The sequence below is a fragment of the Monashia sp. HAY1-11D genome (assembly GCF_056868035.1).
In genome coordinates this window covers 3,528,732-3,640,794 of sequence record NZ_CP200320.1, presented here as the reverse complement: position 1 = coordinate 3,640,794, position 112,063 = coordinate 3,528,732, and the positions used below count along the sequence as shown (strand labels likewise).

The following is a 112,063-nucleotide window of genomic DNA, read 5'->3' as shown; positions in this document are numbered from 1 at the left end:
CGGCACGACGGTCGTGCCCGGGCTCGTCGGCCAGTCGGTGGCGCAGGCGCGCTCGAGCCTGCAGGCCGCGTCCCTGTCGATGGACGAGCACGACGAGTTCTCCGAGACCGCCGCCAAGGGCACCGTCCTGCGCATCGAGCCCGGTGCCGGCACGCAGCTGTCCAAGGACTCCACGATCCGCGTCGTCGTGTCCAAGGGCCAGGAGCGCTACACGGTCCCGAAGCTCGTGGGCACCAAGGCCGCCGACGCCGTCGACGTCCTCGGGCCGCTGACGTTGACCGTCGGCGACACCAGACAGCAGTGGAGCGAGACCGTCCCGAAGGGTCGGGTCGTCTCCCAGTCGCCCGACCCCGAGGCGTCGGTCAAGCGGGGCACCGCCGTCGACCTCGTCGTGTCGAAGGGCCCCGAGCCCATCGACGTGCCGAAGGTGACCGGCACGCCGTTCGACGCCGCGGCCGCCAAGCTGGGCAAGCTCGGGTTCCAGGTGCGGCGCGGCGCGGACGTGAACAGCGACACCGTGCCGGCCGGCAACGTCGTGTCCCAGGACCCCGCCTCCGGCACGTTGCACCGCGGCGACGCCGTGACGCTCGTCGTGTCCAAGGGCCCGGTCATGGTCCAGGTGCCCAACGTCGTCGACCAGCAGGACGCCCTCGCGGAGAAGGCGCTGACCGACCTCGGGTTCACGGTCGACAAGCAGTACCCCTTCGGCGACCTCTTCGAGAAGAAGGTCCGCGCCCAGGACCCCGCCGCGGGGACGACGGTGCCCAAGGGCAGCACGATCCACCTCACGATCGTCTGAGAGTCGTCCACGTCCCGTCCGGGCCAGGACCGCGTTCGCGGCAGGCAGGGGTCAGGTGGGCGGCGGGGTGCGCAGCAGGGAGGTGAGGACGTCGACCGCGACGTCGGTCGCCGCGTCGTCGACGTCGAGGTGCCACACGAGGCGCACCGCGCCCGGGCCCACGGCGTAGGTACGGACCCCCGCGTCGAGGGCCGCGGCGACGAACGCCGCTGACGTCCAGCCCGCCGCGGCGACGTCGACGATGACGATGTTGGTCTCCACGGTGGCCAGGTCGACCGAACCGGGTGCCGCCTCGGCCATCGCGGCGGCGGTGCGGCGAGCGCGGGCGTGGTCGTCGGCGAGGCGCTCGACGTGGTGGTCGAGCGCGTACAGGCCTGCGGCAGCGAGGATCCCGGCCTGACGCATGCCACCGCCGAAACGCTTGCGCCAGATCCGTGACTCGGCCATGGCCTCGGCCGACCCGGCCAGGACGCTGCCCACGGGGGCTCCGAGGCCCTTGCTCAGGCACACCGACACGGTGTCGAACTCCCGCCCGTAGTCGGCGACCGGGATGCCCGAGGCGACGTGGGCGTTGAAGAGGCGGGCGCCGTCGAGGTGCATGGCGACGCCGCGCTCGCGGGTGATCGTCCGCGCCCGGCGGATCTCCTCGAGGGACTGGACCGTGCCGCCGCCGAAGTTGTGGGTGTTCTCGACGACCACGAGCGCGGTGCACACCTGGTACGGCCCCGCACCGGTGACCATGAGCGAGGCGGCGTCGTCGGCCCGGAAGCGGCCCCGCTCGGAGACCCAGGTGCGCGAGGAGATGCCGGACAGCACCGCGGCCGCGCCGAGCTCGGCCCGCACGACGTGGGCCAGGGAGTCGCCGACGAGCTCCTCACCGTGTCGCACGTGCAGGCGCACACCGAGCTGGTTCGCCATCGAGCCCGACGGTGTAAAGAGCGCCGCCTCGTGACCGAGCAGGTCGGCGACGCGCTCCTCGAGGGCCCGCAGGGTCGGGTCCTCGCCGAAGACGTCGTCGCCGACCTCGGCACGGGCCATGGCGGCCCGCATCGCCTCGGTGGGCTTGGTCAGGGTGTCGCTGAGCAGGTCGGCCCGCAACGGGCTCGTCGCGGGTGCCGTCACCGTCCGGTCACGCCTGGCCGAGCATCTCGGCGACGAGGAACGCCAGCTCGAGCGACTGCTGGTGGTTCAGGCGCGGGTCGCACACCGACTCGTAGCGCTTCTCGAGGTCGGAGTCGATGATCTTCTCCGCACCGCCGAGGCACTCGGTGACGTCGTTGCCGGTCAGCTCGACGTGGATGCCGCCGGGGACCGTCCCGAGCGAGCGGTGCACCTCGAAGAAGCCGCGGACCTCCTCGACGATGTCCTCGAAGTCGCGGGTCTTGTAGCCCGTCGAGCTCTCGAACGTGTTGCCGTGCATCGGGTCGCAGATCCACGTGACCGTCGCACCTGAGGCGGTCACCTTGTCGACGAGGGCCGGCAGCGCGTCGCGGATCGTCCCCGCGCCCATCCGGGTGATGAAGGTGAGGCGGCCCGGCGTGCGCTGCGGGTCGACCTTGTCGATGAGGCGCAGCACCTCGTCGATGTCGGCCTTGGGGCCGAGCTTGACGCCGATCGGGTTGCTGATGCGCGAGACGAAGTCGATGTGGGCGCCGTCGAGCCGGCGCGTGCGCTCGCCCACCCAGACGAAGTGCCCGGACGTGTCGTAGAGGCGACCCGAGCGTGAGTCGATGCGGGTCAGCGGCCGCTCGTAGTCGAGCAGGAGCGCCTCGTGCGCGGCGTAGAACTCGACGGTGCGCATGGCGTCGAAGTCGGCGCCGCAGGCCGCCATGAAGCGCATCGCCTTGTCGATGTCCCTGGCGATCTTCTCGTAGCGCGCGTTGGCGGAGTTGGCGACGAAGCCACGGTTCCAGTCGTGGACGTGACGCAGGTCCGCGAAGCCGCCGGTCGTGAAGGCCCGGACGAGGTTGAGCGTCGCCGAGCTCGCGTGGTAGGCCCGGACGAGACGCTGGGGGTCCGGGACGCGGGCGGTCTCGTGGAAGGCGAAGTCGTTGACCATGTCGCCGCGGTAGGCGGGCAGCGTCACGCCCTCGCGGGTCTCGACGCCGGACGAGCGCGGCTTGGCGTACTGGCCGGCCATCCGCCCGACCTTGACGACGGGCACCGACGCGCCGTAGGTCAGGACGGCGGCCATCTGCAGGATCGTCTTGATGCGGTCGCGGATGTTGTCGGCGGTCGCCGACGCGAACGTCTCGGCACAGTCGCCGCCCTGCAGGACGAAGGCCTCGCCGACGGCGGCCGCGCCCATCCGGGCGGTGAGGATGTCGCACTCGCCGGCGAAGACGAGCGGCGGATACGACGCGAGGGTCTCGATCACCTCGGAGAGCGCGGCCGTGTCGGGCCACGTGGGCTGCTGCCCGGCCTCGAGCTCGGCTGCGGCCGCCGTGAGGGCGGCGAGGGCCTCGGACCCGTTCCCGGGCTCGAGACCGACATCGGCGGTGACGGTCCTCATGTTCACCCGATCAGCGTAGACGCCGTGCCCGCCCCTGCCGTGCCGGGTCCGCATCCCGATACCTCCGCCGTCGGCCGGTCGCCGGACCTCCGGGACCCGCCGGGTGGCACCGCGACCCCTCGCACGGGTCAGCGCCCCTGGTCGGGTCGGTCCTCGAGGTCGAGGCCGCGCTCCATGGCGAACCGGACGAGCTCGACGCGGTTGTGCATCTGCAGCTTGCCGAAGATGTTCTGCACGTGGTTCTGCACGGTGCGGTGCGACAGGAACAGGGTGGCGGCGATGTCCTTGTAGCCCATGCCCGTGGCCACGTACCTGAGGATCTCGGTCTCGCGGTCGGTCAGCTCGGGCACCTCGCGCTCGGGGCTGCGCCCGGCGCGCGCCCGACGGAACTCGCCGAGGACGAGGCCGGCGAGGCCGGCCGTGAACACGGGGTCGCCGGCGGCCGTGGCCCGCACGGCGTCGAGGAACTCCTCGCGCCCGGCGCTCTTGACGAGGTAGCCGAGCGCGCCGGCCTTGACGGCCTCGAGCACGTCCTGGTGGTCGCCCGATGCCGACAGGATGAGCACCCGAGTGGGCACCCCGGCCGCGGCGAGCTCGGCGCACACGCGCGACCCGCTGAGACCGGGCAGGTTGAGGTCGAGGACGAGCACGTCCGGAGCGGTGGCGCGGGTGCGCGCCACCGCCGAGCGTCCGTCGTCGGCGGTCGCCACGACCTCGAACCCGGCGTCGGCGAGGTCGCGGGCCACGGCATCGCGCCACATCGGGTGGTCGTCGGCGACGACGACCCGGATCCGCCGCGGCGTGCGGTCGGTGGCGTCGGGCGGGGTCAGGGGCGTGGCGGCAGGGTCGTCGCTCACAGTGCTCCTCGTCGGTCACGCCGGCCGTCGGGGTCGGGCCGGTCGGGTCGGTGGGAGGGGTGGGTGGGAGCGCGCGGCACGCGCAGCTCGACGGTCGTGCCCCCGGCCGGTCCCGAGGTGATGGTGGCCCGGCCGCCGAGGTCGGCCACGCGACCCTTGATGCTCGAGGAGACCCCGAGCCGGCCCTGGTCGACGGCCTCCTCGAGCCTGGCCTGGCTCAGCCCGCGACCCGAGTCGCGGATCGTCACGGCGACGTCGCGGCCGTCGTCGTCGAGCAGCACCCACGTGCGCGCGCCGTCCCCGGCGTGCTTGCGGACGTTGTCGAGCGCCGCCTCGACCGCGGCCACGACCTCGTCGGCGACGCGTCGGGGCAGCAGGACGGCATCGGCCGGTGACACCAGCTGGACGTCGTCGGTCTCGACGTGGCGCAGCAGGGTGCGCAGGTCCGCCTCGCCGCTGACCGCCCGACCGACCGCGGCCAGGTCGGTCTGGCTGACGAGTGTCCGCAGGATGCGCTCCTGCTCCCCCGCCATGGCCCCGAGAGCCGCGGACTCGCCGCCGAGGTCGGTGGCGCGCCGGTGGATGAAGGCGAGGGTCTGCAGGACGCCGTCGTGGACGGTGCGCGCCAGGCGGTCCCGCTCGGCGCGGGCCGCGTCGAGCCGCATCGCCTCGGCGAGCGCGGCGTGGCTGGCCCGGGCGAGGTCGACGCAGTAGCCGATGCAGCCGCCGAGGAGGAGCCCGAAGATCGAGTTCGAGACCGTGTTGGCGGTCGGCTCGGCGACCTCGACGAAGGAGCTCGCGGCGACGAGCGAGGCAGCCGCGACACCCCCGCGCCAGCCGCGCAGGATCGCGAAGCCGACGACGGCGGCGGAGGGCCAGATCGACGGGATGGTCTTGGCACCTCCGGTGATGACCTCGGGAGTGTCGACGAGGCGGGTCGCGAGGATCGCGGCGCAGCCCATCGCGAGCTCGGCGGTGTAGGCGCGAACCGTGCGCATCGGCCGGGCGGTCTGGGCAGCCGTCCATCCGGCGAGCAGACCGAGGACCGAGAGCGCGACCGCAGGGTGGGCCACCTCGGCGCGGCGCTCCCAGACCGAGTACGCGGCGTAGACCAGGGCGAGCACCCGGAAGACGTCGACGGCTCGCCACAGGCCCCTGACGACGGCGTGCTCGTCGTCGAGCAGGCCCGCGCCCGGGGGCGTCCCGGACCGGCCGGTCTCGACGGACATGGGTCAGGAGGCCGCCACGACGGGCCCGCCGCCCTCGTCGGAGCCGTGGGTGTTCGCCGCTGTGGCCGCGACGTCCGCGGCCTCGGGGGTGTCGGGGGCATCGGGGGCATCGGGGGTGTCGGCGCCGTCGACCGCGTCGGCGGGGGCGTCGTCGGCGGCACGCGGGGCGGCGGAGCCGTCCGCGTCCGGGGACGCGTCGGACCCCTGGGACGCCTCGCGCGCCGGGCGCTCACGGCCCTCTGCGGCATCGAGCGCCTCCTCCAGCTCGGGGGCGGCGCTGCCGGGCTTGGCGGCCTCCTGCAGCTCGCGCGCCTTGGCCTTGGCGGCGGCGAGGAGACGGTCCTTCATCGAGGTGGCGTACATGTCGACGTACTCCTGGCCGGACAGCAGCATCAGCTCGTACATGATCTCGTCGGTGATCGAGCGCAGGACGAAACGGTCGTCCTCCATGCCCTCGTACCGGGAGAAGTCGAGCGGCTTGCCGACGCGGACGCCGATGCGCATGATCCGCGGGATGAGCTTGCCGGTGGGCTGGGCCTTGTCGGTGCCGATCATCGCGACGGGGATGACGGCGACCTTGCCCTCGAGGGCCATCCGGGCGACGCCGGTGCGGCCCCGGTACAGGCGGCCGTCGGGAGAGCGCGTGCCCTCCGGGTAGATCCCGAGCAGCTCGCCGCGGCGGAGCACCTTCAGGCCCGAGCTGAGGGCGGCGTTGCTCGCCTTGCCGCCGGAGCGGTCGACCGGCAGCTGCCCGACGCCCTTGAAGAACGCAGCGGTGAGCCGGCCCTTGAGGCCCCGGCCGGTGAAGTAGTCGCTCTTGGCGAGGAACGTGACCCGGCGGGAGACGACGAGCGGCAGGAAGACCGAGTCGGAGAAGGACAGGTGGTTCGAGGCGAAGATCGCCGCACCGGTCTCGGGGATGTTCTCCTCCCCCTCCACCCAGGGACGGAAGAGGAGCTTGATGATCGGCCCCACGACGACCATCTTGAGGAACCAGTAGAACACCCGTGCACCCCTCCTGACTGTGACCGCTCGAACTCTACGGCACTCGCGCGCGCACAGCGGCGCGTGCGAGGATCAGCAGGTCCAGCCGCACCGTCGCCAGGAGCCCACCGTGTCGGTCCCTCCCGAGGTCGTCACCGCCCTGCGCGGGGCGTCCTCGTCACGTGTCTCGCGGTCCGCCGACGCGGCGGTCCCAGGTCCCGAGCCCGTCGGGGAGCCGTCGTGAACGACCGAGACCTCGACGACGAGTTCGCACGGATCATCGCCGGCTGGGACGCCGAGGCGCCCGACCCGCTGCCGCGTCGTGCCGCTGCTCCCGACGCCGACGCGGTCCCTGTCGACGCCGATGCGACCGCCCCAGGCGGCGCCACCGACGCCGCTCCCACCGATGCCGCCCCCGCCGACGCCGCTCCGACCGCCGGCGCCGGGCCCGATGAGGCTCCGACCGTCGGCGCCGGGCCCGCCCCGGAGGGCGAGAGCGCGACGCCGTCGGCCGCGACGCCGTCGGCGTCCGGACCGGGAGGTGCCCCGGGAGGGGTGACCGGCTCGGACGCCCTGGACCTGCCGATCGCCCCGACGACCCCGCACGTCTGGCGCGGCGGCACGCCGACGCGCGACGACTCCGACGCGCCCCTCGACGAGGTCGGCTCCTACGGTGCCGACGACGACCACTTCGTGCCGCCCTCGGAGATCGACCTGCCCTCGGCCGAGACCGACCCGATGTTCTGGGCGATCGTCGGCGGACTCGTCGGTGGCCCGCTCCTGCTGCTCTACATCCTGTTCTTCGACCGCGACGGCAGCGGCTGGTGGGTCGTCACGGCGCTCGCCATGATCGTCGTCGGTTTCGTGCTGCTCGTGCTGCGCGGCGGCACCGAGCGGGACCCGTTCGACGACGGCACCCGCGTCTGAGCCGCGGCCGCAGGCAGGCGTCCTCAGCCACGGGCGTCACGGGGTGCGAGGTCGACCCAGAGCGGGCGGTGGTCCGAGCCCACGGCGATGTCGGCCGCGACCGCGCGCTCGAGCGAAGCACGCTCGTGCGGGTCGCCCTGTGCGACAACGAGGTCCTGTGGTGCGAGCACGACGTCGATGGCCACCGTGGGCGACGCCACGGGGAAGGTCGGCTGGTCCGGCAGCACGGACCGCCACCGTCGCGTGAGGACGGCGCGGGCGGCACCGTCGGGCCCCTCGTTGAGGTCGCCGGCGACGATGCAGCGCGCCGGCAGCGCCGTGACGAGCCGGGCGGCGTGGCGAACCCGCTCAGCCGCCCGGAGGCCCAGGTGCACGCTCGCCACGGTCACCGACGCGTCGGGAGCCCATCGCCCCGGCGCGACCGTCACCGCGGCCCAGCCACGCGTCCGGTCGGGGAACCGCGTGGGTAGCCGGCCACGTGCCGCTCCTGTCAACTCGACTCCGGGAGCCGTGAGGACGACCGTGCCTCCTGTGCCGAACCGACCTGTGCCCCAGTGCATCCCGCACTCGCGCGCGAACCGCGGCAGTCGCACCTCGGTCGTCAGGCGACGGGGCACCTCCTGGAGGCAGAGCACGTCGGGAGCCACCGCACGCACGACCCGCGCCGCCGCGCGCCGGTCGTCGAGGAAGTCACGGACGTTGTAGGTCATGACGCGGAGCCGCTCCGCCGGCCCGGGCGTCGCTCCCGCCGTCGTCACCGTCCGGCGCGGGCGAGCTCGGCCGCGCCGATGAGCCCGGCGTCGCTGCCGAGGACGGCGCGCACGATGCGCGCCTCGGGGCGGTAGCCGCGTCCGGGCAGCTGTCGGCGGAACGCGTCGCGGGCCGGACCGATGAGCATCTCGTCGGCGGCGCTGACCCCACCGCCGACGACGAACAGGCCGGGGTCGAACGCCGCCGCGAGGTTGGCCAGGCCGACACCCAGCCACTCACCGATGTCCGCGAGCAGCTCACGGGCCGTGGGGTCGCCGTCGCGCGCGGCCTCGGTGATGAAGGGCCCGGTGAGCGAGCCCTTGTCGCCACCGAGACGCGCGAGCAGGTCGGCGACGACCGGCGAGCCGGCCTCGATCATGGCGCGGGCCTCGCGCACGAGGGCGTTGCCGCTCGCGTACTGCTCCCAGCAGCCGCGGTTGCCGCACTCGCACCGGACCCCGCCGGGGACGACCTGCATGTGGCCGAACTCGCCCGCGATGCCGTACCGCCCACGCTGGACCCTGCCGTCGACGATGAGCGCCCCGCCGATGCCCGTGCCGAGCGTGATGACGACGACGTGCGACTCTCCGCGCGCCGCGCCGAAGGCCGCCTCGGCCCAGGCCGCGGCGTTGGCGTCGTTGTCGACGCTGATCGGCAGGTCGATGCGCTCCGAGAGTGCCTCACGCAGCGGCTCGTTGCGCCACGACAGGTGGGGGGCGAAGACGACGGTCGCGCGGTCCTCGGCGACGAAGCCGGCTGCGCCGATGCCGACGGCCACGACGTCGCGGCCGCCGTCGGCGCGCACCTGGCCGAGGAGGTCCTCGACCGCCTCGACGATGGTGTCCTCGACGACCTGCGGCGACGTCGAGCGGTGCGGGGTGTCGCGGCGGACGCGGTGGGAGATGCGGCCCTCCTCGTCGACGACGCCGCCGGCCACCTTGGTGCCGCCGATGTCGATGCCGATGGCGAGTCCGGTGCTCACTCCGGGCTTCCCTTCTGCTCGGGGGGAACGTCGTCGGGGGCGCCACCCGTCGGGGCGGGCGTCGACGTGTCGGTGGCCGTGTCGTTCGAGGTGTCGGTCGACGCGTCGCCATCCGCCTCGGAAGAGGCATCGGCCGACGCGTCGCTCGCGGCGTCGGTCGAGGGGTCCGCTCCGCGCCCCGGTGTTCGCTCGCGCCGCTCGCGCTGCACCGTGGCGAGGTCGCGCAGCGCCGTCGCCGCGAACCCGACCACGTCGGCGAACCGCTCGATCGTGTCCGGCTCGACGCGCTGGACGAAGGCGATGAGCTGGCACACCGGACAGATCCGGCACGCCGACGGCGTCCGACCGCCGCACGTGCACTCGTGCGTCTCCCCCGACCCGGCTCGGGTCCCGGCCGAGCGCCGCCCCCCGCCGCTCGGCTCGCCCGTGGGACCTGATCCCCCGGCGGGGCCTCCGGCCGCGGATGCCGGACCCCACCCGCGGGCAGAGAGCAGGTCGACGAGCAGCGCGGCCTCCTCGGCGACCGATCCGGTCGCGGCGCCGCGCTCCTCGCGCTCCTCGCGCGCGCCGGGGTCGTCGGTGTCGTCGGTGTCGTCGGTGTCGTCGGGCTCCACGGTCGCTCAGGCCTCGACGCGCTTCTTCAGCTCCTTGAGGGCCGTGTCGACGATGACCTTCTCCGCCTTGCGCTTGAGCAGCCCGATCATCGGGATCTTGACGTCGACGGCGAGCCGGTAGGTGACGCGGGTGCCCGCGCCGTCGGTCGTCAGGGTGTACGAGCCGTTCATCGCCTTGAGCACCTGGGCCGACACCAGCGACCACGACACGATCCCGGTGCCGTCCTCGACGACGTCCCACTCGTAGTCGAGGACGTAGGTGTCCTTGATCGCCCCGGCGTCGAGGGTGAACTCCACCTGGTCGGCCCAGCCGTCGCCCTCCTCGGCGAGCACGCGGACGTCCTTGACCTCGCCTGCCCACTGCGGGTAGGCCTCGAAGTCGGCGATGACGTCGAGCACCTCGCCGGGTGGCGCGGCGATGCTGATGGATGACTCGGTGCGATCGGCCATGCGCCGAAGGCTATCGCGTCGGTGCCACGGCCCCGTGTGGCGGCGCGAGGCGGCGTGGGAGGATGGCGACGGCGACCCGTCCGCGCCCGCGGACGCGTCGCCCGACCGCGCGCCGGGCTGTGACGACGATGACGTGGTCAGCACGGTTACCGATCGGTAGTGTCTGTCGGAGTCCGGCCCCGGCCAACAGGAGTGTCAGTGAAGGACAACGTCGTCGCACCGCTTGCCCCCGTCACCACGGAGGGCAGCCTCGCCCAGCTGCCGGGACGCAACGCGTCCGAGGCACCCAACGAGACCGCCTTCTCGATCAAGCGTCCGTCGGGCGGGTGGAGCCAGGTCAGCTGGGCCCAGTTCGCGGCCGACGTCGACGCCGTCGCGCGTGGCCTCGTCGCCGCAGGTGTGCAGCCCGGTGACCGCGTCGCGCTCATGTGCCGGACCCGGTACGAGTGGACCCTCCTCGACTTCGCGGGGTGGACCGCGGGGGCGGTCGTCGTCCCCGTCTACGAGACGTCCTCGGCAGAGCAGGTCCAGTGGATCCTGTCCGACTCGGGGGCCCGGTTCGTCGTCGTGGAGACCTCGGCCCACGCGTCCGTCGTCGACGACGTGCGGGCCGACCTGCCGGACCTCGCCGACGTCCTCGTCATCGACGAGGGCGCCCTGGACGCGCTGCGCGAGCGTGGCCGCGACGTGTCCGACGCCGAGCTGGCGGGCCGGCGGGACGCCCTCGACCGCACCTCGCTGGCGACGATCATCTACACCTCGGGCACGACGGGTCGGCCCAAGGGCTGCGAGCTGACCCATGGCAACTTCCTCGACCTCGCCGAGAACGCCATCGGCAAGCTCGGCCAGGTCGTCCTGAGCGACAACGCCTCGACGCTGCTGTTCCTGCCGCTCGCCCACGTCTTCGCCCGCTTCATCGAGGTGCTGTGCGTCGCGGGCAAGGCGCGCATGGGCCACTCGGCCGACATCAAGACGCTCCTCGACGACTTCGCCGGCTTCCAGCCGACCTTCGTCCTCGCCGTGCCGCGCGTCTTCGAGAAGATCTACAACTCCGCCGAGGCCAAGGCCTCGGCCGAGGGCAAGGGCAAGATCTTCCTGCGGGCCGCCACGGTCGCCATCGCCTACAGCGAGGCCCTGGACGCCGGCGGGCCCGGCCCGGGGCTGCGTGTGCAGCATGCGCTGTTCGACCGGCTCGTCTTCCGCAAGCTGCGCGCGGCCATGGGCGGCCAGGTCCGGTACGCCGTGTCCGGCGGCGCGCCGCTCGGCACGCGGCTCGGCCACTTCTACCGGGGGATCGGCATCCTCATCCTCGAGGGCTACGGCCTCACCGAGACCACCGCGCCCGTCGCCGTCAACACCCCGGACAAGGTCAAGGTCGGCACCGTCGGGTACCCGCTGCCCGGCTGCGGCATCCGCATCGCCGAGGACGGCGAGATCCTCCTCAAGGGCGTCGGCGTCTTCACCCGCTACCACGACAACCCCCAGGCCACCGACGAGGCGATCCGCGACGGGTGGTTCCACACCGGCGACGTCGGCGAGCTGGACGAGGACGGCTACCTGCGCATCACGGGCCGCAAGAAGGAGATCCTCGTGACCGCCGGCGGCAAGAACGTGGCCCCGGCCGTGCTCGAGGACCGGCTGCGCGCCCACCCGCTCGTCTCGCAGTGCATCGTCGTCGGTGACCAGCGGCCCTTCGTCGGGGTGCTCGTCACCCTTGACGAGGAGATGTGGCCGCTCTGGGCCAAGACCCACGGGCTCGACGACGTGACGATCGAGCAGGCGCGGACCCACCCCACGGTGCTCGAGGCGATCCAGGCCGCCGTCGACCGCGCCAACCAGGCGGTGTCGCGCGCCGAGTCGATCCGCAAGTTCGCGGTCCTGCCCGGCGACTTCACCGAGTCCAACGGCTACCTGACGCCGTCGCTCAAGCTGAAGCGCGCCGTCGTCATGAAGGACTTCGCGGAGGACGTCGACAAGCTCTACGCCTGAGGGTCGGACTCCCGTCGCGGGTTGGTCCCGCTCGTCCGGGGCTCAGGCCGCCAGCTCGCCGTCATCCCCGCCGCAACAAGGCGCGCAGGCGTGCCTGCCACGCCCGGACGACGGCGGTCCGGTCGGTGCCGAGCTCGGCCTGCAGCGCCCGGTCGGTCACGGCCTCGGGGTCTGCCAGGAGGTCGGGCGGCACGTCGACTCCCCCGGCGGCGCCCCGGTAGAACCGCACCACCGCCGGGATGCCGTAGCGGTCGGCGAGGGTCCGCAGGACGAGCAGGCTCTCGCCGTAGGCGACCGGCAGCCGCCCGGTCGACGGGTCGAAGTCGGCCTCGCCGGGGAACGACTGCGGAAGACCCGTGGTGCGAACCGCCTCGACGGCCGGGGCCACCACCGTGCGCTCGGGCAGGTCCACGGCCCGGTAGCCGACGAGCTCGGCGAACCCCTCGGACAGCCACAGCGGCACGGACCGCGTCGTCGACGAGCGGACCGTGGCGTGGGTCAGCTCGTGCGTCATGACGACGTCTCGCCCCGCCGGCCGCAGCGAGTCCCAGGGCCCGGGCACGACGACGATGCGGTCCGCCCCGGCGGGGCTACCCGCGACGAGTGGCCCGTCCGTGGCCGCAGCGACCCCCTGGAGGTCAGCCACCTGGCGGCCGAGCAGCCGGGCGGCATCGGCGTCCGTGGCCGGCGCCACCCAGACGGCCGGCCGCGAGCGCCCCCACACCGCCGCGACCCGGGCTCCGGCGGCGACGGCGCGCTGCTGCAGCTCGTCGACGCGGCTCGCGGGTCCGACGGCCAGCACGAGAGCCCGGCGGCTGCGTCGGACGACGAGGCCCTCGAGGTCCCACGGCTGCGGACGGTCGGCCGGACGCGTCGCGACGACCGTGAGGCCACCGGGGTCGGCGGGGCTGGCCCTCACCGTGAGGTCGAGGTCGAAGGTTCGGGGTGCCGTGTCGAAACCGTCGAGCCGATAGGTCGAGGTGAGCCGGACGTCCCAGTCGACGCTGGTCCCCCGCGGCGCCGGCACCGGTGCAGTGCGCTCGCGGACCGCGGCGACCCGGACGTCGCCCACCCGCATCGCCACCATGCGTTCCAGCACGGCGGCCTCCGTCGCGCGCAGCCGGCGGTCACCGGGCACGAGGTCGGCGAGCCACGCGGCACGGTCACCGCGGGCGGCGGCTGCGGCCCGACGCTCTGCGAGGGCCCGGACGGCGCGGGCCCGGGCACCCGCCCACGCCTCGGGTGCAACCTCCGACGGCTCCGACGACACCGGCGGCACCGGTGCAGGACGGGCGACCCAACTGGTGGCCGCCGTTACGCTCGACGCCCCCGCCCGGCCGGTCGCCGCGGAGCACGCCGCCGACGTCGCGGCGAGGACGCCCGTGGCGACCACCGCGACGAGTCGCGCGCATCCGGATCTCACCACCGCGCCATGGTGGCACGGGGCGCCGGACGCGGGCCGTCAGCCGGCGTGGCGCGAACGTTCGGTCCTCGTCGGACGCGGCTCGAGCACGGCCCGGGCCGCGTTGGCCGTCGTGGTGCTGACCAGCCCGGCGCCGAGCAGCGCCGAGACCGCCCGGCGCTCCGCGCGGTCGAGCGGGACGGTGCGGTCCTCGGCACCGGAGGCTTCGGTGTGCTCGTCGGCCGTCCGGGCCGAGGCGGGAGCGGAAACCGGCGAGGGCATCGGCGCCGTCAGGATCGGCAGGGCCGACAGCGCGGTCACCATGCAGTCGGCGCAGTGGACGTTGCGCACGGGGCACGTCTGGCAGTCGACGAGCATCTCAGGCCACCCTTCTGTCTCTCGTTGCGATCTGTCACCGGACACGCTATGAGCCACCACCGACAGCCCTGTCCGGCGACGTCACCGGCCCTGCCGTCGGGACACTCCGCCACCGGGGAGGGCGCGGGGACGGCACGGGGACGGCACGGCGACGGCACGGCGACGGCACGGGGATGGCACGGGGACGGCGCGGCGACGGCGCGGATGTGCCACGGCCCCAAGGACGCTCCCACCGCCGCGCCTGCGCGGTGTTGTCGGCAGCGGCCCCTACCGTCGGTCGCATGCACTCCTTCCAGGCGACGTTCGACGACCTCGGCACGGCGCTCGCCGACGTCACGTTCGTCGTCGTGGACCTCGAGACCACGGGGGGCAGCCCGGCCCAGTGCGGCATCACCGAGATCGGCGCGGTCAAGGTCCGCGGCGGTGAGGTGCTCGGCGAGTTCCAGACCCTCGTCAACCCCGCCGAGCCCATCCCGGCGTTCATCTCGGTCCTCACCGGCATCACGGACGCCATGGTCGCCGACGCCCCGCGGATCGACAGCGCCCTGCCGGCCTTCCTCGAGTTCGCCGCGGGCAGCGTCCTCGTCGCCCACAACGCCGGGTTCGACATCGGCTTCCTCAAGTCCGCGGCGTCGCTGACCGACACCCCGTGGCCCGGGTTCACGGTCCTGGACACGCTCCAGCTGGCGCGCCAGCTCGTCGTGCGCGACGAGTCGCCGAACCACCGGCTGTCCTCGCTCGCCCAGGTCTTCGGCTCGCCGACGACGCCCGACCACCGGGCCCTGCACGACGCCCGGGCCACCGTCGACGTCCTCCACGGGCTCATCGGCCGGGTGGGCAACCTCGGCGTCCACACGCTCGAGGAGCTGTCGAGCTACACCTCCCGCGTCACGCCGGCCCAGCGTCGCAAGCGCTTCCTCGCCGACCCGCTCCCGAGCGCTCCCGGCGTCTACCTCTTCAAGGACGCGAGCGGCCGCGTCCTCTACGTCGGCACGAGCCGCGACATCCGCAGCCGCGTACGCACGTACTTCACCGCCTCCGAGCAGCGCAGCCGGATGGCCGAGATGGTCCGCCTGGCCCAGGCCGTGCACCCGGTCGTCTGCCAGACCTCCCTCGAGGCGCAGGTGCGCGAGCTGCGGCTCATCGACGAGCACAAGCCGCGGTTCAACCGGCGCTCCAAGGACGGCCGACGCGTCATGTGGGTCAAGCTGACGAACGAGCGGTTTCCCCGGCTGTCCATCGTGCGGCGGGTCCGCGACGACGGCGCCAGCTACATCGGTCCCTTCCGCACGCGCGCCACCGCCCAGGCCGCCGTCGACGCCGTCCACGAGGTCGTCCCGTTGCGTCAGTGCACCGGCCGCCTCACGGGTGTCCGGGGCTCGGCCTGCGCGCTCGCCGACATGGGACGCTGTGGCGCCCCCTGCACGGGCGCGCAGAGCCCCGACGAGTACGCCGTCGTCGCGGCGGGGTGCGCCTCGATCTTCACCGGGGACGCCCGTCCGGTGGCCGAGCGCCTGCGCTCCCGTCTCGAGGAGCTCGCCTCCCAGGAGCGGTTCGAGGACGCCGCCCGGGTCCGCGACCGCTTCCTCCAGCTCGTCAGGGGGCAGCGCGCGCCCAACGGCTCGACCCGTTGACCCGCTCCCCCGAGATCGTCGCCGCCCGCCGCAGCGACACCGGCGGCTGGGAGCTCGTCTCCATCCGTCACGGCCGGCTCGCCGGCACCGTCGTCAGCCCGCGCGGCGCCGACCCGATGCCGTACGTCCGCTCGATGCAGGCCACCGCCGAGGTCGTCGCTCCCCCGACACCGGAACGCCCGGCCGCGCTCACCGAGGAGACCGAGATCCTGCTGCGCTGGCTCGAGGCCCCGGGCGTGCGGATCGTCGAGCTCGACGGCTCGTGGACGTGTCCGGTCGGTGGCGCCGGAGCGGTCCGGCTCGAGCTCGAACCGGCCGTCGCGTCGGCCCGCGAGGCCGTCGGGTTCGACCACGACGTCCCGGCCCCGGCGGGGTCCGGGGCCCGGCGCCACGGCCTGCGCCGCGCCGGCTGACGACGGCTAGGGTGTGTCCCGTGATCACCGCCATCGTCATGATCAACTGCGAGGTCGACCGCATCCCCGAGGTCGCCGAGGAGATCGCGAACATCCCCGCCGTCTCCGAGGTCTACTCCGTCACCGGCGACGCCGATCTCATCGCCATGGTCCGGGTTCGGGCCCACGACGAGTTCGCCGACGTCATCGCGGACCGCCTCAACAAGGTCGAGGGCATCGTCGGCACGTCGACGCACATCGCCTTCCGCACGTACTCGGCCCATGACCTCGAGGCCGCCTTCAGCCTGGGGCTCGAGGGCGAGTGACCCGGCGCTGACCGGCCGGGCAGCCGTCCCGGTCAGGACCGCGTGGCCGCGACCCAACGCTCGACGACACGCGTGGCCGAACCGTCGTCGATGGCGCGGGCCGCGAGGTCCATCGCGGCGCGCAGGTCCGCGTCGAAGTCCTCCTGACCCGTCCCCGAGTCGGGTCGGGTCAGCGCCAGCGCGATGCCGGCGTTGAGCAGCACGGCGTCCCGGACGGCTCCGGGCGCTCCGGCGAAGACCTCGCGCACGACCCCGGCGTTGTGCTCGGCGTCGCCGCCGCGCAGTGCCTCGAGCGGGTGCAGGGGCAGGCCGAGGCGCGTCGGGTCCACGACCCGGTCCGCGACGCGGCCCTCGCGGACCCACCAGACCGTGGTCGTCGTCGACACCGTGACCTCGTCGAGCCCGTCGTCGCCCCGGAAGACGGCGGCGTCCTTGCCCCGGCCGGCGAAGACGCCCGCGAGAAGGGGCGCCATCCGGGCGTCGGCGCACCCGACGGCGGCATACGTCGGCTGGGCCGGGTTGGTCAGCGGGCCGAGGAAGTTGAAGGCCGTGCCGATGCCGAGGTCGCGGCGCGGAACGGCGGTGTGCCGGAAGCCCGGGTGGAAGGTCTGGGCGAAGCAGAAGGTGATGCCGGCCTCCTGGGCGACCTCGACGACGCGCTCGGGCGTCAGCGACAGGTCGATGCCGAGCGCCTCGAGGACGTCGGCCGAGCCGGACGAGGACGACGCGGCCCGGTTTCCGTGCTTGACGAGGCGCACCCCCGCCGCCGCCACGACGATGGCCGACATCGTCGAGATGTTGACGGTGTGGGCCCGGTCCCCACCCGTGCCCACGATGTCGACGCTGGGCCCCGGGACCTCGATGCGCCGCGCATGGGCGAGCATCTGCTCGGCCAGGCCCTGCATCTCGTCGACGCTCTCGCCCTTGGCCCGAAGGCCCATGAGGAAGCCGGCCACCTGCGCCGGGGTCGCCTCCCCCGCCATGATCTGGTCCATCGCCCACGCGGCCGTGTCGCGGTCGAGGTCACGCCCGGCGATGAGGTCGGCGTAGACCGACGGCCAGGTCGTCGTCGTGTCGGACCCCATGGGCTCAGGCGTTGGGGACGACGGCGCGGGCGAGGGTCGTCACGGCGGCCGTCAGCGCGATCGGGTCGAGGGGGTGCGGCACGGCGAGGTCAGCCTGCGACCAGGCGGCCAGCCAGCTGTCCTGGGGGCGCCCGGTCAGGACGATGATCGGCGGGCACTCGAAGATCTCGTTCTTCAGCTGGCGGGCCAGACCCAGACCGCCGACCTTGGCCGCCTCACCGTCGAGGACGAGGATGTCGAACCGCTCGGCCTCGACCGAGCTGATGACCGCGTCGGCCGTGGCGCACTCGTGCCAGCGGACCACCTCGACGTCCTTGGCGGGGCGGCGACCGACGGCGGCCCGGACGGCGTCGCGCGTCGTGTAGTCGTCGCTGTAGAGCAGGACGCTGACCCGCGCCAGCCGGGGCGCGCCACCGGACGACGTCACGACGTCGGTGGAGGTGCCCTGCGCTGCGGTGTCGTTCGAGGCGGTCATGCGCCAGATGCTACCGGCCCGCACACCCGCGTCCGCGGGACCCTCCCGGTGGCCGGGACGCCGTACCGGTGGCCCGGGGGCACTCCCTCGGCACCGCCTTCGGCACGATCCCGGCACGATCCCGGCACGATCCCGGTACGACCCACGAGCGCCGTCGCACCGCGCCGTGACGTCGCGTGAACCGGACCTCTCGCCGGCGGCCGGTGGACACGGCGACCCGGACGTGTCGGAATGGTCACGAATCCCCGGCAGCGTCCCGGCAATCGGGGGGGTCGCTCGCATCCGCGTCCATGAATGTGGGAATAATGTCCAACGTGGCGACAGCATCAGCAGTTCCTTCCAGCGCAGTAGCGAGCCCGGCCGTCCACGGCCCGGCGACCCGCCCGAACATGGTTGCCGTCGGCACCATCGTCTGGCTCTCCAGCGAGCTCATGTTCTTCGCGGGTCTGTTCGCCGTGTACTTCCAGCTCCGCTCCGTGCGGGGTGAGCCTGGGCCCAGCAGACCGAGAAGCTCAACCTGCCCTTCGCCAGCGTCAACTGCCTCGTCCTGGTCGTCTCCTCGGTGTGGTGCCAGCTCGGTGTCTGGAAGGCCGAGCGCGGCCAGAAGGCCCGCACCGGCAAGCTCCTCGACCTCAGGACGTGGGGCATGCGCGAGTGGTACGTCCTGACCTACCTCTTCGGCGCGTTCTTCATCGCCGGCCAGGTCATGGAGTACGCCGAGCTCGTCCACGAGGGCGTCACGCTGAGCTCGGACGCGTACGGCTCGGTCTTCTACATGGCCACCGGTTTCCACGGGCTCCACGTGACCGGCGGCCTCATCGCCTTCCTGCTCATCATCGCCCGCACCTTCACGACGCGTCGCTACACGCACGCCAACGCCACCGGCGCCGTCGTCACCTCCTACTACTGGCACTTCGTCGACGTGGTCTGGATCGCGCTCTTCGCGACGATCTACATCCTGCGCTGACGCGGACCCGTCCGGCGAACGCCCTTCCGCCCCACCACGACCCGTGACCCCCTTGGACGACAGGAAGACTCAGTGAAAGCCTTGGCCGCCCGACGCCGACACCCCGCCGCGATCGCGGTGCTGCTGCTGCTCGGCCTTCTCGTGACCGGAGGCGCCTACTCCTTCCTCGCGCCCAAGGACGCCAACGCGGCCGCATCCGTCGCCGCCGACACGGTCGCCGAGGGCAAGAACCTCTTCCTCGCCAACTGCGCCACGTGTCACGGTCTCAACGCCCAGGGCACGAAGTCGGGTCCGTCCCTCGTCGGCGTCGGCGCGGCGTCCGTCGACTTCCAGGTCGGCACGGGCCGCATGCCGCTGGCGGCGCCCAACGTCCAGGCTCCGGTGAACAAGGTGAAGTTCTCCCAGGAGCAGATCAGCGCCCTCGCCGCCTACGTCGCCTCCCTCGGCCCGGGTCCGGCCGTGCCGGACGCGGCGTCCACCAAGGTCCTCGAGCCGGGCTCGGAGGAGAACAACAAGGCGATCGCCGAGGGTGGCGAGATCTTCCGCGTCAACTGCGCCATGTGCCACAACTTCGCCGGCGCCGGCGGCGCGCTGACGCGCGGCAAGTACGCGCCGTCGCTGCAGGAGACGACGCCCACGCACATCTACGAGGCCATGCTCACCGGGCCGCAGTCGATGCCCGTCTTCAACGACACCAACCTGACTCCCGAGGCCAAGCAGAAGGTCATCTCCTACCTCAAGGCGCAGGAGAACGAGACCAACGTCGGCGGCCTGACGCTCGGCAACCTCGGGCCGGTCTCGGAGGGCCTCTTCGCGTGGGTCTTCGGTCTCGGCATCCTCATCGCCTGCGCCGTCTGGCTCGGCAAGAAGGCCGCATGAGCGCCCACCGCATCGTCCCGATCACGCACGACGACAGGACCACCACCCGATGAACGACAACGAGACGACGCACACCGGAGCGGGCACGGCGCTCGCGCCCGGGTCCGAGTCGGGCGCTCTCGAGCCCCGGCCGGGGGCCGACAGCTTCGAGAACCCGGGGCTGCCGCCGCACATCCACCGCGCCGCCGACGACGACCCCCGGGCCGCCAAGCGCGCCGAGCGCCAGGTCGCGACGCTCTTCGGCCTGTCGATGCTGGCCACGCTCGTCTTCCTCGTCAGCTACTTCGCGATCCCCGACGAGGCCACCTTCTTCCTCCCCGGCGTCGGCAAGACCAAGACGCAGAACATCGTCCTCGGCCTGTCGCTCGGGTTCGCGATCTTCCTCATCGGCATCGGTGCGGTGCACTGGGCCAAGACCCTGATGTCCGACGAGGAGATCGTCGAGGAGCGCCACCTCCAGGCGTCCACGACCGAGGAGCGCGCCAAGGCCGTCCAGGTCGTCGCGGCCGGCGTCGAGTCGACCCAGATGGCCCGCCGTCCCGTGCTGAAGTACACCCTCGGCGGCGCGCTCGGCCTGTTCGCGCTCCCGCTGGGCCTGCAGGTCGCCGGCTCCCTCGGACCGGTCACGGTGGAGGAGCTCAAGCACACGATCTGGGACCCCAAGGACAACAACGGGGGCAAGCCCGTCCGCCTCATGCGTGACCCGGAGATGACCCCGATCCGCCTCGACGAGGTCACCCTCGGGTCGGTCTTCCACGTCATGCCCGAGACGCTGCAGAAGTACCTCGACGAGGGCAAGCACGTCCTCGAGGCCAAGGCCAAGGCGGCGGTCATCCTCATCCGTCTCGACCCGAACGACATCAAGGTGCAGAAGGCCAAGGACTGGGGCGTCGAGGGTGTCGTCGCCTACTCCAAGATCTGCACGCACGTGGGGTGCGCGGTGGGCCTCTACGAGCAGCAGACGCACCACCTGCTCTGCCCGTGCCACCAGTCGACCTTTGACCTCACCGAGGACTGCAAGGTCATCTTCGGCCCGGCCCGCCGGCCGCTGCCGCAGCTCAAGATCACCGTCGACGACGCGGGGTACCTCGTCGCCCCCGAGGGCTTCCACGAGCCCGTCGGACCGAGCTTCTGGGAGCGTGCGCGATGAGCACCATCCACTCCACCCGTCCTGCCGACGCCCTGCGCGCCGGCGACCGCCAGGCCGACGAGCGAGCCTCGGCCACCAGGCCGCTCGGAGGCATCGCCGGCTGGGTCGACGACCGCCTCGGCGCCGCCAAGGGCGTGTCGTTCCTGGCCAAGAAGGTCTTTCCCGACCACTGGTCGTTCATGCTCGGCGAGATCGCGATGTACTCGATGATCGTCTGCCTGCTGACCGGCGCCTTCCTCACCTTCTGGTTCGTCCCGAGCGCGAGCCAGGTCGTGTACGACGGCTCGTACGTGCCGCTCCAGGGCATCACGATGTCCGACGCGTACCGCTCGACGCTCGCGATCTCGTTCGACATCCGCGGTGGTCTGCTCATCCGGCAGATCCACCACTGGGCGGCGCTGATCTTCATCGTGTCCGTCTTCGTGCACATGGCCCGGGTCTTCTTCACCGGCGCCTTCCGCAAGCCGCGCGAGATCAACTGGGTCTTCGGCACCATCCTGTCGATGCTCGCCTGCATCGAGGGCTTCGCCGGCTACTCGCTGCCCGACGACCTGCTCTCGGGCACCGGCATCCGCGCCATGAACGGGTTCGTCCAGTCCGTGCCGGTCATCGGCTCGTACATGGCCTACTTCATCTTCGGTGGCGCGTTCCCCGGCGAGGCGATCATCCCGCGCCTCTACTCGGCACACGTCCTGCTCATCCCGGCCATCCTCGTTGGCCTCTTCACGGCGCACATCCTGCTGGTGTTCGTGCACAAGCACACCCAGTTCCCCGGCCCGGGCCGCACGAACAACAACGTCGTCGGCTACCCGCTCCTGCCGGTGTACGTCGCCAAGGCCGGCGGCTTCTTCTTCATCGTCTTCGGTGTCATCGCGCTCATCTCCGCGGTCGTGACGATCAACCCGATCTGGGCCTACGGTCCCTACGACCCGTCGCCGATCACCGCGGGGTCGCAGCCCGACTGGTACATGGGCTTCGCCGACGGTGCGCTGCGCCTGCTGCCCGGCTGGCTCGAGTTCGAGACCTTCGGCTTCACGTGGAGCATGAACATCTTCCCCGGCTCGATCCTGCTCCTGCCGATCATGTGGACGCTGATCGGCGTGTACCCGTTCGTCGAGGCCTGGGTGACGGGCGACAAGCGCGAGCACCACCTGCTCGACCGTCCTCGTAACGCCCCGACGCGCACGGCAATCGGCGTCGCCGGCATCACGATGTACGTGGTCCTCTTCTTCGCCGCCGGCAACGACCTCATGGCGATCAAGCTGCACCTGTCGATCAACGACATCACCCAGTCCCTGCGCCTGCTGTTCTTCATCGGCCCGCCGATCGCCTTCATGATCACCAAGCGCATCTGCCTCAGCCTGCAGCGGGCCGACCGCCAGAAGGTCCTGCACGGCCGCGAGACGGGCACGATCTGGCGGTACGCCGACGGTCGCTTCGAGGAGATCCACGCACCGCTGACGCCCGAGGAGCGCTGGGTGCTCGTCCAGCACGAGTCGGCCGAGCCGCTGCAGCTCACGGCGGGCAAGGACGCCAACGGGGTCGACAGCCCGATCGCGCGCAAGGAGCGCCTGCGCGCCAAGTTCTCGCACTTCTACTTCAAGGACCGGGTCGCTCCGCCGACGCCGTCCGAGCTCGAGGCCGCGCACCACGAGCACGACGGGCACGTCGCCGCCCCCGCGGGTGAGCACGAGGCCATCGAGTCCCGTGCGGGCAGCGAGCGCGAGACCGTCAAGGCTGACCGCCACCACGACTGAGCCGCCGGTCCGGACGCCCCGATCGGCACACCCGATGGCCCCGACCCGAACGGGTCGGGGCCATCGGCGTCTGCGGGCATCTCGCCGGCGAGCGTCGGCTGCAGCATGCCGGTGCCTGGCATCGTGCGAGACTGCTGCCGTGCACCAGCTGTCCGATGCCGAGTTCGACGAGGCGGTCGCCGACGGCCTCGACCTCATCCCCGAGGAGCTGGCACGGGCCATGGACAACGTCGTGGTCCTCGTCGAGGACGAGCCGCCGGCCGAGGACCCCGACCTGCTCGGCATCTACGAGGGAACGCCCCTGACCGAGCGAGGCGAGTGGTGGTCGGCGGGTTCCCTCCCGGACCGGATCACCATCTTCAAGGGACCCCTGGAGCGATTCTGCGCGAGCGTCGAGGAGCTGCGCGAGGAGATCGCCGTGACGGTCGTGCACGAGGTGGCCCACCACTTCGGCATGGACGACGCGCACCTGCACGAGCTCGGCTGGGGATGACGCCTCAGTGCCGCGCCGTCGGACTGTCTCTGACTCTCTCTGACTGCCTCTGACTGCCTCTGACTGCCTCTGACTGCCTCGCAGCATCGATGCTGTCTCGCAAGGTGGACACTTTGCGGACCGGACGCCGCGTGCCCTTTACGGACCTCGCCGTCAGGCTCTACGGTCGAAGAACCGACCACCGATCGGATGGAGGTGCAAAGCGAGGATGTTCTCTCCCACACGATCGCACCACGAACCCGAAGGTCCGTGAGTCGTACGGCCAGCACGAAGGGGAGGGTCCTGCGCCCTCCCCTTCGTCATGTCCGCCGTTCGTCGGCGCGCAGACACCGGACGGGCCCGGCCGCCAGAGGCAGCCGGGCCCGTCCGGTGTCCGAGGACCGATGGCCTCGGCGACCGAGACCTCAGATGGAGTACTCGCCCGAGAAGGACTCGAACACCCAGAGGACGACGGCCGGGATCGCGAAGAACACGCCGATGATGAACAGCCACCACCCGATGGCGAGGCCGGCGAACATGATGGCCCCGGAGCCGGCGAGCCAGAGCGGCGTCCACGAGCTGGCGACGAAGTAGCCGTAGTTGCCCTCGGCCTCCTCGATCTCACCGCCCGCGTTGTCCTCGGGACGCAGCGGCAGCTTCTTGCCGGTCATCCAGAAGTAGAACCCCGACAGGGCGAAGAGGGCGCCGGTCAGGACGAGCGCCGTGACGCCGATCGGCTCCTCCCACTTGGACCAGAACCCGTAGATCAGCGTGACCGGGACGAAGAAGATGAACAGGTAGACCAGGAGCTTGGTCTCGACGCGCATCGGGCTCAGTCCTCACGCTTCTCGGGACGGGCGGTGGCGTGCTCGTGGTCGACGTCGGCCGGCCCCATCACCTGGGTGAGGGTGCCCTGGTCGGCCACGGGGCGGAAGCCGGCGGCGGCCTCCGGGTGGTGCAGGTCGAACGCGGGACGCTCGGACCGGATCCGCGGCAGCGACGTGAAGTTGTGCCGGGGCGGTGGGCACGAGGTGGCCCACTCGAGCGAGGCGCCGTAGCCCCACGGGTCGTCGGACTCGACGAGCGGCGCCTTCTTCCACGTCTTCCACACGTTGTAGACGAAGGGGATCATCGAGGCGCCGAGCAGGAACGCGCCGCAGCTCGAGACGATGTTCGCGGCCTGGAAGCCCTCTTCGGGCAGGTAGTCCGGGTAGCGCCGGGCCATGCCCTCGATGCCGAGCCAGTGCTGGATGAGGAAGGTCGTGTGGAAGCCGATGAACAGCATCCAGAAGTGCAGCTTGCCGAGGCGCTCGTCGAGCATCCGTCCGGTCAGCTTGGGCCACCAGAAGTAGTAGCCGGCGAACATCGCGAACACCACGGTGCCGAAGACGGTGTAGTGGAAGTGCGCGACGACGAAGTAGCTGTCGGACAGGTGGAAGTCGAGGGCCGGGCTGGACAGGATGATGCCGGTCAGACCGCCGAAGAGGAACGTGACGAGGAAGCCCATCGCCCACAACATCGGCGTGGCCATGACGACCTTGCCGCCCCACATGGTGCCGATCCAGTTGAAGAACTTCACCCCGGTCGGGACGGCGATGAGCATGGTCATGACCGAGAAGAACGGCAGGAGCACCTGGCCCGTGACGTACATGTGGTGGGCCCAGACGCTCGCCGACAGGGCGGCGATGGCGATCGTGGCGAACACGAGGGTCTTGTAGCCGAAGATCGGTTTGCGGGAGAAGACCGGCAGGACCTCGCTGATGATGCCGAAGAACGGCAGCGCGATGATGTAGACCTCGGGGTGGCCGAAGAACCAGAAGAGGTGCTGCCACAACATCGCGCCGTTGTTCTCGGCGTCGAAGATGTGCATCCCGAAGCGGCGGTCCCCACCGAGCGCGAACAGCGCGGCTGCGAGGATCGGGAAGACGATGAGCACGAGCAGCGACGTGATGAGCGCCGTCCACGTGAAGATCGGCATCCGGAACATCGTCATGCCGGGGGCGCGCATGCACACGATCGTCGTGATGAAGTTGACGGCGCCGAGGATGGTGCCGAAACCGGCGAGGGCGAGGCCGAAGACCCACAGGTCACCACCGAGCCCCGGGGTGTAGGCGACGTCCGACAGCGGCGCGTAGGCGAACCACCCGAACGCGGCGGCGCCCTGCGGCGTCAGGAAGCCGGCCGAGGCGATGAGGCCACCGAAGAGGTAGAGCCAGTACGCGAACATGTTCAGGCGCGGGAACGCGACGTCGGGCGCCCCGATCTGCAGCGGCATGAGCGCGTTGGTGAACCCGGCGAACAGCGGCGTCGCGAACAGCAGCAGCATGATCGTGCCGTGCATGGTGAACAGCTGGTTGAACTGCTCGGGGTTGTCGACGACCTGCAGGCCCGGCGCCCAGCTCGGCCCGGATGAGCAGGGCCATGATCCCGCCGAGCAGGAAGAAGACGAACGAGGTGATGAAGTAGAGGTTGCCGATGACCTTGTGGTCGGTCGTCGTGACCCACTTGACGAAGGTCTGGCCCTTGAGGCGCGGGCGCGCGGCCGGGGTCGAGAGGCGGGCCTCACGGTTCAGCGTGGCGGAGGTCATTGGTTGCTCCCAGTCCGAGCGGGTGCGGGAATCTTGTCGGCGTCGGCGGGCACCATCTGCTCACGGCTCGCGTCGACGGGCACGAGGCCCTTCTGGCCGAGCTGGGCCAGGCGCGCCATCTCCTGGTCGTACTCCTGCTGGGGAACGACCTTGACCATGAACAGCATCTGCGAGTGGTAGGCGCCGCAGAGCTCGGCGCACTTGCCCTGGAACTCACCGGTCTGCGTCGGCGTCAGCTGGAACTTGTTCGTCTTGCCCGGGAGCATGTCCATCTTCATCATGAACGAGGGCACCCAGAAGCTGTGGATGACGTCGCGGGCGTTGAGCACGAACTCGACCCGCTTGTTCACCGGCAGGTAGAGGACCGGCATCTGAGCCCGCTTGCCCGTCGTGCCGTCGAGCGGGACGTGCACGCCGCTCTCGTGGACGTCGGAGTCGACGTAGTTGAAGTCCCAGCTCCACTGCTTGGCGACGACGCTGATGGTGACGTCGGGCTTCCGGCTCGTCGTGTCGACGAGGGCGGCCTCGTCACGGGCCGTGTAGTAGAAGAACACCGCGACCATGAACACCGGGATGACGGTGTAGAGCAGCTCCATCGGGACGTTGTAGCGCAGCTGCACCGGAAGGGACTCGTCGCCCTTGCGCTTCCGGAAGCGGATTGCGGCGTAGAGCATGAGACCCCACGTGATGGCACCGACCGCGAGGACGGCGATCCAGCTGCCGACCCACAGGTCGGTGACCCGCCTGCCGCTGTCGGAGACCGCCGTGGGCAGGAACCCGTCGGACAGCTGACCCTGACAGCCGGCCAGCGCGAGACCGGAGACCGCGGCCAGCGCCGCGACCCGGACCGCCCTGCGTCCCCGTCCGGCCGAGGTCACCGCCGGCGTCGCCGGGGTGTCGTCGTGCTGAGGCACCAGGTGCACCTTTCTTGCCGTTCGTGTGCGCGCCGGGGCGCGCCCCGCGGGCGTTTCCCGTCATCCGTGCGAGGGCAGCCAGTGCCCACCCCCGAACCCTACCGCCCTGTCGCAGAGGTTGTCCGGCAGGGTGCGGCTAACGTTGCGGCGTGGTCAGTCACGATCCGGGCACGAACCCCGGGCCCGCTCCCGCGGGCGGCTCCGGCCCCGTCCGCCGGCTTCTCGACGCGGCAGCGGGCCCCCTGCACCCGACGGCGCGCGACACCCTCCTCGCCGCGCTGGATGCCGGCTGGGCCGACCCGGCCCGCCTGCACACCGAGGGCCGCCGGGCCCGCGCGCTCCTCGACCGCTCGCGCGAGGTCGTCGCGGCCGGCATCGGGGTGCGTCCGGACGAGGTGAGCTTCCTGCCGAGTGGCCCGGCCGCCGTCACCAGGGCCCTCGAGGGCGTCCTCCACGGGGCCCGGCGCCGCGGGGCCCGGACGGTGGCCTCGGCGGTCGAGCACTCCGCCGTCCTCGTGCCGGCCCGGGCCCGGTCCTCCGCCGCGCAGGACCCGACCCTCGCCGCCGAGGTCCCCGTCGACGTCCTCGGCCGTGTCGACCTCGACGCGTGGACGGCGGCCCTGGCGGTCCCGGGCACCGTCGTCGCGGCACTGCAGAGCGCCAACGGGGAGGTCGGCACGCGCCAGCCCCTCGCGGCGGCGCGCGAGGCGTGCCGGCGCGCCGGTGTGCCGCTGGTCGTCGACGCGTCGGCCTCGGTCGGACGCGACGCCGTGCCGGAGCACTGGGACGTGCTCGTCGCCGACGCCCGCACGTGGGCCGGACCGCCGCTCGGGGTTCTCGTGGTCCGCGAGGGGGTGCGCTGGCACTGGTCCGGTGCCCGTGCCGACGTCGAGCAGGGCCGCACCGATGTCGTGCCGTGGGTGCCCGTGGCCCTCGCGGCCGCCGAGGCCTGGCAACAGACCCAGGCGACGCGCGTGGCCGACGCCGCATCGTCCTCGCGGCTCGTGTCCCGGCTCCGCGACGCGGCGGCCGCTCTCCCGGACACCCAGGTCGTCGGGGACCCGGACGACCGGCTCCCCCACGTCGTCACCTTCTCCAGCCTCTACGTCGACGGCGAGGTCGTCGTCGGAGCGTTCGACGCCACGGGCTTCGCGGTGGCCAGCGGGTCCGCGTGCACGTCGAGCACCCTCGAACCGAGCCACGTGCTCGCGGCCATGGGCGTGCTGACGCACGGCAACGTCCGCCTCACGCTGCCGCTGCCGGCCGTGTCACCCGGCGTCGGGACCGACGTCGAGGCCTTCTGCGCGGCGCTCGGGCCGACCCTGGCCGACGTGCGGGCCCGCCTCGGCGTGGAGGACCTGTGAGGCCCTCGCCCGACCCGCCCCGGCCCGACGCGTCCCCCTCGGGGGCCTCGGACGTCGTTGACGCCCGGGGCCAGCGCTGCCCGCTGCCGGTCATCCGCCTGGCCCGTCTCGTCCGGGACGACCCGACCCCGCGCCTCGTCACCGTCCTCGCGACCGACCCGGCCGCCGCCCACGACGTGCCGGCCTGGTGCCGGATGCGCGGCCACCGGTTCGCCGGCGCCCGGGACGGTGAGGACCACACCGCCTACGACGTCGAGGTGCTCCCAACGGCGGAGCCCGGCGTCAGCGCCACGGCTCCGGCAGGGGCGCCCTGAGCGCCTCGGGCAGCAGGGCCAGGTAGTCCGTCCGGGGGATCTCGATGACGCCGAGGGTGGCCAGGTGCGGCGTCTGCCACTGGACGTCGACGACGCGTCGCGGGTCGCCGTCGGCGCGCAGCAGCTCGCAGAGGCCGACGAGCGCCACCTTCGACGCGTCGGTGGCGTGGTGGAACATCGACTCCCCCGCGAAGAGCCCGCCGATGGCCACGCCGTAGAGGCCCCCGACGAGCCGGTCGTCCGCCCACGCCTCGACCGAGTGCGCCCAGCCCGCCCGGTGCAGCTCGGCGTAGGCGCTCTCGATCTGCGGCGTGATCCACCGGCCCTCGCGGTCGGGCTCGGCGCAGGCCGAGACGACGGCCTCGAAGGCCGTGTCGACGCGGATCTCGAAGCGGGCCCGGGCCTTGCGCAGCGAGCGGCTCACCCGCAGGCTCCCGGGCCGCAGGACGCCGCGAGGGTCGGGCGACCACCAGCCCATCGGCTCCGCGCCGTGGTCGCCGATGCCCATGGGGAAGACGCCGATCGAGTACGCCTCGTAGAGCGTCGGGACCTCGAGGTCGGCGCCGATGCCGATGAGGTCCTCCCCGGGCGGGACGCGGTCCAGCGCGAAGTCCCAGGCGGTGGGCGGGGGCGGGGTGGGCACGGGTCCGCTCGGTGGGCTCGTCCGGGCGGCTCAGCGTCCGGCGGTCACGGGCGCGGGCACCGGATGTGCGGGCCGATCTCGTCGGCGGACTCGGCACCGTAGGCGTCGGCGAGCCGCTCGAGGAACCGCGTCGTCGACAGCGCGTACTCCTGGGTGCCGACGGTCTCGATGACGTACGTCGCGAGCATCGAGCCGAGCTCGGCGCAGTGGCGGACCGACAGGCCTGCGGAGAGGCCGGTGAGGTAGCCGGCCCGGAAGGCGTCGCCGACGCCGGTGGGGTCGGCCTTGCGGACCTCGCGGGCGATGCCGACCTCGACGGGCTCCTCACCACGGACGCGCACGGTGACGCCGTCCTTGCCGCGGGTCTTGACCTGCACCCGGACGCGCTCGGCGAGCTCGTCCTCGCTCCAGCCGGTCTTCTGGCAGGCCAGGTGGCTCTCGTACTCGTTCGTGAACAGGTAGTCCGCGCCGTCGACGAGGCGGGCGATGGTCGGCCCGTCGCAGAAGGCCAGCTGCTGGCTCGGGTCGGCCGCGAAGGGGATGCCGCGGCTGCGGCACTCGTCGGTGTGGCGCAGCATCGCCTCCGGGTCGTTGGCGCCGACGACGACGAGGTCGAGGCCCCCGACCCGCTGGGCCACCGGGGCCAGCTCGATGTCGCGCGCCTCGGACATCGCACCGGCGTAGAAGGTGGCGATCTGGGCCATGTCGCGGTCGGTCGTGCAGATGAAGCGGGCCGTGTGCTGGGACTCGGAGTAGTGCACCGACGCGCAGTCGACGCCGTGCCGCTCGAGCCAGGACCGGTAGTCCGTGAAGTCCTCGCCCACCGCTCCGACGAGGATCGGGCTCTGGCCGAGGTTGGCCATCCCGAAGGCGATGTTCGCAGCGACCCCGCCCCGCCGTACCTGCAGGTCCTGGGTGAGGAAGGACAGTGAGATCTTGTCGAGCTGCTCGACGACGAGGGAGTCGGCGAACAGGCCGTCGAAGGTCATGAGGTGGTCGGTGGCGATGGAACCGGTGATGGCGATCTGCACACGGAGAACCTAGCGCGAACGGCGTCGACCGGGGTGGCGCACACCTACCCGCCGGTACGGGGTGTGCGGGCGGCTGCGGCGGAACTAGCGTTGGTGCATGGACACGGCGCTGGAGTTCCCCTCCCCCAGGGACGAGCTCGACTCGGGCAGCGTCTCCGAGCTCGTGATGGACTGTCGGGACCTCGACCTCCCTCACACCGCTCCGCGGGCGTGGCAGCCCCGGCACGTCGACATCGAGGTGCCGGACGACGCGGCGCGGTTCACCCGGGGTCTCGGCGACTACGGCAGCTGACCGACTGACGTGGCCGGCGTCGGACATCGCGAAGGGCCCGACCGTTGCGGTCGGGCCCTTCGTCGGCTCAGCTGAAGGAGTCGCCGCAGGCGCAGCTGCTGCCCGCGTTCGGGTTGTCGATGGTGAAGCCCTGCTTCTCGATCGTGTCGGCGAAGTCGATCGTCGCGCCCTCGAGGTACGGGCTGCTCATCCGGTCGACGACGACCTCGACACCGTCGAAGTCGCGCACGAGGTCACCGTCGAGGGTGCGCTCGTCGAAGTAGAGCTGGTAGATCAGGCCGGAGCAACCGCCGGGCTGGACGCCCACACGGAGGCGGAGGTCGTCGCGACCCTCCTGCTCGAGGAGGCTCTTGACCTTGGTCGCGGCGACGTCCGTGAGGACGACACCGTGGGCGGGGGCCTCGGTCTGGGCCTCGGCGGGAGAAGCGTTCGTCTCGACACTCATGTGCTGGTCCTTCGCGTCGTGGTGCACGGGTCAGGAGTCTCAACCCGTGGCGCGCCGGAAGTGTTCCCGGCCCTTCAAGGATACGTCGACGCGGCGTGGGCACGTGCAGACCTCACGGCCCTCCCCCACGGCCGGCCCACGATGCGGACACTCGGGACCACGTCGTGAGCCGGGAGCGGACCGGCAGCGGCGCGGTCCGGGGTCTCACCGCACGGGGTCTCACCGCACGGGGTCTCACCGCACGGGGTCTCACCGCCCGGGGGACCACGTCCGCGCGACCCGCGCGACCCGGTCGGCGAGCCGGGCCGCCGGGTCGGCGAGGGAGGCGGCGACGTCTCCGGGTCGCTCGGCGACCGGGTACACCCCCGACAGGCCGGCCGCCATCGCCTCACGACGTCCGACGAGCGCCTGCCCGGGCACGGCGACCGCCGGGATGCCGACCGACGCGGCCGCCTCGGCCACACCGACGACGACCTTGCCGCGCAGCGACTGCCAGTCGAAGCAGCCCTCCCCGGTCACGACGAGGTCGGCACCCCGGACGAGACCGCCGAAGCCGACGGCCTCGAGGACCGCGCCGACCCCCGACGTCCGACGCGCGCCGAGGAGGAGGAGGGCGTACCCGAGGCCGCCCGCCGCGCCCGCTCCGGGCTCGCGCTCCGGGCGCATCGCCGTCCCCGTGAGCAGGTCGTGCGCCGGAGGACGGACCCGGGCGACGACGCTCGCGAAGTGGCCGAGGGCGTTCTCCAGGCGCTGGGCGTCCTCCTCGGTGGCGCCCTTCTGCGGCGCGAAGACGGCACTGGCCCCCTTGAGCCCGAGCAGCGGCGAGTCGACGTCGCTCGCCACGACGAGCTCGATGCCGCGCAGGCGCCCGCGGGCCGCGTCGAGGCCGGCGACGTCGTCCGCGTCGGTGGCCGACAGCTCGAGCCCGCCCCGCGCCAGGCGCTCACGAGGCCCGACGCTGAGCGCGGCGAGCAGGCCTGCGCCGGCGTCGTTCGTGCCCGAGCCGCCGAGCCCGACGACGACGCGTCGCGCCCCGGCCTCGAGGGCAGCGAGCACGAGAGTGCCGACGCCGAAGGACGTCGTCCGCGTCGGGTCGCGTTCGTCCGCGCCGAGCAGGTGCAGGCCGGCGGCCTGGGCCGACTCGACGTAGGCCGTGCGGCCGGCCGGCCCGTCGACGAGCAGGACCGATCCCGGCACCTCGCGCCCGAGCGGGTCGGTCGTGACGACGCCGAGCACCTGCCCCACCAGGGAGGCGGCGAGGACGTCGACGAACCCGGGGCCGCCGTCCGACAGCGGCACGAGCGTCAGGGCGTCGTGCGGGGCGCTGCGCGACCAGCCGTCGGCCATGGCGGCCGCGGCCTGCCGGGCGGTCAGCGTGCCGGTGTAGCAGTCGGGTGCGAGGATGACGTGCACGCGTCGCATCCTCCCACCCGGGTGCTACCGGTCTCGTCGCGGCAGGAACAGGCCGGCGTCGCCGAACTCGTGCCAGCCGTACCGGTGCGCGACCGCCTCGTCGTAGGCCGCCTGGGTCAGGGCCGCACCCGCGACCGACTCGACGAGCAGCAGGTGGGAGGCCTCCGGGTCGTGCCAGCCGGTGACGAGCCCGCCGACGACGCGCACCGGCCGGTCCGGTCCGATGACGAGGTCAGTCCAGCCCTCGGCGGCGCGGACGGTACCGCCCGCACCGGTGGCCGACTCGAGCGCGCGGGTGGCCGTCGTGCCCACGGCCACGACGCGACCGCCGTGCGAGACGACGTGGTTGACGAGGTCGGCGGTCCGGGCGGGCACCGAGAACCACTCGGGCTGCGGCGCCTCGCCGGCCTCCTGCGACGACACCCCGGTGTGGAGCAGGACCGGTGCGACGAGGACGCCCGCGGTGACGAGGCGCGTCACGAGCTCGGCCGTGAAGGGCCGCCCGGCGCTCGCCATCTCGGCGCTGCCCGGGACGCTCCCGAAGACGGTCTGGTACGCGGCGAGCGGGTAGCGGTGGTCGAGGTAGCCGTAGGCGATGGGCCGGCCGACGCGGTCCAGGCCGGTGAGGAGCTCAGGCACGTCGTGAGCCGCCGTCGGGCCGTCGGGGGCGATGACCGTGGCGCGCCAGAGCCGGTTTCCCACCCCCGTCGGTGACGACCCCTCGTGCGGGTAGGGCGCGTCGAGGTGCAGCCTCGCCCGCACGACGGCCGGGCCGGCGGCCCCCGAGCCGGAGCCCACTCCAGCCCCGGGGGCGGGGACGTCGGCCGCAGGGGCCTCGAGGTCGATGTCGACGACGGCGCCGACGACGGCGTCGAGAACGGGCACGGACGCGTCCGGCGCCGAGCGCAGCTCCACGACGACGGTCTGCTCGTCGAGGGCTGTGGCGACGTGCAGGACCACGGGGCCGCGGCCGTCGAGGACGGCGTCGACCTCACGGGCGGAGGTCGCCGACGTGTTGACGACGAGGACGTCACCGGGTCGCACGTGCTCGGCGATCCGGCCGAAGCGGGTGTGGGTCACCCGTGGGCCGTCGGCCGTGTCCTGCGCGACGAGGAGCCGCACGGCGTCCCGCGAGCCGGCGCGCTCCTCGGGCGGTGACGACGCCGTCAGGTCGCCCGTCGCGCGGAACCGCGTCGAGGGGGCGTGGCGCAGCAGCGTCGTCACCGCGACACCGCCGTTTGCGAGCCGCGAGCGGCGAGGATCTCCGCAGCGACGAGCCGGCCGCTCGGTGGACGCGTCTCGAGCAGGGCCAGGACGGCGGGCACCGCCACCTCCTCCGGGAGCGGGCGGTCGCCGATGTCCTCGCCGGGGAACGCGTCCTGGTGCATCGCGGTGCGCATGTCACCCGGGTCGAGGGCCCACGCACGGACGGCCGGCTCCTCCTCGCCGAGGGTGAGGGTCAGGTGGTCGAGCGCCGCCTTCGAGGCGCCGTAGGGACCCCACGTCTCGTAGTGGCCCACGGCGGCGTCCGAGGACAGGCTCACGAACGCGCCACCGGCCTGCTCGAGGTCGGGCAGGAGGGAGCGGACCAGCTCGTGCGGCGCGAGGACGTTGACGGCCAGGACGGCGGCGAGCTCGTCGACCGTCACGTCCCGGAGGTGACGCATCGGCAGTGGCCCGAGCGTGCTGGCGTTGGCCACGAGCAGGTCCAGACCGGCTCCACCGTCTGCGGCGCGCACGGCCTGGACCACCTCGCGGCGGTGGACGGCGTCGGCGACGTCGCCCGCGACACCGACGGTCGACGTGCTCGGGCGTCCGGGCCCGGCGGGTCCGGCGAGCGCGGTGCAGCTCGGAGACCTCGGTGACGGTGCGGTCCAGGTCGTCCGTGGTGCGTGCGGTGAGGACGAGCGTCCAGCCTCGGCGGGCGAGGGCCGCGGCGAGCGCGCGGCCGAGACCTCGGGTGGCGCCGGTGACGAGTGCGGTGGGCATCGGTCCCTCCTGGTGTCGTCGTCGACGTGGGTCGTCGACGTCCCCAGCGTCAGACATCAAGCTCACTTGAAGTCAAGGGCACGTCTCCCCCGTGCCGCCGCCTGCGGCCGGACGTCGGGCGGTGGCGTGGGGCACGCCCGCGGCGGCATACGATCTGGGCATGACGACGGCACCCGCCCCGCTGCCCCTCCTCGTGCTCGGCCGGGGCACCGACCTGCACACCGAGCGCGGGGTCGAGTGCCCCGGCGACCTGCCGGCCCCCTCCGACCCGGGGCTCGTGCAGCGGGCCCGGGCCGCGAAGGCCGCACTCGGCGACTCGGTGTTCGTCCTCGGCCACCACTACCAGCGCGACGAGGTCATCGAGTTCGCCGACGTCACGGGTGACTCCTTCAAGCTGGCGCGCGACGCCGCCGCCCGTCCCGACGGGCCGTACATCGTCTTCTGCGGCGTGCACTTCATGGCCGAGTCGGCCGACATCCTCACGAGCGAGGACCAGACGGTGATCCTGCCCGACCTCGCCGCCGGGTGCTCGATGGCCGACATGGCCGCGATCGCCCAGGTCGAGGACTGCTGGGAGCAGCTCGCTGCGGCCGGCGTCGCCGAGCGGACGATCCCGGTCACGTACATGAACTCCTCGGCCGCGATCAAGGCGTTCACCGGGCGGCACGGCGGCACCATCTGCACCTCCTCGAACGCCCGCACGGCGCTCGACTGGGCCTTCGACGAGGTCGGCGGGGTGCACGGCAGGGGGAAGGTGCTCTTCCTGCCCGACCAGCACCTCGGCCGCAACACCGCCGTGCGCGAGCTCGGCCTCTCGCTCGAGGACTGCGTCGTCTGGGACCCGCACCGCCCGAACGGCGGCCTGACCCACGAGCAGCTCGAGGGCGCCCGGATGATCCTGTGGCGCGGGCACTGCTCGGTGCACGGCCGCTTCTCCGTCGAGGCCGTCGAGGCCGCGCGCCGCGAGATCCCCGACGTCAAGGTCATCGTCCACCCCGAGTGCCGCTACGAGGTCGTCGAGCTCGCCGACGAGGTGGGCTCCACGGAGAAGATCATCCAGACCATCGCCGCAGCGCCGGACGGCACCTCCTGGGTGGTCGGCACCGAGCTCAACCTCGTCCGGCGTCTGGCCCGGCAGTTCCCGAACCAGCGGATCGCCTTCCTGGAGAAGAACGTCTGCTACTGCTCGACGATGAACCGCATCGACCTGCCGCACCTCGTCTGGGCCCTCGAGTCCCTCGTCGAGGGTCGCGTGGTCAACCCCATCCGCGTCGACCCCGCCGTGGCCGCGCAGGCCCGCGCCGCACTCGACCGGATGCTCGCCCTGCCCGGCAAGACCCACAAGGACTGAGCCGGTGCGGCCGGCGCCCGACCGCATCGCCGTCATCTCCGACGTCCACGGGAACGTGACCGCCCTCGAGGCGGTCCTCGCGGACATCGAGGCCCGCGGCATCGTGCGCGTCGTCAACCTCGGCGACGTCGTCGGCAAGGGACCGCGCGGCTCCGAGGCGGTCAAGCTCTCGCGCGAGGCGTGCGAGGTGACCGTCCGGGGCAACTGGGACTCGCTCATCGGCGACTGGGAAGGCCACGTCGAACGCGGCACCGTACCGCGGTTCGAGGCCGGCCAGTGGACGCGTGACGAGATCACCGACGACGACGCCGCGTGGCTCGCCGGCCTGCCCAACGCCCACGACCTCGTCATGAGCGGCAAGCGGGTCCGCCTCTTCCACGCCTCGCAGACCAGCGAGTTCGTCCGCGTCCGCCGGGCGCACACGCAGGACGAGTTCCGCGGCATGTTCACGAACACCGACTTCACCGGTGAGTTCCGTGCCCCGGTCCCGGGGCACGTGTGGGAGCGGGGCGCGACACCCGACGTCGTCGGCTACGGCGACATCCACGGCACCTACCTCGAGGCCGACGAGGGCCTGCAGCTCTTCAACGTCGGAGCCGTCGGCAACCACCTCGACGACCCGAGCGCCCCGTACTGCATCCTCGAGGGCGTCACGGACTCCCTTGCGCCGCAGCCGTTCTCGATCCAGTTCGTCCGCGTGCCCTACGACATCGATGCCGAGGTCGCGGTCGCCCACGACCTCGGCATGCCCGGCGCCGGGGCCTACGCCCTCGAGCTGCACGAGGGCATCTACCGGGGCCGCGGCAAACGCTCCTGACGCGTCAGCGCGGCATGGCGCCGAGGCGGGCGAGCAGGAGCGCCTCCGCCTGGCAGACGCGGGCGAACTCCGCGAGGTGGAGCGACTCGTTCGCGCCGTGCGCCCGGGTGTCGGGGTCCTCGACGCCCGTCACGAGGATGGCGGCGTCGGGGAAGCGGGCGGCGAAGTCGGAGATGAACGGGATCGAGCCACCCACCCCCATGTCGACGGCGTCGACGCCCCACGCGTCCTTGAAGGCGGCTCGCGCCTGGTCGTAGACCGGCCCCTCGGCATCGGCCGCGAAACCCCAGCCGTGCTCCTCGAGGTCCACGGTGACTCGCGCACCCCACGGCGCGTGCTCGAGCAGGTGGGCCTTGAGCAGCTCGAACGCCGCGGCCGGGTCCTGCGTGGGAGCCAGCCGCATCGAGACCTTGGCGGCGGCGTGGGCCGCGAGCGTGTTGGACGCCTTGTCGACCGACGTGACGTCCATGCCGATCGTCGTGATCGAGGGCTTGTTCCACAGGCGGGTCAGGATCGAGCCGGTGCCGATGAGCGAGACGCCGTCGAGCAGCCCGGACTCCTCGCGGAAGCGCGCCTCGTCGTAGTCGATGTCGGCTGCGGCGCCCTCGTCGAGGCCGCGGACGGCGACGCTGCCGTCGTCGTCGTGGAGCGTCGCGAGCAGGCGGACCATCGCCGTGACGGCGTCCGGGGCGGCACCGCCGAACATGCCGGAGTGGACCGAGTGGTCGAGGGTCTCGACCCGGACCACCGCCCGGACACCACCCCGCAGCGTCGTCGTCAGCGCCGGCTCGCCGATGGCCCAGTTGCCCGAGTCGGCGATGACGATCGCGTCGGCGGCGAGGCGGTGACCGTGCTTCTCGAGGATCGCCGGAAGCGAGGCCGAGCCGAACTCCTCCTCGCCCTCGACGAAGACCGTCACGCCCACCGGCAGGTTGCCGGCGTGGGCCCGCAACGCGGCGACGTGCGCCATGACGCCGGCCTTGTCGTCGGCGGCACCACGGCCGTAGAGGCGACCGTCGCGCTCGGTCGGCTCGAACGGCGGGCTGTGCCAGTCGGCGTCGTCACCGGGCGGCTGCACGTCGTGGTGCGCGTAGAGCGTCACGGTCGGGGCGCCCTCGGGTCCCGCAAGGTGGCCGATGACGGCGGGGCGGCCGCCCTCGACGACCACCTCGACGTCGAGGCCCTCCCGGCGCAGCAGCTCGGCCACGGCCTCGGCGCTGCGCGCCACGTTGGCCTGGTCGAAGCTCGTCGCGGAGACGCTCGGAATGCGCACGAGGTCCTCGAGGTCGGCCCGCACCTGCGGCATGAGCTCGGCGACCCGGTCGCGGATGGCGCTGATCTGGTCCTGGGAGAGCACGTCGTCGGTCACAGCCCGACCCTACCGACGGGTCGCACCCCACTCCCCCGGCAGCCCCGTGGGCGTCCGTGAGGTTCGGCTAGTTTCGTCGCCGTGGCAACCAACGCCTTCACGCCGGGCCAGGACCCGTGGCTGCGCCGGCTCGGCACCCTGCGCAACGTCGTGCGCCAGGAGCTCGTCGCGCGCCAGCTCGGGGCCCATCTTCCCCGCGGCCCGCTCAGGGTGCTCGACGTGGGCGCCGGGCAGGGCACGCAGTCCCTGCGCCTCGCTCGCCTCGGGCACACCGTGACGGCCGTCGAACCCGACGCCCGCATGCGCGCGGCCTTCGAGCAGGCCGCCGCCTCGCTGGAGCCCTCGCAGCGGGACCGGGTCACGCTCCTCGCCGGCGACCTGGCGTCGCTCGCCAGCGTGACGCGTCCCACCGCCTACGACGTCGTGCTGTGCCACGGCGTGCTCATGTACCTGCCCGAGAGCCGCCCGGCGGTGGCCGCCCTCGCGCGCCGGACGGCTCCCGGCGGGGTCGTCTCGCTCGTCGCGCGCAACGGCGCGGCGATGGCCTGGCGGCCGGCTGCCCGTAGCGACTGGGACGGCGCGGCAGCGATGCTCGACGAGCTCGAGGCCGCGCGAGCGCAGGGCCGTGACGCCCGCTACCGCAACGAGATCGGTGTCGACGCCCGTGCCGACACCTTGGAGTCCCTGACCGCCGACTGCGAGGCCAACGGGCTCACCGTGCGCGCCTGGTACGGCGTCCGGGTCGCCTCCGACACGGTGCCGGTCGACGAGCCGACACCGGACGCCGAGACGCTCGCGACCCTGCTCGACGTCGAGGAGAGGCTCGGACGGACCGACCCCTACCGGTCCCTCGGCACCCTCCTGCACGTCGTCGCGGGACCCGCCTGACCCGGGCCATCCGCGCTCGGGACGCCTACGCCGTGCCGTGGAAGACTCGAGGGATGGATCCGGTGGACCGGGCCCTCGAGGCCGTGCCGCGGGCCGGGTTCCTGCCGCGCGCGGCGCGCTGGCGGGCCGGCCACGACGGCCCCATCCTCATCGGCCACGGGCAGACGAACTCGCAGCCGCGGACGGTCGCCGACATGCTGCGCCTGCTCGACGTGCGTCCGGGCCAGCGCGTCCTCGACGTCGGCGCCGGCTCGGGCTGGACGACGGCCCTGCTCGCCCACCTCGTCGGGCCTGCCGGCGTCGTCGTCGGCGTCGAGCTCGAGCCGGACCTCGCGGCCTGGGGCGCGGACAACCTCGCCCGGTGCGATGCCCCGTGGGCCTCGATCGACCTCGCCGAGCCCGACGTCCTCGGCGCACCGGAGCGTGGGCCCTACGACCGCATCCTCGTCTCCGCGGAGGCCACCTCGCTGCCGCAGGCCCTCGTCGACCAGCTCGCCGACCCGGGACGCATGGTCGTCCCCGTCGCCGGGACGATGGTCCTCGTCGAGCTGGCCGACGGCGCCCTGACGACGAGCGAGCACGGGCTGTACCGCTTCGTGCCCCTACGCAAGCGACGCCTGTGACGGCAGCGCCGGCCGCGGAGCGCGCGATTCCTGTCCCGCGCCCGACCTCGCCTAGAGTGGGCCCGTGTTCGGACGCAAGAAGACCCTCAACGACGAGCTCGCCACGTCCTCCACCGCGGTGCAGGACCCCGAGGCGCGCCCCGGCGCCAAGAACCGGCCGACGCCCAAGCGCCGTGAGCAGGAGGCCCTGAACAAGCGTCCACTCATCGTCACCGACCGCAAGGCGGCCTCGAAGCAGGACCGCACCGCCCGGCGCGAGGCGATGGCCACGCAGCGCGCGGGGATGCTGGCGGGCAACGAGAAGTACCTGCCGGCCCGCGACAAGGGCCCGCGCCGTCGGTTCATCCGGGACTCGGTCGACGCCCGCTGGAACATCGGCGAGTTCATGCTGCCGGTCATGCTGCTCGTCCTGCTGCTCAGCTTCGTGCGGGCGGGGTGGGCGCTGATGGCCGTGTTCGTCCTCGTCTACGGCCTCATCCTCGTGGCCGTCGTCGACGCCGTCCTCATGTGGCGCCGCACCCGCAAGAAGGTCGAGGCCAAGTTCGGCGGGGCCGAGAAGGGCGATGCCTGGTACGCGATCATGCGCGCCTTCCAGATGCGTCGCACGCGGATGCCCAAGGCGCAGGTCGCGCGCGGCGAGCAGCCGCGCTGAGCCGCCCACCCGTCACCTGCCGGGCCCCCGGACACCACACGGCGTCCGGGGGTCTGCTGCGTGCGGGCCTCAGTCCTGCAGCTCGGCGAACGCGAGCGGCTCGCGGGTGACGGCGTACGTCGCGAAGTACAGCTTCTCGACCGAACCGTCGGCGCCACGGACCACGTCGAGCACCTCGCCGCGTTCGCGACCCGCAGCCGCGCGGAACCGGTCCACCCCGTCGGCCTCGAACCGTGTCTCGGACAGCGGCTCGTCCTCGGACAGGCGCGACCACAGCCGGCCCTCCCGGACGAAGAACGTGATCGGCGCGCCCTCGGACCACCACAGGCCGAGGAGCTCCTCGAGCTCGGGTCGCGGCTCCTCGGGGACCCACGCCGGCGCGAGCGTCGGCTCGGCGTCCATCACGGCGTCGACGAGGTCGGTCGCGAGCGCGAGGGCGAGGGCGTTCGACGTGCAGTTGGCGAACACGACCGCGCCGACGCCGTCGCGGCGCCGGATGCGCAGTCCGGTGAGGAAGCCGGGCATCGCGCCGCCGTGCCCGACGTAGACGCGGTCACCGCGCCGGCCCATGCCGAACCCGAGCCCGTACGCGCCGGACCAGCCGTCGACGTCGGTCATGATGAGCGGCCGGCACATCTCCTCGACCGTCTCGGGAGCCACGACGCGGCCGTCCGGGGCGGCGACGTAGGCGGCGTAGCGCGCCAGGTCGGACACGGTCGACCACAGCCCGCCGAGCGGCGCCGTCGCGTTGAGCGTGAAGAGCGGCTCCTCGGTGGTGGTGCCGCGGTAGGGGTCGACCTGGTAGCCGTGCGCCCGGTCGGACGCCGGCGTCAGGCCCGTCCGGGACATCCCGAGCGGCTCGAGAACCCGCTCACGGACGACGTCCTCCCAGTCGCGACCGGTCACCGTCTCGACGACGTGGCCGAGCAGGCCGTAGGCGAGGTTGGAGTAGTGGAAGGCGTGGTGCGCCGGCAGCACCTGCTCGGCGTCCTCGACACCGGCGAGGAATGCCGCGCGCTCGGGCGCGGCGAGCGACTCCCAGATGTTCCCGACCGGTTCGCGCTGCAGGCCGGACGCGTGGGCGAGCATCTGGCGCAAGGGCACCCGGGCGTGACGGGTGCCCGGCAGGTACCCGCCGAGCTCGTCGTCGAGGCTGAGCAGACCGTCGTCGCGCAGCGCCATGACGACGAGCGCGGTGAACGTCTTGGTCACGGACCCGATGAGGTACTGGGTGTCGTCGTCGGCGGGGCGGGAGGCGGCGCCGAGCTCGGCGGACCCGACGTGCCCGGACCACACCAGGGCGCCGTCGCGCACGACGCCCGCGCTCACCCCGGGCGAGCGCCAGGCGCGCTGCGCGGTGACGACGCGTCCGAGCAGGTCGCGGGCCAGGCCCGCCGACACGGTGTCGGGGGCCTCGGCGGCCAGGCTCACTCCGCGGCCCGGAGGCTCATCGGGCCGTAGACGACCGAGTCGGCCTCGCGCAGCGTCACCGACTCGACGCCGTGGGCGAGCAGGTCGCGCCAGGTCTCGCCGAGGTAGTTCTCGGCGTCGCTCTGGGTCGGGAAGCCGGTCGTCGCCAGGCCCTCCCCCGACATCGGCTCGCCGTGCGCGTCGAGGTACAGCCAGGACCAGTCTCCGCTCATGTCCGTCACCCTAGACGCACCCCGGTCGCCCGGTGCGCCGGCTCGTTTGACGGGCGGCCACCGCGCGTGCCACGGTTCGCGTATCCGATGGACGACGGGGCAAGCCGGTGCGACTCCGGCGCTGACCCGCAACCGTGATCCGCAGCCCCGCCCGACCAGGCGCCGCGGCGACAGCCGGAAAACCCGCGCCCGTCCGGCTCTGTGTCAGTCTGTCGTGGAATGCGGACCGGAGTCACCGACGACGGCTCCGCGGGGGGCTCGGGACGGTGTCCGACCGCGAGGAGGAAACCGTGTCCACCGTTCGTCGCACCCCCCTGCGGGTGCTGCTCGCCGCACTCGTCGCCGCCGCCGTCGCCGTCCTCACCACCGGCCCCGCGCAGGCCGCCGCATACCGCTTCTGGGGCTTCTACCAGCTGACCGACGGCGCGTGGTCGTTCGCCCAGAAGGGACCGGACCAGACCACACCTGCCGACGGCAGCGTCGACGGCTGGCGCTTCGCCGTCGGCGACGAGAGCGCGACGCGCTTCCCGCGGGCCGTGCTCGGCTTCGACGCGATCTGCGGCTCCACACCCGCGGTGTCCGGGTCCAAGCGCGTCGGGCTCGTCGTGGACTTCGGCCGAGCGGCCGATGCCGAGGACGGCGCCACCCCGCCTGCCCCGAAGGCCGTCTGCGCCGTCGTCCCCACTGCCGCCACGAGCACCGACGTGCTCGCCAAGGCGGGCGAGCTGCGCACCGAGAAGGGCCTCGTCTGCGCGGTCGCCGGCTACCCCGCCACCGGCTGCGGCGGTGAGGTCAAGCAGGTCAGCGCCGCCGCCAAGGCCGCCGACACCCCGGTGACCGTCGCCCCACCGGCCGCGTCGACGACTGCCACCACCACCGCCGCGGCCAGCGCCCCGGTCGACGCCACGGCCCGGCCCGCGTCGTCGAGCACCGGCACGACCGTGGCCTGGGTCGTCGTCGCGCTCGTCGTGCTCGCCCTCGTCGGCTACCTGCTCGTCCGCTCGCGGCGCCGCACCGGCGTCGACGGCTGAGCGGGGTGACCCGGCGGCGATGCGGCTGCGCGCGCGGCTCCTGCACCCCGCGGCCTGGTGGCTGTGGGGCCTGGGCCTCGTCACGGCGGCGTCCCGCACGACGAACCCCGCCGTGCTGCTGCTCGTCGTCGCCGTCTGCGTCCTCGTCGTCACCGAGCGACGTGACCCGGCCACGCCCAACCCGCTGGCCGGGTTCCTCGCGATCGGTCTGGCCGTCGTCCTCCTCCGGGTCCTCGTGACCGCGCTCCTCGGCAACGGCGTCCACGGCGAGACCGTCCTCGTGACGCTTCCACGCGTTCCGCTGCCGGACTGGCTCTCCGGGATCCGCCTCGGCGGGCCGGTCGCGCTCGAGCCCCTCCTGTTCAGCCTCTACGACGCGCTGCGCCTCGCGGCCGTGCTCGCCTGCCTCGGCGCCGCCAACGCCCTCGCGTCACCGCGGCGGCTCCTGCGCTACCTGCCGGCGACGCTCTACGACGTCGGCACGGCCGTCGTCGTCGGGCTGACCTTCGCGCCGCAGCTGCTCGCCGACGCGCGCACGGTGCGCTCCGCGCGCACCCTGCGAGGGCGCGAGGGGCACGGCATCCGCGAGACGGCCCGCCTCGCCGTTCCCGTCCTCGAGACGGCCTTCGAGCGCTCGCTCGCGCTGGCCGCGTCGATGGAGTCCCGTGGCTACGGCCGCGCCGTGCGCAGCAGCGCCGGCACCCGCCGCCTCGCGAGCGGCCTCGCGCTGCTCGGTCTCCTCGGCGTCCTCGGCGGCCTCTACGGCCTGCTCGACGCGTCGGCCGGCGGCACCCTCGGCCTGCCCCTGCTCGTCGCCGGGGCCGTCCTCGCGGCGAGCAGCCTCGTCGTGGGCGCCTCGCGTGACGGCCGGTCCGGCCACCGACGTGACCGGTGGGAGTGGCCGGAGTCCCTGACCGTCGTCCTCGGCAGCGCTCCTGCGGTCGTCCTCGTCGTGGCCGGCGTGCGCGGCTGGGACGGCGTCACGCCGCCCCAGCGCGTCGAGCTGCCCGCGGTGCCGCTGCTCACCGTGGTCGCGGTGCTCGTGGCGGCCCTGCCCGCCTGGCTCACGCCACGGCCGCGGGAGGCTGCACCGTGATCGCCTTCGACCGGGTCAGCGTCACCTACGCGGGCGCCGACGCCCCGAGCCTCGTGGACGTCACACTCGAGGTGCCCGAGGGGAAGCTCGTCCTCGTCGTCGGGCCCACCGGCAGCGGCAAGTCGACGCTGCTGCGCACCGTCAACGGCCTGGTCCCGCACTTCAGCGGCGGCACCCTGTCCGGCCGGGTCGTCGTCGACGGCCTCGACACCGCGGCACACCGGCCGCGCGACCTCGCCACCGTCGTGGGGCTCGTCGAGCAGAACCCGTCGTCGACCTTCGTCACCGACGTCGTCGAGGACGAGGTGGCCTACGGCATGGAGACGATGGGCCTGGACCCGACGGCGATCCGCCGCCGCGTCGAGGAGACGCTCGACCTGTTCGGGCTCACCCCGCTGCGGGCGCGCGCCCTGGGCACCCTCTCCGGCGGGCAGCAGCAGCGGGTGGCCATCGCGGCCCTCTTCGCCGCCGGTCCGCGGGTGCTCGTGCTGGACGAACCCACCTCGGCGCTGGATCCCGTTGCCGCAGAAGAGGTCCTGGCCTCGCTGCACCGCATCGTGCACGACCTCGGGGTCACCGTCGTGCTCGCCGAACACCGCCTCGAACGCGTCGTGCACCACGCCGACCGGGTCGTGCTCGTCGAGGACGGCCACGTGTCCGAGCTGCTCGAACCGGCCGAGGCGATGAGCCTGTCGCGCGTCTTCCCGCCCGTCGTGGGGCTGTCCCGGCTCGCCGGGTGGAGCCCCACGCCCCTGTCGATCCGCGACGCCAGACGCCGTGCCGCCTCGCTGCGGGAGACCCTCGGCCCGCGCACGCCGCCGTCCCGGCCCGGCCGACCCGGCGGCCCCTGGCCCGCAGGCACTGCGCTGTCGCTCGACCGGGTGACGGTGCGTCGGGCGGGACGCCTCGTCCTCGACGGTGTCGACCTCGAGGTGGCGCGTGGCTCGGTCACGGCCCTCATGGGGCGCAACGGCGCCGGCAAGTCGACGCTGCTCGGCGCGGTGGCAGCACAGCACCGGCTCGCGGGCGGGCGAGTCCGTGCCGGCTCCGCCACGGCGGACCCGCACGCCCTGGCCGCTCGCGAACGGGTCGGCGTCGTCGGGCTCGTGCCGCAGCAGCCCGAGCTGCTCCTCTACGCCGACTCGGTCGCCGCGGAGTGCTCCGCAGCCGACGCCGACTTCGGTGTGCCCGCCGGTACCGCGGCAGCCGTGCTCTCCCGCATCGGCGAGGGCATCGACCCCACGACCCACCCGCGTGACCTGTCCGAGGGGCAGCGGCTCGAGCTGGCCCTGGCCGTCATCCTCGCCGGCACCCCGGAGGTCCTCCTCCTCGACGAGCCGACGCGCGGGCTCGACTACGGCGCCAAGCAGCGTCTGTGCGGCCTCCTCGCCGAGCTGGCCGCGGCCGGCACGACGGTCATCGTGGCGACCCACGACGTCGAGCTCGCGGCCGAGGTGGCCGACCGCGTCGTCATCCTGGCCGACGGAGAGGTCGTGACCGACGGCCCCACGCGCGAGGTCCTCGCCTCCTCCCCCGCCTTCGCCCCGCAGGTGACCAAGGTGCTGCACCCGCAGACGTGGCTCACGGTGGCCGAGGTGGCCCGCGCCCTCGGGCGGACGGCATGAGCGCGCCGGCACCCGCACCCCGCGCCGTCCGGACGCCGCCGCCCGCCTCACGCCGGGTCATCCCGCTGCGCTGGCCGGCCGTCCTCGCGGTCGTCGCCGTGGGGCTCGTCGGGTTCGCCGCCTTCACGTGGCCGTTCTTCGCACCCGGTCAGGTGGCGGCCGACCACGGCAACGACGCGCCGTGGTTCTTCGCCCTGCTCCTGGGTCTGCTCGCCGTCGTGTGCCTCGCCGAGGTGACCGCCGGGCGGCTCGACGCCAAGACCGTCGCGGTGCTCGGCGTCGCGGCCGCCGCCGGCGGGGCACTGCGCCTGCTCAGCGCCGGGACGGCGGGGCTCGAGCCGATGTTCTTCGTCGTCGTCGTCGCCGGCCGCGTGCTCGGCCCCGGCGTGGGCTTCGTCTCCGGGTCCCTCGCCGTGACGACGGGAGCCCTGCTCACGGGCGGGGTGGGTCCCTGGCTGCCGTTCCAGATGGTGTGCTCGGGCGCCATCGGGCTCGGTGCCGGCCTGCTGCCCGTCGGGGACGGGCGCCGCGCCGAGCGGTGGGTCCTCGCCGCGTACGCCCTCGTCACGGGCCTCGGGTACGGCGCCGTCATGAACCTGTGGTTCTGGCCGTTCCTCGGGCCCGGCGCGCCCACGGGCATGGGTTTCGTGCCCGGCGCCCCGCTGCCGGACAACCTCACCCACTACGCCGTCTTCTACGTCTCCACCTCGCTCGCCTGGGACCTGCCGCGCGGCCTGCTCAACGCCGTCCTCGTCGTGCTGGCCGGGCCGGCGCTGCTGCGGGTCTTCCGGCGTGCCGCACGACGCGCAGCCTTCGACGCCCCGGTGCGGTTCGCGCCGCGGGCCGAGCCTGCCGAGGACCCGACGTGACCGCCCGCGCGGCGAGCACGACCCTCGTCACCGGGCCCGTGCGCAGCGGCAAGAGCCGCCACGCCGAGGACCTGCTGTCCGCCGAGAGCGACGTCACGTACGTCGCGACCGGGCCTGCTCCGGCGGCCGACGACGACGAGTGGCGCACCCGCGTCGAGGCGCATCGCGCCCAGCGGCCGGCCTCGTGGTGCACGGTGGAGACCTCCGACGTCGCGGGCGTCCTGCGTGCCGCCCGCGGACCGGTGCTCGTCGACTGCCTCGGCACGTGGCTCACGAGCGTCGTCGACGCGGTGGGCTGGGACGACCTCGCCGTCGCAGCGTCCGCCGTCCGTCTCCAGGGCGCAACGTTCGTCGAGTCCCTCTGCGCCGCAACTGTCCCCGTCGTCGTCGTGACGAACGAGGTGGGGTGGTCGCTCGTGCCGACGACGGCCTCCGGTCGCCTCTTCCAGGACGAGCTGGGCCGGCTCAACGCCGCCGTGTCCGCCGTGGCGGCGCGCGTGCACCTCGTCGTGGCCGGACGCGTCCTCGACCTCTCGCAGGGCCTCGTCGTGCCGTCGTCCCCCCGTCCACGGACTCTCGATGCGTGACGCCTGGCGCCTCTGCGTCGGCACCTTCACCGCCGTCCGCGTCGCGCCGCCGGGTGCCGTGGGTCCCCGGGAAGCTCGGCCTGGCGATGCTGCTCGCCCCCGTCAGCACGCTCGGCTTCGCCCTCGCGTGGGTGGTCCTCGGCGTCCCGGTCGTCGTCGGCGCACTGCCTCCCGCGGTGGCGGCCGTGCTGGCCCTCGTGGTCGTGGCGCTCGGGTCGCGGGCCTTCCACCTCGACGGCCTCGCCGATCTCGCCGACGGCCTGACGTCCGGACACGAGCCGGCCCGGTCGCTCGAGGTGATGCGCCGCGGCGACACCGGACCGGCCGGTGCCGCGGCGCTCGTCCTCGTGCTCGGGCTCGACGCCGCCGCCCTGGCCGCGCTGCTGCCGACGTCCGCCGGCGTGGCGCTCGCCGTGGTGAGCCTCACCGCCAGCCGCCTCGCGCCGGCGGTGTGCGCCCGACGCGGGGTCCCGGCCGCGCGGGCCGAGGGCCTGGGTCGGTCCGTGGCGGGCACCGTCGGGCGCCGCGCCGTGGCTGCCCTCGTCGGCGCGTGCGCCGCGCTGGGCGCCCTGGCGCTCGGCGTCGTGGCGGGGGTGGGTGGCGGCTGGGTCGCCTCCTCCGTGTCGGCATCCGCTCTGACCGGCGTGGCCGCCGTGCTCGCGGCCGGTGCCGGTGCCCTGGCGGTGCGCAGCCACGCGGTCCGCCGCCTCGGTGGCGTCACCGGCGACGTCGTCGGGGCGGCCGTCGAGGTGTCGCTGGCCACCGCGCTCGTGGTCGCGGTCGTGGGCCTGCGCGTCTCCGGCTGACGCGCGGGCCTCAGGCCTCCCGCACCTGGACCTCGACGAACGGGGGCTTGACGACCCTTGCCTCGACGTCGCGGCCACGCACGTCGACCGACACGGTCTGCCCGTCGGCCACGTCCGGCGCGAGGAGCGCGAGTGCGATGCCCTGCTTGAGCGTCGGCGAGAACGTGCCCGAGGTCACCTCGCCGACGACCTCGCCACCGCGACTCACGGTGCAGTGCGCCCGCGGGATGCCACGCCCGGTGACGAGCAGCCCGCGCGACAGTCGCGTCGGGGCCGCCTTCTCGGCGACGAGCGCGTCCTTGCCCCAGAACGCGTCCTTCCTCCAGCCGACCGCCCAGCCGGCGCGAGCCTGCACCGGTGTGATGTCGAGCGAGAGGTCCTGGCCGTGCAGCGGGTAGCCCATCTCGGTGCGCAGGGTGTCGCGGGCGCCGAGCCCGCAGGGCAGGCCGTCGAACGGCTCGGCCGCGGCCACGAGGGCGTCCCACAGCGCCGGGGTGTCGTCCCAGCGGGGTACGAGCTCGTACCCGCGCTCGCCGGTGTAGCCGGTGCGGCAGACGATGACCGGGCGGCCGTCCCACTGCGCCTCGACGAACGACATGTAGTCGTGCCCGGTCGGCAGGTTGAGCGCCTCGAGCACCTCGTCGCTCCGGGAGCCCTGCACGGCGATGACACCGTACTCACGGTGCCGGTCGGTCACCTCGATCCCCTCGGGCGCTGCCTCACGCAGCCTGCGGACGACCTCGGCCGTGTTGGCCGCGTTGGGGATGAGGAAGACGTCGTCGTCCGAGCGGAGATAGGCGATGAGGTCGTCGACCACGCCGCCGGACTCGTCGCAGCAGAGTGTGTACTGCGCCGAGCCGGGCTGGATGCGGCGCAGGTCGTTGGTCAGGCAGACGTTGACGAAGTCGGCGGCCCCGGGACCCGTCACGGTGGCCTTGCCGAGGTGGCTCACGTCGAAGACGCCGACGCGCTCGCGGACGGCCGTGTGCTCGCGGACGACACCCCCACCGGGGTACTCGATCGGCATGTCCCAGCCACCGAAGTCGGCCATCTTCGCGCCGAGGGCGACGTGTCGGTCGTGGAGGGGCGAGGTGAGCGGGGAGGTCGTCCCCGACGGCGCTGTCGTCATGCGGGTCAACCTACCGCCAGCGCGGCGTGCCCCTTCCGCCGCGGCGCCCTCCCCGTCGGTGGCCACCGGCAGGTGCCCCGGCACCGGGTCGCACGCCACGCGGGTCCCGCTCCGGAGTCGTCTGCGGCTCCCTCGTTATCATCGGCGCCGTCGCCACCGGACGCCCGGACCGCACGACGGACCACGCGTCGGGACGGCAGCAGGCCGCGCGCCCCGCGCCGCGTCCACCGACCCATCCTCGTCGCACCACTCCCGTGGCCCGACCGGCACCACGTCCTGAAGGAGTCCTCCGTGGCCCAGCTGACCATCACGAACCGCTCGGCCGCCGACACGGCCGGCGACGCGCTCGTCGTCGCCCTCGTCGCCGGCGACGACGGTGCGACCCTCGCGCCGGGGCACGACCTGCCACGCACCACGGTCGCCCACCTCAAGGCGGTCGTCTCCGACCTCGAGCTGGCCGGCAAGGTCGGCGAGGTGACGACGCTGGCCGCGGTACCCGACGTCCGGGCCCGCCTCGTCGTCCTCGCCGGCGTGGGTGCGCTCACCGCCGTGCCGGACGCCGCCGTCCTCGAGGACGTCCGACGCGGCATGGGGGCCGCCGCTCGCGGCCTGGCCTCGAGGAAGAAGGTCGTCGTCGCCGTTCCCGGCAGCTCGGTCGAGGTCGTCGCGGCAACGGCCGAGGGCATCGCCCTCGGTGCCTATGCGGTCACCAAGGTCGGTGCCGACGACGACACGCCCACCACGGCCTTCGCCCTCGTCGGCCCCGGCGACGCGGCGTCCCGGCGTGCCGTCAAGCGCGCCGCGGCCCTCGGCACCGCGGTCGCCTACACCCGGGACCTCGTCAACCTCCCGCCCAACCTGCTGTACCCCGAGACCTTCGTCGAGTCCCTGACCGGCCGCGTCAAGGGCACGAAGGTCAAGCTGCGGTCCTACGACATGAAGGCGCTGCGCTCGGGCGGTTTCGGCGGCACGGTGGGCGTGGGCCAGGGCTCCGCCAACGAGCCTCGCATCGCCGTGCTCTCGTACTCCCCCGCGCGCCCGAAGGCCTCGATCGCCTTCGTCGGCAAGGGCATCACCTTCGACTCCGGCGGCCTGTGCATCAAGCCCGCCAGCGGCATGCTGACGATGAAGTGCGACATGGCCGGTGCCGCCGCCGTCGCCGGCGCCGTGCTCGCCGTCGCCGAGCTCGGCCTGCCGATCGCCGTCACCGGCTACCTCGGTCTGGCCGAGAACATGCCGAGCGCCACGGCGCAGCGGCCGAGCGACGTCGTCACGATGCGCGGAGGCAAGACGGTCGAGGTGCTCAACACCGACGCCGAGGGCCGCATGGTGCTCGGCGACTGCCTGGCCCTCGCCTCCGAGGAGGCCCCCGACGCCATCATCGACATCGCGACCCTGACCGGCGCGCAGGTCATCGCCCTGGCCGACACCGCCGCCGTCATGGGCAACGACGAGGCCTTCCGGACCCGGGTCCTCGACGCCGCCCAGGGCGCAGGCGAGGCGATGTGGCCGATGCCCCTGCCGAGGGAGCTGCGCGGTGGTCTCGACTCGGTCAACGCCGACCTCGCGCACAAGGGCGGTCCCGAGGGCGGCATGCTGACGGCCGGCCTCTTCCTCGGCGAGTTCGTCGGCGACGGCATCCCGTGGAGCCACATCGACATCGCCGGGCCGGCCTTCAACGACAAGTCCCCGAACGGCTACGCCCCCAAGGGCGGCACCGGTTTCGGCGTCCGCACGCTGGTGGCCGTCGCGGAGTCCTACGCCTGAGCGACGGGCACACCGAAAGGCCAGAACGCGTGGTGCGTTCTGGCCTTTCGAGGTCGCGGCAGGACGGTCAGCCGCCGGACTTGCGCCGGAACATCTGCTGGGCCTTGGCCGGGCCGTGCGCGCCGTGCACCTTGGAGCGGTCGTGGTCGTCGGAGACGTCCTTGCCGCCGTGCGCGTGCTTCTTGTCGAGGGCGGCCCGGAACTTCGCCTTCATCTCCTCGTCCGGGCCCACCTGGGCACCTTCCTGATTCGACATTCGAGACCTCCTGGATGCGTGGCGGGGCGCGCCGGTACGGCACGGTGGGGACGACCTCACCCTGTCAGCAGGACCGCCGCCGGTCCACCTCTTTCACCGACGTGTCAGGCGTCGCCGTGACGCTTGCGCGTGTTGTACTCGCGCATCCGGCCGGGGTACCCGGTGTGGTTGACGTCGTAGGCAGGGACGCCGAGCCGCCGCGCGAGCTCGAAGCCATCCTTCGGCGTGCCGACCGCGCGGCGCGTCCACTCGCCGTCCCACGCGATGAGCACGACCGTCGTCGTCGTGACGCTCGTGGCCGGCTCGACGTACGCCTCGACACCACGGTGGCCCTCGACGAACCCCCGCAGGTGGGCCTCGACGGCCTTGCGGTCGATGTCCATGCCCGGTCCGTCCGACCGGCCGAGGCGCGCGGACGTCCGGCCTGCACCGCGCCGGGAGAACCAACCCATGGCCGCACTGTACGTGCTCGACCCGTGCCGGGAGTGCGTCCGCGCAGGTGGCGGGCCGTGCCGTCACCGCGCCTCGCCTGCCGCCGCGTGCCTTCGCGAGTCCTCGCAAGGGTGCCGGCGGGCGCGACCTGCCTGTGACGTCCCTCGTGATCAATGACAAGATGCTCCTGCACCCACACCCCCGGGTGTGGCCCCCCATCCTGAAGGAGCGCACCAACATGTCGGCTGACGCCGCAGGCGACTACGACGTCGTCATCCTCGGCGGGGGGTCGGGTGGCTACGCCTGTGCCCTCCGGTCGGCGGAGCTGGGGCTCTCGGTGGCCCTCGTCGAGAAGGGCAAGCTCGGGGGCACGTGCCTCCATGTCGGGTGCATCCCGACCAAGGCCCTCCTGCATGCCGCCGAGGTCGCCGACTCCGCGCGCGACGGTGCGCACTTCGGCGTCAAGACGACCTTCGAGTCGGTCGACATGGGCGGAGTCCACGCGTACAAGGACGGCGTCGTCTCCCGTCTGCACAAGGGTCTGCAGGGCCTCGTCAAGGCTGCGAAGATCGACTACGTCGAGGGCGCCGGCGTCCTCGAGGGCCCGAACACGGTGGCTGTAGGCGATCGGCGCCTCACCGGGCGCAACGTCGTGCTCGCCACCGGCAGCAGCCCGCGCACGCTGCCCGGCCTCGAGATCGGCGGCCGCATCATGACGAGCGAGCAGGCCCTCACCATCGACCACGTGCCGGCCCGCGTCGTCGTCCTCGGTGGTGGTGTCATCGGCGTCGAGTTCGCCTCCGTCTTCAAGAGCTTCGGCTCCGAGGTCACCGTCGTGGAGGCCCTGCCGCGCCTGGTCCCGGCCGAGGACGAGGCCATCAGCAAGCAGCTGGAGCGCTCCTTCCGCAAGCGCAAGATCGCGTTCAAGACCGGCGTCCGTCTCGCCGGTGCGACGCAGTCCGGTGACGTCGTCAGCGTCTCGCTGGAGTCCGGCGAGACCATCGAGACCGACCTGCTCCTCGTCGCGGTCGGCCGCGGACCGGTCACCGAGGGCCTCGGCTACGAGGCCGCCGGCATCACCCTCGACCGCGGCTTCGTCACCACCGACGAGCGCCTGCGCACCGGCGTCCCCGGCGTGTACGCCGTCGGCGACATCGTGCCCGGGCTGCAGCTGGCCCACCGCGGCTTCGCGCAGGGCATCTTCGTCGCCGAGGAGATCGCGGGCCTGGCCCCGGCGGTCATCGAGGAGAGCGGCATCCCGCGGGTCACCTATTGCGACCCGGAGATCGCGAGCGTCGGCCTCACCGAGGCACAGGCCCGCGAGAAGTACGACGAGGTCGAGACCTACGAGTACAACCTCGGCGGCAACGGCAGGTCCCAGATCCTCGGCACGCAGGGCTTCGTCAAGCTCGTGCGCGAGAAGGACGGCCCGGTCGTCGGGGTGCACATGATCGGCGCGCGGATGGGTGAGCAGGTGGGCGAGGCCCAGCTCATCGTCAACTGGGAGGCCCACCCCGAGGACGTCTCCGGTCTCATCCACGCGCACCCCACGCAGAACGAGTCGCTCGGCGAGGCACACTTGGCCCTGTCGGGAAAACCGCTGCACGCACACGCTTGAGCCAGTAACTGGGAAGAGGAGAGAACACGTCATGTCAGAACGCGTGACCATGCCGGCCCTCGGTGAGTCCGTCACCGAGGGAACCGTCACCCGCTGGCTGAAGAACGTCGGTGACAGCGTGGAGGTCGACGAGCCCCTGCTCGAGGTCTCGACCGACAAGGTCGACACCGAGATCCCCTCCCCCGTCGCGGGCACGCTGCAGGAGATCCTCGTGCAGGAGGACGACACGGTGCCGGTCGGCGCCGACCTCGCCGTCATCGGTGACGGCGCCGCTCCCGCCGGCGGCGGCGAGGCGCCCGCCGCCGAGCAGGCACCGCAGGCCGAGCAGGCCCAGCAGAGCGCGCCCGCGCCCGAGGCCCCGAGCACCGACCAGGAGCCGCAGCCCGCGACGAGCGAGCCCGAGGCGGCCCAGGCACAGCAGCCGCAGGCGGCCGCGTCCGGCTCGTCCGGTGGCGAGGGGCAGACGGTGACGATGCCGGCGCTCGGCGAGTCGGTCACCGAGGGCACGGTCACCCGCTGGCTCAAGTCCGAGGGCGACGAGGTCGCCGTCGACGAGCCGCTCCTCGAGGTCTCGACCGACAAGGTCGACACCGAGATCCCCTCCCCCGTCGCCGGCACCCTGACCAAGATCCTCGTCGGCGAGGACGAGACCGTCCCGGTCGGCGGCGACCTCGCCGTGATCGGTGGCGCGCCCGCCCCGCAGCAGGCTCCGCAGCCGCAGGAGGCCCCGCAGCAGGAGGCCCCGCAGCAGGAGGCCCCGCAGCAGCCCAGCCAGGCACCGGCGCAGGCGGCGGCCCAGCAGGCGGCGGCTCCCTCGCCGGCTGCGCAGACACCCGCCCAGGCCGAGACGGCCGAGGTGCAGGCGGCCGGGCTGCCCGCCGACGCCGAGCGCCCGCCTGCCCAGCAGTCGCCCGAGGCGACGGCGCGGGCCGCCGAGCCCTCGCGCGACGACGCCGCCGCGTACGTCACCCCGCTCGTGCGCAAGCTCGCCCAGCAGCACGGCATCGACCTCGGGTCGCTCACCGGCACCGGTGTCGGTGGCCGCATCCGCAAGCAGGACGTCCTCGACGCGGCCGAGGCGGCCAAGGCCCCGGCCCCGGCGGCTCCGGCTCCCGCCGCGTCGGCTCCGGCCGCAGCCGCTCCGTCGGCGCCGGCCGCACCGGCTGCATCGGTGTCGCCGAAGCGCGGCACCCGCGAGAAGATGAGTCGGCTCCGCAAGGTCATCGCGACCCGCATGGTGGAGTCGCTGCAGGTGTCGGCACAGCTGACGACCGTCGTCGAGGTCGACCTGACCAAGATCGCCCGCATCCGCGACCGCGCGAAGAAGGACTTCGAGGCCCGCGAGGGCGTCAAGCTCAGCTTCCTGCCGTTCCTCGCCCTGGCCGCCACCGAGGCCCTCAAGGCGCACCCGATGGTCAACGCGAGCATCGAGGGCGACGAGGTGGTCTACCACGGCAGCGAGAACCTCTCGATCGCCGTCGACACCGACAAGGGCCTCATCGTCCCGGTGGTCAAGAACGCCGGTGACCTCAACATCGCCGGCCTGGCCCGCGCGATCGCCGACGTCGCTGCGCGCACGCGCAGCAACAAGATCACCCCGGACGACCTCGCCGGCGGCACCTTCACCATCACGAACACGGGCAGCCGGGGTGCCCTCTTCGACACCCCGATCATCAACCAGCCCCAGGTCGCGATCCTCGGCACCGGCGCCATCGTCAAGCGCCCGGTCGTCGTCAGTGACCCGGACGGCGGCGAGACGATCGCGATCCGCTCGATGATGTACCTGGCGCTGTCCTACGACCACCGCATCGTCGACGGCGCCGACGCCGCTCGCTTCCTCGGCACGATGAAGGCGCGTCTGGAGGAGGGCCGCTTCGAGGCGTGAGCGGGTGCGCATCGCATCACGCCCGTAGGGTGTGAACCATGACGAAGCGCGTCGCCATCACCGGTTCGTCCGGCCTGATCGGCGGCGCGCTTCGTCGTCACCTCGAGGCCCGCGGCGACGCGGTCGTGTGCTTGGTCCGCCGAGAGCCGTCCGCTCCCGGTGAGGTCCGCTGGGACCCCTCGCGCGGTGGTCTCGACGCCGCGGCCCTGGAGGGCGTCGACGCGGTCGTCAACCTCGCCGGCGTCGGCATCGGTGACCGGCGGTGGGACGCGGCGCACAAGCGCGAGGTCGAGCGCAGCCGGACCGACGCCACGTGGACCGTCGCCACGGCGCTGGCCCAGGCCCGCAGCCGTGGGGCGAACCCGCGGCTCGTCAACGCATCGGCCGTCGGCTACTACGGCGACCGCGCCGACGAGGTGCTCACGGAGGACAGCGGTCCCGGCCGCGACGTGCTGTCCGGCATCGTGCGGCGATGGGAGGAGGCCGCCGACCCGGCCCGGGAGGCCGGCGTGCCGGTGGCCTGCGTCCGCAGCGGCCTCGTCATGAGTTCCGCCGGCGGCGCGTTCCGGCCGCTGCTGCTCCTCGCCCGGCTGGGCCTCGCGGGGCCGATGGGGTCCGGGCAGGAGTGGTGGCCGTGGGTCACGCTCGTCGACGAGGTCCGCGCCATCAGCCATCTCGTCGACCACCCCGACCTGACCGGGCCGTTCAACGTCGCCGCCCCCGGCTCGGCCCGGCAGCGCGACGTCGCCCGGGCCGTCGCCGCAGCCCTCCACCGGCCGGCGCTCGTGCCGGCACCGCGCCTGGCCCTGCGTGCAGTCGTCGGCGAGTTCGCCGACTCGATCGTGGCCAGCCAGCGGGTCGTCCCGAAGGCGCTGCTGGGCGCTGGCTTCACCTTCGAGCACCCCGACCTCGAGGCTGCGGTCAGCTGGCTGGTGCGCGGCTGATCCGGTCGATACGCCAGCCGTCCGCCCCGCGGACGAGGCGGAAGTCGAGCAGGTCCCCCTCCTGCGCCGCCTGCGCGACGCGGGCCCCGGTCTGCGTGACGACCGTGTAGGCGGTCCAGTCCACGCGAGCACGCACGACGGCGGCCGTGGGACCGTCCGGTCCGCCACCGGACGACGACCCGGCCACCAAGGTGGCCCGGGCCACCTGGAGCCGCAGGCCCTCCCAGCGGACACCGGCGGACCGGAGTGCCTCGAGGAGGTGCCGGTCGGTGGACCAGCTCGGCCCGCCGGAACGGTGCACGGCGGCGAGCGCCGCGACGTCACGCTCGACGAGGGCTCGGCTGCGCGCGTCGCCGAGCGCCTGCAGCAGGTCGCTCGCGTGCTCGGACGGGGCCGTCGGCGACCTCAGCAGCATCATCCGGTCCGGCGCCCGGTGCGCCGGCGCGCCGGTGGTCCCGGCGGCCGCGCTCGTCGCGGCGGGCGGGGCCGGCGCATCCGTCTGCCGCGGGGCGGAGGCCACGCGCCGGGGAGGAGCCTGCGCGGCGACGACATCCGGGACCGGCTCGCGCGCCTGTCCACCGGACGACGCGACGGCCGCGACTGCCCAGCCGGAGGCGGCGACGGCGACGAGTCCGGCACCGACGGCGGCGACGACCGGCCGCCGCACGCCCCCGGCGGATGCGGCCGCCGGTGCCACGGTCGCGCCGGACCGGCCGACGAGGCGGCGCCACCACCGGTCGGCCGCCGCCGCCGGCTGATCGTCCTCGCGGGCCTGCGCGCGCAGCCGGTGGGTCAGCGCCGAGGCGACGTCGGTGCCGACGACGACCTCGACCGGATCGGCGGGGGCGGCCTCGTAGAAGAGCCGTGCCAGGCCCTCGGACGAGGGCCGCTCGAGCGGGTCGGGGTCGATGCACGCGCCGATGGCGTCGGCCAGCTGCTCCCCCACGTGAGAGGCGACGGTCTCGCGGTCCAGACGCAGCATGGTGTCGGGGGCGCCGTTGCCGGTCGCGCAGAACCAGGCGAGGGCCCCGAGCGCGTAGACGTCGCTGGACTCCGACGGGGGCCATCCTGCTGCCACCTCAGGAGCGACGAAACCGCTGGTGCCGTAGACCCGCTCGTCATCCGAGCCGGCCACGCGTGCGGCCCCCAGGTCGAGCAGGACCGGCCGCCCGTCGGGCGTCAGACGCACGTTCGAGGGCGAGATGTCGCCGTGCAGGCCACCCGCCCGGTGCAGGGTGGCCACCGCGTCGCACACCGGCGTCAGGACGGTGACGACCTCGCCCGGGCGCAGGTGCCCGCGAGCCTTGACCATCGCGGCGAGGCCGACACCGTCGACGTGGTCGAAGACGAGCGCCTCCCGGCCGTCGGGCAGCGGCACCACCGACCGGAGCGCCACGAGGTGGTCGTGGCGCACGGCGAGCAGAACCTGCTGCTCGGCCACCGACCGGGTCGCGGCACCGGCGTCCCGCGGCACCTTGACCGCCACCCGCCGCCCCGACGCGTCCGACCCGGCCCAGACGACCGCGGACGACCCCGCGCCGATGACGGCCTCGAGGCGGTGCCCGGGGACGTCGGGGGTCTCGTGCTCGCTCACCCGGCCATCGAAGCAGAGCGCACGGCCGGACCGCGGGCCTCATCCACAGGCCCCGGGCGGTCAGTCGGGGCTCTGCCCCGGGGTCACCACCTCGACGACGCGACCGTCGCGCGCGCTGACCCGCGCCGCGTCGACGACGGCCAGCACGTGGACGGCGTCGCGCGGGTCGACCGGCATCGTGGGTTGCGGGTCGTCCGTGGCGAGCGCCCCGGCCACCGCGCGGTAGAAGTCGGCCTGGTCGGCGTCGGTGACGACGGGACCCGGCTCACGGTCGTCGCCGCGCACCACCCAGCCGACGGCGTCACCCTCGTTGAAGAACTCGGTGAAGACGCTGACGTCGTCGACCTGCTTGCCGATGACGTACGCGCCGTCCGAGCCGGCGACCCGGGCGCGCGGGCCCGGCGCCCCGTTGACCGAGGAGGCCATGAGGTGGCTGACGACGCCGGTGGTGTGCCGGCAGGCGAGGAAGGTGTCGTCCTCACCGACCGTCGTGCGCGCGTCGAGCTCGGCGTAGACCGACAGGACCTCGCCGTGGAGCAGCACCGCCTGGTCGACGAGGTGGGTCTGCAGGTCGAGCAGCAGGCCGCCGCCCTCCTCGGCCGTGACCTGCTCGCGCCACCGTTGCTTCGGCACGGGCCGCCAACGGTCCCAGCGGTACTCGGCGCGCCAGATGGTTCCGATGACGTCGTCGTCACGCACCCGGCGCAGCGCCGCCAGCTCGGGGTCGAAGCGTCGGTTGTTGAACACCGTGAGCGGCACGCCGTGGTGGGCCGCGAGGTCGACGACGCGCAGCGCCCGGCTCGCGTCGACGGCGAGGGGCTTGTCGACGACGAGGGGCAGCCCGGCCCCGATGACGGTCTCGGCCTGCTCGCCGTGCACCCCGCTCGGCGAGGCGAGCACGACGAGGTCGAGGCCGCTGACCCCGAGCAGCGCCTCGAGGTCGGGCACGACCTCGGCCTCGGGGTGGTCGGAGCGGACCTGGGCGGCACGCTCGGCGTTCGACGTGGAGACCGCCGCGAGCGTGAGGCCGGCGCGAGTGAGCAGGGGCGCGTGGATGCCGCGCCCTGCCGAGCCGTAGCCGACGAGGCCGACGCGGAGGGGGCGGGAGTCGGGGACGCTCGGCGGCATGCGCCCACCCAACCACACGGCGCGGACCCGGCTGCGGCCCGGCGTACGCTGGCGCCATGCGTTTCGTGCACCTCGGCCTCGACCCGGACTTCGTCGACTACGAGCGGGCCTGGCAGGTGCAGCGCGACACCCACGCCAAGGTCCTCGCGGGCGAGGAGCCCGACACCGTCTACCTGCTCGAGCACTGCGCCGTCTACACCGCCGGCAAGCGCACCGAGCCGCACGAGCGCCCCAAGGACGGTACGCCGGTCGTCGACGTCGACCGCGGCGGCAAGATCACCTGGCACGGCCCCGGCCAGATCACCGGCTACCCCATCGTCCGGCTTCCCGCGCCCATCGACGTCGTCGGCTACGTCCGTGCCCTCGAGGAGATGATGATCCGCGTCTGCGCCGACTTCGGCGTCGAGGCCGGCCGGTCCGAGGGCGAGAGCGGCACGTGGATCGCCGCCGACGACCGCGGCCCGCGCCGCAAGATCGGCGCCATCGGGATCCGGGTCAGCCGGCAGGTGGCGATGCACGGCTTCGCCTTCAACTGCGACCCTGACCTGTCGTGGGGGCAGGTCATCGTCCCGTGCGGCATCCCCGATGCCGGTGTCACGTCCCTGTCGGCCGAGCTGGGTCGCGACGTCCCCGTCACCGAGGTGCTTCCCCACGTGGAGCGGCACCTGGCCGACATCCTGCCGACGCTCCGACCGAACCGACGCGCCCTGGCCGAGCCGCTCGTCTGACGCGACGTCTGACCGCGACGTCTGACCGCGACGTCTGACCGCGACGTCTGGCGCCGACGCCTGACCGCGACGCCGCCGACCCCCTAGGGTGAGCCGCAGCGCCCAGCGCTGCACCGATGCACGACCGCGGCACCGCCGCAGCCACCACCGCAACCGGCCACCACGGGGGAACCATGGACGTCGCCGTCCGCACCGTCGACCTGCGCAAGACCTACCTGAGCCGACGCGGCCGACAGGTCGCCGTGTCCGGTCTGTCGATGGCGGTGCCCCTGGGCGGGGTCCACGGGTTCCTCGGCCCGAACGGCAGCGGCAAGACGACGACGATCCGGATGCTGCTCGGCCTCGTCCGCCCCGACTCCGGCTCGGCGGAGGTGCTGGGTGAGCCGGTCCCCCGGCGACTGCCACACGTCGCGGACCGCGTCGGGGCCATCGTCGAGTCGCCGAAGTTCTTCCCCGCCTTCACCGCCCGCCAGAACCTCGCGCTCCTCGCGAGCGGCATCGGCACGCCACGCGGACGCGTCGAGGAGGTGCTCGAGGCCACGCACCTGCTCGACCGGGGCCGCGACCGGTACGGGTCGTTCTCGCTCGGCATGCGTCAGCGCCTCGCCATCGCCGCGACGCTGCTCAAGGACCCCGACCTCCTCGTCCTCGACGAGCCGACCAACGGCCTCGACCCGGCCGGCATCCGCGAGGTCCGCGACACGATGCGCGCGCTCGGCGACCAGGGCCGCACCGTGCTCGTCAGCTCGCACATCCTCGCCGAGGTGGAGCAGGTGGCCGACACGGTGTCGATCGTCGGACACGGCCGGCTGCTCGCCGAGGGACGCGTCGAGGAGATCCTCGGCGCGGCCACCTCGGCGAGGGTCCGCGTCGGCGTCTCCAGCCCGGACCGCGCCGAGCAGGTCCTGCGCGCCGACGGCTTCGAGGTCACCCGCGACGGCGCCCACCTGCTCGTCACGACCGACGACGGGGCGAGCGTCACCCGAGCACTCGCCGGGCACGGCCTGTTCGTCGGCGAGCTGGTGCCCCAGCGGCCGGACCTCGAGTCCGCCTTCCTGGCCCTGACCGCCGGCGAGGAGCTCGGGTCCGCTGCCGACGCGCAATCCGGCGTCGAGGGAGGTGCCGCATGAGCGGCACGCTGCTGACGTCACGGTCGCGTCCGCGTTCGCAGGTGCACCCCACGGGCACGTCGTTCCCCGGCCTCGTCGGGGTCGAGCTGCGCCGGATCTGGTGGCGACGCCTGACGCGGGTGCTGCTCGTGGCCGTCGTCGGGTTCGTCGGGGTGACGGTCTACAACGCGTACACCACGACCCAACCCGAGAGGCTCGCCCAGGCGCTCGACAACTACACGATCGTGGTCGAGCAGGCCAAGCGCGACCTGCCCGCCCAGGTCGCCCAGTGCCGCAGCGACCAGCAGGCCGAACGGGACCGCTCGGGTGACCGGACCATCGACTTCGGCTGCGACCAGGTGGGCCTGGTCCCCTCCCCGGAGGACATGGGCGTCGTACCGCCCGTCGCCGACGGCATCACCGCCACCGCCGCGACCTTCGCGGCCTCCCTGCTCGCCTTCCTGGCCTTCGTCCTCGGCGCCAGCACCGTCGGAGCCGAGTTCACCTCCGGGTCGATGTCGACGTGGCTCACCTTCCAGCCACGGCGCCTGCGGACCGCCGCGAGCAAGCTCGTGGCCGTCGGGCTCGCGTCGGCCGCCCTCGGTGGTGTCGCGCTCGCGCTGCTCAACGCCGGCGCCCGCATGGTCGCCGTCGTCAACCGCCCGGGGTCCGACCTGAAGATCCCCGACCCGACGCCGCTCACCGACTCCCTCCCCCAGCTGCTTGCGCGCGTGCTCGTGCTCGTCGTGCTCGGCGGTGTCGGAGGCGCGTGCCTCGCCCTCGTGCTGCGGCACACCTCTGCGGCGGTGCTCTCGGTGCTCGGCTACGCCGTCGCCGTCGAGCTCGTCGCCGTCCAGGCCTTCCTCCAGGGCCAGCTCAGGCCGTGGACCGTGGGGACGAACGTGTCGGCGTTCATCGAGAAGGGCGGCACCTACCTGGCGGAGTCGTGCACCGAGAGCGAGTGCGTCTTCACCGAGCACACCCTGAGCTACACGCACGCCTGGGTCTACCTCCTCGTGCTGGCGGTGGTCGGCGTCGTGGCCGGGCTCGTGGCCTTCCGGCGCCGCGACGTGAGCTGACGCGCACAGCAGTCCGGACCCGCCTGTCGATCCGGCCGACTCCCGTTCGTCGTACGTGCAAGCCGGAGGGACCGGTGGACGCCACGAAGGAGCAGACATGGCCAGGTACCTCGTCCTCATCTACGGCAGCGAGCAGGAGTGGGAGGCCCAGACGTCGGACCAGCTGGAGGCGAAGGAGGCCGCGCACGTCGCCTTCTCCACCGCAGCCGGCCCCGCCGGCCTCAGCGGCGCGCAGCTCGAGTCGGTCAGCACGGCCACGACGCTGCGCGCCGCCGGAGGTGATGCGCCCGTCGTGACCGACGGGCCGTTCATGGAGACCAAGGAGGCACTCGGCGGGTTCTACGTCCTGGACGTGCCCGACCTCGATGCCGCCGTCGCCCTCGCGCGGATGCTCCCGGAGCTGCGCGAGCAGCACGGAGCCGTCGAGGTGCGCCCGATCGTCGACCACGGCTGAGGCGGTCGTGCCCACCGAGCCATCGCCGCATGTCGCAGAGGCGGTCGCGCGGGCCCACCACGAGGAGTGGGCACGCGTGCTCGCCTCGACGGTGCGGGTCACCCGTGACCTCGACGTCGCGGAGGAGTGCACCCAGGACGCGTACGAGCGTGCCCTCGAGCGGTGGCCGGCCGACGGCATCCCGGCGCGGCCCGGGGCCTGGCTGACCACCGTCGCCGGCAACCGGGCCCGCGACGTCGTCCGCCGGGAGGCGCACGCCCGGCGGCTGCTGCCGCTGCTCGTCATCGAGGATGAGGCCGTCACGACCGTCGTCGAGGGGCCCGCCGGCACCTTGGTGCCCGACGACCGGCTCCGGCTCGTGTTCACCTGCTGCCACCCGGCCCTCGCGCCGGAGGCTCAGGTGGCGCTCACCCTGCGCCTCGTCTGCGGCCTGTCGACCGGTGAGGTCGCGCGTGCCTTCCTCGTGCAGGAGGCGACGATGGCGGCCCGGATCACCCGGGCCAAGAAGAAGATCGCGGCCGCGCGGATCCCGTTCCGCGTGCCGGGCCGCACGGAGCTGCCCGAGCGCCTCGGCCCCGTCCTGGACGTCGTCCACCTCGTGCTCACGACCGGGCACGCCGCACCCTCGGGTTCCTCCCACGTGCGCCAGGACCTCGTCGAGGTCGCCGTCGGGATGGGCCGCCTGCTGCATGACCTGCTGCCCGGCGAGCCGCGGGTCGCCGGTCTGCTCGCGCTCGTGCTCTTCGCGCAGGCCCGTCGTGCGACGCGCGTCGCGGAGGACGGCACGCTCGTCCTGCTCGCCGACCAGGACCGGGCGCTGTGGGACCGGGCGCTCATCGACGAGGCCACGGCGCTCGTCGCCGAGGCGCTCGCCGCTGCTCCCCCGGACCGGTTCACCGTCGAGGCCGCCATCGCCGCGGTCCACTCCGAGGCGCCGTCCTGGGAGGCCACCGACTGGGCCGAGGTCACCGGGCTGTACGACGTGCTGCTCCGGCTGTGGCCGTCCCCGGTCGTCCGGCTCGGCCGTGCCGCGGCGCTGGGGTTCCGGGACGGCGCCGCGGCCGGGCTGCGCGCGCTGGAGCCCCTGACGGGCGACCCGGCGCTGGCGACCTACCCCTACCTCAGCGCGACGCGGGCCGACCTGCTTCGTCGCCTCGAGGCCTGGGACGAGGCCGAGGCGGCGTACGAGGAGGCGATCGCGCTCTCGGGCAACGACGTCGAGCGAGCCTTCCTCACCGACCGGCTGGCCGAGGTGCGGGGCCACCTCGCTCGCTGAACGAGTCGCGGCCCCGCGGCGGGGCCGACCTCCGTGGTCGGGAGCCCGGCGTGCGAGGCGTAACCTGTGCGGAGCAGCAAATCCCGACCAAGGAGCCCGTGTGTCTGTCGTTCCCGACGGCCGTCGTCTGCTGCGCGTCGAGGCGCGCAACGCCGAGACCCCCATCGAGCGCAAGCCCTCCTGGATCCGCACCACCGCGAAGATGGGCCCCGAGTACACCGCCCTGCACTCGATGGTGAAGTCCGAGGGCCTGCACACCGTGTGCCAGGAGGCCGGCTGCCCCAACATCTTCGAGTGCTGGGAGGACAAGGAGGCGACCTTCCTCATCGGCGGTGACGTCTGCACCCGGCGGTGCGACTTCTGCGACATCGCCACGGGACGGCCCACCGCCCTCGACCTCGACGAGCCGCGACGCGTCGCCGAGTCGGTGCGCCGGATGGGCCTGCGCTACTCGACCGTCACCGGCGTCGCCCGCGACGACCAGCCCGACGGCGCCGCCGGGCTCTACGCCGAGACCATCCGCCAGATCCACCTGCTCAACCCCAACACCGGCGTCGAGATCCTGCCGCCCGACTTCGGCGCGAAGCCCGAGCTCGTCGGACAGGTCTTCGACGCCCGCCCCGAGGTGTTCGCCCACAACCTCGAGACGGTGCCGCGCATCTTCAAGCGGATCCGCCCGGCCTTCACGTACGAGAAGTCGCTCAAGGTGCTCACGATGGCGCGCGAGGCGCAGCTCGTCACCAAGTCCAACCTCATCCTCGGCATGGGCGAGACCGACGCCGAGATCGAGGAGGCCATCCGTGACCTGCACGACGCCGGGTGCGACATCCTGACGATCACCCAGTACCTGCGCCCGTCGAAGCTGCACCACCCCATCGACCGCTGGGTCAAGCCGGAGGAGTTCGTGCACTGGTCGGACGTGGCCGAGGGCCTCGGCTTCAAGGGCGTCATGGCCGGCCCCCTCGTGCGCTCGTCCTACCGGGCGGGGCGCCTGTGGGCCACCGCGATGCGCAAGTGGGGCCGGCCCATCCCGGAGCACCTGTCCCACATCGCCGAGGCGGCCGGGTCCCCCGCACGCCAGGAGGCGGCGGCATTGGTGGCCCGCGAGACCCGCGCCGTATCCTGAGCCCATGGCACGCAACACGGACGGCGCCTCGGGCGCGCCCACTGACCAGAAGCAGGGACGGCTGTCCCAGATCCGCGACGTCTACCGCGCGGCGAGGGCGGCGGACCCCTCCATCGGCTGGTGGATGCTGCTGTCCTTCCTCGTCGTGTTCGGTGTCCTGCTCGTGGCAGGCCTGCTGCTGCACATGTGGATCGTCTTCGCGATCTTCGGCGTGCTCTTCGGCGTCCTTGCCGCGACCGTGGTCCTGAGCCGGCGCGCCGAGCGCGCGGCCTACTCCCAGATCGAGGGTCAGGCCGGTGCCGCCGGTGCCGCGCTCACCTCGATCCGACGCGGCTGGTACACCGACCGTGAGCCGGTCGCCGCCGACGTCGCCCGCGCCGGCGACATCAGCTCGGCCGCCATGGTCTACCGCGCCCTGGGCCGACCCGGTGTCGTCCTCGTCGGCGAGGGCCCGACCGGGCGCGTCCAGAAGCTGCTCGTCGCCGAGAAGAAGCGCGTCGAGCGCGTCGCGCCGGGCGTTCCGGTGACGACGATGCGCGTCGGCAACGGCGACGGCGAGGTCCCGCTCAACAAGATCGCGAGCAAGGTCCAGCGCCTCAAGCCGCAGATCACCAAGGACGAGATGGCGATGGTCAACAAGCGCCTCAAGGCGCTCGGCGGCCTGCGCGCGCCGCTGCCCCCGGGCGTCGACCCGGCACGGGCCCGCATGGACCGCAAGGCCCTGCGCGGCAAGTGACCCCGCCGTGACTGCCAGTCTCGGCTGACACGGCCCCGGCACCGTCACGGTGCCGGGGCCGTTCACGTCGGTCGACCGGGCTGGGTCGGTGCGTCAGCCAGGGCTGGTCGACGCGTCCGCCGGGCTGTGTCGGCGCGTCAGCGGGTGCGGACGATGACGGTGTTGGGGACCCTGTCGTGCAGCCCGCGTCCGTCGCGGTCCCACACGATCGCCGGGATGAACAGGCACAGGAGCACCGTCCGCGCGAGAGCCTGCAGCGGCAGGACGCGGCCGTCGTTCAGCGAGCGCACCTGGAGCCCGGCGACCCGGTGTCCGATGGTCGTGCCGAGCGTGCCGACGAGCAGCAGGTTCATGAGGGCGAAGATCCCGAGGACGACGAAGTTCTGCCCACCCGTCGCCGGCGGGGTGGAGAAGGGCAACGGGACGCCGAACACACCCCGGGCGACGAACGAGGCGATGGCCCAGTCGATGAGGACGCCGACGAACCGGATGCCGAAGCCGGCCACCGAGCCCGGCCCGCTCGGCGGCAGGCCGAGCGCACGACCGCGCCACTCGTCGGGCTGCTGCGTGCGCTCCCGCGGCCCCTGGAGCCACGAGCCGAAGTCCTTGCGGTCCACCACGGGACCAGCGTAACGAGATCCCGCACGCGTGCTTTGCCCGGGCCTGTCCATCCGTAACACCGGCGAAACATTCGGGTCATGGCCGGGAAACTGCGGCTGGTTAGGGTCGCTGTCGACAGCAGAGGCCGACGCCCTTCCTTCCCGGGTGGCGACCTCGCCCCACATCAGGAGGTTGGATGTTCAGCTCAGCTGACGAGGTCCTCAAGTTCATCAAGGACGAGGACGTCAAGTTCGTCGACATTCGGTTCTGCGATCTGCCCGGTGTCATGCAGCACTTCAACGTGCCGGCTGAGTCGGTCGACAAGGACTTCTTCTCGGTCGGCCAGATGTTCGACGGCTCGTCGATCCGCGGCTTCCAGGCCATCCACGAGTCGGACATGAAGCTCGTGCCGGACCCCGCCACGGCGTTCGTCGACCCCTACCGCGTCGAGAAGACGCTGGTCATGAACTTCTCGATCCTCGACCCGTTCACCGACGAGCGCTACAGCCGCGACCCGCGCAACATCGCGAGCAAGGCCGAGGAGTACCTCAAGTCGACGGGCATCGCCGACACCGCCTACTTCGGCGCCGAGGCGGAGTTCTACGTCTTCGACGACGTGCGCTTCGAGACCAAGCAGAACGCCGGCTACTACTACATCGACTCCATCGAGGCCGCCTGGAACACCGGTCGTGAGGAGGAGGGCGGCAACAAGGCGTACAAGACCCGCTACAAGGGCGGCTACTTCCCCGTCTCCCCCGTCGACCACTTCGCGGACTTCCGCGATCAGGTGTGCCTCCAGCTCAAGGAGGTCGGTCTCAACGTCGAGCGCAGCCACCACGAGGTCGGCACCGCCGGCCAGATGGAGATCAACTACAGGTTCAACACGCTGCTCCACTCCGGCGACGACATCATGAAGTTCAAGTACGTCGTCAAGAACCAGGCGTGGGCCGCCGGCAAGACCGCGACGTTCATGCCGAAGCCGCTCTTCGGTGACAACGGCTCGGGCATGCACACGCACCAGTCCCTGTGGAAGGACGGCGAGCCGCTCTTCTACGACGAGCGCGGCTACGGCGGCCTCTCGGACCTGGCCCGCTGGTACATCGGCGGCCTGCTCAAGCACGCCCCGTCGCTGCTCGCGTTCACGAACCCGACGATCAACAGCTACCACCGTCTCGTCCCGGGCTACGAGGCTCCCGTGAACCTCGTGTACTCCGCCCGTAACCGTTCGGCCTGCGTGCGCATCCCGATCACCGGTACCTCGCCCAAGGCCAAGCGCATCGAGTTCCGCGTGCCGGACCCGTCGGCCAACCCGTACCTGTCCTTCGCTGCCCAGCTCATGGCCGGCCTCGACGGCATCAAGAACCGCATCGAGCCGCCGGAGCCGGTGGACAAGGACCTCTACGAGCTGCCGCCCGAGGAGCACGCCGCCATCGACCAGGTGCCCGGCTCGCTGCCGGAGGTGCTCGACGCCCTCGAGGCCGACCACGAGTACCTGCTCCAGGGCGACGTCTTCACCGAGGACCTCATCGCCGCCTGGATCGAGTACAAGCGCAAGAACGAGGTGGACCCGATCCGCTTCCGTCCGCACCCGCACGAGTTCGAGATGTACTTCGACATCTGACATCAGTCGGTTCAGCACGCAAATGTCGTTCTGACGCAAGCGCTTTGCCGAACGCGGGTCCCGGACGGGGCCCGCGTTCGGCCTTTCCCTGCCGCGGCGCCGGGCATCCCGCTCCCGTCGTGTCGACTGACCACCGTGTGTCCAGTGCTCCAGCGTGTGCTCACGCCCCCGAAGGCGGACATAACTCTGACCCAGGTTCGCTGACGTCCGGTGCCCTCGTTCCCGACCGGGAGCGAGGGCACCGTCGTCCGAGGTCGGGCCACGTCACCGTCCGAAGCCGGCGGACGAGTGCGACGAGTGACGGTGGCGGGGCCCCAGCCGCGCGATGGGGCCTCAGCGCTGTGGCAGGCGCACGTGGAAGACCGCCCCGGGGTCGCAGTTCTCGTGGGAGACCTCGCCGCTGTGCGCCTCGGTGAGCATGCGCACGATCCAGAGCCCGAGCCCCACCGAGTCGGTGTCCGGCCGGCCCTCGGCGAGCCGGGTGAACAACCTGGCGGCCGCTTCGGGGGCGACCCCCGGCCCGTGGTCGCGCACCGAGAGCGTCACGACGCCGGACTCGTCGTGCGCACTGATGACGACCGGTCCCGAGCCGTGCCGCAGGGCGTTGTTGGTGAGGTTGACGAGGATCTGCTCGAGCCGGCCACGGTCCGCGTGGACCTGGAGCCCCTGCGGCACCTCGACGCGCACCTGCCCGGGGTCGGTCAGGCCGGCGACCCGGTCGGCGAGGGCGGGCACGTCGACGTCGGTGAGCTCGAGCCGCAGCCGCCCCTGGTCGATGCGTTCCAGGTCGAGCAGGTCGCCCGCGAGCCGGGTGATCCGTTCGGCCTGCCTGCTCGCGGAGTCGAGGAGGCGCCCCAGGGCGACGGGGGTGCCCGGGTCGTCGGAGACGATCTCCAGCGCACCGGTGATGGAGGTGAGGGGCGAGCGGATGTCGTGCGCGAGGGTGGCCGTCATCGCCGCCCGCCACTGCTCCTGGGACTGCAGGAGCCGCTGGCTCTCGCGCAGGTCGTACATGCTCCGGGCGATGACGCGGCCCACGGCCACGAGGACGGGGATGACGACGATGCTGCCCCCGACGACGTTCGCAGGAGCGCCGGCGGCCAGGAGGCCGCCGAGGTAGGAGACGGCCGCCGGGACAGCGGCCCAGGCCACCACGGTCGGAGGCTGGTGCAGCCCGAGCCAGACGAAGGTCAGGACGTAGAACGGGATCGTGCCGCCCGGCTGGCCCTCGAACGCCCACGTCGACACCGCGAGCACGAGGAAGGCGAGCAGGGACAGCCACGCGATCCGCGTCACCGGCCATCGTCGCCACGGCAACCAGAGGCACAGGGACGCTGCGAGAAGGTCGAGAGCCGCGACGACGAGCAGGATCTCGCCACGGCCGGAGTCGAGCGCGATGGCGAGGACGGCGAGCAGCCCCGCCAGCAGGAAGAGCCAGGCACCCTGCCGCGCCGCTCGGTCCGCCGGGCTCGCCCGTGGCTGTCCGATTTGTGCCACAGCGCAAGGCTATGCGACGCGGGAAGCTCCGGGCCCGGTCCGACGCGAGGGCGTCCGACGCGAGGGCGTCCGACGCGCACCTCCTCGGTCGCCCCCGCCCCGAGGTGACGTCGACTGCGGTGTACCCGGTGGGCCGTCGGCGCAAGCACCCGGGCCGGCGGGTATGGTCGCTGGCCTCAGCAACCACGGACCGGGCCCACCCTCGCGAGGATGTCTGATGCCGCACCGCCCTCCTGCCCTGATCTCTGCCGATCCTCCGGCCGCCGATGGGTGACTGGCGCACGGATGCCCGCCTCCGTGCCCGGGCGTTCGGCACCGCCCTGCGCCGCCCCGGGCCGGAGCGAGATGCTCTGCTGCTCCTGCTCAAGGCGTCGCTGGCAGCCGTCCTGGCGTGGCAGTTCGCCCTGCACGTGCTGCACAGTCCGATCCCGTTCTACGCGCCGATGGCTGCCCTGCTCGTGGTCGACCGCACCATGGTCCGCTCCATCGCCGGCAGCGCTCAGCGGGTCGCAGCGGTCGTGCTCGGCCTCGGTGCTGCGTGGCTCGCGGCGACCTGGTTCGGCGCCACGTGGTGGACGGTCTTCGGGGTGACGCTCGTGGCGCTCGTCATCAGCCGCTGGTCCCGCCTCGGTTCGCACGGCTCCCAGGTGCCCGCGATGGTCCTGCTGTCCCTGCTCACGGCCGGTGGCACCGACGCGCGCTTCACGTACCTGACGGTCGTCGAGACGGTGGCGGGCGGCGTCATCGGAGTGATGACCAACGCCCTCGTGCTCAGCCCCCTGCACCTGACCAGGCCCCGGCAACGGGTCTCGAGCCTGGCCCGGCAGGTGCGCGAGCTGCTCGGCGACGTCGCGGCGGGCCTCGAGGGCGACTGGGACGCCGACGCGGCACGCCGCTGGTACCGGCGTGGCAACGCGATCAGCGACACGGCGCCCCGCGTCGTCGAGGAGATCGAGACCGGACGCGAGAGCACGCGGCTCAACCCGCGCGCGTCCCTGCGGCCGGCCACCGTCGACTGGGAGGGCTACGCGGAGACCGTCACCGCCCTGCGACACTGCCTCTGGCACCTGACCGGCGTGGCGCGCACCCTGGTCGAGGCCGCCAACCCCGACCGGGCACAGCCGGTCCCCTCCGCGACGTTCCTGACCCGCTACGCCGGCGCACTGCGGGCGACGGCCCACGCCCTGGAGCGCTTCGGGCACCGGGACCCCGACGCCGACGAGGCCTTCGACGCCGCGGCGGCTCACGCCGAGGACGTTCTCCTCGGGCTGCGCGACGAGGTGCGACGCACCCCGCTCGACGACCCGGGCCAGTGGCCGGTGTACGGCTCGCTCATCAGCGACGCGCTGTGGGCGCTGCAGGAGCTCACGGACGCCCGGGAACGGGCGGCGGTGCCGACCCGCGGGCCGGTGCGCGAGCCGCCGACACGAGGCCTGGCCCGCCGCCTGCTCCCGAGGCGTCCGTCGTCCCGGTGACCACACGGCCGGCTGCGGTCAGGATGCATCCCGGGGCGCCGCTCGCCCCACCCCGCGAGATGATCGGGTGGACCCGCCGGCGCCTCGCCGGCACGACCGCGCCGACCGAGCGGCACAGCCCGGACCCGGCGAGCCGACCGAGGAGGGCCCGTGCGTCCGGACCGCGACCCGCGAGACCGCTTCCCCCGGTCCGTCTACGGCGAGGGTGACGAGCCGGACCCGCGCTTCAGCCTGGCCAACGAGCGGACCTTCCTCGCGTGGATCCGGACCGCGTTGGCCTTCATCGCCGGGGGTCTGGCGGTTGAGGCCCTGCAGGTGCCGTTGACGGGGTGGCTGCGGGCCTCGATCGCGGTCGTCCTCGTCGTCGCGGGAGTCGCGGCGACGGCGCAGGCGTGGTTGTCCTGGACTCGCACCGAACGCGCCGTACGGCGCCGGACACCGCTGCCCTCCTCGGGCCTCAAGCTGCCGATCGCCCTCATGCTCGGCCTCGTCGCCCTGGCCGTCGTCGTCGGCCTGCTGCTGTGACGACGCCGGACCCACCCGTGCGTGGGGGGCTGCAGCCGGAACGCACCTCACTGGCGTGGCGGCGCACCGCGCTGTCGGTGGCGGTCGGCTCCCTCGTGGGGATGCGCGTCCTGCCCCCACACCTCGGCGTGTGGGGTGAGGTCACCTGCGTCCTCGGGCTCGTCTGGAGCCTCGACCTGGCCGTGACGGCCCGACGTCGGTACCGCCAGGCGGACGCCACGGTCCGCGCCACGGGCGGCGGCGACGTCCCGGCCGGCCCCTCCGCGCCGGCGCCCGGACCGGCTCTCGCCCGAGCCGCCGCGGCGACACTGGTGCTCGGAGTCGCCGCGCTCGTCGGCGTCGTCGTCATCGCCCTGACCTGACGCCACGGGGGCATCCGCCCGGTGGGACGACGTGCGGGCCTCGCCGCCGCCCCGGGTACGGGCCCGTGGTGACGTCCCCGCCGGCCCCCGACGCATCCCTCCCCGGAGGACGCGGTTACGACGCCGACGGGCCCGACCCGCGGCGGTGGAAGGCCCTGTGGGTGTGCCTTGTCGCCGGCTTCATGACGCTGCTCGACGTCAGCATCGTCAACGTCGCCCTGCCCTCCGTCCGGGCGGGGCTGGATGCATCGTCGAGCGAGCTGCAGTGGGTCGTCTCGGGCTACGCCCTCACCTTCGGGTTGACGCTCGTGCCGTCCGGCCGGCTCGGTGACGCCCTCGGCCGGCGCACGGTGTTCGTCGTCGGTGTCGTCCTGTTCGGGCTGTCCAGCCTTGCCTGCGGTCTGGCGCCCACGAGTGCCCTGCTCGTGTCCGCGCGGCTCGTCCAGGGGGCGGCCGGCGGCATCCTCAACCCGCAGGTGTCGGGGCTGATCCAACAGCTGTTCCGAGGCGCCGAGCGGGGCCGGGCCTTCGGCCTTCTCGGGGCCACGATCGGCATCTCCACCGCCGTCGGTCCACTGACCGGTGGCCTCATCCTCGACCGCCTGGGACCGGAGCACGGCTGGCGCTGGATCTTCTTCGTCAACCTCCCCGTCGCGCTTGCCGCCGTCCTGCTCGCGAGGCGCTGGCTGCCCGACCCGCCGCCGCGGCACCGCAGCCGTCGCCTGGAGCTCGACCCGGTCGGCGTCCTCCTGCTCGGCGCGGCCGTCCTCTGCCTCCTGCTGCCCGTCGTCGAGACGGGCCGCACCTCCGCGGCGGTGCCGTGGTGGGTGGCGGTCGCCGGGACCCTCCTGCTGGCGTTGTTCCTCGCCTGGGAGCGCCGCGAGAGCCGCCGCGGCCGCGAGCCGGTCGTCGACCTGCTCCTCTTCAGGGTGCCGGGCTACGCCGCCGGTGCGGCGGTGGGCACGCTCTACTTCGCCGGTTTCACGGGCATCTTCTTCGTGCTCACGATCCACTTCCAGCAGGCGCTCGGCTACTCACCGCTCCTCGCCGGTCTCGCGGTCACGCCCTTCGCCGCGGGGTCGGCGATCACCTCCGCGGTGGGCGGGCGGCTCGTGTCACGGTGGGGGCGTTCGCTCGTGACCGCCGGTCTCGTCATCGTGCTCATCGGGCTGGTGGCCTCGGACGTCGTGCTGACGACCGTGACCGGAGGCGCGTCGGGCTGGTCCCTCGCCGGACCGCTCCTCGTGGCCGGGATCGGGAGCGGGTTCGTCATCTCCCCGAACGTGACCCTCACCGTGGCCGACGTCCCGGTTGCGCGGGCGGGCACCGCGGGCGGCCTGCTGCAGACCGGCCAGCGCATCGGCACCGCGGCCGGCATCGCGCTCGTCGGCACGGTCTTCTTCGCCTCGACGCCGCCTGACGCCGGGCTCGCGCTGCGCGTCGCCGCCGCCATCGTCGCGGTCGCACTGCTCACGAGCGCCCTCGACGTCGCGGCGCGGCGACGCCCCACCCGGAACCGCTGACGTCACCCGTCTCGGCAGCGTCATCCTGCCGAGGTCGGCAGCGCGTCAAGGCGACATTCCGCGTTTCTGAGACACGAAATGGTCACAAAAGGAATACTTCGGACCGTTCGTCGTTCCTGCGGCCGGCTCGGAGCCGGTCCTCACGTGTCCTGGATGCGTGGGCGGGAGCAGGCGGGCGCCACCCCTCGCGACCGACGAGCCCGGTTCCCACCGGGCCGATCCCGCACGCAGCTGGAGACCCACCCATGCACCACACCCCCACCCGACCGTCGACCCACCCCTCGCACGACCTCACTTCCCGCCCCTCGCCCGACAGGACGTCGCGGCGCCGTCCCGTCCGCGCTCTCGTCGTCGTCGCCGCCCTCGTCGCCGCGATCCTCGTCCCCGCGCTCGCCTCCCCCGCTCGGGCGGGCGACGCCACCGTCCCACCCATCCCGAGCGGGCTCCCGACCGCCATCGAGGGCCTGTCACCCTACGTGCCGAACACCGGCTGCGACCTCCGCAACCGCACCGGCACGCTCAAGCTCGGCAACCTCATCAAGGCCACCTACGCGAACAGCTACAGCACGCTGCGTTCGTGCACCGGTGCGACCAGGCCGAACTCCGAACACTTCGACGGGCGCGCCCTCGACACGTTCTTCAACGTGCGCGACACCGCCGAGCGGGCCGACGCCGGCGCCCTGCTCACGTGGCTGCTCGTGACCGACGACTCCGGCAACCGCTTCGCCAACGCGCGCCGCCTCGGGGTCATGTACATCATCTGGAACAACAAGATGTGGAGCTCCTACCGCACGGACGAAGGGTGGCGTCCGTACCTCAACTGTGCCCAGACGCCGGAGCCGTCGGCCGACACGAACTGCCACCGCAACCACATCCACCTCACCCTCTCGTGGGAGGGCGCGCTCGGTCGCACCTCGTTCTGGACCAAGCAGGTCGCTGCGGTCGACTGGGGCCCCTGCCGCCCGTCGGACCTCAACTGGTCCGCCGGCTACTCGAGCGCCAATGTCCGACGCTGCCCGGCCTACAGCACGGTCACGGCGCCCGCGGGCGCGAGCTCGCTGCTCAAGGAGCTGGTGCCGCGCTCCGGCATGGTGCTGCGCTACGGCATGACCGGGGCCGCGGTCTCGTCGCTGCAGAAGGCGATCGGCGTCTCGCCGACCGGCAGCTTCCTGTCCACGACCTCGGCTCGGCTCAAGGCCTGGCAGCTGGCCCACGGCCTCGTGGCGAGCGGCATCGCGTACCACTCGACGTGGCGGGCCCTGCTCAAGGCCAACGGGATGCGCTGAGGTACACCCACCCGCTCGACCCGCTCGACCCGCTCGACCCGTCAGCCCGCCCGGCCGCCCCGCCGGGCGGGCGGACGCGTTCCGGGCGCCGAGGGTGACGCCTCAGGCGGCGTGGGACGACGGAGCGTAGGCGTGGTCGACGGCGCGGCGGACGTGGGCGTGCGGCCACGACATCGCGAGCAGGCCCACGAGGAGGAGGCAGACCGCGGCGCAGATGGCGACGGCCGGATGGGGCCCGGCGTGCGAGCCGAGCCACCCCGCCACGAGGTAGGCGGCCCCCGCCGCGGCGATCGACACCGACCCGGCGAGGGAGAAGATGCGGCCACGCAGCTCGGGCTCGGTGACGAGCGCGAAGGTGGCCTGCAGCGGGACCATGAACGCCTGGCACATGCCGGACACGAGGAAGAGCCCCGCGACGATGACGACCGGCGGTTGCAGGGCGGTCGCGAGCAGCGGCAGCGGCATGAGCAGCGCGAGCGGCACGATGGAGCGGTTCTGCTGGTGCACGCCACGCCGGCCGATGATGACGATGCCGACGATGGCCCCGACGATGGGCGCGGCCATGAGGACGCCGCCCCAGCTGGCCGCTCCGTGGTGCGCCGCGATCGGGATGGCCAGCGCCTCGGGGGCCGCGATGCCGAGGCACGCCACCGCGCTGAGCAGGACGAGGCGGGCCAGCACGGGATGCCGGGCGAGGTCACCGGCTGCGGTGCCGAGGTCGTGCAGGAAGCCCCGCACGCCCTTGCCGCGCTCGCCCGACACGGGCCGCAGGTCGACCACGACGAGGATCACGAGGGCGGCCAGCACGAAGGTCACGAGGTCGATGAGCAGCCCGAGCTTCCGGGCCGACGAGCGCGACGATGCCACCGCCGAGGGCCAGACCGATGGCCTGGTTGGCCTGCTCGGACATCGCGCCGAGGCCGATGGCGCGAGCGTAGGTGTGGCGGTCCTCGAAGAGGTCGGTGAGCAGCACCATGTTCGAGGCGACCGAGGCTCCCCCGACGAGCTCGAGGAGGAACAGGACCGCGAACACCGACGGCAGGTGGACGCCGGAGCCGCCCACCACGAGCCACATCAGGCCGAGGACGCAGGCGGCGCGCAGCAGGTGCGACCAGATGAGGACCCACTTGTAGGGGAACCGGTCGACGACCGGCCCGACGAGGCTGCGGCCGAAGAACGAGGGCACGAGGCTCACCGCGAGCGTCGTGGCCGTCGCCAGCGGCGAGGACGTCATCTGGTAGACGACGGCCGCGATGGTGACGCGGGCGATGTAGTCACCCCACATCGACAGGGCGTTGGCCCCGAAGACCGGGAGGAAGTGCGGGGTCCGGAGCACGGCGGCGTAGGACGGCACGCCGGGGCCTGCCTCACCACCGCTCGCACTCACGGGATGACGCTACCCCGAGGTGGTGAGTCGTAAAAGTTGAAATCAGTCGCGTGCCGACAGCGTCGGGCGACGCGCCGCCACAGCTCCCACAGCTCGGCTCCCTCACCCGCCGGCCGACCCATGATCCGGCCCATGCCGTCGGCGTCGCGGACGTCCGAGGGCACGCTGTCGATGGACCGCCCCCGCCAGAGCACGCCGGCGTTGCGCAGCATGGCGCCGAGCCGCCACGCGTCGCGCAGGGCCGTGGCGTCGTCGGCGTCGATGAGCCCCGCGTCGGCGAGGGCGTCGAGCGCCGCCATCGTGCCGGTGACGCGCAGCGCCGGGTGGTCGTGCGCGTGCCGCAGCTGGCCCAGCTGGACGGTCCACTCGACGTCCGTGAGGCCGCCGCGGCCCAGCTTGATGTGCGTGCGCGGGTCGGCGCCCCGCGGAAGCCGCTCGCTCTCGACGCGCGCCTTCATGGTGCGGATGTCGCGCACCTGGCCCTCGTCGAGGCCGCCCTCGGGCCAGCGCAGCGGCGCGATGAGCGCGCGGAAGTCCTCGGCGAGGGCGTCCGAGCCGGCGACCGGCGTCGCCCGCAGCAGGGCCTGGAACTCCCACGTCAGCGCCCACCGCTCGTAGTACGTCCGGAAGGAGTCGAGGCTGCGCACGAGGGGGCCGTTCTTGCCCTCGGGCCGGAGGTCCGCGTCGAGCCCGAGCGCCGGGTCGGCGCCGGTGGCCGACAGCAGCTTGCGCAGGTCCTGGACGACCGCGGTGACCCGAGCCTGGACGTCCGCCTCGGCGAAGCCGTCCCCGGGGCGTGTCACGAACATGACGTCGGCGTCCGAGGAGTACGTCAGCTCGCCGCCACCGAAGCTGCCCATGGCGACGACGAGCACCTCGCCGCCCAGCGGCTGCCCGCCACGCTCGGCCTCGGCGACGACGGCCTCGAGGCTCACCTGGATCGTCGCGGCCGTGAGGTCGGTCAGGGCCGTGCCGACCCCGGCGAGGTCGAGCTCGCCGACGAGGTCGGCGAGGACGATCCGCAGCAGCTCGTGACGCCGGATCGCGCGCACCGCGGCCACGGCGTCGGCGGCGGTGTCGCGGCGCCCGGCCGCCGAACGCATCGTCGCCTCGATGGCCGCACGACCCCTGGCGGCGAGACCGTTCGGGTCACCGAGGACCGACACGCTCTCGGGCGAGCTGACGAGCAGGTCCGCGGCGTAGCGGCTGCGGGCGAGGCAGTGCGCCAGCCGGTCTGCCGCGCGGCCCTCGTCGCGCAGCATCTTGAGGTACCAGTGCGTCGTGCCCAGCTCGTCGGAGACGCGGCGGAAGGACAGCAGCCCGGCGTCGGGGTCGGCCTCGTCGGCGAACCACGCGAGCATGACCGGCAGCAGGGTGCGCTGGATCGCGGCGCGTCGGCTGACCCCGGTCGTCAGCGCCTCGATGTGCCGGAGCGCGCCCGCCGGGTCGCGGAAGCCGAGCGCCGACAGCCGCTGCCGCGCCGCCTCCGCGCTGAGGCGGGCATCGGTCGGGCTGAGCTTGGCCACGGCCGCGAGCAGCGGGCGGTAGAAGAGGCGCTCGTGCAGTCGCCGAACCTCGCGTGCCGACGCCTGCCGCTCCCCCACGACCTCCTTCTCGGGGTCCGTGCGGTGGCCCATCGAGCGGCCGAGCCGCCGCAGGTCGGCCTCGGTCACCGGCATGAGGTGGGTGCGCCGCAGCCGGTGCAGCTGGATGCGGTGCTCGAGACAGCGCAGCTGACGGTAGGCACGGTCGAGCACCGCGGCGTCGTCGCGGCCGACGTAGCCGCCGCGGGCGAGGGCGGCCAGGGCCTCGAGGGTCGTCGCCGAGCGAAGCGACGCGTCGGTGCGGCCGTGGACGAGCTGGAGCAGCTGGACGCTGAACTCGACGTCGCGCAGCCCACCCGGCCCGAGCTTGAGCTGGCGCTCGGCCTCACCGGCCGGGACGTGCTGCTCGACGCGACGACGCATCGCCTGGACGTCCTCGACGAAGTGGTCGCGGCTCGCCGCCTCCCACACCATGGGCGTGATCTCGGCCTTGTAGCGCAGCCCGAGGTCCTGGTCACCGGCCGAGACCCACGCCTTGAGCAGCGCCTGGAACTCCCACGTCTTGGCCCAGCGCTCGTAGTACGCCTTGTGGCTGCGGATCGTCCGCACGAGGGGTCCCTGCTTGCCCTCGGGACGCAGCGCCGCGTCGACCGGCCACAGGCTGCCCTCCGGCGTGGGCGTCGAGCAGGCCCGCATCGTCGCGGTCGCGAGAGCCGTCCCGACGCGCAGGGCGGTGTCCTCGTCGACGCCCTCGGCGGGCTCGGCGACGAAGATGACGTCGACGTCGCTGACGTAGTTGAGCTCGCCGCCGCCGGTCTTGCCCATCCCGATGATGGCGAGCCGGCAGGCCTCGTGGCCCGGACCGTGCTCCTCGCGGGCGATGACGAGGGCCGCCTCGAGGGCTGCCTCGGCCAGCTCAGCGAGGGCCTCCCCGACCGTCGGCATCATGGCGAGCGGGTCGGCCGAGGTCAGGTCGAGCGCGACGACCCGGATCAGCCCGCGACGGTAGGCGATGCGCAGGCTGTCGAGGGCGGACAGCCCCTGCCCTCGGTGGGTGACGGCGCCGACGAGCTCGGCCCGGATCTCCTCCCCGCTGACACGTCGCGCGCGCGCCGCCTCCACCCAGTGCTCGGGGTGGCGCACGAGGTGGTCGACGAGGGCCGTCGACCCACCGAGCACGGCCGTGACGCGGTCGCGGCCCTCGCCCTCGGTGGCCAGCTCACGCGCGAACGCGCTGATGCCCCAGTCGGCGTCGTCCTCGAGGCGGGCCAGCGACTCGGCGACGCGGACCAGCCCGAGCAGGCCCTCGTCGGGATCGGCGGTGTCGCCGACCGCCGCGACCAGGTCGTCGAGGTGCCCGTCAGGGGTGGCGGCCCGCAGCGGAACCAGCGCCCGGTCGCCGAGCAGGCCGGCGGCTCGTGCCGGGTCGGCGAAGCCGAGCCGGGCGAGCGCCCCGGCGGTCGTGGTCGTGCGCGATGACATCGGTGTCGGGTCAGCTCGCTTCGGGTCGCGTCAGAGGCGGGGCAGGTAGCGGTTCAGCTCGAACTGGCTGACCTCGTTGCGGTAGTCGACCCACTCCTGGCGCTTGTTGCGCAGGAAGAAGTCGAAGACGTGCTCACCGAGGATGTCGGCAACGAGGTCGCTGCTCTCCATCACCTCGAGGGCGCGGCCGAGCGAGGCGGGCAGCGGCTTGATGCCCATGGCGCGACGCTCGGAGTCGGTGAGGCTCCACACGTCGTCCTCGGTCTCCGGCGGCAGGTCGTAACCCTCCTCGATGCCCTTGAGACCGGCACCGAGCAGCACGGCGAACGCGAGGTAGGGGTTGCACGCGGCGTCGAGGGAGCGCACCTCGACGCGCGTCGACTGGCCCTTGTTGGGCTTGTGCATCGGAACCCGCACGAGGGCCGAGCGGTTGTTGTGGCCCCAGGTCAGGTGGGCGGGCGCCTCGCCCCCTCCCCAGAGCCGCTTGTACGAGTTGACCCACTGGTTGGTGACGGCGGCGATCTCGGCGCCGTGGGTCAGCAGGCCGGCGATGAACTGCCGCCCGACCTTGCTGAGCTGGTACGGCGCCCCCGCCTCGTAGAAGGCATTGGAGTCGCCCTCGAAGAGCGACAGGTGGGTGTGCATGCCCGAGCCCGGGTGCTCCGAGAACGGCTTGGGCATGAAGGTCGCGTAGATGCCCTGCGTCAGCGCGACCTCCTTGACGACCGTGCGGAACGTCATGATGTTGTCGGCGGTGCTCAGGGCGTCGGCGTAGCGCAGGTCGATCTCGTTCTGGCCGGGCGCCCCCTCGTGGTGGCTGAACTCGACCGAGATGCCCATGTTCTCGAGCATCGTGATCGCCGCCCGGCGGAAGTCGTGGCCCGTGCCGTGCGGCACGTGGTCGAAGTAACCGGCGTCGTCGACCGGCACGGGGCGGCCCTGCGCGTCACGGCCCTGCTCGAGGAGGAAGAACTCGATCTCGGGATGGGTGTAGAAGGTGAAGCCGAGGTCGGCGGCCCGGGTCAGCGCCCGCTGGAGGACGTGCCGGGGGTCGGCGTTGCTCGGTGAGCCGTCCGGCAGCTGCAGGTCGCAGAACATCCGGGCGGTTCCCGGCGGGTCCCCCCGCCAGGGCAGGATCTGGAAGGTCGAGGGGTCGGGCTTGGCGAGCATGTCCGCCTCGTACACCCGGGTCAGGCCCTCGATCGCCGAACCGTCGAAGCCGATGCCCTCGGCGAACGCGCCCTCGAGCTCCGCCGGCGCGACGGCCACGGACTTGAGGGTGCCCAGCACGTCCGTGAACCACAGACGGACGAACCGGATGTCACGCTCCTCGATCGTGCGCAGCACGAACTCTTCCTGACGGTTCATGTGTCGATCCTGCCGCATCGCTGTTTCACCGACGTTAAGAGACTCGCAGCCCGAGACACCCGACGCGCACGGGCCCCCGGGGACACATCCCCGGGGGCCCGCACGTCAGCCGACCTCAGGTCACTTGAAGCTGACCTTGACCTGCAGCTCGTTGCCACCGTCGGAGGTCTTGGCGACCGTCATCGTCGTGCCCGAACCGGCCACCTTGGTGGAGGCCCACGGGTTCGCCGAGGACCAGTACCGGTTGACGTCGGAGTCGTCGAACGTCGGGATGGCCGGCCGCGACGGGACCACGGTCTCGACGCCGTTGCGGTGGAAGCTCACCGCGTCGGTGGCCTCCTGGCCGAACGTCGCGTCGAACGGCTGGCGACGGTTGCCGAGCATCGTCTGGGTGCCGTTGGCGTTGTCCAGCATGATCGGCGCGGGTCGCGCGTCGACCGGCAGCACCTGACCGCCACCCGGGTGGTCCTTCGTGTTGTTGTCGCCGTACTCACCGTTGGCGAACCAGACGAGCATGCCGTTCTGGTACGGGAAGCGCTCCACCCAGTCGGGCTTGGTCGTGGCCCAGCCGAAGTTGTACGGACCGGTCTTCAGCGTGGCGTCATAGCCGCTGTAGACGCGGTTCTCGGCGAAGTAGACGTCCTGCACCTGCTTGGAGGTCGTGCCGTCGATGATGCTGAACCCGTCGGCGGTCCACGCCCCGGCGCCCGACTCGACGTCGTCGACCGGACCGGCCGTGCCGTCCGTCGTCACCGTGACGTCGTCGACGAACGCCTCGCTCGCCACGCCGCCGTCGGTGGCGACGCGGAAGCGGAACTGGACCGACGTGCCCTTGTAGGCCGACAGGTCGAAGCTCTTCTTCGCCCAGCCGAAGATGCCGTTGACCGGCTGGCCCACCTGCGTCCACGTCGCACCGTTGTCGGTGGAGACCTCGCCGTAGAGGTAGTCGTAGTCCGGCTCGAGGTTGCCCTGGACCCAGGCGTCGACCGAGGCCGACGTCGTGGCGCCGGTCAGGTCGACGGTGCGCGACAGGGTGGCGTCGAGGTTGTCGCCGAAGCCGCTCCACCACTCACCCGAGCCCGAGTGGGGGGTGTTGCGGTCGGAGGTGACGGTGCGCTCGGGCAGCGGGACGACCAGCGCCTGGTAGTTCGTCCTGCTCGCGCGGTCGGCCGGGCCGAGCTTGACGGTCATGTCGGTGCCGTACGGGACGACCTTGTAGTCGAGCCAGCCGAGCTGGAGCTTCTCCCACGGGCCCATGTAGCCGGGCGTCGTGCCGATGGAGTCGGTGCCGTGGTTGAGCCACGACCCGCCGCTCATGAGAGTCCAGAAGGCGGTGCTGTTGTCGCCGCCGTTCGTGTCGTAGAGGTCGGGCAGGCCGAGGTCGTGCCCGAACTCGTGCGAGAACACGCCGAGGCCGCCGTTCTCGGGCTCGGTCGTGTAGTCACCGATCCAGATGCCGGAGCTGCCGAGCGGCACGCCACCGAGCTTGTTGCCCTCCGGTCCGGTCTTGCCGGCGTCGGTCGAGAAGGCGTACCAGCGGTGCGACCAGATGGCGTCGACGCCCTGGGCGCCACCGCCGGCCTCCTCGCCCTCACCGGCGTGGATCGCCTGGAAGTGGTCGATGTAGCCGTCCGGCTCGTTGAAGTTGCCGTCGCCGTCGTAGTCGTAGCGGTCGACCTTGTCGAACTGCTTGAGGTAGTCGGCGATCTCGGCGTCGGACCTGCCCTTGGCCTTCTGGTCGTCGTACCAGGCGCTGGCGGTGTCCTTGATGTAGTTCCAGTAGCCGTCGGCGTTGTTCTTCGCGCCGTAGCGGGCCTCGTTGTAGGGGACGGTCACCCAGTCGGAGACGTCACCCTTGGCCAGGAAGCGGCCGTTGGACTGCTTGAGGTAGAAGTTCTTGAACGACTCGCCGTCGCCGAACATCATGTCGAGGTAGTGGGCGCGGTTGAAGTCCGGGACCCAGTACGTCGAGTTGTCGTCGGTGCTGTTGCCGTCCCAGGTGCGGTCCGGGCTGGCGATCTGGTTGTGCACCGGGCCGGGCGCCGTGCTGAAGCCGGTCTTCGTCTGGGTGCCGAAGTCGGTAAGGACCGTGAAGATGTCCTCTTCACGGTTGACCGGGTAGTCGACGTACCGCGACGTACCGGGCTTGCCGCCCTTGCCCTTGCTCTTGACCTCGATGACGCGGTTGCCGCCGATGGTCTTCGTCGTCGCCTCGCCCCTGAGGAGCTTGTGGACGGCGTCCTGGCGCTCGGCGTTCTTGGCCTCGGCGAGGGGGTTGGGCAGGTTGTCGGGCTGCGAAGCCTGCGCGGCCGCGGGGTCACCGCTCACCGTCGCCGTCGCCACGGGCGTTGCCTGAGCCTGCGTCGGGGCGGTGAGGCCGGTGACGACGAGCGCCCCCACGGCCAACCCCGAGACAGCACTCCACTGGCGCTTGTTCAAGATCTGTCCTCCTGGTCACAGAGCGCCTCCATCCGGCGCCATCGCGTATCAGAACACAGATCACCGACAATGTGGCCGGGAGTGGACGGGGAAACGAAAAAACTTGTGGTACAGGGCTGTTCGGACAGGAGAACGTAAAAACTTCGTAAAGAGACGGGTATCGGACCTTGGCAACGGCGAGACGATCGGATACGGGTCACAGCAGTCACACCGGGCCCGTGTCTGCGAGGCCCGGGGACCACCCGACCGGACCGGTCCGGGGTCCCGGCGGCCCGTCGATATGCTCGGCGACATGAGCAGCGACGCCGCCGAGGAGCCGAGCCCGTACGGCTCGGGCGCCCGGGACCTGTCAGGTGGCGCCGGGAGCACCGGGCCGGGCTCGGGCTCGGGCTCGCCCGTCGTGAACCCCGGGCCGCGCCGGGTCCGCATCCCGCACCTGCAGGCGATGAAGGCCGAGCGGCGTCGCTGGGCGATGCTCACGGCGTACGACATGTACGCCGCGCAGATCTTCGACGAGGCCGGTATCCCCGTCCTGCTCGTCGGCGACTCCGCCGGCAACAACGTGTACGGCTACGAGACGACGGTGCCGGTGACGCTCGAGGAGCTGGTGCCCCTCGTGCGCGCGGTCTCGAGCGCCGCCCGGCGCGCGCTCGTCGTCGCCGATCTCCCGTTCGGCTCGTACGGGGCCTCCGTCGAGCAGGGCTTCGCCAGCGCGGTGCGCCTCATGAAGGAGGGCCTGGCCCACGCGGTCAAGCTCGAGGGAGGCACCGCCATGGTCCCCCTTGTCAGGACCCTCACCGATGCCGGCATCCCCGTCATGGCGCACGTCGGGTTCACCCCGCAGAGCGAGCACCAGCTCGGTGGCTACCGGGTGCAGGGCCGTGGCGACGCCGCCGACGCGCTCGTCGACGAGGCGTTGGCCCTGCAGGACGCGGGCGCCTTCGCGGTGGTCCTGGAGATGGTTCCCGCGCCGGTGGCCGAGCGGGTCACCGAGGTGCTGGCCATCCCCACCATCGGCATCGGCGCCGGGCCGGCGACCGACGCCCAGGTGCTCGTCTGGAGCGACTTCGCCGGGCTGCGCGCGGGCCGGGCACCGCGGTTCGTCAAGAAGTACGCGGACCTGCGCGGCACCCTGCTCGCGGCAGCGCGCGCCTACGCCGAGGACGTCGCGGCGGGCACCTTCCCGGGTCCCGAGCACTCCTTCGACAGCTGAGGCGAGCCGGCCCGGCACGAAGGGTGCCGCCCGGCCGGCCGCGTCCTCGGGACCGTCAGTCCTCGACCTCCTCGTCGTCCCACGACGTGCCCGTCGTCCCCCTGCCCGCGGAGCCCTTCTCGTTCCAGGCGCGGTCCTCCGCGTCCCACTGGTCCGTCCTCGCCCGCGCGGTGTCGAGGGCGCGGCGCGCCTCCTCCTCCGTGGCGTACGGGCCCAGGACCTGCTCGCCGCGGCTGCGGTTCTCGTCGGTCTCGACCTGACCGGTGTCGACGTTGTACCAGAAGCTCACCTTCGCACTCCTTCTCGACCGGGGTCCGTCTCGTGGGCAGCCCTCGTGGCGGCCCACCTGCGACGACCTACACTCCACCGTATGCCGTTGCTCCAGCCCGGGGTGTCACCGCACCCGCTCAGTCCGCGACGCCCGGTGCCGGCCTCCATCGAGCGTCCCCACTACGTCGACGTGCCGAACCCCCGGGAGGACGGCGACGTCCTCGTCAAGGACGCCGAGACGATCGAGCGGATGCGGGTGGCGGGCCGGATCGCGGCCGACGCCATGGCTGCCGCGGCCCAGCGCATCGCGCCCGGCGTCACCACCGACGAGCTCGACGCCGTCGCCCACGAGTACCTCCTCGACCACGGCGCCTACCCCTCGCCGCTGGGCTACAAGGGTTTCCCGAAGTCGGTGTGCACGAGCGTCAACGAGGTCATCTGCCACGGCATCCCCGACGCGCGCCCCCTCGAGGACGGTGACATCGTCAACATCGACGTCACCGCCTACATCCACGGCGTGCACGGCGACACCGACGCCACCTACCTCGTCGGTGACGTCCCCGAGGAGTCCCGGCTGCTCGTCGAGCGGACCCACGAGGCGATGATGCGCGGCATCAGGGCGGCCCGGCCGGGCCGTGAGATCAACGTCATCGGACGCGTCATCGAGAGCTACGCCAAGCGCTTCGGCTACGGCGTCGTGCGCGACTTCACCGGCCACGGCATCGGGCTGGAGTTCCACTCCGGGCTCATCGTGCCCCACTACGACGCCGCGCCGAGCTACGCGACCGTCATCGAGCCGGGCATGACCTTCACCATCGAGCCCATGCTCAACCTCGGCACGCCGGAGTGGCGGATGTGGGACGACCGCTGGACCGTCGTGACGCGCGACGGCAGCCGCTCGGCCCAGTTCGAGCACACCATCGTCGTCACCGAGGACGGCAACGAGATCCTGACGCTGCCGACCGCGGCGATCCCCTAACCTCGCACGAGCGCCCGGTACCGGACCGTCGCTCCGGAGGCGCGACGACGACGACCACGACCACGACCACCACGACGACACGTCCTCAACACGAAGGCAGGGACATGGGCAAGAAGGGCAAGCCCCTCGGCATCGACATCGGCGGGAGCGGCATCAAGGGCGCACCGGTCGACCTCGCCGAGGGCGACCTCGCCGGCAAGCGGCTCAAGATCCTCACCCCGAAGCCAGCGACGCCCGACGCCGTCGCCGAGGTCGTCGACCAGATCGTCGAGCACTTCGCCGACGTCACCGGCGACTCGCCCATCGGTGTCACCGTGCCGGCCGTCGTCATCCGGGGCACCGTCCTGTCGGCGGCGAACATCGACCCGTCGTGGATCGACACCGACGCCGAGGCGCTCATCAAGGAGCACACCGGCCGCGCCGTCACCGTCCTCAACGACGCGGACGCCGCCGGCCTCGCCGAGATGTACTACGGCGCGGCGAAGGGCGTGCAGGGCCTCGTCATCCTCACGACGCTCGGCACCGGCATCGGCACGGCCCTCATCCACGACGGCCGCCTCGTCCCGAACTCCGAGCTCGGCCACCTCGAGATCGACGGTTTCGACGCCGAGGACCGGGCGGCGTCGTCGGTCAAGGACATCGAGGGCCTGTCCTGGGACGAGTACGTGGAGCGCCTCCAGCGCTACTACGACGTCATCGAGAAGCTCTTCTCCCCCGACCTCATCGTCGTGGGCGGCGGCATCTCCAAGGACAGCGAGGAGTTCCTGCCGCGGATCAAGCTGCGCTGCCCGATCGTGCCGGCGCAGCTGCGCAACCAAGCGGGAATCATCGGGGCAGCGCACCTCGCCGTCGACCTGGCGCAGGCCTGACTCAGGCCTGAGGGCAGCGCAGGTCGCGCGCGGGATGGGCGTGGGTTCGCCTGCGCCCCTGGGCATCCCGCGCGACGGCATCGTCAGGTGCCTCGGAGGCTCGCGAGCAGGTCAGGTGCGCGCCGGTCGTACAGGCGCGCACCGTAGCGGACGCCGACCGCGACCAGGACCGGTCCGAGTGCGAGCCCAGCGACCGCGGTGACCCACAGGAGCCAGGTCGCGGCCGGCGGCGAGTACGCGAGCCACGCGAGCAGCAGCACCGGCGAGGACAGCGCGACCGTGCCCGCGCTCGCCAGCGACTGAGCCACGATGGTGATGCCCGCAGCGCCCGGCGGCGCGCCGAAGGGGCTCTCCCCGGCTCGGCCACCGGGTAGGGCAGCACGATGCTCATGACGCTCGACACCGCGTTGCCGGCGCCGAGGACGGTGACCGCGACCCCGAGGATGAGCGGCAGCAGGTCCCACCGGCCCCCGAGCCAGCTGCCGACGACGACGTACACGGGTCCCAACACGGCGGCCAGCACGAGGTTCGGCACGACGCGACCGACGCGGTCGTCGAGACCGCGGGTGCCGGCGGCCACGTGCAGCCAGAACGCCCCCGACTCGTAGGCGATCGCGTTGTGCTCGCTCCAGCCGAGCAGGAAGGCCAGCAGCGGGCCCATGAGCAGCGGCGTCCACGTGACGTCGGCAGTCGCCCAGGGGATGAGCAGGGCGAGCGGGAAGACCGGCGTCATGAGCAGGCCGATCTGGTAGCGCGGGTCGCGTCGCCAGTACGTGAGGACCCGGGCCGCGACCGCACCCGCGGGCCGGTCCGGCACGCGGCCGAGCAGGCCGAGGTCGCCGGGAGGACTCGTGCCGGAGTCGCTGCGCGACACGGCGCGCGGGTTCTCGACCTGGCGGCGGACGGCGCGCGCCCAGAGGGCACCGACGCCGAGCAGGAAGGCGACGGCCAGGGCGAGGCGCAGCGCACCGACGAGCGGACGGCCGGCCGCCACGTCCCCCGGGGCGGCCCACGCCCAGCCGAGCGGCGTCCAGGCCACGACGCCCGACACGCGCACGGCGAGGCGTTGCACGTCGTCGACGTGGGCCGCGACCGACACGGCCGGCCCGACGAGGACGAGCACCACCAGACCGGCGACGACGAGGGTGTCGCGCCCACGGCGGCTCGAGGTCGCGGCCGTGGCCAGCGCGGACACCCACCGCGAGAGCGTGACGGCCGTGAGGAGGCCGACGGACGTGGCCAGGAGGGCGACGACCGTCGAGGCAGGGGTCCGGGACCACGCGACGACGACGCCGAGGCCGAGGATCCCGCTCGCGACGGACGGCAGCCCGACGAGCGCGGCCGCGACGAGGCCCACCGCGAGGGTCCGCGCCGGCACCGGGAAGGGGGCGAAGCGACCGGGGTCCAGGGTCGGGTCGGAGCCGAACGAGAAGAGCGGCACGACGACCCAGAGCACGATGCCGGCAGCCCCGGCGAGGGGCAGGGCGACGGTCGCGACCTCCAGCGAGCCGCGCAGCGACGCCAGGATGAGCGTCAGCCCGGTGACGAGGACCGAGAAGTAGACGATGCCGACGACGGCGCCGACGGTCTGGGCCCGACTGCGGCGGAAGATGTTCCGCAGCAGGGTCAGCTTCAGTCGGACGAGGTGCGCAACCACGAGAGCCCCACCACCTCGGTCGACCCGCCGACGAGGTCGACGAACCGCTCCTCGAGCGAGCGTCCCGCGCGGACGTCGTCGAGGCCCCCTGCCGCGAGGACCGAGCCCTCGGCGATGACGGCGACGTGCGTGCAGATCCGTTCGACGAGGTCCATGACGTGGCTGGACAGGACGACGGTGCCGCCGGCGGAGACGAAGTCGGTGAGGATGCGGCGGATCGTGGCGGCGGACACGGGGTCGACCGCCTCGAAGGGCTCGTCGAGGACGAGGACGCGCGGGGCGTGGACGAGCGCCGACGCGAGGGTCACCTTCTTGGCCATCCCCGCCGAGTAGTCGACGACGAGCATGCCCTGGGCCTGCGTGAGCCCGAGCGCGTCCACGAGCTCGGCGGCTCGCTCGGCGGCCAGCTCGCGGGGCATGCCCCGCAGCAGCCCGGCGTACGTGATGAGCTGCAGGCCCGTCAGCCGGTCGAAGGTCCGCAGGCCGTCGGGCAGGACGCCGAGGAGCCGCTTGGCGGCGGTCGGGTCGGCCCACACGTCGCGGCCGAGCACGAAGGCCCGACCTGCGTCGGGCCGGAGCAGGCCCGTGACCATCGACAGCGTCGTCGTCTTGCCCGCACCGTTGGGCCCGACGAGCCCGAAGAACGATCCGCGTGGCACGTCGAGGTCGATGCCCCGGACGGCGACGAGGTCACCGAACCGCTTGCCCAGGCCGCGGACCGCGATGGCGGGGCCTTCGGCGGGAACCCCCTGCGGCGCAGGCAGGTCCGGCGCTGCCGACTCGGTCATGGTCCCCCTGACGCTCGGTGGGTCTGGGCCGGTGGCGGGTCGGCCGGGTGGCGGGCGGTGGCCCTCAGAAGGTGGCGGACTCCTCGTCGCGCAGGTCGGTGTACTCGAGGCCCTCGACGCCGGCGAAGGTGCGGACGTGCCCGGCGTACATGTCGCGCCCGACGTCTGAAAGGAGCGCGTCGTGGATCGGGATGAAGACCTTGGGTGCGATGCGGCCGACGAAGGCGATGGAGTCGCGGCTCGCCGCCCACGGGGCGTTGAGCGGGTGGGCGAGCACGTCGACCGGGCCGGGCTCCCCGTCGTAGGCGTCGCCCGGGTGGTAGAGCGAGGGCTCGCCGGCGGCGCGCAGGACGACGCCGACGTTGGGGATGCGCGGCATCGCGTCGTGGTTGAAGGCGTGCAGCTCGCCGACCGGCGTGACGGTGACGTCACCGACCTCGAACGGTTCCCCCTGCCGCGTCGGTACGGCGTCGAGCCCCTCCTCGCGCAGCTTCTCGGCCGTGAGCGGGTCGGTGTGCACCGGCGTCGAGGGGTTCGCGCGCACGAGTGCCGGGACGCGGTCGGGGTCGAAGTGGTCGGCGTGGTTGTGCGTCACGAGGATCGCGTCGAGCCCGGTCAGCTGCTCGAAGCCACGCGAGAACGAGCCCGGGTCGATGAGCAGCCGGCGGCCGGCCGTCTCGACGAGCAGGCAGGCATGTCCGAGGTGAGTCACGCGCATGGCCTCAACCTAGCCCAGCGGTCCCGCCCGCGAGCCCGACCGGAGCACGCGGACCGAACCGGCCAGGGCGCCCGCCATCCCCGTGACGAGCAACCACGTCAGCGGGCGCCCGGCGTCGAGGGAGTCGCGGTCGCGCAGCATCGCCACGAGCATGGCGACGACCATGACCGTCTCCGCCTCGACGAGCAGGCGCAGGCGGACCCACCTCCAGTCGCGGAACGCGACGAGGCCCGCGCTGCCGAGGCAGAAGATCGCGCCGACGACCCGGGCGGTCAGGGGCGTCAGCGCCCACGGCCAGACGCGTGACACGAGGGCCGGACCCGCCCAGAGCAGGACGCCGAGGGCCAGCGAGACCGCTCCCCCGCCCCCGATGACGGCTCGCGTCACCGGGCCGACGCGGCGTTCGTCCTGGCGCGGCGGTGTCGCGGCGCGCGCGTTGGCGAGCCACACCGCCACGACGGCCGGTGGTGCGACGAAGTACAGGCCCGCCCAGACCCAGAAGGCGGGGTTGTCGTGGGTGAACCGGTCCCAGTGCACGACCGTCGCGACGCCGAGCAGCGCGGCGAACAGGGCGACCGCGGGCAGGCCGGCGGACACCAGCGCCCAGCGCGAGGCCCGGGCGGCACGGAGGAAGAACCAGATGCCGCCGAGGTACGCGGAGGCGAGGACCATCGCCGTGAGCGGCGGCGTGACGGGCCACGCGAACAGGCGTCGGGTGTCGCCGGGGAACCCGTAGAGCAGGACGACGCCTGCGACGAGAAACGGCACGATGCCGACCGCGAGGGCCCGGGTCGAGGCGAGCACGCGGTCCTCGCCCTGCTGCCGCCGGGCGGGGAGCTCGCCCGTCGCCGTACGGCCGACGCGGCTCATGACGCCGCCTCCCCGACCCGCGAGACGGCATCGAGCAGCGCGCTGTGGCTGGCGACGAGTGCCCTGCGCTCCTCGCCCAGCAGCGGGTCCGAGGCGTTGCAGCCGGCCGCGACCCACCGGTCCGACAGGTCCATCGCCTCGACCCGGTGCCGCGCAGCCGGTTCGACACAGTCCGGCGGCTCCCCGTAGACGTGGGCGTAGAGGCGCACGAGGGACGCGACGAGCTCGTCACGCGTCACGTCCTCGTCATGCTGGTGCGCGCGGTGGACCCGCCACCACTCCACCTCCAGGGCCGCGGCCTCCGCGGCGTCCAGGGGTAGGTCCCCGCGCCGCGCGACGAGGGCGTAGAAGCGGCGCATCTGCTCGCGGGCGCCGTCACCGTCGTTGTCGGGGAAGGGCGCCCAGAGCTGGTTGGCGCGCAGCACGTGCCAGGTCGCGCGCACGGTGGCGACGCGTCCCAGGCCGAACCCCTCGGCCACCATGCCGAGGGCAGCCCGCAGGAAGGCCGGCCACTCGCGGCGGTAGTAGGCCGCCCACGCGTCGGTCTCGCGGTGTGCCACGACCACCGGGTCGAACGACCGCGGGCCCCGCCCGGACGCATCACGCATGGCCCCTCCTCATCCGGAGGCCGGCGGGCGTCACGTGCGCGTTCTCGCTGACGCCGCGCGGTCCTCGCTCCAGAATAGGAGCGTGAGCGCGACCCGTGAGCGTATTCCGGACATGGGCGGACCGGCGGACGGACGCGGCGTCGCCGACGTCGTGGCGAGGATGGACGAGCGTCTGGCGCGGCTCGCGTCGGCCGAGCACGACGGTCGCGCCGCGCAGCGCGACTTCCTCGCGACCTATCGGCGTACGACGCTCGCCGTCGGCCGGGCCCTCGAGGGCGCGTGCTTCGAGGACCCCGACTGGGTGGAGCGGTGGGACGTCGTCTTCGCCGGCCTCTACCTCGAGGCGCTCGACGCGGACCTCACCGGTGTCGGAACCGTGTCGCGACCCTGGCGCCTCGCGTTCGACGTACCCGCCGGGCTGCCCCCGCTGCGCAACGTCCTGGCCGGCATCAACGCGCACGTCAACTACGACCTCCCCCAGGCGCTCCTCGCCGTCATCGACGACGCCGACTTCGACGACCCGCGCCTGATGGCCCGGCGCCGGCGCGACCACGAGCGCATCGACGCCGTCCTCGCCGGACGCGTCGCCGCCGAGGACGCCGAGCTGGCGGCGACGTCCCGGCGCACCCTGCTCGACCGCGTCCTCGTGCCCGCCAACCGGGGCGCGTCGCGGCGGTTCCTCCGCGAGGCGCGACAGAAGGTGTGGCACAACACCGGCGAGCTGCAGCGGGCCCGCCTCGCCGGGCCCGACGCCTACGCCGCGCGGCTGCGCGAGCTCGAGGTGCTCAGCGCGGCCCGGGTCGCCGACCTGCTCGCCCCCGGTCAGGTGCTCCTGCGCCTCGCCGTGGCCGGGTTCGGCGTCACGCTGCCACCGGCGGCCTGACGGGTCGGCGTCGGGAGCCGCGAGGCCTCAGTCGTCGATGGAGGACATGTCGCCGTAGCGGGCCCCGACGACGGCATCGCGCGGCACCGCGGCCTCGAGCGCCGTCAGGTCGTCCGGGGTCAGCACGACGGCCGCTGCACCGACGTTCTCCTCCAGGTAGCGCACGCGCTTGGTGCCGGGGATTGGCACGACGTCCGCGCCCTGCGCGAGGACCCAGGCGAGGGCGAGCTGCCCGGGTGTCACCCCCTTGGTTGCGGCGAGCCCGCGGACCCGGTCGACGAGCGAGAGGTTGGCCTCGAGCGCCTCGCCCTGGAAGCGCGGGAAGTACGCCGTGCGGCGCGAGTCACCCGACTCGAGGTCCGCCTCGGCGGTGATGGCGCCGGTGAGCATGCCGCGGCCGAGCGGCGAGTAGGGCACGAGCCCGATGCCGAGCTCGCGCAGCAGGGGAAGGATGTCGTCCTCGACGTCGCGGGTGAACAGCGAGTACTCGGTCTGCAGGGCGGTGATCGGGTGCACCGCGTGGGCGCGGCGGATCGTCTCCGGCGAGGCCTCGGACAGACCGAGGTGGCGCACCTTGCCGGCGGCCACGAGCCCGGCCATCGCACCGACGGTCTCCTCGATCGGCACGCTCTTGTCGACGCGGTGCTGGTAGTAGAGGTCGATGTGGTCGACGCCGAGCCGCTGCAGCGACGCGTCGGCGGCCCGGCGGACGTACTCGGGGCGCCCGTTGATGCCGAGCCGGGTGCCGTCCTCGGCACGCTCGTTGCCGAACTTCGTCGCGAGCCGGACCTCGTCCCGGCGCCCGGCAATGGCGGAGCCGACGAGTCTCTCGTTGGTGAACGGCCCGTACATGTCGGCGGTGTCGAGGAAGGTGACGCCGAGGTCGAGGGCCCGGCGGATCGTCGCGATGCCCTCCTGCTCGTCACCCGTGCCGTAGAACTCGGACATGCCCATGCAGCCCAGCCCGAGGGTCGACACGGTGAGTGCGGCGGGACCGCTACCGAGGGTGCGGGTGCCGAGGGTGCGGGTGCCGGCCGGCGTCCCGGTGGAGCGGGCCGAGGGAGTCGTCTCGGGGGTGTTCGCTGTCATGAGGACGAGTCAAGACCCTCGAGCGCGCTCGAGGTCAAGCCGTGGCGCCGTCCTCCGGGCGCGCGTGGGCCCTGCGGCAGGCCAGGCGCGCGAGGCGCACGCGGCGGAGGCGCGCACGGCCGCCGCCGGCCGAGGCCCCGCGAAGGGCGTGCAGCCGACGCTCCTCGGCGTCCGGCCAGGCCCAGCACGAGTGCGTCTCCAGGCGCCGGTGCGCGCAGACGTTGTCCTCCGTCATGGCCTCGCCCCGGCGAACCGGTCGAGCCGGGAGTCCCTCGAGATCGACACGCTGACCCGCTCCTTCCACATGTGCGGTGGCCGTGCGGACCCGTGAGGTTCCCCCTGACGCTCACCGGCCCGTGAACCACTCGCGCCAGCACGGGCCGTGGCCCGATGTCAGTTACAACGACGTCACCCCCACCTCGGTCACGGACGGCGTCCGGGAGTCTGGTGGAGCCTGACGGACGAGGCCGGGCCGGCCCCTCCACGAACCGGCCTGGCCCCGTCACAGTGAAGACGGCCCGATGACGGATTCGTGACACGCTTTTCGAAAGTTTCTCGGCGACTGCCGGGATTTCCCCGTGCGGACCCGTAACGCCGTCGCGTCGGTGGCGATGGAGGCACCGGAGCGCCCGTTCGACGACCCCTGACCGAACGGTCGCTCCACCCGCTCCCGGCATCCCTCCACGACCCGTGCCGCGGACGCTGCGAAGCCCCGGTCCGTCCCCGTCGGACCGGGGCCTCGCTGACCCACCGGCCGAGCAGCGCCCCGGGCCGCGGTTCAGGGCTCGTCGCGCTCGTTGGTCTGGGCGGCAGCGCGGTCCCCGAACGTCGTGAGGCGGTCGACGAGCGGGGATGCGAGGCGGCGGGCCGCCTCGTAGCCGGGCACGGACCGCCGGCCGCCCCGCGCCGGGCGCTCAGGCAGCAGCCGGCCGGCCAGACCGAGCAGGCGGGTCGTCGTGGCCGGTGCCAGGCCGTGCACCCGCATCCCGACCCACGCGAGCGGGGTCAGCACGACCATGGGCCGTCCTCCGAGCACCCCGTCGACGATGCGTCGGGCGGCGCGGTCGGCGTCGACCGACAGCAGGGGCATCGAGGCGGCGGGCGCGAACCACGCGTACTCGGCCGTCGCCTCGCCGGCGAACACGGCCCGCTGGTGCGACCCGGTGCGCATGAGGCCGGGCACGACCGTCGTGGCCGTGACGCCCGACCCGCTGACAGCGGCGGTGAGGCCCTCGGAGAACCCGACGGCGCCGAACTTCGCCGTGGCGTACGGCAGCAGGTGGGGCGGCGGCACGACCCCGCCGATCGAGGTGACCGTGCCGATGCGCCCGCGGCCTCGCCGCTGCATGTGAGGCAGCACCGACAGCGCCGCGTGGATCGGCCCCCAGGTCATCGTGGCGATCGCGTCCTCGAAGTCGCCCATCGTCATGGCGCGCGCCGGACCGACCTGGATGATGCCGGCCACGGTGAGGAGCACCTCGATCGGGCCCAGCTCGCGCTCGACGTCGCCCACGAGGGCTCCGACGGCGTCACGGTCGCGGACGTCGCAGACGCGCGCGTGGACCTCGCCCTCGGCTTCGAGCTGCTCGACGGCGCGGTCCAGCTCTGCCTCGTCCCGGGCCGCCACGACGACGCGGTGGCCCCGCTGCAGCAGCTCGCGCGCCAGCAGCAGGCCCAACCCGCGCGAGGCCCCGATGACGAGTGCCACGGGCTCGGAGGCGGCCTCCGATCCCGGTCGGCCGGTCGACGGGGACGTCGCGTCGGTCGTCGGCGCGGTGGCGTCCTGTGCGGGGTCCATGGGTGTCCTCTCGAGGTGCCACGGTGCGGCACCACCCGGGTCGTGCGGATGTTTGGCACCCGACACGCCGGGTAGGTCGGGGTCATGAAGGCTGTGTGCTGGTGGGGCATGGAAGACGTCCGTGTCGTCGAGGTACCCGAACCGACCATCGACCACACGACCGACGCGATCGTCCGGGTGACCTCGACCGCCATCTGCGGCTCCGACCTGCACCTCTACGGCGTGCTCGCGCCGTACCTGAAGCAGGGCGACGTCCTCGGGCACGAGTTCATGGGCATCGTCGAGGAGGTGGGCGACGCCGTCGGCACGCTGGAGCCCGGCGACCGCGTCGTCGTGCCGTTCAACATCTCGTGCGGGCGGTGCTGGATGTGCGAGCGGGGGCTCTTCGCCCAGTGCGAGACGACCCAGAACACGGAGCAGGGCAAGGGAGCCAGCCTCTTCGGCTACACGAGCCTCTACGGGTCGGTCCCGGGCGGTCAGGCCGAGTACGTGCGGGTCCCCCACGCCGACTTCGGCCCGATCGAGGTGCGACATGGTCGGCCGGACGAGCGCTACCTGTTCCTGTCCGACATCCTCCCCACGGCGTGGCAGGCCGTCGAGTACGCCGGCGTCAACGGCAACGACACGCTGGCGGTCCTCGGCCTCGGGCCCGTGGGTCAGCTCGCCGTACGCAGCGCCCGCCACCGCGGCGTCGGACGTGTCATCGGCGTCGACCTCGTGCCCGACCGGCTCGAGCTGGCGCGGCGCAGCGGCGCCGAGGTCGTCGACCTCTCGGACGTCGACGACGTCGCGGACGCCCTGCGCGACCTGACGGACGGCCGCGGACCGGATGCCGTCATCGACGCTGTGGGCATGGAGGCCCACGGGAACCCGTTGTCCGAGAAGGCCATCTACGCCGCCGCGCGCCTTCCCAAGGCGCTGGCCCGCGCCGCGGTCGAGCACGGCGGCATCGACCGGCTCGCGGCCCTGCACACCGCGGTCGACGCGGTACGGCGGGGCGGCACCCTGTCGATCAGCGGCGTCTACGGAGGCACTGCCGACCCGATGCCGATGATGGACCTCTTCGACAAGGGACTGACCATCCGAATGGGCCAGTGCCACGTGCGCCGGTGGTCCGACGAGCTGCTCGACATCGTCGACGCCGACGAGGACGTCCTCGGGCTCGAGTCGTTCGCCACCCACCACGGCAGCCTCGAGGAGGCGCCCGAGCTGTACCGGACCTTCCGTGAGAAGGACGACGGCTGCCTCAAGGTGGTGCTGCGCCCGTGACCACGCCCGGACCGAACCCCTCGCGAGCCACGCGACGGGGCTCGCGACAGGCCCCGGACGGCCCGTCGGCGAGGGACCAGCTGGCGGTGTACCTGCGGAACCACGACGCGGCCGAGCTCGCCCACGCCAGGCGGCTCTCGCTGACGGCAGGCACCCACCTGCAGACCGCCGTGCGACGCGAGCTCGGTGAGCTGCTCGAGGACGCGACCGCCGACCGGGCCGCGCTGGCCGGGGCGATGCGGGCCCTCGGCGTGCGGCCCAGCCGCGTGCAACGGACGGTGAGCACCGTCGGTGAACGCATCGGGCGCCTCAAGCCCAACGCGTCGTGGTCACGCCGGACGCCGCTGACCGACGTCGTCGAGCTCGAGGCCCTCGGGCTCGCGGCGACGGGGACGCTGCGCCTGTGGCAGACGCTCGTGGCGCTCACCCCGCTCCACGGCCGGCTCGGCGACCTCGACCTGCCGAGCCTCGTCGCCGGGGCGCGCCGACGGGTCGAGACGCTCGAGCGCCTCCACGCCGACAGCGTGCGCGCTCTCGTCCACGACGGCGGGTAGGGCGGGTCGGGGACGGCACGTCGCGCTGACCCGGCCGTGCGGGCGTCAGTCGCGCGGGCGTCAGTCGCGCGGGCGGTCCCCGTCGTCGAGCAGCTGCCGCGCGACGACGAGGTCGGCCACGAGCGCCTCGAGGTCCTCGTCGCGGTGTCGTGAGCGCAGTACCGCCGAGGGGTGGGTGGTGGCGACGACCGCGGACGGGGTCCAGGCCGACGCGCTCCGCTCGGGCCACTCGAGCCGCCGGCCACGCATGGCTCCCACCCGGAAGGACGAGCCGAAGACGGCCTGGCCGGCGGTCGCTCCGAGCAGGACGACGACCGGTGGGCGCACGGCGCCCAGCTCGGCGAGCAGCCACGGCTCGCAGGCGGCGACGTGCCAGCGCGACGGTCCCTCGTGGATCCGCCGCTTGCCGCGCTGCGTGAAGCGGAAGTGCTTGACCGCGTTGGTGCGGTACACGGCGCCCGGGTCGAACCCCGCCTCCGCGAGTGCCTCGTCGAGGAGCCGACCGGCGGGGCCGACGAAGGGCCGACCGGCGAGGTCCTCCTTGTCGCCCGGCTGCTCGCCGACGACCATGAGACGCGCATCCGCCGGGCCGTCGCCCATGACCGCCTGGCTCGCCGCCCGGAACAGGTCGCATCCCCGGCAGTCGTCGACCGCGCTGCGGAGGGCGGCCACCGTTGCGCGCGGCGGGACCCACTGCCCCGCGCCGGGGAACTCCTCAGGCCCGAGGGTGGCGGGCGCAGCGGACGCCGCACCGTCGTCCGGGGAGGGCGTCGCGCCCCGGCGGCGCGGCATCAGAACACCGCCCCGCCACCGGTCACGCCGAGGACCGTCCCGGACACGTAGCTGGCATCGCCCGGGGAGGCGAGGAAGACGTACGCGGGCGCCACCTCGGCCGGCTGCCCGGCCCGGCCGAGCGGCGTCTGGGCACCGAAGGTCTCCATCCTGTCCGCCTCGCGGGTCGCCGGCTGCAGCGGTGTCCAGATGGGCCCCGGCGCCACGGCGTTGACCCGGATGCCCCGGGGGCCGAGCGACGCCGCGAGGTTGACGGTGAGGTTGTTGAGGGCAGCCTTGGTGGCCGCGTAGTCGAGCAGGCTCGGCGACGGGTCGTAGGCCTGGATGGAGGTGGTGTTGATGATGCTCGACCCCGGGCCGAGATGCGGCAGCGCCGCCTGGCACAGCCACAGCACCGCCTCGAGGTTCGTGCCGAGCACCCGGTGGACGTTGTCGGGTTGCAGACCCTCGAGCCCCTGGGGGCCCTTGTCCCAGTGGAAGCCCGCGTTGTTGACGAGGATGTCGAGCCCGCCCAGCTCGCGCACGGTGTCGGCGACGACCTGCAGGCACGTCTGGCGGTGGACGAGGTCTCCGGGCAGCAGGACGCCCTTGCGTCCTTCCTTGCGGACCCACCCGATGGTGTCCTCGGCATCCGGTTGCTCGGGCTCGAGGTAGCTGATCGCGACATCGGCTCCCTCCCGCGCGAAGGCGATGGCCACCGCACGGCCGATGCCGGAGTCACCGCCGGTGACGAGCGCGCGGAGGCCGGCCAGCCGGCCGTGCCCGACATAGGTCTCCTCGCCGTGGTCCGGCACAGGGTCCATGCGGCTCGTCAGGCCGGGCGGGTCCTGCTGCTGCGCGGGGAAGCCGCCGCTGTCGTCGTCACGCACCATGGCGGCGGCGCGGTCGCCGATCTCGGACGTCATGTCATCTCCTGGTGCTCGGACGGACTGGACGTGCTCACCAGGCCTCTACCCGAGGCACTTCGGGGCAAACGGGCCGCACGGCGGTCTGCCGAGCCCGACGCTTCGCATTTCGGCTTTTCCATCGGCGCCCGTCGGTGCGAGGGTCGAAGGGCAACCCGAGCGGTCCAACCACGTGCCGACTCTGTCCGAACCATCGACGGAGGACTGGCATGACATCTCCCACCCCTACGTCCACCCCGGAGACCGCCCCGCGAACCATCCCGGGAACCGCCCCGGGCACCACCAGCGGCAGCTCGACCCGCGCCGCTGCCCGCCGACGCGAGTCGGCCCGCGTCCACGCCGAGCGGGACGCCCGCACCGACGAGCTGTTCGCCGAGCTCGCGAGCATCGGTGACGTCGACAGCCCGGAGGGGCGCCACGTCGTCGAGCAGATCTTCTCCCTGCACGTCGAGCTGTGCGACGGGCTCGCTCGTCGCTACACCAACCGGGGCATCGAGCGGGACGACCTGCTCCAGGTGGCGCGTCTGGCGCTGCTCAAGGCGATCCGTCGCTACCGACCGCGCGTCGGGGCCTCGTTCGCCGGTTTCGCCGTGCCGACGGTGTCCGGCGAGCTGAAGCGGCACTTCCGCGACCACGGCTGGGTCGTGCGGCCATCGCGCCGCGTGCAGGAGCTGCGACTCGCCTTGCGCCAGCGACGCGAGGTCCTCACGCACGAGCTGGGCCGGACCCCGACGCGCGCCGAGCTGGCGGCCGCGCTCGGCGTCGACCCCGCCGACCTGGGCGAGGCCGAGGGCTCCGACTCCAGCTTCCGGCCCCTGTCGATCGACCTGCCGAGCACGACGGGCGAGCAGAACCACGTCGCGGACGCGGTGTGCGAGAACGACCCCGATCTCGAGCTGCTGTGCGACCACGTCGACCTCGGCCGCGCGCTGGCCGGCCTCCCGGCCCAGACGCGTCAGGTGCTGCGCCTGCGGTTCGTCGAGGACCGCACCCAGCGCGAGATCGCGTGCGAGCTGGGCGCGACGCAGATGCAGGTGTCCCGACTGCTCGGGCGCGTCTTCAAGCAGCTGCGCGACGAGCTGGCCGACCATCCCGAGCCGTTGGCCAGCTGACGGGCCCACGAGGCCCCGCACCGACCCACCCGGGGAGGCGGGTGACGAGCCGCCGTACCGGTCCCACGCGGACCGGTACGGCGGTGCCCGACCGTTACGGCGTGTGACGGCGGCCCGCCTCAGCCCTGCTTGGCCGTCGTGGCCAGACCCTCCATGAAGTACCGCTGGCCCAGGGCGAAGACGACGATCATGGGCAGCGTCGCCACGAGCGTCGCGGCCATGGCGATCTCCCAGTGGTACTCCCCTGACAGGGCGAACCCGTCGACGATCTGCTTGAGGCCGCGCGGCATCGTGTAGTACTCCTCGGTCTGCAGGTAGATGAGCGGCTTGAGCAGGTCCGACCAGCTGGCCTGCAGCTCGAAGATGAACACGATGATGAGTGCCGGTCGGCACAGGGGCAGGGCGATCCGGCGGAACAGCCCGACGTGGCTGCAGCCGTCGATCCGGGCCGCCTCGAACAGCTCCCGCGGGATGCCGAGGAAGAACTGGCGCATGAGGAAGATGTAGAAGGCCGACCCGAAGAGGTTGTTCGCCCACAGGGGCACCTGGGTGTCGACGAGCCCGAGCCGGTGCCAGATGAGGTAGACCGGGATCATCGTCACCGCGCCCGGCAGCATCATGGTGGCCAGGACGAGGCCGAACAGGGGTCCGCGCAGCCGGAACCGGAAGTAGGCGAACCCGAACGCGATGAAGGCGCTCGACAGCGTCACGGTGAGGGCCGCCATGACGGCCACGACGCCGGAGTTGAGCAGCCAGCGCAGCACCGGTCCGGCGTTCCACACCTCGACGAAGTTCGACCACTGGACCGTCTCGGGGACGAGCCGGTTGTCGAAGACCTGGGACTTCGGCTTGAGGGAGGCGCTGACGAGCCAGACGAGCGGGTAGGCGAACGCGATGCTCGCGACGAGCAGCGCGAGCCACTTGGCGAGCCGGAGCGGCCCGGTCACCCGGCCCGGTCGCCGCGGCCGACCCCGGGACGCCCACTGCTCCAAGGGCGTCGGGGCGCCTTCGAGGGGCGGCTCGGTGAACGGCGGCAGGTCGCGCGTGTCGATGCTCATCGCGTCGGCCCTCCCTCGTAGTAGACGAAGCGGTTGCCGATGCGCACCTGCACGAGCGTGATGACGAGGATGATGACGAACAGCAGCCAGGCCATCGCCGAGGCGAAGCCCATCTTGAAGAACTCGAACCCGTTCTGGAACAGGTAGACCATGTAGACGAGCGACTCGTCGGATGCCGTCGCCTTCTGCTGCGGCCCGTAGAACATCGTGTACGCCTGGTCGAACATCTGCATCGCCGCGATCGTGTGGGTGATGACGGTGAAGAAGAGGGCCCCGGAGATCATCGGCAGCGTCACGCTGACGAAGCGCCGGACCGGCCCCGCCCCGTCGAGGAGCGCGGCCTCGTACAGCTGCCTGGGGACGTTGTTGAGCGCCGCGAGGTAGATGATGATGCTGCCGCCCACGGTCCACAGGCTGACGACGGCGAGCGACGGCTTGAGCCACGCCGGGTCGGTGGTCCACTCGGGACCGTCGATCCCGACCCAGCCCAGCACCTCGTTGACGAGCCCACGCTGCCCGTTGAGCAGGAGCAGGAACATGGCCGCCGCCGCGACCCCCGGCGTCATGACCGGTAGGTAGAACACGGTCCGGAAGAACCCGGCCGCGCGGCCCACCCGGTGCAGCAGCATGGCGAGGGCCAGGGCGACCGCCGTGCCGAGCGGTACGAAGAGCGCCGCGTACACGAAGGTGTTCTCGAGCGACTTCGCGACGCGCGGGTCGTTCCACAGCTGCCGGTAGTTCTCGAGGCCGACGACGTTCGCCTGGTCGACGAGCGAGTAGTCGGTGAACGAGAGCCACAGGCTGGCGACCATCGGCCCGGCCGTGAACACGAGGAACCCGATGATCCACGGCGCGAGGAACAGGTACGCCGACCGAGCCTCCTTGCGCGACACGGAGCCCCGCATCCCCGTCCGAAGGTGTCGCCCCACGGCGACCTCAGCCATTGCCGGCAGCCTTGGTGAAGGCGGTCTCCGCCTCCTTCTGGGCCTGGTCGAGGGCCTGCTGGGCGGGCTGCCCCGCGAGGGCGCGCGTCACGGCGCTGCGCCAGGCGGCGTCGATCTCCGCGCCGGCCGGGGACGGGTTGAGGGCCACGGCACCGTCGAGCGTGCCGTAGAGGTTGGTGATGGCCCGCTCGAAGCCGGGGTCCGGCACGTTCTTGAGGTACATCGCCTTGATCTGCTCGTCCGCTGGCTTGTTGGCGGTGAACAGCCCGGTGAAGAAGCTCTTGTCGGCCTGCACCTTCTGCATCCGGGCCCGGGCGGCCTTCATCCACGTGTCCTTGTCGGTGAGCGTCTTGGCCCACGCGCAGGCGGCGGTCGGGTTCCTCGAGCCCTTCGGGATGGCCCAGGCGCTGCCGCCGACCATGCTCACCGGCCGGCCCTCGTGGTCGGTGAACGGCGTGCTCTCCAGCTGGAGGCCCTTGCCGATGAAGTCACGCAGGACGTTGACGTACCAGTTCTCCATGGGGAAGGCGGCGACGGCGTGTGCCGAGAGCGGGTTCTTCTCCCCGAAGATGTCGAACGCGTCCCGGAACGACTTGAACCTCGTCCAGCCGCCCTGCGCGTTCACCAGCCCGACGGTGTAGTCGAGCGCCTGGACTGCCTTGGGGTCGTTGAGGTTCGGGGCGCCGTCCTCCTTGACGATCGTCGCGCCGTTCGCCGTGGCCCACAGCGGGAAGTACTCGGGCAGCTTGGGGTCGAAGCCGATCCGCTCGATGGTGCCGCCGTCGGCCTTGAACAGCTTGGCGGTCGTGGCCCGGAGGGCGGCCCAGTCCTTGGTCTGGATGTCGGTCGGGCGGACGCCGGCCTGGGTCAGGGAGCCTGCATCGACGAGGTTCGTCGTGACGACGTAGAACTCCGGGATCCCGTACACCTTCCCGCCGAGCGTGACCGAGCGCATCGCTGCCTCGCGGTACTGCGACGTGTCGATCTTCTGGCCCGAGATACAGCTCTCGAGCGGCACGACGGCGCCCTTCCTGGCGTACGTGCCGATGAGGTTGCGGTCCATGTAGACGAGGTCCGGCGGGTTGCCGCTGGCGAGCGCCGTGAGGAACTGCTGGGCGTCGAAGTCGCCCTTGCTGTTGGTGACCGCGACCGACGGGTAGGCATCCTTGAAGGCCTTGATGCGCGCCTGTCCCACCTCGTCCTCGCCGCCGAATCCCATGATCCTCAGGGCTCCGGTGGGGGCGCCGGCGCTCGCGCCGGCGCTCGCGTCCCCGGCGTCACCGCCCCTGTCGCCGACCCCTGCACAGCCGGCGAGCAGTAGCACCGCCGTGGCGCCCAGCCCGACCATCGTCCGACGCATCGTGTCTCCTCGTCCGGGGCGCCTCGTCCGGCACCGCTCGGCCGGGCACTACCCGAGCAGCCGTGGGGGAAACACGTCCTCGTGCTAGCCGCGGTCCTCGCGACGCGTCGAGCGGGTGGCTGGTCCCGGCCGGGCGGCCTGCGGCCCCGGCTCGCCGAGGCGACCGGTGGAGAGCAGCTCGGTGGCGACGTCACCGATCCGGCGACGCGTGCTCCGGGCAGTCGACCGCAACAGCTCGAACGCCTGCGGTTGGGGCAGCCCACGCCGGGCCATCAGGAACCCGACGGCGCGCTCGATGGGGGCGCGGTGCTCGAGGGCGTACGTCAGCTGCGCCGCGAGCTCGTCCGCGCGCTCGGCGGCCACGGAGGCGCGCATCAGCTGCTCGGCCACCTCGGCGAACCGGAGCAGGGCCTGAGGGGCGTCCGGCTCCCACCGCGTCGGGGTCGAGCGGTACACGTCGAGCGTGCCCACCGGGGCGCCGCTCAGGTGGATGGGCACGCCGACGACCCCGCGGATGGGGCTGTCGGCGACGACCCGGGACAGCACCGGCCAGCGTCGGTCCGCGTGGAGGTCGAGGACCGTGACGGGTCGGCGCGTCACGAACGCCTCGATGCACGGTCCCTCGCCCGTCTGCAGCTCGGCGTCCTCCAGCCGACGTCCCGGTTCGTCGGTGGCGACGACGTACCGCAGGTCGCTGCGGTCGTCCACGAGCATGATCCCGGCGCCGTCGACCCGGAACAGGTCGACACAGGCTTCGGCGACCTGCTGCAGCGACGGTCGCAGCAGCGCCTCGGCGCCGGTGCGGCCGAGGGAGCCGAGGCTGGCGGCCAGGGCCGCGGGGTCGATCGGCCGGCTGCGGTCCGCGCCGTCGGTGGACGGTGTCATGCGATGGTCCTCGCTCACGTCTCGTCGGCTCCACGGCGGCTGCCGCCGCAACGGCGACCGGCGGGTCCGTGGGTCCATGCGACTCGTGCCCCGTGCGTTGCCTCCGACGCTACCCGTGTCGCGCTGCCGGGGGCTAGCCGGCCTCACTCCCGTCCGGCAGCGCCCCGGTCTCGACGACGACCCCCGCGATGTCGCGCAGCTTGCGGTTGGCGCGCTGGCTCGCCGTCACGAGCCGGTCGAACGCGTCCGCGTAGGTCAGCCGGTGCCGGGTCATGATGATCCCCACCGCTGCGCCGATGGTGCGGTTCGTGGCCAGGGCGGTCCGCAGGTGGTCGCGCTCGTGGTGCAGCGCCACCGCCTGTTCGGCGAGCGCGCGCAGCTCGCTCGCGGCGCCGTCGGCGGCCGCGAGCGCCTCGACGAGCGCGCGGAGCGGCTCCTCGAACGCATCGGCCGGCGTGGCCGGACCGGTCCGGCCGCCCGGGCGTTGCGCCCCGGTGGAGAGGTCGTCGACGAGACGCGCCAGGGCCCGACGGGCCTCGTCCGGCAGCACCGGCGTCGGCCGGAAGCCATCCGGTGCCGGGGGACGGTCGCCGACCACGGCCTCGCCGTCCCCGGTCATGATGGTGCCCTCGTCGCTCATGGCAGGTCCTCCCCGGGTAGCCGCCCGGTGTCCAACAGCTGCGCGGCGACCTCGCCGATCTTGCGCCGGCTGCTGCGGGCCGCCGAGCGCAGGACCTGGAAGGCGTCCGCCTGGGAGAGTCCGTCACGGCCCATGAGGTAGCCGACCCCCCGCTCGATCGGGGCCCGGTACTCCAGGGCGTAGGACAGCTGGCTGGCGAGCTCGCCGGCATGGTCCGCCGCGACAGCGGCCGACATCATCGTCTCGGCCACCCCGGCGAACTTCTCGAGGGCCGACTGCATGGCCAGGTCCCACGCCACCGGGCGGGCCTTGTACAGGTTGAGGCTGCCGACACAGACGCCGGCCAGGTGCACCGGAACACCGAGCACCGCCGCGACGCCGAGTCCCTCGAGCCGTGGCCCGAGGTCGGGCCACCGCTCGTCGGCCCTGACGTCCTGCGTCTCCACCGCCATGTCCTGGCTGAAGGTGTCGATGCACGGCCCCTGCCCGGTCTCGATCTGCGCCTGCTCGAGCAGCCTCCCCGGTCCGTCGGACGCCGCGGTGTAGTGGAGGTCGCCGTGCTCGTCGGTGAGCATGAGGCCGCTCCCGTCGACGTCGAACAGCTGGTCGCATGCCTCGATGACCCGCTGGAGCGAGGGTCGCAGCGAGATGGTGTCGCCCCGCCGGTCGAGGCGACGCAGGCTGGCGGCGAGGGCCGCCGGGTTGACTCCGGCGCTCACCCGCGACCCCCAGAGCCACCCCGGTCGTCGGCGCCGGCGTGGCCGACGCACGCCGTGAACTGCAGGAGGGCGGCGACGGCACCGGCGAAGGCCTCGGCGGTCCCGACCTCGACGGTCGACCACGTGTGGGGCCGGTCGTGCACGAGGTCGAGGGTGCCCATGACGTCGTACGGCCCCCCGCCCGGCAGGCGCACGGGCACGGAGAGCACCGCCCGGGCGGCCGGGACCGTCTCACGGCAGCCCAGCCCGACGTACCGCGGCTCGTCCTGGAGGTCGACGACGGTGACCGGCGCCCCCTCGGCGACGACGTCGACGGCGGGACCGACGCCGAGCCGCCACTCCGCCTCGACGAGCCGCGAGGCGTCGTCACCGATGGCGGTCACCTCACGCGCCCGGTCCTCCTCGTCGAGCAGCACGAGCGCGATGCCCCTGACGCGAAGCACGTCGCGCACCGCGCCGACAGTCTCGCGCAGGCGCGCGGCCGCGCTGGCCACCGGCCAGGCGGCAGGCTCGAGCGAGGGCTCGCCCACCGGGGCGGTTTGCGTGCTCATCGACGAGCCCCACCGACGCGGGGGCCAGGTCGACGGACGGGGGACGTGGGCATCGACATGGAGGTGTCTCCGATCCTTGGCACCACTCGGGACCGAGATGGTGCAGGACCGCGGACACACGGCGGTCGGGCGAACTCGAGCAGGCGCAGGGTCATGCGCTCGAGACGAACCTAGACGATGCCGGAGGCGTGAGGCAAACACATGCTGTTGTGTCCTCCGGCACGCGCCCCGAGACCCGCAGCGCCAGAGGAAGGGCGGGAACGGGTACTGTCGAGGAGACGGGTCGGGGTCAGACCGCGGCTCCCCCGTCCCCTCGGACGAGGGACGATGACGGCCTCACCGGCCGCCGGCGAACGGATCCCCCCATGGACGCCGTGGTCTTCGACAGCACCGACCTCGACCGCATCGAGAAGTTCCTCAGCGCGGCCTACGCGCCGATGCGCGTCCGCAGCACCACACCGCACCCGCACGCCCACCTCGACCGGGTGGAGGGGCCGGACGCGCTCACCATCGACCATGTCGACGTCGACTTCGAGATGCGGTACGACGTCGTGCCGCTCGGGCGGATCAGCCTGTGCAGCATCGACGACGGCAGGATCGAGGACCACCGCGTCGGAGGTGGTCGGCACAGCCGCACCTTCGGCGCGGGCGAGGTCTTCACCCTCTCACCGCCGGACCGGCCGTACGCCGGCACGGTGAACCGCGCTCGCTACAGCGTCACCATGTTCGACCCGCGCCTGCTGACGGAGGTGGCCGCCGGCCGGGGTGAGGAGGATGCCCCCGTGCGCCTGCTGCACCACCGCCCCGTGACGGCGCAACGGGGTGCGGCGCTGCGGTCGGCCGTCGAGGCGGTGGCCCACACGCTGTCGAGCGCCGCGGCCACCCCGTCCTCCCTCGTGCGCCAGACGGCCTCGCACGACCTCGCGGCCGCGGTCCTGCGGGCCTTCCCGTCGACGGCCGACCTCGGACCGACCGAGGCCGACCGCGAGGACGCGGCACCGTCCCGCGCGCTGTGCCGGGCTCTGGACTTCATCGAGGCGCACGTCGCCGAGCCGGTGTCGCTGCCGGACATGGCCTCGGCGGCAGCCGTGACGCCGCGGGCCCTGCAGAACGCCTTTCGCAAGTACCTCGAGACCACGCCGTCGGAGTACGTGCGCCGGGTCCGCCTCGACCGGGCCCACCGCGAGCTGGGGTCGGGCGACCGTGACCCGTCCCCGACCGTCATCGACGTGGCGATGCGCTGGGGGTTCTACCACCAGGGCCGGTTCGCGGCCGCCTACCGTCACCGGTACGGCGAGGCCCCCCACGAGACGCTGGCCGCCTCCCGGCGGCGACGTCGCTCCGGCGCCGTCACCGAGGGGTGACCGGCACGGCCCCTGCGTCACTGCTCAGTGAGAGTGAGCAGTGACGTAGCGCTCGGCCGGGGTGTCCCGGGGCCGGTGGGGGGTCAGCGTGTACGTCACTGCTCAGTGAGAGTGAGCAGTGACGTAGCGCTCCGACCAGATGCCCCGGTCCAGCCGGCCGCCCGTCCCTGCATCGAGGATCGGAGGTCGGGGTACACCGGCAGACGGCGGCGCCGTCCCGGTTCAGAAGCGCAGTCGGGACGGCGTCGTCCGCCCTGCGTCGCGCCCGTCGTGACGCAGGGCGGGCGAGGCGAGTCACGGACCGCTCCGCGGGGTAAGGGGTGCGCGACCGCCCGGTTGCGCCGACTCCGGGCGGCCCATGCACTCCCCCGCACTCCCCCGCCGACACCGGCATCGGGAACGATGCCACCGACCTGGAAGGAGCCGCTCGTGACGCGGACCGCCGCAGCGAGGCCCGATGCCGACGCCCTGACCCACGTGGCCGTCGTCGTCCCGGCCCGGAACGAGGAGCGCCTGCTCGGTACCTGCCTGTCCTCGGTCGTCCGGGCCACCGAGGCCCTCGGCCGGATTCGGCCCGACGTCTCCGTCGTGGTCGTCGTGGCGCTCGACGCCTGCACCGACCGCTCGGCCCGGGTGGCTGCCGGCTACCCCTCCGTCTCCGTCGTGACGACGAGTGGGGGCGTCGGGCGGGCCCGCGCCCTCGGGGTCGACCATGCGGTGCACCTGGCCCGTTGCCGGACGGCGGCAGCCGGCGACCGGGTCTGGATCGCGTGCACCGATGCCGACAGCAGGGTGCCGGAGGACTGGCTGATCCTCCACGTGCAGCTCGCGGAGGCAGGCGCCGACGCCGTCGTGGGCCCCGTCGAACCCGAGAACGACCCCGAGCCGGCTGCCCTGTCCCGCTGGGTCCGGGCTCGTCACGAGGCCGGCGGCCACCGGCGCGTCCACGGCGCCAACCTGGGCGTGCGCCTGTCGACGTACCGGGCGGCCGGCGGCTTCCGCTCGCTGCTGGCCAACGAGGACGTGGCGCTCGTCGAGGCGGTGCGCCGGGTCGGTGGACGCGTCGAGGAGACTCCCGCCGGCGTCGTCACCTCCCTGCGCGACACGGCACGTGCCCCGGAGGGCTTCGGTCCCTACCTGCACGACCTCGGGCGGACGGCGAGCTGGGAGTCCATCGTCGACATCGGGTGACGCCGGTCACCACGCGATGTGCGGGTGCACGGTCCGGTCGGCGTCGGCGACCACGAGCCGGTCCCGGGGCCAACCGGCCACGCCTTCCACGGAAACCACGCGGTTCGCCCGCTGCCACCGACGCACGAGCGCGCCGACGATGGCCGGACCCTGGCGTGGGTCGTCCGTGTAGCCGAGCTGCGTGCCGCGACCGTGCGGGCCGACCTGCACCGCCACCACCTCGATCGGTACCTGGTGGGCACCGGCCGGTCGCCCCGCACCGTGCAGCTCGACGACCTGCCCCAGACGGCGACCATCCGCCGAGAACACCTCACGACCGAGCACGGCACTCGCCAGCACGGCGTCCGGCGCCGGCCGCCACCCCGGCTCACCGGCTGCGGCAGGACCCGTGCGGTGCGGCGGCTCACCCGTTCGCGAGTCGCTGTCGACCCGGTTCTCGTCCCGTTCGTCGCCCCCGTCCGTCGCCCCCGGGAGGCGCCCCGTGAGGTACCGGCGCAGCCACAGCTCCAGGCCCTGCACCCCCGCGAGGGCGCGGGCCGCCTCGGCGTCCACCTCGATGGCCGAACCGATCCGCGTCACGTGCTCGATGGGGACGACGACCGGCTGCGGGTCCGGGTCCGGATGGAGCCGGCGCCAGACCGCCCCGACCCAGTCGCCGAGCAGGCCCGGGAGGCGCTCGGACAGAGCGCCCGGCCCGACGGCGAACCCGGTCACGTGCCAGCGTCCGTCGAGGCTGCCGAGCACGAGGTCGTCGACGTTGCCGAGCAGCTCACCCTCGGGACCGACGACCTGGTGGTCGAGCAGACGGAGCACGAGGTCGACGCGTTCTGTGCCCTCGGGCAGGCGCAGACGCGTGTGGGAGCCTGCGGGGACGGGTGCGGGCGGCTGCGATGTCATGGCGTCCTCACTGCCCGGCCCGGGTGACGATCATCAGCGGGATCGCCGCCAGCGAGGCCACGACCACGATGACGAGGTAGATCGACCCCAGCGTGTTGGCCAGGCGCCCGTTGGCATACCGGCCCATGTAGGTGCGGTCGTTGGCCACGACGAGGATCGGCAGATAGGTCAGGGGCAGCGCCACCGCCGAGAAGACGACCGAGTACTCGGTCACCATGATCGGGTCGACCGTCGTCAGGAGCGTGCCCACCGCCACGATCGCCGACACCAGCAGGACGGTGTGGAAGCGCGAGGCCTGCATCGGTCGCACGTACTTGCCCCACTGCCACCCGAAGTACTGCGAGATGCTGTAGCCGACGGACAGGCCTGTCTCGCAGGCGGCCCCGAAGGTCGCGGCGAAGACGCCGAGCAGCACGAGCACGAGCCCCACCTGCCCGAGCGCCAGCGGCACAGGCAGCGTGACCTGCCCGAGCGTCGACAGCTCGATGCCCTCGGGAAGGTAGACGACCGCCGCCACGGCGGCGATGGCAAGCGAGATGAGCCCCCCGAGGGGGAAGCCGACGAAGACGTTGGCGCGCATCGTGGACAGGTCCTTGGGGGACCAGTGCTCCTCGACCCCGCCGGAGGAGAAGAAGAAGACCTCGTACGGCGTCATGGCCGCGCCGAAGAGCGCGATGGCGTAGTAGAAGTACGTCGTGTGGCTCTCGTCGTGCGGGACGAACGGTCGGGACGCCTGTCGCCACAGGTCTGCCCAGTCCGGGCCGAGCTGCCACAGCGCGACGGCGAAGACCACGAGTGCCAGGCCCGCGATTCCGAACGCGTTCTCGAGCACCGCGAACTTGACCCGCCAGAGGACGATCCAGACAGCGGCGCCCGCCACCGGGATCCACAGGTACGGGTGGATGTCCGAGGCCAGCTCGAGTGCGAGGGCCACGCCGCCGATCTCCGCGACGAAGGTCAGCAACGTCACGAGCATCGAGGCGACGAGGTTGAGCAGCCCCATCCGCGGTCCGAGCCGTTCGCGGACGAGGTCGAAGGTGGCGCGGCCACTGACGGCCGCGACCCGCCCGCTCATCTCCGCGAAGACGCAGATCCCGAGGATCCCGACGACGACGACCCAGGCCAGGGACATGCCGTACCTGGAGCCCACGAGACCGTTGGTCACGAGGTCCCCGATGTCGACGAAACCGCCGATGGCCGTGAGGATCCCGAGCGTCAGGGCGAACAGCTTCTTCACGAGCCACTCCCCGTCAGATCGTCGGACTCCGTCTCGAGCGCGTCGGCCGCCTTGCGCAGCGTCGTGACGGCGTCCCGCATGCCGGGGCGGTCGTGTCGGCGCACCGCGATGCGCGCGTCGGTCAAGCCGTCCGACGCGTCCTGCAGCAGCGACGTCACGCGGTCGCGCAGCTTGTCATCGGCCGTGGACGGCGCGTCCACCGCGCCGAAGCTGTCCTGGACCGGTCCGAGGGCCTGCTCCGACGCGCTGACGACGGTGTCGAGGTAGGCCTGGCTGACCCGGCCCTGCAGGGCCGCCTCCAGCGCGATGGCGGCCGTGCGCGTCTCACCCGTCGCGGAGTCGAGCGCGTGCACGGCGTTCTCCTCGTAGGCACCCGAGTCGAAGGCCGGCGCGACGCACGAGGACACGGTCAGTGTCAGCAGGGCGCCGGCGATGGCGGCCCGGCCGGGGCTCACCGCTGCGCGCGAGCGCCGCCTGTCGCCCACGGCTACCGCCGGGTCCCGAGGACGCGGACGGCCAGCACGAGCAGCATGGCCCCGAACAGCAGCCAGCCGAAGCCGAGGGCGAACCCGTCCGTCATGCGACCACCTCCACCGTAGCGACCAGCAGCGTTCAGCCCTCGGACTCCTCCTCCTCGGCCTTGGCCTTGAGCTCGCTGGCGATCTCGTCCTTGCCCATGGCGCCGCGGCCCTCGAGGTCGGCGTTGGCGGCCTGCTGGCGGCGCTCCTGCAGGGTGATGTCGTCCGGACCGGCGCCGAGGTGCTCGGCGCGACTGGCGAGGAAGGCGTCGGCCAGCTCGGCACGGCGGGTGTCGTCCAGGCCCGAGCGCATCGCCGGCAGCACCGACTCCTCCTCCTCCTCGACGTGGTGGGTCACCGCGTCGACGAGCTCCGACAGGACCGCGTCGAAGTCGCTCGAGGCGGGGTCGGTCTCCTGCAGGCGCGCGAGCAGCTCGTCGGCCTCGGCATGCTCGGCCTGCGAGTGGGCGACGTCGTCGGCCGCCCCCGCCTCGTCACGGGCGACCGGGTAGACCTCGGCCTCCTCGGCGCGGCTGTGGGCGGTGAGGAGGGTGACCAGCAGGGGCACGTTCTGTGCCCGGGTGCCCGGGTCGCGGAGCAGGTCGAAGAGTCGCTCCACCTCGCGGTGGTCGTTCATGATCACGTCGACGACGTCGGGCACGGCATCTCCTCGTGGAGTCGTTCGGGCGGCTCGCGTACCGGCGCGGCCGCGGGTCACCTGTCTCCTACCCGGCACACCCGCACGCAAAACGGGCTCACCGCGCTCGGACCGGCCTCGGCGGCGGGAAACACCCCTCCTGTGGCGCGCGGGACGCTCTCGGCCGTCAGGCCCGGTCGTCGGCAGGACCGCGGTCCGCCCCGTCCGTCGGGGGCAGGTCCGCGCGGTAGCGCACCGCTCGTTCGGCCTGGGCGCGCTCCTCGTCGTCCATGGCGCGCGTGTCCCGCGGTTCGGCGAAGGGCTCGACGTGCTCGGGCAGGCCGCCGGCGATGGCCCGGCCCCGGTCGAGCTCGGCGTTGATCTCCGCGCCGAGCAGGAGCGCGATGTTCGTCAGCCAGAGCCAGACGAGGAAGATGACGATGCCCGCGAGCGACCCGTAGGTCTTGTTGTACGAGGCGAAGAACGCGACGTAGAGGGCGAAGAGGGCGGAGGCGACGACCCAGATGACCACGGCGATGAGGCCGCCGGGACTCACCCAGCGGACCCCGCCCTGGCGCGCGTTCGGGCTGGCCCAGAAGAGCACGGCGAGGAGCACCGAGAGGATGACGAGCAGGACCGGCCACTTGAGGATGTTCCACAGCAGCACGGCCGTGTCACCGGCACCGACGAGGTCGCCGACCTGGTGGGCCACCGGCCCGGAGACGACGACGATGACGGCCGAGACGACGAGGACGACGACGGCCAGCACGGTGACGCCGATGCGGATCGGCACGGTCTTCCAGATCGGGCGGCCCTCGGGCACGTCGTAGACGACGTTCGAGGCTCGCATGAACGCCGCGACGTAGCCGGAGGCTGACCACAGTGCCACGAGGATGCCGAGCACCGCACCGAGCCCCGCCCCGGTGCGGTTGGCCTGCGCCTGGTGGACGAGCTGCGCGACGAACTGGGCGCTCGAGCCGGGCGCGAGCGTCTGCGTCTGGGCGATGACACGCTCGGTGACGCCCGGGCCGGCCAGCCCCAGCCCGGCGACGAGCACGACGAGTGCCGGCGCCAGCGAGAGCAGCCCGTAGTAGGTCAGGGCGGCGGCGAGGTCGGTGAGCCGGTCGCGCCGGAACTCGCGACGCGCCCGCACGAGGACGGCGCGGAGCGACTCCCTCGACAGGTCGGTGGGTGCGTCCGGTTCCTCGCGACGGTCCGCCGGCACGCGGTGCCGTCCCCCCGAGGCCGTGGGACGTGCGGAGCCCGAGGTGGTGGACGTCGGTGAGGTGGTGCTGTCCTGGGGTGCCATGCCTCCCGCGTACCCGGCCGGCCGGGGCCCGGTGCACGATCCGGTGAAACGGCTGCCCGACCCCGCTGCCGGAACCCCGCGGCGGGTAGGACGTGGACGTGACCGCGACCGACCCGAAGACGCTGCCCCCCGACGACACGGACGCCGCCGACCTGGCCGAGCAGGTGGCCGACGTGGTGCGCCGCCGGGGCTGGACCGCGGCCGCAGCCGAGTCCCTGACCGGTGGCCAGGTCGCCGGGCGGCTCGCGGCGGCTCCCGACTCCGGAGACTGGTTCCGCGGCGGTGTCGTCGCGTACGCGACGCAGGTGAAGCACGAGGTCCTCGGCGTGCCCGATGGTCCGGTCATCAGCGGGGAGTGCGCCCGTGCGATGGCCACCGGAGTGCGCGACCTGCTCGGTGCCGACACGTCCGTGGCGACGACGGGCGTGGGCGGACCGGATGACCAGGAGGGCCAGCCGCCGGGCACGGTGTGGTTCGGCGTCGCCGGACCCGACGGGCAGGTTCGCACCGAGCTGTGGCACGTGCCGGGTGACCCGGCGCAGGTCGTCGAACGGTCGACGCGACGGGCACTGCGCCTCCTGCTCGACGTCGCGTCCGACGGAGAGGGCAACGGCGTGGGGGCGTAGGCCGAGCGGGTCAGCGGGCGTAC

The 112,063-nt window shown here is 73.0% G+C and carries 109 protein-coding genes and 4 pseudogenes (2 of these 113 only partly in view); 51 read left to right on the top strand and 62 right to left on the bottom strand.

The features are described from left to right. Window positions 1-799: the 3' end of a Stk1 family PASTA domain-containing Ser/Thr kinase gene (gene pknB / locus AC1VM9_RS16860; RefSeq protein WP_483123472.1), read on the top strand. The gene continues 1,127 nt to the left of window position 1, outside the view; 799 of the gene's 1,926 nt are visible here — the last part of the coding sequence; its start codon lies off the left edge, out of view; its stop codon occupies window positions 797-799. Window positions 800-850: 51 nt separating this feature from the next. On the opposite strand, the gene AC1VM9_RS16855 is transcribed toward pknB, so the two are convergent. The 5 genes from AC1VM9_RS16855 to AC1VM9_RS16835 form a co-directional block, all read right to left on the bottom strand. Then, a complete protein-coding gene (locus AC1VM9_RS16855) occupies window positions 851-1,921 on the bottom strand; it encodes a threonine aldolase family protein (RefSeq protein WP_483123471.1) in 1,071 nt (356 codons plus the stop codon). A gap of 7 nt (window positions 1,922-1,928) precedes the next feature. Beyond that, entirely contained in the window at window positions 1,929-3,365 is a 1,437-nt protein-coding gene (locus AC1VM9_RS16850) for a class II 3-deoxy-7-phosphoheptulonate synthase (protein ID WP_481341032.1), read from the bottom strand. 74 nt (window positions 3,366-3,439) lie between these two features. Beyond that, entirely contained in the window at window positions 3,440-4,168 is a 729-nt protein-coding gene (locus AC1VM9_RS16845; protein WP_483123470.1) for a response regulator, read from the bottom strand. Then, window positions 4,165-5,397, bottom strand: coding sequence for a MacS family sensor histidine kinase (gene macS / locus AC1VM9_RS16840; RefSeq protein WP_483123468.1), 1,233 nt, complete (start codon window positions 5,395-5,397; stop codon window positions 4,165-4,167). Before macS ends, AC1VM9_RS16845 begins: the two co-directional genes overlap by 4 nt. 3 nt (window positions 5,398-5,400) lie before the next feature. Further along, the gene (locus AC1VM9_RS16835) at window positions 5,401-6,402 is read right to left on the bottom strand and encodes a lysophospholipid acyltransferase family protein (protein ID WP_483123466.1); all 1,002 of its coding nucleotides are present in this window, start codon (window positions 6,400-6,402) and stop codon (window positions 5,401-5,403) included. 219 nt (window positions 6,403-6,621) lie between these two features. Between AC1VM9_RS16835 and AC1VM9_RS16830 the strand changes: the two genes are divergently transcribed. Next, a complete protein-coding gene (locus AC1VM9_RS16830; RefSeq protein WP_483123465.1) occupies window positions 6,622-7,308 on the top strand; it encodes a hypothetical protein in 687 nt (228 codons plus the stop codon). Window positions 7,309-7,331: 23 nt separating this feature from the next. Here AC1VM9_RS16830 and AC1VM9_RS16825 read toward each other — a convergent pair whose 3' ends face one another. The 4 genes from AC1VM9_RS16825 to AC1VM9_RS16810 are packed head-to-tail and all read right to left on the bottom strand — an operon-like array spanning window position 7,332 to window position 10,104. After that, complete coding sequence (locus AC1VM9_RS16825) at window positions 7,332-8,018, bottom strand: endonuclease/exonuclease/phosphatase family protein (protein ID WP_483123464.1); 687 nt, start codon at window positions 8,016-8,018, stop codon at window positions 7,332-7,334. 44 nt (window positions 8,019-8,062) lie between these two features. Continuing rightward, window positions 8,063-9,040 carry an ROK family glucokinase gene (locus tag AC1VM9_RS16820; protein WP_481342711.1) on the bottom strand — a complete coding sequence of 326 codons (978 nt, stop codon included), beginning with the start codon at window positions 9,038-9,040 and terminating at the stop codon, window positions 8,063-8,065. Beyond that, a complete protein-coding gene (locus tag AC1VM9_RS16815; RefSeq protein ID WP_483123462.1) occupies window positions 9,037-9,654 on the bottom strand; it encodes a hypothetical protein in 618 nt (205 codons plus the stop codon). Before AC1VM9_RS16815 ends, AC1VM9_RS16820 begins: the two co-directional genes overlap by 4 nt. Window positions 9,655-9,660: 6 nt before the next feature. Continuing rightward, window positions 9,661-10,104 carry an SRPBCC family protein gene (locus AC1VM9_RS16810; protein ID WP_481342709.1) on the bottom strand — a complete coding sequence of 148 codons (444 nt, stop codon included), beginning with the start codon at window positions 10,102-10,104 and terminating at the stop codon, window positions 9,661-9,663. 198 nt (window positions 10,105-10,302) lie between these two features. Here AC1VM9_RS16810 and AC1VM9_RS16805 point away from each other — a divergent pair, with 198 nt between their 5' ends. Next, a complete protein-coding gene (locus tag AC1VM9_RS16805) occupies window positions 10,303-12,093 on the top strand; it encodes an AMP-dependent synthetase/ligase (protein WP_483123461.1) in 1,791 nt (596 codons plus the stop codon). Between the two features lie 61 nt (window positions 12,094-12,154). Here AC1VM9_RS16805 and AC1VM9_RS16800 read toward each other — a convergent pair whose 3' ends face one another. Both AC1VM9_RS16800 and AC1VM9_RS16795 read right to left on the bottom strand, forming a co-directional pair. After that, entirely contained in the window at window positions 12,155-13,363 is a 1,209-nt protein-coding gene (locus tag AC1VM9_RS16800) for a hypothetical protein (RefSeq protein ID WP_483123459.1), read from the bottom strand. A gap of 192 nt (window positions 13,364-13,555) precedes the next feature. Then, a complete protein-coding gene (locus AC1VM9_RS16795) occupies window positions 13,556-13,873 on the bottom strand; it encodes a hypothetical protein (RefSeq protein ID WP_481342706.1) in 318 nt (105 codons plus the stop codon). 281 nt (window positions 13,874-14,154) lie between these two features. Here AC1VM9_RS16795 and AC1VM9_RS16790 point away from each other — a divergent pair. Beyond that, a pseudogene (locus AC1VM9_RS16790) lies at window positions 14,155-15,920 on the top strand (DEDD exonuclease domain-containing protein). Window positions 15,921-15,940: 20 nt separating this feature from the next. Beyond that, window positions 15,941-16,225 (top strand): Lrp/AsnC family transcriptional regulator, encoded by a 285-nt coding sequence (locus tag AC1VM9_RS16785; protein ID WP_481342704.1) that lies wholly within the window; start codon window positions 15,941-15,943, stop codon window positions 16,223-16,225. A 32-nt stretch (window positions 16,226-16,257) separates the two neighbouring features. On the opposite strand, the gene trpD is transcribed toward AC1VM9_RS16785, so the two are convergent. Then, window positions 16,258-17,310 (bottom strand): anthranilate phosphoribosyltransferase, encoded by a 1,053-nt coding sequence (trpD, locus tag AC1VM9_RS16780; RefSeq protein ID WP_481346119.1) that lies wholly within the window; start codon window positions 17,308-17,310, stop codon window positions 16,258-16,260. Window positions 17,311-17,314: 4 nt separating this feature from the next. Continuing rightward, a complete protein-coding gene (locus tag AC1VM9_RS16775) occupies window positions 17,315-17,785 on the bottom strand; it encodes a PleD family two-component system response regulator (RefSeq protein ID WP_481342702.1) in 471 nt (156 codons plus the stop codon). Window positions 17,786-18,090: 305 nt separating this feature from the next. Between AC1VM9_RS16775 and ctaE the strand changes: the two are divergent. From ctaE to AC1VM9_RS16750, 5 genes and pseudogenes are all read left to right on the top strand, one after another. Next, a pseudogene (ctaE, locus tag AC1VM9_RS16770) lies at window positions 18,091-18,752 on the top strand (aa3-type cytochrome oxidase subunit III). A 72-nt stretch (window positions 18,753-18,824) separates the two neighbouring features. Beyond that, window positions 18,825-19,631 (top strand): cytochrome bc1 complex diheme cytochrome c subunit, encoded by an 807-nt coding sequence (gene qcrC / locus AC1VM9_RS16765; protein WP_481342700.1) that lies wholly within the window; start codon window positions 18,825-18,827, stop codon window positions 19,629-19,631. Between the two features lie 49 nt (window positions 19,632-19,680). Continuing rightward, window positions 19,681-20,781, top strand: coding sequence for a cytochrome bc1 complex Rieske iron-sulfur subunit (gene qcrA / locus AC1VM9_RS16760; protein ID WP_483123458.1), 1,101 nt, complete (start codon window positions 19,681-19,683; stop codon window positions 20,779-20,781). After that, window positions 20,778-22,538, top strand: a complete 1,761-nt coding sequence (qcrB, locus tag AC1VM9_RS16755; protein ID WP_481346121.1) for a cytochrome bc1 complex cytochrome b subunit — start codon at window positions 20,778-20,780, stop codon at window positions 22,536-22,538. Before qcrA ends, qcrB begins: the two co-directional genes overlap by 4 nt. A gap of 139 nt (window positions 22,539-22,677) precedes the next feature. Next, window positions 22,678-23,031 carry a metallopeptidase family protein gene (locus tag AC1VM9_RS16750; RefSeq protein WP_483123457.1) on the top strand — a complete coding sequence of 118 codons (354 nt, stop codon included), beginning with the start codon at window positions 22,678-22,680 and terminating at the stop codon, window positions 23,029-23,031. A 404-nt stretch (window positions 23,032-23,435) separates the two neighbouring features. On the opposite strand, the gene AC1VM9_RS16745 is transcribed toward AC1VM9_RS16750, so the two are convergent. The 3 genes and pseudogenes from AC1VM9_RS16745 to ctaC all read right to left on the bottom strand — a co-directional run bounded on the left by AC1VM9_RS16745 (window position 23,436) and on the right by ctaC (window position 26,521). Next, complete coding sequence (locus AC1VM9_RS16745) at window positions 23,436-23,837, bottom strand: cytochrome c oxidase subunit 4 (RefSeq protein ID WP_481343986.1); 402 nt, start codon at window positions 23,835-23,837, stop codon at window positions 23,436-23,438. Window positions 23,838-23,842: 5 nt separating this feature from the next. Next, window positions 23,843-25,598: pseudogene (gene ctaD, locus AC1VM9_RS16740) on the bottom strand (aa3-type cytochrome oxidase subunit I). After that, window positions 25,595-26,521 (bottom strand): aa3-type cytochrome oxidase subunit II, encoded by a 927-nt coding sequence (gene ctaC, locus AC1VM9_RS16735; protein ID WP_481346123.1) that lies wholly within the window; start codon window positions 26,519-26,521, stop codon window positions 25,595-25,597. Before ctaC ends, ctaD begins: the two are co-directional and overlap by 4 nt. A 140-nt stretch (window positions 26,522-26,661) precedes the next feature. Between ctaC and AC1VM9_RS16730 the strand changes: the two genes are divergently transcribed. Next, window positions 26,662-27,876: a cysteine desulfurase family protein gene (locus AC1VM9_RS16730; RefSeq protein ID WP_483123456.1), complete on the top strand. Its 1,215-nt coding sequence runs from the start codon at window positions 26,662-26,664 to the stop codon at window positions 27,874-27,876. Continuing rightward, complete coding sequence (locus tag AC1VM9_RS16725; protein ID WP_481343955.1) at window positions 27,873-28,190, top strand: sulfurtransferase TusA family protein; 318 nt, start codon at window positions 27,873-27,875, stop codon at window positions 28,188-28,190. The genes AC1VM9_RS16730 and AC1VM9_RS16725 overlap by 4 nt, the downstream gene beginning before the upstream one ends. On the opposite strand, the gene aat is transcribed toward AC1VM9_RS16725, so the two are convergent. Next, window positions 28,159-28,833, bottom strand: coding sequence for a leucyl/phenylalanyl-tRNA--protein transferase (gene aat, locus AC1VM9_RS16720; protein ID WP_483123454.1), 675 nt, complete (start codon window positions 28,831-28,833; stop codon window positions 28,159-28,161). The two genes, AC1VM9_RS16725 and aat, sit on opposite strands and share 32 nt — an antisense overlap. A 44-nt stretch (window positions 28,834-28,877) precedes the next feature. Next, window positions 28,878-29,864: a carbohydrate kinase family protein gene (locus AC1VM9_RS16715; RefSeq protein ID WP_483123453.1), complete on the bottom strand. Its 987-nt coding sequence runs from the start codon at window positions 29,862-29,864 to the stop codon at window positions 28,878-28,880. 97 nt (window positions 29,865-29,961) lie between these two features. Between AC1VM9_RS16715 and AC1VM9_RS16710 the strand changes: the two genes are divergently transcribed. Then, window positions 29,962-30,156, top strand: coding sequence for a hypothetical protein (locus tag AC1VM9_RS16710; protein ID WP_483123452.1), 195 nt, complete (start codon window positions 29,962-29,964; stop codon window positions 30,154-30,156). Window positions 30,157-30,223: 67 nt separating this feature from the next. Here the strand turns inward: AC1VM9_RS16710 and erpA are convergent, their stop codons facing one another. The 5 genes and pseudogenes from erpA to AC1VM9_RS16685 form a co-directional block, all read right to left on the bottom strand. Further along, on the bottom strand, window positions 30,224-30,601 hold the full coding sequence (erpA, locus tag AC1VM9_RS16705) for an iron-sulfur cluster insertion protein ErpA (RefSeq protein WP_323098708.1): 378 nt from the start codon (window positions 30,599-30,601) through the stop codon (window positions 30,224-30,226). A gap of 249 nt (window positions 30,602-30,850) precedes the next feature. Then, entirely contained in the window at window positions 30,851-32,014 is a 1,164-nt protein-coding gene (locus tag AC1VM9_RS16700) for a glycerate kinase family protein (protein WP_483124038.1), read from the bottom strand. A gap of 24 nt (window positions 32,015-32,038) precedes the next feature. Beyond that, window positions 32,039-33,238, bottom strand: coding sequence for an S-adenosylmethionine:tRNA ribosyltransferase-isomerase (locus tag AC1VM9_RS16695; RefSeq protein ID WP_483123451.1), 1,200 nt, complete (start codon window positions 33,236-33,238; stop codon window positions 32,039-32,041). After that, window positions 33,235-33,765: an SDR family NAD(P)-dependent oxidoreductase gene (locus AC1VM9_RS16690; RefSeq protein ID WP_483123449.1), complete on the bottom strand. Its 531-nt coding sequence runs from the start codon at window positions 33,763-33,765 to the stop codon at window positions 33,235-33,237. Before AC1VM9_RS16690 ends, AC1VM9_RS16695 begins: the two co-directional genes overlap by 4 nt. Window positions 33,766-33,919: 154 nt before the next feature. Further along, a pseudogene (locus AC1VM9_RS16685) lies at window positions 33,920-34,003 on the bottom strand (short-chain dehydrogenase); the annotation flags it as partial. A 160-nt stretch (window positions 34,004-34,163) separates the two neighbouring features. On the opposite strand from AC1VM9_RS16685, the gene nadA reads away from it, so the two are divergent. Both nadA and AC1VM9_RS16675 read left to right on the top strand, forming a co-directional pair. Beyond that, a complete protein-coding gene (nadA, locus tag AC1VM9_RS16680; RefSeq protein ID WP_483123448.1) occupies window positions 34,164-35,354 on the top strand; it encodes a quinolinate synthase NadA in 1,191 nt (396 codons plus the stop codon). Between the two features lie 4 nt (window positions 35,355-35,358). Next, entirely contained in the window at window positions 35,359-36,171 is an 813-nt protein-coding gene (locus tag AC1VM9_RS16675; protein WP_483123447.1) for a metallophosphoesterase family protein, read from the top strand. A gap of 4 nt (window positions 36,172-36,175) precedes the next feature. Here the strand turns inward: AC1VM9_RS16675 and AC1VM9_RS16670 are convergent, their stop codons facing one another. Next, window positions 36,176-37,540, bottom strand: coding sequence for a M20/M25/M40 family metallo-hydrolase (locus AC1VM9_RS16670; protein WP_483123445.1), 1,365 nt, complete (start codon window positions 37,538-37,540; stop codon window positions 36,176-36,178). Window positions 37,541-37,621: 81 nt separating this feature from the next. On the opposite strand from AC1VM9_RS16670, the gene AC1VM9_RS16665 reads away from it, so the two are divergent. The 3 genes from AC1VM9_RS16665 to AC1VM9_RS16655 all read left to right on the top strand — a co-directional run bounded on the left by AC1VM9_RS16665 (window position 37,622) and on the right by AC1VM9_RS16655 (window position 39,703). Continuing rightward, window positions 37,622-38,428, top strand: coding sequence for a class I SAM-dependent methyltransferase (locus tag AC1VM9_RS16665; protein WP_483123444.1), 807 nt, complete (start codon window positions 37,622-37,624; stop codon window positions 38,426-38,428). Between the two features lie 53 nt (window positions 38,429-38,481). After that, window positions 38,482-39,051: a protein-L-isoaspartate O-methyltransferase family protein gene (locus tag AC1VM9_RS16660; protein ID WP_481343065.1), complete on the top strand. Its 570-nt coding sequence runs from the start codon at window positions 38,482-38,484 to the stop codon at window positions 39,049-39,051. A 64-nt stretch (window positions 39,052-39,115) separates the two neighbouring features. Then, complete coding sequence (locus AC1VM9_RS16655) at window positions 39,116-39,703, top strand: DUF3043 domain-containing protein (RefSeq protein ID WP_483123443.1); 588 nt, start codon at window positions 39,116-39,118, stop codon at window positions 39,701-39,703. Between the two features lie 69 nt (window positions 39,704-39,772). Here AC1VM9_RS16655 and AC1VM9_RS16650 read toward each other — a convergent pair whose 3' ends face one another. Beyond that, complete coding sequence (locus AC1VM9_RS16650; RefSeq protein WP_483123441.1) at window positions 39,773-41,134, bottom strand: serine hydrolase domain-containing protein; 1,362 nt, start codon at window positions 41,132-41,134, stop codon at window positions 39,773-39,775. Beyond that, entirely contained in the window at window positions 41,131-41,346 is a 216-nt protein-coding gene (locus tag AC1VM9_RS16645) for a hypothetical protein (protein WP_481343068.1), read from the bottom strand. The genes AC1VM9_RS16650 and AC1VM9_RS16645 overlap by 4 nt, the downstream gene beginning before the upstream one ends. A 290-nt stretch (window positions 41,347-41,636) precedes the next feature. Between AC1VM9_RS16645 and AC1VM9_RS16640 the strand changes: the two genes are divergently transcribed. From AC1VM9_RS16640 to AC1VM9_RS16615, 6 genes are read left to right on the top strand one after another with little or no spacing between them, the layout of a single operon-like run. Next, on the top strand, window positions 41,637-42,377 hold the full coding sequence (locus AC1VM9_RS16640; protein WP_483123440.1) for an SCO2322 family protein: 741 nt from the start codon (window positions 41,637-41,639) through the stop codon (window positions 42,375-42,377). 19 nt (window positions 42,378-42,396) lie between these two features. Further along, entirely contained in the window at window positions 42,397-43,473 is a 1,077-nt protein-coding gene (locus AC1VM9_RS16635) for an energy-coupling factor transporter transmembrane component T (RefSeq protein ID WP_483123439.1), read from the top strand. Then, window positions 43,470-45,098 (top strand): ABC transporter ATP-binding protein, encoded by a 1,629-nt coding sequence (locus AC1VM9_RS16630; protein ID WP_483123437.1) that lies wholly within the window; start codon window positions 43,470-43,472, stop codon window positions 45,096-45,098. The genes AC1VM9_RS16635 and AC1VM9_RS16630 overlap by 4 nt, the downstream gene beginning before the upstream one ends. Further along, window positions 45,095-45,967: an ECF transporter S component gene (locus tag AC1VM9_RS16625; RefSeq protein ID WP_483123436.1), complete on the top strand. Its 873-nt coding sequence runs from the start codon at window positions 45,095-45,097 to the stop codon at window positions 45,965-45,967. The genes AC1VM9_RS16630 and AC1VM9_RS16625 overlap by 4 nt, the downstream gene beginning before the upstream one ends. Next, the gene (locus AC1VM9_RS16620) at window positions 45,964-46,554 is read left to right on the top strand and encodes a bifunctional adenosylcobinamide kinase/adenosylcobinamide-phosphate guanylyltransferase (RefSeq protein WP_483123435.1); all 591 of its coding nucleotides are present in this window, start codon (window positions 45,964-45,966) and stop codon (window positions 46,552-46,554) included. Before AC1VM9_RS16625 ends, AC1VM9_RS16620 begins: the two co-directional genes overlap by 4 nt. Window positions 46,555-46,607: 53 nt before the next feature. Further along, complete coding sequence (locus AC1VM9_RS16615) at window positions 46,608-47,360, top strand: adenosylcobinamide-GDP ribazoletransferase (RefSeq protein ID WP_483123434.1); 753 nt, start codon at window positions 46,608-46,610, stop codon at window positions 47,358-47,360. Between the two features lie 10 nt (window positions 47,361-47,370). Here the strand turns inward: AC1VM9_RS16615 and gcvT are convergent, their stop codons facing one another. Continuing rightward, window positions 47,371-48,489, bottom strand: coding sequence for a glycine cleavage system aminomethyltransferase GcvT (gene gcvT, locus AC1VM9_RS16610; RefSeq protein ID WP_483123432.1), 1,119 nt, complete (start codon window positions 48,487-48,489; stop codon window positions 47,371-47,373). Between the two features lie 291 nt (window positions 48,490-48,780). Between gcvT and AC1VM9_RS16605 the strand changes: the two genes are divergently transcribed. Further along, complete coding sequence (locus AC1VM9_RS16605) at window positions 48,781-50,256, top strand: leucyl aminopeptidase (protein WP_483123431.1); 1,476 nt, start codon at window positions 48,781-48,783, stop codon at window positions 50,254-50,256. A 67-nt stretch (window positions 50,257-50,323) separates the two neighbouring features. On the opposite strand, the gene AC1VM9_RS16600 is transcribed toward AC1VM9_RS16605, so the two are convergent. Together AC1VM9_RS16600 and AC1VM9_RS16595 are read right to left on the bottom strand one after the other, a co-directional pair. After that, window positions 50,324-50,512 carry a DUF5302 domain-containing protein gene (locus AC1VM9_RS16600; RefSeq protein ID WP_481341950.1) on the bottom strand — a complete coding sequence of 63 codons (189 nt, stop codon included), beginning with the start codon at window positions 50,510-50,512 and terminating at the stop codon, window positions 50,324-50,326. A 104-nt stretch (window positions 50,513-50,616) separates the two neighbouring features. Next, the gene (locus AC1VM9_RS16595) at window positions 50,617-50,964 is read right to left on the bottom strand and encodes a hypothetical protein (protein WP_481341949.1); all 348 of its coding nucleotides are present in this window, start codon (window positions 50,962-50,964) and stop codon (window positions 50,617-50,619) included. Window positions 50,965-51,182: 218 nt separating this feature from the next. On the opposite strand from AC1VM9_RS16595, the gene lpdA reads away from it, so the two are divergent. Genes lpdA through AC1VM9_RS16580 form a run of 3 tightly spaced genes read left to right on the top strand, consistent with a single transcriptional unit; the run spans window position 51,183 to window position 55,391 of the window. Then, on the top strand, window positions 51,183-52,562 hold the full coding sequence (gene lpdA / locus AC1VM9_RS16590; protein ID WP_481341947.1) for a dihydrolipoyl dehydrogenase: 1,380 nt from the start codon (window positions 51,183-51,185) through the stop codon (window positions 52,560-52,562). Between the two features lie 31 nt (window positions 52,563-52,593). Then, entirely contained in the window at window positions 52,594-54,447 is a 1,854-nt protein-coding gene (gene sucB / locus AC1VM9_RS16585) for a 2-oxoglutarate dehydrogenase, E2 component, dihydrolipoamide succinyltransferase (RefSeq protein WP_483123430.1), read from the top strand. A 38-nt stretch (window positions 54,448-54,485) separates the two neighbouring features. Beyond that, window positions 54,486-55,391 (top strand): TIGR01777 family oxidoreductase, encoded by a 906-nt coding sequence (locus AC1VM9_RS16580; protein WP_483123428.1) that lies wholly within the window; start codon window positions 54,486-54,488, stop codon window positions 55,389-55,391. On the opposite strand, the gene AC1VM9_RS16575 is transcribed toward AC1VM9_RS16580, so the two are convergent. Together AC1VM9_RS16575 and AC1VM9_RS16570 are read right to left on the bottom strand one after the other, a co-directional pair. After that, on the bottom strand, window positions 55,369-56,985 hold the full coding sequence (locus AC1VM9_RS16575; RefSeq protein WP_483123427.1) for a protein kinase domain-containing protein: 1,617 nt from the start codon (window positions 56,983-56,985) through the stop codon (window positions 55,369-55,371). The two genes, AC1VM9_RS16580 and AC1VM9_RS16575, sit on opposite strands and share 23 nt — an antisense overlap. A 60-nt stretch (window positions 56,986-57,045) precedes the next feature. Beyond that, window positions 57,046-58,113 carry a Gfo/Idh/MocA family protein gene (locus AC1VM9_RS16570; RefSeq protein ID WP_483123426.1) on the bottom strand — a complete coding sequence of 356 codons (1,068 nt, stop codon included), beginning with the start codon at window positions 58,111-58,113 and terminating at the stop codon, window positions 57,046-57,048. A gap of 56 nt (window positions 58,114-58,169) precedes the next feature. Between AC1VM9_RS16570 and lipB the strand changes: the two genes are divergently transcribed. From lipB to AC1VM9_RS16535, 7 genes are all read left to right on the top strand, one after another. After that, the gene (gene lipB, locus AC1VM9_RS16565) at window positions 58,170-58,841 is read left to right on the top strand and encodes a lipoyl(octanoyl) transferase LipB (RefSeq protein ID WP_483123425.1); all 672 of its coding nucleotides are present in this window, start codon (window positions 58,170-58,172) and stop codon (window positions 58,839-58,841) included. Between the two features lie 173 nt (window positions 58,842-59,014). Next, window positions 59,015-59,971 carry an ABC transporter ATP-binding protein gene (locus tag AC1VM9_RS16560; protein WP_483123423.1) on the top strand — a complete coding sequence of 319 codons (957 nt, stop codon included), beginning with the start codon at window positions 59,015-59,017 and terminating at the stop codon, window positions 59,969-59,971. Further along, complete coding sequence (locus tag AC1VM9_RS16555; RefSeq protein WP_483123422.1) at window positions 59,968-61,029, top strand: hypothetical protein; 1,062 nt, start codon at window positions 59,968-59,970, stop codon at window positions 61,027-61,029. Before AC1VM9_RS16560 ends, AC1VM9_RS16555 begins: the two co-directional genes overlap by 4 nt. A 97-nt stretch (window positions 61,030-61,126) precedes the next feature. Beyond that, on the top strand, window positions 61,127-61,483 hold the full coding sequence (locus AC1VM9_RS16550) for a YciI family protein (RefSeq protein ID WP_481345084.1): 357 nt from the start codon (window positions 61,127-61,129) through the stop codon (window positions 61,481-61,483). A 7-nt stretch (window positions 61,484-61,490) separates the two neighbouring features. Continuing rightward, on the top strand, window positions 61,491-62,759 hold the full coding sequence (locus AC1VM9_RS16545) for an RNA polymerase sigma factor (RefSeq protein WP_483123421.1): 1,269 nt from the start codon (window positions 61,491-61,493) through the stop codon (window positions 62,757-62,759). Between the two features lie 100 nt (window positions 62,760-62,859). Then, complete coding sequence (gene lipA / locus AC1VM9_RS16540) at window positions 62,860-63,885, top strand: lipoyl synthase (RefSeq protein ID WP_483123419.1); 1,026 nt, start codon at window positions 62,860-62,862, stop codon at window positions 63,883-63,885. 4 nt (window positions 63,886-63,889) lie between these two features. Next, on the top strand, window positions 63,890-64,621 hold the full coding sequence (locus tag AC1VM9_RS16535; RefSeq protein WP_481345087.1) for a DUF4191 domain-containing protein: 732 nt from the start codon (window positions 63,890-63,892) through the stop codon (window positions 64,619-64,621). 137 nt (window positions 64,622-64,758) lie between these two features. Here the strand turns inward: AC1VM9_RS16535 and AC1VM9_RS16530 are convergent, their stop codons facing one another. Next, the gene (locus AC1VM9_RS16530; protein ID WP_481341935.1) at window positions 64,759-65,241 is read right to left on the bottom strand and encodes an RDD family protein; all 483 of its coding nucleotides are present in this window, start codon (window positions 65,239-65,241) and stop codon (window positions 64,759-64,761) included. A gap of 176 nt (window positions 65,242-65,417) precedes the next feature. Here AC1VM9_RS16530 and glnA (AC1VM9_RS16525) point away from each other — a divergent pair, with 176 nt between their 5' ends. After that, window positions 65,418-66,842: a type I glutamate--ammonia ligase gene (glnA, locus tag AC1VM9_RS16525; protein WP_481341934.1), complete on the top strand. Its 1,425-nt coding sequence runs from the start codon at window positions 65,418-65,420 to the stop codon at window positions 66,840-66,842. 333 nt (window positions 66,843-67,175) lie between these two features. Here the strand turns inward: glnA (AC1VM9_RS16525) and AC1VM9_RS16520 are convergent, their stop codons facing one another. Beyond that, on the bottom strand, window positions 67,176-68,339 hold the full coding sequence (locus AC1VM9_RS16520) for a sensor histidine kinase (RefSeq protein WP_483123418.1): 1,164 nt from the start codon (window positions 68,337-68,339) through the stop codon (window positions 67,176-67,178). A 266-nt stretch (window positions 68,340-68,605) separates the two neighbouring features. On the opposite strand from AC1VM9_RS16520, the gene AC1VM9_RS16515 reads away from it, so the two are divergent. From AC1VM9_RS16515 to AC1VM9_RS16495, 5 genes are all read left to right on the top strand, one after another. Then, complete coding sequence (locus tag AC1VM9_RS16515) at window positions 68,606-69,814, top strand: FUSC family protein (RefSeq protein WP_481341932.1); 1,209 nt, start codon at window positions 68,606-68,608, stop codon at window positions 69,812-69,814. A 150-nt stretch (window positions 69,815-69,964) separates the two neighbouring features. After that, window positions 69,965-70,339 carry a YidH family protein gene (locus AC1VM9_RS16510; protein WP_481341931.1) on the top strand — a complete coding sequence of 125 codons (375 nt, stop codon included), beginning with the start codon at window positions 69,965-69,967 and terminating at the stop codon, window positions 70,337-70,339. Then, window positions 70,336-70,701 (top strand): DUF202 domain-containing protein, encoded by a 366-nt coding sequence (locus tag AC1VM9_RS16505; RefSeq protein ID WP_481345091.1) that lies wholly within the window; start codon window positions 70,336-70,338, stop codon window positions 70,699-70,701. The genes AC1VM9_RS16510 and AC1VM9_RS16505 overlap by 4 nt, the downstream gene beginning before the upstream one ends. Before the next feature lie 68 nt (window positions 70,702-70,769). Continuing rightward, entirely contained in the window at window positions 70,770-72,224 is a 1,455-nt protein-coding gene (locus AC1VM9_RS16500; RefSeq protein ID WP_483123416.1) for an MFS transporter, read from the top strand. Between the two features lie 245 nt (window positions 72,225-72,469). Beyond that, a complete protein-coding gene (locus AC1VM9_RS16495; RefSeq protein WP_483123415.1) occupies window positions 72,470-73,510 on the top strand; it encodes a peptidoglycan-binding domain-containing protein in 1,041 nt (346 codons plus the stop codon). 102 nt (window positions 73,511-73,612) lie between these two features. Here AC1VM9_RS16495 and AC1VM9_RS16490 read toward each other — a convergent pair whose 3' ends face one another. The 5 genes from AC1VM9_RS16490 to AC1VM9_RS16470 all read right to left on the bottom strand — a co-directional run bounded on the left by AC1VM9_RS16490 (window position 73,613) and on the right by AC1VM9_RS16470 (window position 81,730). After that, on the bottom strand, window positions 73,613-74,326 hold the full coding sequence (locus AC1VM9_RS16490; protein ID WP_483123413.1) for an MFS transporter: 714 nt from the start codon (window positions 74,324-74,326) through the stop codon (window positions 73,613-73,615). Further along, window positions 74,208-74,897 carry an MFS transporter gene (locus AC1VM9_RS16485; protein ID WP_483123412.1) on the bottom strand — a complete coding sequence of 230 codons (690 nt, stop codon included), beginning with the start codon at window positions 74,895-74,897 and terminating at the stop codon, window positions 74,208-74,210. Before AC1VM9_RS16485 ends, AC1VM9_RS16490 begins: the two co-directional genes overlap by 119 nt. Next, the gene (locus tag AC1VM9_RS16480; protein ID WP_483123410.1) at window positions 74,894-77,923 is read right to left on the bottom strand and encodes a bifunctional [glutamine synthetase] adenylyltransferase/[glutamine synthetase]-adenylyl-L-tyrosine phosphorylase; all 3,030 of its coding nucleotides are present in this window, start codon (window positions 77,921-77,923) and stop codon (window positions 74,894-74,896) included. The genes AC1VM9_RS16485 and AC1VM9_RS16480 overlap by 4 nt, the downstream gene beginning before the upstream one ends. Window positions 77,924-77,953: 30 nt before the next feature. Further along, entirely contained in the window at window positions 77,954-79,291 is a 1,338-nt protein-coding gene (glnA, locus tag AC1VM9_RS16475; RefSeq protein WP_481338695.1) for a type I glutamate--ammonia ligase, read from the bottom strand. A 120-nt stretch (window positions 79,292-79,411) separates the two neighbouring features. After that, window positions 79,412-81,730, bottom strand: a complete 2,319-nt coding sequence (locus AC1VM9_RS16470; protein ID WP_481338697.1) for an immune inhibitor A domain-containing protein — start codon at window positions 81,728-81,730, stop codon at window positions 79,412-79,414. Window positions 81,731-82,022: 292 nt separating this feature from the next. On the opposite strand from AC1VM9_RS16470, the gene panB reads away from it, so the two are divergent. Then, window positions 82,023-82,943 carry a 3-methyl-2-oxobutanoate hydroxymethyltransferase gene (panB, locus tag AC1VM9_RS16465; protein ID WP_483123409.1) on the top strand — a complete coding sequence of 307 codons (921 nt, stop codon included), beginning with the start codon at window positions 82,023-82,025 and terminating at the stop codon, window positions 82,941-82,943. Window positions 82,944-82,998: 55 nt separating this feature from the next. On the opposite strand, the gene AC1VM9_RS16460 is transcribed toward panB, so the two are convergent. After that, window positions 82,999-83,232 carry a methionine aminopeptidase gene (locus AC1VM9_RS16460; protein WP_481338701.1) on the bottom strand — a complete coding sequence of 78 codons (234 nt, stop codon included), beginning with the start codon at window positions 83,230-83,232 and terminating at the stop codon, window positions 82,999-83,001. Window positions 83,233-83,313: 81 nt separating this feature from the next. On the opposite strand from AC1VM9_RS16460, the gene map reads away from it, so the two are divergent. Both map and ppgK read left to right on the top strand, forming a co-directional pair. Then, window positions 83,314-84,192, top strand: a complete 879-nt coding sequence (gene map, locus AC1VM9_RS16455; RefSeq protein WP_481338703.1) for a type I methionyl aminopeptidase — start codon at window positions 83,314-83,316, stop codon at window positions 84,190-84,192. Window positions 84,193-84,296: 104 nt separating this feature from the next. Further along, a complete protein-coding gene (gene ppgK, locus AC1VM9_RS16450) occupies window positions 84,297-85,061 on the top strand; it encodes a polyphosphate--glucose phosphotransferase (protein WP_481338705.1) in 765 nt (254 codons plus the stop codon). A 1-nt stretch (window position 85,062) separates the two neighbouring features. Here ppgK and AC1VM9_RS16445 read toward each other — a convergent pair whose 3' ends face one another. The 5 genes from AC1VM9_RS16445 to AC1VM9_RS16425 form a co-directional block, all read right to left on the bottom strand. Beyond that, window positions 85,063-86,718 (bottom strand): hypothetical protein, encoded by a 1,656-nt coding sequence (locus AC1VM9_RS16445; protein ID WP_483123407.1) that lies wholly within the window; start codon window positions 86,716-86,718, stop codon window positions 85,063-85,065. After that, window positions 86,694-87,506, bottom strand: coding sequence for an ABC transporter ATP-binding protein (locus AC1VM9_RS16440; protein WP_483123406.1), 813 nt, complete (start codon window positions 87,504-87,506; stop codon window positions 86,694-86,696). Before AC1VM9_RS16440 ends, AC1VM9_RS16445 begins: the two co-directional genes overlap by 25 nt. A 64-nt stretch (window positions 87,507-87,570) precedes the next feature. Beyond that, complete coding sequence (locus AC1VM9_RS16435; RefSeq protein WP_481338711.1) at window positions 87,571-88,224, bottom strand: MBL fold metallo-hydrolase; 654 nt, start codon at window positions 88,222-88,224, stop codon at window positions 87,571-87,573. Window positions 88,225-88,233: 9 nt separating this feature from the next. After that, entirely contained in the window at window positions 88,234-89,094 is an 861-nt protein-coding gene (locus AC1VM9_RS16430) for a hypothetical protein (protein WP_483123404.1), read from the bottom strand. Next, window positions 89,091-89,702: a hypothetical protein gene (locus AC1VM9_RS16425; RefSeq protein ID WP_483123403.1), complete on the bottom strand. Its 612-nt coding sequence runs from the start codon at window positions 89,700-89,702 to the stop codon at window positions 89,091-89,093. The genes AC1VM9_RS16430 and AC1VM9_RS16425 overlap by 4 nt, the downstream gene beginning before the upstream one ends. Before the next feature lie 82 nt (window positions 89,703-89,784). On the opposite strand from AC1VM9_RS16425, the gene AC1VM9_RS16420 reads away from it, so the two are divergent. Continuing rightward, complete coding sequence (locus tag AC1VM9_RS16420) at window positions 89,785-90,585, top strand: DUF5995 family protein (RefSeq protein ID WP_483123402.1); 801 nt, start codon at window positions 89,785-89,787, stop codon at window positions 90,583-90,585. Between the two features lie 27 nt (window positions 90,586-90,612). On the opposite strand, the gene AC1VM9_RS16415 is transcribed toward AC1VM9_RS16420, so the two are convergent. The 3 genes from AC1VM9_RS16415 to AC1VM9_RS16405 all read right to left on the bottom strand — a co-directional run bounded on the left by AC1VM9_RS16415 (window position 90,613) and on the right by AC1VM9_RS16405 (window position 93,472). Continuing rightward, the gene (locus AC1VM9_RS16415) at window positions 90,613-91,674 is read right to left on the bottom strand and encodes an aldo/keto reductase (protein ID WP_483123401.1); all 1,062 of its coding nucleotides are present in this window, start codon (window positions 91,672-91,674) and stop codon (window positions 90,613-90,615) included. A gap of 34 nt (window positions 91,675-91,708) precedes the next feature. Next, on the bottom strand, window positions 91,709-91,909 hold the full coding sequence (locus AC1VM9_RS16410) for a hypothetical protein (RefSeq protein WP_481338721.1): 201 nt from the start codon (window positions 91,907-91,909) through the stop codon (window positions 91,709-91,711). A gap of 543 nt (window positions 91,910-92,452) precedes the next feature. After that, a complete protein-coding gene (locus tag AC1VM9_RS16405) occupies window positions 92,453-93,472 on the bottom strand; it encodes an SDR family NAD(P)-dependent oxidoreductase (protein ID WP_483123399.1) in 1,020 nt (339 codons plus the stop codon). A gap of 84 nt (window positions 93,473-93,556) precedes the next feature. Here AC1VM9_RS16405 and AC1VM9_RS16400 point away from each other — a divergent pair, with 84 nt between their 5' ends. Both AC1VM9_RS16400 and AC1VM9_RS16395 read left to right on the top strand, forming a co-directional pair. Then, entirely contained in the window at window positions 93,557-94,741 is a 1,185-nt protein-coding gene (locus AC1VM9_RS16400; RefSeq protein ID WP_481338725.1) for a zinc-dependent alcohol dehydrogenase, read from the top strand. Further along, a complete protein-coding gene (locus tag AC1VM9_RS16395; RefSeq protein WP_483123398.1) occupies window positions 94,738-95,295 on the top strand; it encodes a hypothetical protein in 558 nt (185 codons plus the stop codon). The genes AC1VM9_RS16400 and AC1VM9_RS16395 overlap by 4 nt, the downstream gene beginning before the upstream one ends. A gap of 60 nt (window positions 95,296-95,355) precedes the next feature. Here AC1VM9_RS16395 and AC1VM9_RS16390 read toward each other — a convergent pair whose 3' ends face one another. Then, on the bottom strand, window positions 95,356-96,087 hold the full coding sequence (locus tag AC1VM9_RS16390; protein WP_481345689.1) for a UdgX family uracil-DNA binding protein: 732 nt from the start codon (window positions 96,085-96,087) through the stop codon (window positions 95,356-95,358). Further along, a complete protein-coding gene (locus AC1VM9_RS16385) occupies window positions 96,087-96,992 on the bottom strand; it encodes an SDR family oxidoreductase (protein ID WP_483123397.1) in 906 nt (301 codons plus the stop codon). Before AC1VM9_RS16385 ends, AC1VM9_RS16390 begins: the two co-directional genes overlap by 1 nt. Window positions 96,993-97,201: 209 nt before the next feature. On the opposite strand from AC1VM9_RS16385, the gene AC1VM9_RS16380 reads away from it, so the two are divergent. Then, the gene (locus AC1VM9_RS16380) at window positions 97,202-98,104 is read left to right on the top strand and encodes a sigma-70 family RNA polymerase sigma factor (RefSeq protein WP_481338734.1); all 903 of its coding nucleotides are present in this window, start codon (window positions 97,202-97,204) and stop codon (window positions 98,102-98,104) included. Window positions 98,105-98,223: 119 nt separating this feature from the next. Here AC1VM9_RS16380 and AC1VM9_RS16375 read toward each other — a convergent pair whose 3' ends face one another. From AC1VM9_RS16375 to AC1VM9_RS16345, 7 genes are all read right to left on the bottom strand, one after another. Further along, window positions 98,224-99,162: a carbohydrate ABC transporter permease gene (locus tag AC1VM9_RS16375; RefSeq protein ID WP_481338736.1), complete on the bottom strand. Its 939-nt coding sequence runs from the start codon at window positions 99,160-99,162 to the stop codon at window positions 98,224-98,226. Continuing rightward, a complete protein-coding gene (locus AC1VM9_RS16370; protein WP_481345692.1) occupies window positions 99,159-100,106 on the bottom strand; it encodes a carbohydrate ABC transporter permease in 948 nt (315 codons plus the stop codon). The genes AC1VM9_RS16375 and AC1VM9_RS16370 overlap by 4 nt, the downstream gene beginning before the upstream one ends. After that, window positions 100,099-101,466 carry an ABC transporter substrate-binding protein gene (locus AC1VM9_RS16365; protein WP_481345694.1) on the bottom strand — a complete coding sequence of 456 codons (1,368 nt, stop codon included), beginning with the start codon at window positions 101,464-101,466 and terminating at the stop codon, window positions 100,099-100,101. Before AC1VM9_RS16365 ends, AC1VM9_RS16370 begins: the two co-directional genes overlap by 8 nt. 84 nt (window positions 101,467-101,550) lie before the next feature. Then, complete coding sequence (locus tag AC1VM9_RS16360; protein ID WP_481345695.1) at window positions 101,551-102,351, bottom strand: GAF and ANTAR domain-containing protein; 801 nt, start codon at window positions 102,349-102,351, stop codon at window positions 101,551-101,553. Between the two features lie 133 nt (window positions 102,352-102,484). After that, the gene (locus tag AC1VM9_RS16355; RefSeq protein ID WP_483123396.1) at window positions 102,485-102,991 is read right to left on the bottom strand and encodes an ANTAR domain-containing protein; all 507 of its coding nucleotides are present in this window, start codon (window positions 102,989-102,991) and stop codon (window positions 102,485-102,487) included. Next, the gene (locus AC1VM9_RS16350) at window positions 102,988-103,710 is read right to left on the bottom strand and encodes a GAF and ANTAR domain-containing protein (protein WP_481347572.1); all 723 of its coding nucleotides are present in this window, start codon (window positions 103,708-103,710) and stop codon (window positions 102,988-102,990) included. The genes AC1VM9_RS16355 and AC1VM9_RS16350 overlap by 4 nt, the downstream gene beginning before the upstream one ends. After that, complete coding sequence (locus AC1VM9_RS16345; protein ID WP_481347573.1) at window positions 103,707-104,261, bottom strand: GAF domain-containing protein; 555 nt, start codon at window positions 104,259-104,261, stop codon at window positions 103,707-103,709. The genes AC1VM9_RS16350 and AC1VM9_RS16345 overlap by 4 nt, the downstream gene beginning before the upstream one ends. A gap of 365 nt (window positions 104,262-104,626) precedes the next feature. Here AC1VM9_RS16345 and AC1VM9_RS16340 point away from each other — a divergent pair, with 365 nt between their 5' ends. After that, window positions 104,627-105,625 carry a helix-turn-helix transcriptional regulator gene (locus tag AC1VM9_RS16340; RefSeq protein WP_483123395.1) on the top strand — a complete coding sequence of 333 codons (999 nt, stop codon included), beginning with the start codon at window positions 104,627-104,629 and terminating at the stop codon, window positions 105,623-105,625. Between the two features lie 429 nt (window positions 105,626-106,054). Further along, a complete protein-coding gene (locus tag AC1VM9_RS16335) occupies window positions 106,055-106,816 on the top strand; it encodes a glycosyltransferase family 2 protein (protein WP_481338754.1) in 762 nt (253 codons plus the stop codon). Between the two features lie 6 nt (window positions 106,817-106,822). Here AC1VM9_RS16335 and AC1VM9_RS16330 read toward each other — a convergent pair whose 3' ends face one another. The 5 genes from AC1VM9_RS16330 to AC1VM9_RS16310 form a co-directional block, all read right to left on the bottom strand. Continuing rightward, on the bottom strand, window positions 106,823-107,713 hold the full coding sequence (locus tag AC1VM9_RS16330) for a PRC-barrel domain-containing protein (protein ID WP_483123393.1): 891 nt from the start codon (window positions 107,711-107,713) through the stop codon (window positions 106,823-106,825). 7 nt (window positions 107,714-107,720) lie between these two features. Beyond that, window positions 107,721-108,950 carry an NRAMP family divalent metal transporter gene (locus tag AC1VM9_RS16325; RefSeq protein WP_481338758.1) on the bottom strand — a complete coding sequence of 410 codons (1,230 nt, stop codon included), beginning with the start codon at window positions 108,948-108,950 and terminating at the stop codon, window positions 107,721-107,723. After that, on the bottom strand, window positions 108,947-109,405 hold the full coding sequence (locus AC1VM9_RS16320; RefSeq protein WP_483123392.1) for a hypothetical protein: 459 nt from the start codon (window positions 109,403-109,405) through the stop codon (window positions 108,947-108,949). The genes AC1VM9_RS16325 and AC1VM9_RS16320 overlap by 4 nt, the downstream gene beginning before the upstream one ends. A gap of 157 nt (window positions 109,406-109,562) precedes the next feature. Next, complete coding sequence (locus AC1VM9_RS16315) at window positions 109,563-110,129, bottom strand: hemerythrin domain-containing protein (RefSeq protein ID WP_481338762.1); 567 nt, start codon at window positions 110,127-110,129, stop codon at window positions 109,563-109,565. Window positions 110,130-110,292: 163 nt separating this feature from the next. After that, window positions 110,293-111,330 (bottom strand): YihY/virulence factor BrkB family protein, encoded by a 1,038-nt coding sequence (locus tag AC1VM9_RS16310; protein WP_483123390.1) that lies wholly within the window; start codon window positions 111,328-111,330, stop codon window positions 110,293-110,295. 182 nt (window positions 111,331-111,512) lie between these two features. Between AC1VM9_RS16310 and AC1VM9_RS16305 the strand changes: the two genes are divergently transcribed. After that, window positions 111,513-112,040 carry a CinA family protein gene (locus tag AC1VM9_RS16305; RefSeq protein ID WP_483123389.1) on the top strand — a complete coding sequence of 176 codons (528 nt, stop codon included), beginning with the start codon at window positions 111,513-111,515 and terminating at the stop codon, window positions 112,038-112,040. A gap of 10 nt (window positions 112,041-112,050) precedes the next feature. Here AC1VM9_RS16305 and AC1VM9_RS16300 read toward each other — a convergent pair whose 3' ends face one another. Further along, window positions 112,051-112,063: the 3' portion of an SRPBCC family protein gene (locus AC1VM9_RS16300; protein ID WP_481338768.1), read on the bottom strand. The gene runs 440 nt beyond the window's last position; the window shows 13 of its 453 coding nt (coding positions 441-453); its start codon lies off the right edge, out of view — the gene reads right to left on this strand; it ends in the stop codon at window positions 112,051-112,053.

What these genes read in the sequence shown, in the direction of transcription:
- glnA (WP_481338695.1), bottom strand. Translation starts at nt 79,291, where the DNA reads ATGAACCGTCAGGAAGAGTTCGTGCTGCGCACGATCGAGGAGCGTGAC.
- AC1VM9_RS16345 (WP_481347573.1), bottom strand. Translation starts at nt 104,261, where the DNA reads ATGAGCACGCAAACCGCCCCGGTGGGCGAGCCCTCGCTCGAGCCTGCC.
- AC1VM9_RS16515 (WP_481341932.1), top strand. Translation starts at nt 68,606, where the DNA reads ATGGGTGACTGGCGCACGGATGCCCGCCTCCGTGCCCGGGCGTTCGGC.
- AC1VM9_RS16850 (WP_481341032.1), bottom strand. Translation starts at nt 3,365, where the DNA reads ATGCGGACCCGGCACGGCAGGGGCGGGCACGGCGTCTACGCTGATCGG.
- qcrB (WP_481346121.1), top strand. Translation starts at nt 20,778, where the DNA reads ATGAGCACCATCCACTCCACCCGTCCTGCCGACGCCCTGCGCGCCGGC.
- AC1VM9_RS16745 (WP_481343986.1), bottom strand. Translation starts at nt 23,837, where the DNA reads ATGCGCGTCGAGACCAAGCTCCTGGTCTACCTGTTCATCTTCTTCGTC.
- sucB (WP_483123430.1), top strand. Translation starts at nt 52,594, where the DNA reads ATGTCAGAACGCGTGACCATGCCGGCCCTCGGTGAGTCCGTCACCGAG.
- AC1VM9_RS16400 (WP_481338725.1), top strand. Translation starts at nt 93,557, where the DNA reads ATGAAGGCTGTGTGCTGGTGGGGCATGGAAGACGTCCGTGTCGTCGAG.
- gcvT (WP_483123432.1), bottom strand. Translation starts at nt 48,489, where the DNA reads ATGACGACAGCGCCGTCGGGGACGACCTCCCCGCTCACCTCGCCCCTC.
- AC1VM9_RS16480 (WP_483123410.1), bottom strand. Translation starts at nt 77,923, where the DNA reads ATGTCATCGCGCACGACCACGACCGCCGGGGCGCTCGCCCGGCTCGGC.
- AC1VM9_RS16375 (WP_481338736.1), bottom strand. Translation starts at nt 99,162, where the DNA reads ATGAGCATCGACACGCGCGACCTGCCGCCGTTCACCGAGCCGCCCCTC.
- map (WP_481338703.1), top strand. Translation starts at nt 83,314, where the DNA reads ATGCCGTTGCTCCAGCCCGGGGTGTCACCGCACCCGCTCAGTCCGCGA.
- AC1VM9_RS16595 (WP_481341949.1), bottom strand. Translation starts at nt 50,964, where the DNA reads ATGGGTTGGTTCTCCCGGCGCGGTGCAGGCCGGACGTCCGCGCGCCTC.
- AC1VM9_RS16600 (WP_481341950.1), bottom strand. Translation starts at nt 50,512, where the DNA reads ATGTCGAATCAGGAAGGTGCCCAGGTGGGCCCGGACGAGGAGATGAAG.
- AC1VM9_RS16495 (WP_483123415.1), top strand. Translation starts at nt 72,470, where the DNA reads ATGCACCACACCCCCACCCGACCGTCGACCCACCCCTCGCACGACCTC.
- AC1VM9_RS16385 (WP_483123397.1), bottom strand. Translation starts at nt 96,992, where the DNA reads ATGACGTCCGAGATCGGCGACCGCGCCGCCGCCATGGTGCGTGACGAC.
- AC1VM9_RS16825 (WP_483123464.1), bottom strand. Translation starts at nt 8,018, where the DNA reads ATGACCTACAACGTCCGTGACTTCCTCGACGACCGGCGCGCGGCGGCG.
- AC1VM9_RS16535 (WP_481345087.1), top strand. Translation starts at nt 63,890, where the DNA reads ATGGCACGCAACACGGACGGCGCCTCGGGCGCGCCCACTGACCAGAAG.
- ppgK (WP_481338705.1), top strand. Translation starts at nt 84,297, where the DNA reads ATGGGCAAGAAGGGCAAGCCCCTCGGCATCGACATCGGCGGGAGCGGC.
- AC1VM9_RS16795 (WP_481342706.1), bottom strand. Translation starts at nt 13,873, where the DNA reads ATGCTCGTCGACTGCCAGACGTGCCCCGTGCGCAACGTCCACTGCGCC.
- AC1VM9_RS16410 (WP_481338721.1), bottom strand. Translation starts at nt 91,909, where the DNA reads ATGACGGAGGACAACGTCTGCGCGCACCGGCGCCTGGAGACGCACTCG.
- AC1VM9_RS16435 (WP_481338711.1), bottom strand. Translation starts at nt 88,224, where the DNA reads ATGCGCGTGACTCACCTCGGACATGCCTGCCTGCTCGTCGAGACGGCC.
- AC1VM9_RS16440 (WP_483123406.1), bottom strand. Translation starts at nt 87,506, where the DNA reads ATGACCGAGTCGGCAGCGCCGGACCTGCCTGCGCCGCAGGGGGTTCCC.
- erpA (WP_323098708.1), bottom strand. Translation starts at nt 30,601, where the DNA reads ATGAGTGTCGAGACGAACGCTTCTCCCGCCGAGGCCCAGACCGAGGCC.
- AC1VM9_RS16560 (WP_483123423.1), top strand. Translation starts at nt 59,015, where the DNA reads ATGGACGTCGCCGTCCGCACCGTCGACCTGCGCAAGACCTACCTGAGC.
- AC1VM9_RS16570 (WP_483123426.1), bottom strand. Translation starts at nt 58,113, where the DNA reads ATGCCGCCGAGCGTCCCCGACTCCCGCCCCCTCCGCGTCGGCCTCGTC.
- nadA (WP_483123448.1), top strand. Translation starts at nt 34,164, where the DNA reads ATGACGACGGCACCCGCCCCGCTGCCCCTCCTCGTGCTCGGCCGGGGC.
- AC1VM9_RS16405 (WP_483123399.1), bottom strand. Translation starts at nt 93,472, where the DNA reads ATGGACCCCGCACAGGACGCCACCGCGCCGACGACCGACGCGACGTCC.
- AC1VM9_RS16775 (WP_481342702.1), bottom strand. Translation starts at nt 17,785, where the DNA reads ATGACCGCCTCGAACGACACCGCAGCGCAGGGCACCTCCACCGACGTC.
- AC1VM9_RS16430 (WP_483123404.1), bottom strand. Translation starts at nt 89,094, where the DNA reads ATGAGCCGCGTCGGCCGTACGGCGACGGGCGAGCTCCCCGCCCGGCGG.
- AC1VM9_RS16355 (WP_483123396.1), bottom strand. Translation starts at nt 102,991, where the DNA reads ATGAGCGACGAGGGCACCATCATGACCGGGGACGGCGAGGCCGTGGTC.
- AC1VM9_RS16660 (WP_481343065.1), top strand. Translation starts at nt 38,482, where the DNA reads ATGGATCCGGTGGACCGGGCCCTCGAGGCCGTGCCGCGGGCCGGGTTC.
- lipB (WP_483123425.1), top strand. Translation starts at nt 58,170, where the DNA reads ATGCGTTTCGTGCACCTCGGCCTCGACCCGGACTTCGTCGACTACGAG.
- AC1VM9_RS16580 (WP_483123428.1), top strand. Translation starts at nt 54,486, where the DNA reads ATGACGAAGCGCGTCGCCATCACCGGTTCGTCCGGCCTGATCGGCGGC.
- AC1VM9_RS16550 (WP_481345084.1), top strand. Translation starts at nt 61,127, where the DNA reads ATGGCCAGGTACCTCGTCCTCATCTACGGCAGCGAGCAGGAGTGGGAG.
- AC1VM9_RS16415 (WP_483123401.1), bottom strand. Translation starts at nt 91,674, where the DNA reads ATGACAGCGAACACCCCCGAGACGACTCCCTCGGCCCGCTCCACCGGG.
- AC1VM9_RS16390 (WP_481345689.1), bottom strand. Translation starts at nt 96,087, where the DNA reads ATGCCGCGCCGCCGGGGCGCGACGCCCTCCCCGGACGACGGTGCGGCG.
- glnA (WP_481341934.1), top strand. Translation starts at nt 65,418, where the DNA reads ATGTTCAGCTCAGCTGACGAGGTCCTCAAGTTCATCAAGGACGAGGAC.
- AC1VM9_RS16555 (WP_483123422.1), top strand. Translation starts at nt 59,968, where the DNA reads ATGAGCGGCACGCTGCTGACGTCACGGTCGCGTCCGCGTTCGCAGGTG.
- AC1VM9_RS16710 (WP_483123452.1), top strand. Translation starts at nt 29,962, where the DNA reads ATGGACACGGCGCTGGAGTTCCCCTCCCCCAGGGACGAGCTCGACTCG.
- AC1VM9_RS16810 (WP_481342709.1), bottom strand. Translation starts at nt 10,104, where the DNA reads ATGGCCGATCGCACCGAGTCATCCATCAGCATCGCCGCGCCACCCGGC.
- macS (WP_483123468.1), bottom strand. Translation starts at nt 5,397, where the DNA reads ATGTCCGTCGAGACCGGCCGGTCCGGGACGCCCCCGGGCGCGGGCCTG.
- trpD (WP_481346119.1), bottom strand. Translation starts at nt 17,310, where the DNA reads ATGGGGTCCGACACGACGACGACCTGGCCGTCGGTCTACGCCGACCTC.
- lpdA (WP_481341947.1), top strand. Translation starts at nt 51,183, where the DNA reads ATGTCGGCTGACGCCGCAGGCGACTACGACGTCGTCATCCTCGGCGGG.
- AC1VM9_RS16645 (WP_481343068.1), bottom strand. Translation starts at nt 41,346, where the DNA reads ATGAGCGGAGACTGGTCCTGGCTGTACCTCGACGCGCACGGCGAGCCG.
- panB (WP_483123409.1), top strand. Translation starts at nt 82,023, where the DNA reads ATGAGCAGCGACGCCGCCGAGGAGCCGAGCCCGTACGGCTCGGGCGCC.
- qcrA (WP_483123458.1), top strand. Translation starts at nt 19,681, where the DNA reads ATGAACGACAACGAGACGACGCACACCGGAGCGGGCACGGCGCTCGCG.
- AC1VM9_RS16340 (WP_483123395.1), top strand. Translation starts at nt 104,627, where the DNA reads ATGGACGCCGTGGTCTTCGACAGCACCGACCTCGACCGCATCGAGAAG.
- AC1VM9_RS16330 (WP_483123393.1), bottom strand. Translation starts at nt 107,713, where the DNA reads ATGACATCGCAGCCGCCCGCACCCGTCCCCGCAGGCTCCCACACGCGT.
- AC1VM9_RS16625 (WP_483123436.1), top strand. Translation starts at nt 45,095, where the DNA reads ATGAGCGCGCCGGCACCCGCACCCCGCGCCGTCCGGACGCCGCCGCCC.
- AC1VM9_RS16360 (WP_481345695.1), bottom strand. Translation starts at nt 102,351, where the DNA reads ATGACACCGTCCACCGACGGCGCGGACCGCAGCCGGCCGATCGACCCC.
- AC1VM9_RS16380 (WP_481338734.1), top strand. Translation starts at nt 97,202, where the DNA reads ATGACATCTCCCACCCCTACGTCCACCCCGGAGACCGCCCCGCGAACC.
- AC1VM9_RS16425 (WP_483123403.1), bottom strand. Translation starts at nt 89,702, where the DNA reads ATGCGTGATGCGTCCGGGCGGGGCCCGCGGTCGTTCGACCCGGTGGTC.
- AC1VM9_RS16635 (WP_483123439.1), top strand. Translation starts at nt 42,397, where the DNA reads ATGCGGCTGCGCGCGCGGCTCCTGCACCCCGCGGCCTGGTGGCTGTGG.
- AC1VM9_RS16365 (WP_481345694.1), bottom strand. Translation starts at nt 101,466, where the DNA reads ATGCGTCGGACGATGGTCGGGCTGGGCGCCACGGCGGTGCTACTGCTC.
- AC1VM9_RS16370 (WP_481345692.1), bottom strand. Translation starts at nt 100,106, where the DNA reads ATGGCTGAGGTCGCCGTGGGGCGACACCTTCGGACGGGGATGCGGGGC.